Annotated in this window: 79 protein-coding genes and 1 pseudogene; 47 read left to right on the forward strand and 33 right to left on the reverse strand. The window is 66.8% G+C overall.

The window, feature by feature from the left end:
- Positions 1 to 214: 214 nt before the first annotated feature.
- Positions 215 to 862 (forward strand): GntR family transcriptional regulator, encoded by a 648-nt coding sequence (locus MXB90_RS09370; RefSeq protein WP_250043931.1) that lies wholly within the window; start codon positions 215 to 217, stop codon positions 860 to 862.
- 4 nt (positions 863 to 866) lie between these two features.
- Here the strand turns inward: MXB90_RS09370 and MXB90_RS09375 are convergent, their stop codons facing one another.
- A complete protein-coding gene (locus MXB90_RS09375) occupies positions 867 to 1,463 on the reverse strand; it encodes an aminotransferase class IV family protein (RefSeq protein ID WP_250044086.1) in 597 nt (198 codons plus the stop codon).
- Positions 1,464 to 1,481: 18 nt separating this feature from the next.
- Positions 1,482 to 2,585: pseudogene (locus MXB90_RS09380) on the reverse strand (aminodeoxychorismate synthase component I); the annotation flags it as partial.
- A 251-nt stretch (positions 2,586 to 2,836) separates the two neighbouring features.
- Here MXB90_RS09380 and MXB90_RS09385 point away from each other — a divergent pair.
- Genes MXB90_RS09385 through phoU form a run of 4 tightly spaced genes read left to right on the forward strand, consistent with a single transcriptional unit; the run spans position 2,837 to position 7,510 of the window.
- Positions 2,837 to 3,877, forward strand: coding sequence for a substrate-binding domain-containing protein (locus MXB90_RS09385; protein WP_250043933.1), 1,041 nt, complete (start codon positions 2,837 to 2,839; stop codon positions 3,875 to 3,877).
- A 59-nt stretch (positions 3,878 to 3,936) separates the two neighbouring features.
- A complete protein-coding gene (gene pstC / locus MXB90_RS09390) occupies positions 3,937 to 5,382 on the forward strand; it encodes a phosphate ABC transporter permease subunit PstC (RefSeq protein WP_250043936.1) in 1,446 nt (481 codons plus the stop codon).
- On the forward strand, positions 5,379 to 6,734 hold the full coding sequence (pstA, locus tag MXB90_RS09395) for a phosphate ABC transporter permease PstA (RefSeq protein WP_250043938.1): 1,356 nt from the start codon (positions 5,379 to 5,381) through the stop codon (positions 6,732 to 6,734). Before pstC ends, pstA begins: the two co-directional genes overlap by 4 nt.
- 59 nt (positions 6,735 to 6,793) lie before the next feature.
- Positions 6,794 to 7,510 carry a phosphate signaling complex protein PhoU gene (gene phoU, locus MXB90_RS09400; protein ID WP_250043939.1) on the forward strand — a complete coding sequence of 239 codons (717 nt, stop codon included), beginning with the start codon at positions 6,794 to 6,796 and terminating at the stop codon, positions 7,508 to 7,510.
- 49 nt (positions 7,511 to 7,559) lie between these two features.
- Here phoU and MXB90_RS09405 read toward each other — a convergent pair whose 3' ends face one another.
- The gene (locus MXB90_RS09405) at positions 7,560 to 8,162 is read right to left on the reverse strand and encodes a glutathione S-transferase family protein (RefSeq protein ID WP_250043941.1); all 603 of its coding nucleotides are present in this window, start codon (positions 8,160 to 8,162) and stop codon (positions 7,560 to 7,562) included.
- A gap of 172 nt (positions 8,163 to 8,334) precedes the next feature.
- On the opposite strand from MXB90_RS09405, the gene MXB90_RS09410 reads away from it, so the two are divergent.
- The 8 genes from MXB90_RS09410 (at position 8,335) to MXB90_RS09445 (ending at position 16,188) form a co-directional block, all read left to right on the forward strand.
- A complete protein-coding gene (locus MXB90_RS09410; RefSeq protein WP_250043943.1) occupies positions 8,335 to 8,892 on the forward strand; it encodes a carboxymuconolactone decarboxylase family protein in 558 nt (185 codons plus the stop codon).
- A 166-nt stretch (positions 8,893 to 9,058) separates the two neighbouring features.
- The gene (locus tag MXB90_RS09415) at positions 9,059 to 9,544 is read left to right on the forward strand and encodes a TRAP transporter small permease (protein ID WP_250043945.1); all 486 of its coding nucleotides are present in this window, start codon (positions 9,059 to 9,061) and stop codon (positions 9,542 to 9,544) included.
- On the forward strand, positions 9,537 to 10,841 hold the full coding sequence (locus MXB90_RS09420) for a TRAP transporter large permease (RefSeq protein ID WP_250043948.1): 1,305 nt from the start codon (positions 9,537 to 9,539) through the stop codon (positions 10,839 to 10,841). The genes MXB90_RS09415 and MXB90_RS09420 overlap by 8 nt, the downstream gene beginning before the upstream one ends.
- A gap of 28 nt (positions 10,842 to 10,869) precedes the next feature.
- The gene (locus tag MXB90_RS09425) at positions 10,870 to 11,883 is read left to right on the forward strand and encodes a TRAP transporter substrate-binding protein (RefSeq protein WP_250043950.1); all 1,014 of its coding nucleotides are present in this window, start codon (positions 10,870 to 10,872) and stop codon (positions 11,881 to 11,883) included.
- A 104-nt stretch (positions 11,884 to 11,987) separates the two neighbouring features.
- Positions 11,988 to 12,974, forward strand: a complete 987-nt coding sequence (locus MXB90_RS09430; RefSeq protein WP_250043952.1) for a VOC family protein — start codon at positions 11,988 to 11,990, stop codon at positions 12,972 to 12,974.
- Positions 12,971 to 14,494, forward strand: a complete 1,524-nt coding sequence (gene mhpA, locus MXB90_RS09435; RefSeq protein ID WP_250043955.1) for a bifunctional 3-(3-hydroxy-phenyl)propionate/3-hydroxycinnamic acid hydroxylase MhpA — start codon at positions 12,971 to 12,973, stop codon at positions 14,492 to 14,494. Before MXB90_RS09430 ends, mhpA begins: the two co-directional genes overlap by 4 nt.
- Positions 14,495 to 14,497: 3 nt before the next feature.
- Positions 14,498 to 15,340, forward strand: coding sequence for a fumarylacetoacetate hydrolase family protein (locus MXB90_RS09440; protein ID WP_250043957.1), 843 nt, complete (start codon positions 14,498 to 14,500; stop codon positions 15,338 to 15,340).
- A 38-nt stretch (positions 15,341 to 15,378) separates the two neighbouring features.
- Positions 15,379 to 16,188: a DNA-binding transcriptional regulator gene (locus MXB90_RS09445; RefSeq protein WP_250043959.1), complete on the forward strand. Its 810-nt coding sequence runs from the start codon at positions 15,379 to 15,381 to the stop codon at positions 16,186 to 16,188.
- A gap of 8 nt (positions 16,189 to 16,196) precedes the next feature.
- Here the strand turns inward: MXB90_RS09445 and MXB90_RS09450 are convergent, their stop codons facing one another.
- Complete coding sequence (locus MXB90_RS09450; RefSeq protein ID WP_250043961.1) at positions 16,197 to 17,396, reverse strand: MFS transporter; 1,200 nt, start codon at positions 17,394 to 17,396, stop codon at positions 16,197 to 16,199.
- A 70-nt stretch (positions 17,397 to 17,466) separates the two neighbouring features.
- Positions 17,467 to 18,225 carry an IclR family transcriptional regulator domain-containing protein gene (locus tag MXB90_RS09455; RefSeq protein ID WP_250043964.1) on the reverse strand — a complete coding sequence of 253 codons (759 nt, stop codon included), beginning with the start codon at positions 18,223 to 18,225 and terminating at the stop codon, positions 17,467 to 17,469.
- A 123-nt stretch (positions 18,226 to 18,348) separates the two neighbouring features.
- Between MXB90_RS09455 and MXB90_RS09460 the strand changes: the two genes are divergently transcribed.
- Genes MXB90_RS09460 through pcaF form a run of 3 tightly spaced genes read left to right on the forward strand, consistent with a single transcriptional unit; the run spans position 18,349 to position 20,952 of the window.
- Positions 18,349 to 19,083: a 3-oxoacid CoA-transferase subunit A gene (locus MXB90_RS09460; protein ID WP_250043966.1), complete on the forward strand. Its 735-nt coding sequence runs from the start codon at positions 18,349 to 18,351 to the stop codon at positions 19,081 to 19,083.
- Entirely contained in the window at positions 19,080 to 19,751 is a 672-nt protein-coding gene (locus MXB90_RS09465) for a 3-oxoacid CoA-transferase subunit B (RefSeq protein WP_250043968.1), read from the forward strand. The genes MXB90_RS09460 and MXB90_RS09465 overlap by 4 nt, the downstream gene beginning before the upstream one ends.
- A 1-nt stretch (position 19,752) precedes the next feature.
- Positions 19,753 to 20,952, forward strand: coding sequence for a 3-oxoadipyl-CoA thiolase (gene pcaF / locus MXB90_RS09470; RefSeq protein WP_250043970.1), 1,200 nt, complete (start codon positions 19,753 to 19,755; stop codon positions 20,950 to 20,952).
- A gap of 173 nt (positions 20,953 to 21,125) precedes the next feature.
- Here pcaF and katG read toward each other — a convergent pair whose 3' ends face one another.
- Positions 21,126 to 23,300, reverse strand: a complete 2,175-nt coding sequence (gene katG, locus MXB90_RS09475) for a catalase/peroxidase HPI (protein ID WP_250043971.1) — start codon at positions 23,298 to 23,300, stop codon at positions 21,126 to 21,128.
- A 151-nt stretch (positions 23,301 to 23,451) separates the two neighbouring features.
- Here katG and MXB90_RS09480 point away from each other — a divergent pair, with 151 nt between their 5' ends.
- On the forward strand, positions 23,452 to 24,339 hold the full coding sequence (locus tag MXB90_RS09480) for a hydrogen peroxide-inducible genes activator (protein WP_250043972.1): 888 nt from the start codon (positions 23,452 to 23,454) through the stop codon (positions 24,337 to 24,339).
- Here MXB90_RS09480 and MXB90_RS09485 read toward each other — a convergent pair.
- From MXB90_RS09485 to MXB90_RS09505, 5 genes are all read right to left on the reverse strand, one after another.
- Complete coding sequence (locus tag MXB90_RS09485) at positions 24,336 to 25,382, reverse strand: sn-glycerol-3-phosphate import ATP-binding protein UgpC (RefSeq protein WP_250043973.1); 1,047 nt, start codon at positions 25,380 to 25,382, stop codon at positions 24,336 to 24,338. The genes MXB90_RS09480 and MXB90_RS09485 overlap by 4 nt on opposite strands.
- A gap of 1 nt (position 25,383) precedes the next feature.
- Positions 25,384 to 26,232 carry a sn-glycerol-3-phosphate ABC transporter permease UgpE gene (ugpE, locus tag MXB90_RS09490; RefSeq protein ID WP_250043974.1) on the reverse strand — a complete coding sequence of 283 codons (849 nt, stop codon included), beginning with the start codon at positions 26,230 to 26,232 and terminating at the stop codon, positions 25,384 to 25,386.
- A gap of 1 nt (position 26,233) precedes the next feature.
- The gene (gene ugpA, locus MXB90_RS09495) at positions 26,234 to 27,112 is read right to left on the reverse strand and encodes a sn-glycerol-3-phosphate ABC transporter permease UgpA (RefSeq protein WP_250043975.1); all 879 of its coding nucleotides are present in this window, start codon (positions 27,110 to 27,112) and stop codon (positions 26,234 to 26,236) included.
- A gap of 69 nt (positions 27,113 to 27,181) precedes the next feature.
- Entirely contained in the window at positions 27,182 to 28,495 is a 1,314-nt protein-coding gene (ugpB, locus tag MXB90_RS09500) for a sn-glycerol-3-phosphate ABC transporter substrate-binding protein UgpB (protein WP_250043976.1), read from the reverse strand.
- Positions 28,496 to 28,565: 70 nt separating this feature from the next.
- Positions 28,566 to 29,384 carry an AraC family transcriptional regulator gene (locus MXB90_RS09505; RefSeq protein ID WP_250043978.1) on the reverse strand — a complete coding sequence of 273 codons (819 nt, stop codon included), beginning with the start codon at positions 29,382 to 29,384 and terminating at the stop codon, positions 28,566 to 28,568.
- Between the two features lie 126 nt (positions 29,385 to 29,510).
- Here MXB90_RS09505 and MXB90_RS09510 point away from each other — a divergent pair, with 126 nt between their 5' ends.
- Positions 29,511 to 30,884, forward strand: coding sequence for an SLC13 family permease (locus MXB90_RS09510; RefSeq protein WP_250043980.1), 1,374 nt, complete (start codon positions 29,511 to 29,513; stop codon positions 30,882 to 30,884).
- Between the two features lies 1 nt (position 30,885).
- On the opposite strand, the gene MXB90_RS09515 is transcribed toward MXB90_RS09510, so the two are convergent.
- Both MXB90_RS09515 and MXB90_RS09520 read right to left on the reverse strand, forming a co-directional pair.
- Positions 30,886 to 34,326 (reverse strand): YhaN family protein, encoded by a 3,441-nt coding sequence (locus tag MXB90_RS09515; protein WP_250043982.1) that lies wholly within the window; start codon positions 34,324 to 34,326, stop codon positions 30,886 to 30,888.
- A complete protein-coding gene (locus MXB90_RS09520; RefSeq protein WP_250043984.1) occupies positions 34,323 to 35,561 on the reverse strand; it encodes a metallophosphoesterase family protein in 1,239 nt (412 codons plus the stop codon). The genes MXB90_RS09515 and MXB90_RS09520 overlap by 4 nt, the downstream gene beginning before the upstream one ends.
- Before the next feature lie 194 nt (positions 35,562 to 35,755).
- Between MXB90_RS09520 and pcaC the strand changes: the two genes are divergently transcribed.
- Positions 35,756 to 36,136: a 4-carboxymuconolactone decarboxylase gene (pcaC, locus tag MXB90_RS09525; protein WP_250043986.1), complete on the forward strand. Its 381-nt coding sequence runs from the start codon at positions 35,756 to 35,758 to the stop codon at positions 36,134 to 36,136.
- A 12-nt stretch (positions 36,137 to 36,148) separates the two neighbouring features.
- Complete coding sequence (locus tag MXB90_RS09530) at positions 36,149 to 37,492, forward strand: lyase family protein (RefSeq protein ID WP_250043988.1); 1,344 nt, start codon at positions 36,149 to 36,151, stop codon at positions 37,490 to 37,492.
- Here MXB90_RS09530 and MXB90_RS09535 read toward each other — a convergent pair.
- On the reverse strand, positions 37,470 to 38,228 hold the full coding sequence (locus MXB90_RS09535) for a sulfite exporter TauE/SafE family protein (RefSeq protein ID WP_250043990.1): 759 nt from the start codon (positions 38,226 to 38,228) through the stop codon (positions 37,470 to 37,472). The genes MXB90_RS09530 and MXB90_RS09535 overlap by 23 nt on opposite strands.
- 59 nt (positions 38,229 to 38,287) lie before the next feature.
- Here MXB90_RS09535 and MXB90_RS09540 point away from each other — a divergent pair, with 59 nt between their 5' ends.
- Positions 38,288 to 39,229 carry a LysR family transcriptional regulator gene (locus MXB90_RS09540; protein ID WP_250043991.1) on the forward strand — a complete coding sequence of 314 codons (942 nt, stop codon included), beginning with the start codon at positions 38,288 to 38,290 and terminating at the stop codon, positions 39,227 to 39,229.
- On the opposite strand, the gene MXB90_RS09545 is transcribed toward MXB90_RS09540, so the two are convergent.
- The 5 genes from MXB90_RS09545 to MXB90_RS09565 form a co-directional block, all read right to left on the reverse strand.
- Complete coding sequence (locus tag MXB90_RS09545; RefSeq protein WP_250043992.1) at positions 39,189 to 40,184, reverse strand: D-2-hydroxyacid dehydrogenase family protein; 996 nt, start codon at positions 40,182 to 40,184, stop codon at positions 39,189 to 39,191. The two genes, MXB90_RS09540 and MXB90_RS09545, sit on opposite strands and share 41 nt — an antisense overlap.
- On the reverse strand, positions 40,181 to 41,866 hold the full coding sequence (locus tag MXB90_RS09550) for a thiamine pyrophosphate-binding protein (RefSeq protein ID WP_250043993.1): 1,686 nt from the start codon (positions 41,864 to 41,866) through the stop codon (positions 40,181 to 40,183). Before MXB90_RS09550 ends, MXB90_RS09545 begins: the two co-directional genes overlap by 4 nt.
- Before the next feature lie 58 nt (positions 41,867 to 41,924).
- Positions 41,925 to 43,025, reverse strand: a complete 1,101-nt coding sequence (locus MXB90_RS09555; RefSeq protein WP_250043994.1) for a 4-oxalomesaconate tautomerase — start codon at positions 43,023 to 43,025, stop codon at positions 41,925 to 41,927.
- A 9-nt stretch (positions 43,026 to 43,034) separates the two neighbouring features.
- The gene (locus MXB90_RS09560) at positions 43,035 to 44,999 is read right to left on the reverse strand and encodes a tripartite tricarboxylate transporter permease (protein WP_250043995.1); all 1,965 of its coding nucleotides are present in this window, start codon (positions 44,997 to 44,999) and stop codon (positions 43,035 to 43,037) included.
- Positions 45,000 to 45,123: 124 nt separating this feature from the next.
- On the reverse strand, positions 45,124 to 46,203 hold the full coding sequence (locus MXB90_RS09565) for a type 2 periplasmic-binding domain-containing protein (protein ID WP_250043996.1): 1,080 nt from the start codon (positions 46,201 to 46,203) through the stop codon (positions 45,124 to 45,126).
- 313 nt (positions 46,204 to 46,516) lie between these two features.
- Here MXB90_RS09565 and MXB90_RS09570 point away from each other — a divergent pair, with 313 nt between their 5' ends.
- The 9 genes from MXB90_RS09570 to MXB90_RS09610 all read left to right on the forward strand — a co-directional run bounded on the left by MXB90_RS09570 (position 46,517) and on the right by MXB90_RS09610 (position 55,444).
- Positions 46,517 to 47,251, forward strand: a complete 735-nt coding sequence (locus MXB90_RS09570) for a PIG-L deacetylase family protein (protein ID WP_250043998.1) — start codon at positions 46,517 to 46,519, stop codon at positions 47,249 to 47,251.
- 1 nt (position 47,252) lies between these two features.
- The gene (locus MXB90_RS09575) at positions 47,253 to 47,924 is read left to right on the forward strand and encodes a 4-carboxy-4-hydroxy-2-oxoadipate aldolase/oxaloacetate decarboxylase (RefSeq protein WP_462982274.1); all 672 of its coding nucleotides are present in this window, start codon (positions 47,253 to 47,255) and stop codon (positions 47,922 to 47,924) included.
- Positions 47,917 to 49,017 carry a 4-oxalomesaconate tautomerase gene (locus tag MXB90_RS09580; protein WP_250044002.1) on the forward strand — a complete coding sequence of 367 codons (1,101 nt, stop codon included), beginning with the start codon at positions 47,917 to 47,919 and terminating at the stop codon, positions 49,015 to 49,017. Before MXB90_RS09575 ends, MXB90_RS09580 begins: the two co-directional genes overlap by 8 nt.
- A gap of 99 nt (positions 49,018 to 49,116) precedes the next feature.
- Positions 49,117 to 50,142 (forward strand): AbrB family transcriptional regulator, encoded by a 1,026-nt coding sequence (locus MXB90_RS09585; protein WP_250044004.1) that lies wholly within the window; start codon positions 49,117 to 49,119, stop codon positions 50,140 to 50,142.
- Positions 50,143 to 50,298: 156 nt separating this feature from the next.
- Entirely contained in the window at positions 50,299 to 52,674 is a 2,376-nt protein-coding gene (locus MXB90_RS09590; protein ID WP_250044006.1) for a TonB-dependent receptor, read from the forward strand.
- A gap of 46 nt (positions 52,675 to 52,720) precedes the next feature.
- On the forward strand, positions 52,721 to 53,404 hold the full coding sequence (locus tag MXB90_RS09595; protein WP_250044008.1) for a Fe2+-dependent dioxygenase: 684 nt from the start codon (positions 52,721 to 52,723) through the stop codon (positions 53,402 to 53,404).
- A 1-nt stretch (position 53,405) separates the two neighbouring features.
- Positions 53,406 to 54,185, forward strand: a complete 780-nt coding sequence (gene exbB / locus MXB90_RS09600; protein WP_250044011.1) for a tonB-system energizer ExbB — start codon at positions 53,406 to 53,408, stop codon at positions 54,183 to 54,185.
- 3 nt (positions 54,186 to 54,188) lie between these two features.
- Positions 54,189 to 54,635: a TonB system transport protein ExbD gene (gene exbD / locus MXB90_RS09605; protein ID WP_250044013.1), complete on the forward strand. Its 447-nt coding sequence runs from the start codon at positions 54,189 to 54,191 to the stop codon at positions 54,633 to 54,635.
- The gene (locus tag MXB90_RS09610) at positions 54,632 to 55,444 is read left to right on the forward strand and encodes an energy transducer TonB family protein (RefSeq protein ID WP_250044015.1); all 813 of its coding nucleotides are present in this window, start codon (positions 54,632 to 54,634) and stop codon (positions 55,442 to 55,444) included. Before exbD ends, MXB90_RS09610 begins: the two co-directional genes overlap by 4 nt.
- On the opposite strand, the gene MXB90_RS09615 is transcribed toward MXB90_RS09610, so the two are convergent.
- The 3 genes from MXB90_RS09615 to MXB90_RS09625 all read right to left on the reverse strand — a co-directional run bounded on the left by MXB90_RS09615 (position 55,437) and on the right by MXB90_RS09625 (position 59,012).
- Positions 55,437 to 56,492, reverse strand: coding sequence for an alpha-hydroxy acid oxidase (locus MXB90_RS09615; RefSeq protein ID WP_250044025.1), 1,056 nt, complete (start codon positions 56,490 to 56,492; stop codon positions 55,437 to 55,439). The genes MXB90_RS09610 and MXB90_RS09615 overlap by 8 nt on opposite strands.
- A gap of 150 nt (positions 56,493 to 56,642) precedes the next feature.
- Positions 56,643 to 58,223, reverse strand: coding sequence for an oleate hydratase (locus tag MXB90_RS09620; RefSeq protein ID WP_250044027.1), 1,581 nt, complete (start codon positions 58,221 to 58,223; stop codon positions 56,643 to 56,645).
- A gap of 90 nt (positions 58,224 to 58,313) precedes the next feature.
- The gene (locus MXB90_RS09625) at positions 58,314 to 59,012 is read right to left on the reverse strand and encodes a GntR family transcriptional regulator (protein ID WP_250044029.1); all 699 of its coding nucleotides are present in this window, start codon (positions 59,010 to 59,012) and stop codon (positions 58,314 to 58,316) included.
- Positions 59,013 to 59,155: 143 nt separating this feature from the next.
- On the opposite strand from MXB90_RS09625, the gene MXB90_RS09630 reads away from it, so the two are divergent.
- The 6 genes from MXB90_RS09630 (at position 59,156) to MXB90_RS09655 (ending at position 65,776) form a co-directional block, all read left to right on the forward strand.
- A complete protein-coding gene (locus MXB90_RS09630; protein WP_250044030.1) occupies positions 59,156 to 60,343 on the forward strand; it encodes a M24 family metallopeptidase in 1,188 nt (395 codons plus the stop codon).
- A 144-nt stretch (positions 60,344 to 60,487) separates the two neighbouring features.
- Positions 60,488 to 62,092, forward strand: a complete 1,605-nt coding sequence (locus MXB90_RS09635; RefSeq protein WP_250044032.1) for an ABC transporter substrate-binding protein — start codon at positions 60,488 to 60,490, stop codon at positions 62,090 to 62,092.
- 91 nt (positions 62,093 to 62,183) lie between these two features.
- Entirely contained in the window at positions 62,184 to 63,191 is a 1,008-nt protein-coding gene (locus MXB90_RS09640) for an ABC transporter permease subunit (protein ID WP_250044034.1), read from the forward strand.
- Positions 63,188 to 64,090: an ABC transporter permease subunit gene (locus tag MXB90_RS09645; protein WP_250044036.1), complete on the forward strand. Its 903-nt coding sequence runs from the start codon at positions 63,188 to 63,190 to the stop codon at positions 64,088 to 64,090. The genes MXB90_RS09640 and MXB90_RS09645 overlap by 4 nt, the downstream gene beginning before the upstream one ends.
- A gap of 1 nt (position 64,091) precedes the next feature.
- Positions 64,092 to 64,931, forward strand: a complete 840-nt coding sequence (locus MXB90_RS09650; protein WP_250044038.1) for an ABC transporter ATP-binding protein — start codon at positions 64,092 to 64,094, stop codon at positions 64,929 to 64,931.
- Complete coding sequence (locus MXB90_RS09655) at positions 64,928 to 65,776, forward strand: dipeptide ABC transporter ATP-binding protein (protein WP_250044040.1); 849 nt, start codon at positions 64,928 to 64,930, stop codon at positions 65,774 to 65,776. Before MXB90_RS09650 ends, MXB90_RS09655 begins: the two co-directional genes overlap by 4 nt.
- A 137-nt stretch (positions 65,777 to 65,913) precedes the next feature.
- Here MXB90_RS09655 and MXB90_RS09660 read toward each other — a convergent pair whose 3' ends face one another.
- The 8 genes from MXB90_RS09660 to MXB90_RS09695 all read right to left on the reverse strand — a co-directional run bounded on the left by MXB90_RS09660 (position 65,914) and on the right by MXB90_RS09695 (position 72,835).
- Entirely contained in the window at positions 65,914 to 67,152 is a 1,239-nt protein-coding gene (locus MXB90_RS09660) for a M24 family metallopeptidase (RefSeq protein ID WP_250044042.1), read from the reverse strand.
- 9 nt (positions 67,153 to 67,161) lie between these two features.
- Positions 67,162 to 68,451, reverse strand: a complete 1,290-nt coding sequence (locus tag MXB90_RS09665; RefSeq protein ID WP_250044044.1) for a TRAP transporter large permease — start codon at positions 68,449 to 68,451, stop codon at positions 67,162 to 67,164.
- Positions 68,448 to 68,954, reverse strand: coding sequence for a TRAP transporter small permease (locus MXB90_RS09670; RefSeq protein ID WP_250044047.1), 507 nt, complete (start codon positions 68,952 to 68,954; stop codon positions 68,448 to 68,450). The genes MXB90_RS09665 and MXB90_RS09670 overlap by 4 nt, the downstream gene beginning before the upstream one ends.
- A complete protein-coding gene (gene dctP / locus MXB90_RS09675; RefSeq protein WP_250044049.1) occupies positions 68,951 to 69,955 on the reverse strand; it encodes a TRAP transporter substrate-binding protein DctP in 1,005 nt (334 codons plus the stop codon). Before dctP ends, MXB90_RS09670 begins: the two co-directional genes overlap by 4 nt.
- A 204-nt stretch (positions 69,956 to 70,159) precedes the next feature.
- A complete protein-coding gene (locus MXB90_RS09680) occupies positions 70,160 to 70,417 on the reverse strand; it encodes a hypothetical protein (protein ID WP_462982272.1) in 258 nt (85 codons plus the stop codon).
- A 10-nt stretch (positions 70,418 to 70,427) separates the two neighbouring features.
- Positions 70,428 to 71,291, reverse strand: a complete 864-nt coding sequence (locus tag MXB90_RS09685; RefSeq protein WP_250044052.1) for a VOC family protein — start codon at positions 71,289 to 71,291, stop codon at positions 70,428 to 70,430.
- Positions 71,292 to 71,368: 77 nt separating this feature from the next.
- Positions 71,369 to 71,806 (reverse strand): DoxX family protein, encoded by a 438-nt coding sequence (locus MXB90_RS09690; protein ID WP_250044054.1) that lies wholly within the window; start codon positions 71,804 to 71,806, stop codon positions 71,369 to 71,371.
- 120 nt (positions 71,807 to 71,926) lie between these two features.
- Positions 71,927 to 72,835, reverse strand: a complete 909-nt coding sequence (locus MXB90_RS09695; protein ID WP_250044056.1) for a LysR family transcriptional regulator — start codon at positions 72,833 to 72,835, stop codon at positions 71,927 to 71,929.
- Between the two features lie 278 nt (positions 72,836 to 73,113).
- Here MXB90_RS09695 and MXB90_RS09700 point away from each other — a divergent pair, with 278 nt between their 5' ends.
- The gene (locus MXB90_RS09700; RefSeq protein ID WP_250044062.1) at positions 73,114 to 73,419 is read left to right on the forward strand and encodes a PepSY domain-containing protein; all 306 of its coding nucleotides are present in this window, start codon (positions 73,114 to 73,116) and stop codon (positions 73,417 to 73,419) included.
- Between the two features lie 283 nt (positions 73,420 to 73,702).
- Here MXB90_RS09700 and MXB90_RS09705 read toward each other — a convergent pair whose 3' ends face one another.
- Entirely contained in the window at positions 73,703 to 74,836 is a 1,134-nt protein-coding gene (locus MXB90_RS09705) for a CapA family protein (RefSeq protein WP_250044063.1), read from the reverse strand.
- Positions 74,833 to 75,489 (reverse strand): dienelactone hydrolase family protein, encoded by a 657-nt coding sequence (locus tag MXB90_RS09710; protein ID WP_250044064.1) that lies wholly within the window; start codon positions 75,487 to 75,489, stop codon positions 74,833 to 74,835. Before MXB90_RS09710 ends, MXB90_RS09705 begins: the two co-directional genes overlap by 4 nt.
- Positions 75,490 to 75,911: 422 nt before the next feature.
- Between MXB90_RS09710 and MXB90_RS09715 the strand changes: the two genes are divergently transcribed.
- From MXB90_RS09715 to MXB90_RS09735, 5 genes are all read left to right on the forward strand, one after another.
- A complete protein-coding gene (locus tag MXB90_RS09715) occupies positions 75,912 to 76,952 on the forward strand; it encodes an APC family permease (RefSeq protein WP_250044065.1) in 1,041 nt (346 codons plus the stop codon).
- A gap of 167 nt (positions 76,953 to 77,119) precedes the next feature.
- The gene (locus MXB90_RS09720; protein ID WP_250044067.1) at positions 77,120 to 77,665 is read left to right on the forward strand and encodes an HlyD family secretion protein; all 546 of its coding nucleotides are present in this window, start codon (positions 77,120 to 77,122) and stop codon (positions 77,663 to 77,665) included.
- Between the two features lie 6 nt (positions 77,666 to 77,671).
- Positions 77,672 to 78,031, forward strand: a complete 360-nt coding sequence (locus MXB90_RS09725) for an HlyD family efflux transporter periplasmic adaptor subunit (RefSeq protein WP_250044069.1) — start codon at positions 77,672 to 77,674, stop codon at positions 78,029 to 78,031.
- A 29-nt stretch (positions 78,032 to 78,060) separates the two neighbouring features.
- Entirely contained in the window at positions 78,061 to 80,760 is a 2,700-nt protein-coding gene (gene rbbA / locus MXB90_RS09730; protein ID WP_250044071.1) for a ribosome-associated ATPase/putative transporter RbbA, read from the forward strand.
- Between the two features lie 3 nt (positions 80,761 to 80,763).
- Complete coding sequence (locus MXB90_RS09735) at positions 80,764 to 81,786, forward strand: ABC transporter permease (RefSeq protein WP_250044073.1); 1,023 nt, start codon at positions 80,764 to 80,766, stop codon at positions 81,784 to 81,786.
- A gap of 250 nt (positions 81,787 to 82,036) precedes the next feature.
- Here the strand turns inward: MXB90_RS09735 and MXB90_RS09740 are convergent, their stop codons facing one another.
- Complete coding sequence (locus MXB90_RS09740) at positions 82,037 to 82,228, reverse strand: hypothetical protein (RefSeq protein ID WP_250044075.1); 192 nt, start codon at positions 82,226 to 82,228, stop codon at positions 82,037 to 82,039.
- Between the two features lie 372 nt (positions 82,229 to 82,600).
- Between MXB90_RS09740 and MXB90_RS09745 the strand changes: the two genes are divergently transcribed.
- From MXB90_RS09745 to MXB90_RS09765, 5 genes are all read left to right on the forward strand, one after another.
- A complete protein-coding gene (locus MXB90_RS09745) occupies positions 82,601 to 83,044 on the forward strand; it encodes an invasion associated locus B family protein (RefSeq protein ID WP_284040791.1) in 444 nt (147 codons plus the stop codon).
- The gene (locus tag MXB90_RS09750; RefSeq protein ID WP_250044078.1) at positions 83,041 to 84,555 is read left to right on the forward strand and encodes a ShlB/FhaC/HecB family hemolysin secretion/activation protein; all 1,515 of its coding nucleotides are present in this window, start codon (positions 83,041 to 83,043) and stop codon (positions 84,553 to 84,555) included. Before MXB90_RS09745 ends, MXB90_RS09750 begins: the two co-directional genes overlap by 4 nt.
- A gap of 20 nt (positions 84,556 to 84,575) precedes the next feature.
- Positions 84,576 to 85,148 carry an invasion associated locus B family protein gene (locus MXB90_RS09755; RefSeq protein ID WP_250044080.1) on the forward strand — a complete coding sequence of 191 codons (573 nt, stop codon included), beginning with the start codon at positions 84,576 to 84,578 and terminating at the stop codon, positions 85,146 to 85,148.
- A gap of 76 nt (positions 85,149 to 85,224) precedes the next feature.
- A complete protein-coding gene (locus MXB90_RS09760; protein ID WP_250044082.1) occupies positions 85,225 to 103,515 on the forward strand; it encodes a leukotoxin LktA family filamentous adhesin in 18,291 nt (6,096 codons plus the stop codon).
- A gap of 96 nt (positions 103,516 to 103,611) precedes the next feature.
- Positions 103,612 to 103,869 carry a hypothetical protein gene (locus MXB90_RS09765; protein WP_250044084.1) on the forward strand — a complete coding sequence of 86 codons (258 nt, stop codon included), beginning with the start codon at positions 103,612 to 103,614 and terminating at the stop codon, positions 103,867 to 103,869.
- Positions 103,870 to 104,102: the final 233 nt, after the last annotated feature.

Raw genomic sequence — 104,102 nt, forward strand, 5'->3', positions numbered from 1 at the left:
CCGCGACAAGTTGGCGAAGCTTTTCGGTATTCCGCATGGGTCTTTCCACTGGATGCGCCGGGCCCAGGGCCGGCCGGTTGGTCAGAGGATGGACGGGTGGCTGTCCTCTGTCAACAGTTTGCGATCAGCGCGGTCAATTGATAACAGTTGGCGATTGTTGCGCCGCCGCCTGCCATGCGCTATCGCTAGGGTAATGAATTGAGGTATTTTGCGCATGGTAGAGCCGATCAGATTGAATTCCCTGGCCTCCGAGGTGTTCGACCGCGTGGTCGATGCGATCACATCGGGTGAATTCGAACCGGGTGAAAAACTGTCGGAATCGAATCTGGCGCGGGAACTGGGCATCAGCCGCGGCCCGATCCGCGAGGCGTTGCAGCGCCTGGAAGGCAAGCTGGTGCAGCGCGTCCCGCGCGTCGGCGTGCGGGTGATCGAATTCGGCGCCGATGAACTGCGCCAGCTGTTCTATCTGCGCGAGGCGATGGAAGGCATGGCCGCGCGTCTGGCCGCCGAAAATGTCTCGGACGACTGGCTGGCCGAGGTGGAAGGCATGCTGGGCCGCCACGGTCAAAGCATCCGTGACAGCCATTCCTATCGCCAGAAATCCACCGATGAGGATTTCCATTTCGCTATCGCCCGCGCCTCGGGCTGTGCCAATATCGAACGGTTGCTGCTGAGCGAGGTCTATTATCAGCTGCGCATCCACCGGCTGAAATCGTCCACCCGGCCCGGCCGCGCCGAAGAGGCGCTGGCCGAACATCGCGCGATCTTTGACCGGCTGCGCGCCCGCGACCCCGACGGCGCCGAGGCGGCGATGCGCGCCCACATCCGATCCGCCCGCGAAAGCACCCTGTCGCTGCTGTAACCGATCAGGCCATCACCGCCGGGATCAGCCCGCGCAGCGAATTGCCGACAAACAGCGCCTCGGCCCGGGTCAGGTCGGCGGGGGTCAGGATGCGTTCCACCGCCTCGCCCCGCTCGATCAGATCGCGGCGCAGCACGCCGGGCAACAGGCCGCAGGCCAGCGGCGGGGTGCAAAGCTGCCCGTCCAGCCGCGCGAAGACATTGGTGATCGTGCCTTCGCAAACCTGACCGCGTTCGTTCAGGAACAGCAGTTCATCCACCCCTTCGGGCAGGGCGGCGCGGGCGCGGTCGTAAATCGCGCGATGCGTGGTCTTTACCCCCAGCCAGGGATCGGCGCTGTCCAGCCGTTCCGCCGCGATCCGCAGCCGCCAGGGCGCGGCGACGGGCGGGCAGGGGGCATGGGTCAGCGCGACCCGCCCGCCCGCATCCACCGCGATTCGCACCCGGCGCGGGCCATCGTGGGGCACATCGGCCAGCGCCGCGCGCACCGCGCCCATGTCCAGCGGCAGGCCCAGCCGCGCACAGGTCGCCCGCAGCCGGTCCAGATGCAGATCCAGCCGGACAAAGCCGCCCTGCCCATCGCTGCCCAGTGTCTCGATCACCTGAAAATCTGGCGCGGGCAGGCGGGCAAACCCGGCCTTCAGCAGCGCCTCGGCATATTCGGCGCTGGCGGTGCTGTCATGCACCACGCCGCCACCGACGTTCAGCACCGCCACGCCATCGTCATGCAGGGTCAGCGTGCGGATCGCCACGTTGAACGACATCCGCCCATCGGGCGCCACCCAGCCGATCGCGCCGCAATAGGCATCGCGCGGCGCGGGTTCCAGCTCGCGGATGATTTCCATCGCGCGGATCTTGGGCGCGCCGGTGACCGACCCGCAGGGAAACAGCGCGCGCAGGATCGCGGGCAGGTCAATGCCGGGCAACAGCTGCGCCCGCACGGTCGAGGTCATCTGATGCACGGTGGCATAGCTTTCCACCTCAAACAGCCGCGGAACCCGGACCGAGCCGACCCGGCTGATCCGCGACAGATCGTTGCGCAAAAGATCCACGATCATCAGGTTTTCTGCGCGGTTCTTTTCCGATGCGCCCAGCCAGTCGCGCGCGGCGCTGTCCGCCTCGGGCGTTGGTCCGCGCGCCACGGTGCCCTTCATCGGGCGGGTTTCGATCATGCCGTCGGCATCGACGGCAAAGAACAATTCCGGCGAGCGGGACAGAATCACCGGCCCGCCCAGATCGACCAGCGCGCCGTGGCGCACGGGTTGCGCGCGCCGCAGCGCGGCATAAAGCGCGTCGGGCGTGCCCGTGGCGCGCAGGGTCTGCGGAAAGGTCAGGTTGATCTGATAGCAATCGCCCGCGGCGATATAGTCGCGCACCCGGTCAAACGCTTCGCCATAGCGCGCGGCGTCCCAGGCCGGGCAGGGCGGTGACAGAAAGGCGGGCGCCGGCGCATCCGCCGCCGGGGCGCGGCAGCCGTCAAACACCCCCATCAGGATCAGCGGCACCCGCCGCCCCGCGGGCAGCAGCGGCGCCAGCCGGTCGGTCAGACAGTAGCCCAGTTCATAGCTGAAATAGCCCGCCAGCCAGTGACCCGCGGCCTGGGCGCGCGAAATCTGGTCCAGGGCCGCGGGCACCTGGTCGGGCCCATCGGCCCGGATCAGCCGCAGCGGCGCGTCAAACAGCGTGCCACCGCCCAGCGGGCCTTCGTCGAACAGGATCTTCATGCGGCGCATCCAGGGGTTTCGCAGGTCCAATCGGTCAGGTCGGTATGACAGGCTTGGCCGGGACCAGCCAGCCCCCACCGCCCCCGATACGCGCCGCGCCCCGCGCCGGTTTTGCCGCCCCCCGGATCATTTCCACCCGGCGTGCAAATTGTCACATGCCTGTCACATGGATGAAGCAGAAGTGTCACGCAACAGACGTAACAGGTCGCTTGAGGTCGATCGTGACCCATCCCGATTGTCAGGAGTGATCCATGAACCCGATGAAGCTTTCCGTTTCCGCGCTGGCGATGCTGGCCGTGTCCGCCGGGGCCGCCGCTGCGCGCGACAACGTGCAGACCGCCGGTTCGTCAACCGTGCTGCCCTATGCCACCATCGTCGCCGAGGCCTTTGGCGAAAACTTCGACTTCCCGACCCCGGTGGTCGAATCGGGCGGTTCGGGTGCGGGCCGCAAGAAACTGTGCGAAGGCGTGGGCGAAAACACCATCGACATCGCCAATTCGTCCTCGCGCATCAAGCAGTCGGACATCGATCTGTGCGCCCAGAACGGCGTGACCGAGATCATGGAGGTCCGCTTCGGCTATGACGGGATCGTCTTTGCCAGCGACATCAACGGCGCGGAATTCGCCTTCACCCCGGCCGACTGGTTCAACGCCCTGGCCGCCGAGGTCGTCAAGGACGGCGCCATCGTCGCCAACCCGAACAAGACCTGGGCCGATGTGAACGCCGCCATGCCCGCGCAGGACATCCTGGCCTTCATCCCGGGCACCAAGCACGGCACCCGCGAAGTGTTCGACGAAAAGGTCATCATCGCGGGCTGCGAAGCGAGCGGCGCGCTGGAGGCATTCGCCGCCGCCGCCGGTGGCGATGAAAAAGCCGCCGAAAAGAAATGCATGGCGCTGCGCACCGATGGCGTGTCGATCGACATCGACGGTGACTATACCGAAACGCTGGCCCGCGTGGATGCCAACAAGAACGGCATCGGCGTGTTCGGTCTGTCGTTCTATCAGAACAACACCGACAAGCTGCGCGTCGCCACGATGGACGGTGTCATCCCCACCGTTGAATCGATCGCGGCGGGTGACTACCCGGTGTCGCGTCCGCTGTATTTCTACGTCAAGAAGGCGCATCTGGGCGTGATCCCGGGCCTGAAGGAATACATCGAATTCTTCGTGTCCGATGACATGGCCGGCCCCGATGGTCCGCTGGCCGCCTATGGCCTGGTGTCCGACCCGGAACTGGCCGTGACCCAGCAGGCGGTGGCCGACGAAGTGGTCATGGGCCCGCTGAACTGAAAAATCCCCCGGGCGGTGCCTTCGGGCGCCGCCCAGTCCCGTTTTTGGTGGAATGACCCATGGGCAACGGCCTTCTGACCCTTATCGTGATCGTCCTTGCCGCGGTGGGCTTTGTCGCAGGCCGCGCCCGCGCCATGCAAAGCGCCGGTGGCGACCGCCGCCGCCTGCATTCCCTGCCCATCCATTACGGGCAGACCGTGTTTCTGTTCACCGCTGTCCCGGCGCTTCTGGTGATGGCGGTCTGGCTGCTGGTGCAGCCGATCTTCATTGAAAACAACGTCAAATCCCTGCTTCCGGCCGAGGATGTGGCCCAAGCGGCCTCGGCGGACCTGGTGATGGCCGATGTGCGCCGCCTGGCGGGCGGGCTTGATCTGCTGGCGGCGCGCGGTGCCGCGCCCGGGCCCGATGCCGACCCTGCCGACCTGCGCGCGCGCATGGCCGGGGTGGGCGTGGCCCTGGCATCGGACATCCGCCCCGGTGTGCTGGCGGCCGCCGAACGCTACCGCGCGATGACCGCCACCGCGCGCCTTGCGATGACCATCGCGGTGATCGTGGTGGCACTGGCGGGGCTGGTACTGTCGCTGCGCCGGGTCACGGCGCGGTTTCGCGCGCGCAACGTATCGGAAACCTTTGTCCTGTCGCTGCTGATCGGGTCGTCGCTGGTGGCGGTTCTGACCACGGTAGGGATCGTGCTGTCGCTGGTGTTTGAAACCTGGAACTTCTTTCAGCTTTATCCCGCGCGCGATTTCTTTTTCAGCCTGACCTGGAACCCGCAGTTCCGCGGCGGCTCGGACCTTGGGATCTGGCCGCTTCTGTGGGGCACACTTTATGTGTCCTTCATCGCGCTGCTGGTGGCGGTTCCCGTCGGGCTTATGGCGGCGATCTATCTGTCGGAATATGCCGGGCGGCGGATGCGCGCCGTGGCCAAGCCGCTGATCGAGATGCTGGCCGGTATCCCCACCATCGTTTACGGCGTGTTCGCGCTGGTCACGGTGGGGCCGATGCTGCGCGACTATTTCGCCCAGCCGCTGGGGCTTGGCAGCGGGTCATCCTCGGTGATGACGGCGGGTATCGTGATGGGGATCATGGTCATCCCCTTCGTATCCTCGCTGTCCGATGACATCATCAATGCCGTGCCGCAAAGCCTGCGCGACGGCTCGCTTGGCATGGGCGCCACGCCGTCGGAAACGATCCGGCTGGTGGTGCTGCCCGCCGCGCTGCCCGGGGTGGTGGGGGCGATCCTGCTGGCCGCCAGCCGCGCCATCGGGGAAACGATGATCGTGGTGATGGGCGCGGGGGCGGCGGCGAAACTGTCGCTGAACCCCTTTGAGGCGATGACGACCGTGACCGTCAAGATCGTCAGCCAGCTGACCGGCGATACCGAATTCGCCAGCCCCGAAACGCTGGTGGCCTTTGCCCTTGGCCTGACGCTGTTCGTGATCACGCTGGGGCTGAATGTTCTGGCGCTTTATATCGTGCGCAAATACCGGGAACAGTACGAATGACCGACGCAAGCCTGAACGGGGCCGATGCGCCCGCCCGCCGGCACGGATCGCTGCTGCAGCCCGATGCCCGCACCCGCCGCCGCAATGCCGCCGAGGCGCGCTTTCGCGCCTATGGCCTGACGGCGATCGGCGTGGCGATGGCGGCGCTGATCTGGCTGCTGACCTCGGTGCTGGGCACGGGCGCCGGCGCCTTTCGCCAGACGGTGATCGAATTCCCGGTGGAACTGGTCGAGGCCAAGCTGGACAAATCCGGCAACCGCGACATCGAGGTGATGAAGAAGGTCACCACCATCGGCTATGCCGGCGTGCTGGGCGCGGGGCTGACACAGGCGCTGGCCGATGCGGGCATCGACACCGCAGGCCTTGCGGCCAAGGATGTCACCGGCCTTCTGTCGCAAGAGGCGGCGGCGCAGCTGCGCAATCAGGTGCTGGCCGATCCCGACCTGGTGGGCCAGACCATCACCGTGCGCGCCTTGGCGACGGGGCGGGTGGATGGCTATTACAAGGGCCGCGTCACGATGGAGTCCGCGCAGCTGGATTCCAACGTCAAGCCCGAACAGCTGGCGCTTGCCGACCGGATGCGCGACGCGGGCCTGATGCGGCTGGCCTTCAACCCAGGCTTCCTGACCATGCCCGACGCCTCCGACCAGCGCCCCGAGGCCGCGGGCCTGGGCGTGGCGATCCTGGGGTCGTTCTACATGATGCTGGTGGTTCTGGTGCTGTCGCTGCCGATCGGCGTGGCCGCGTCGATCTACCTTGAGGAATTCGCCCCCCGCAACCGCCTGACCGACCTGATCGAGGTGAACATTTCCAACCTTGCCGCCGTGCCGTCCATCGTCTTCGGCATCCTGGGGCTGGCGATCTTCATCAACTTTGCCGGGCTGCCGCAATCGGCGCCGATCGTGGGCGGGCTGGTGCTGACGCTGATGACGATCCCGACGATCATCATTTCCACCCGCGCCGCGCTGAAGGCGGTGCCGCCGTCCATCCGCGATGCGGCGCTGGGGGTGGGCGCGTCCAAGATGCAATCGGTGTTTCACCATGTGCTGCCGCTGGCCATGCCCGGCATCCTGACCGGCACGATCATCGGGCTGGCGCAGGCGCTTGGCGAAACCGCGCCGCTGCTGCTGATCGGGATGGTGGCCTTTGTGCGCGACTTCCCCGGCGCGCCGCCCGAGGGGTTGTTCGATCCCGCCTCGGCCTTGCCCGTGCAGGTCTATAACTGGACCCAGCGCGGCGACCCGGGCTTTGTCGAGCGCGCATCGGGGGCGATCATCGTGCTTCTGATCTTCCTGATCGCGATGAATGCGCTGGCGATCTTTCTGCGGCGCAAGTTCGAACGCCGCTGGTAACGCCGACACCTGCCATCGGGGCCGTGCGCCCCCCGCCAGATTGCCCGAAGGGAAATTTCATGCACGAAGATCATATCATGTCCGCCTTTGACCGCGATCTGGCGGCGGTGCTGGCCCATGTGCAGCGGCTGGGCGCGCTGGCGGAAACCGCCATTCACGATTCGCTGCGCGCGCTGGATGCCCGCGATGCGGCGCTGGCCGAACAGGTCCGCCAGGGCGATGCCGCGCTGGATGGTCTGGAAGAGCTGATCAACGATGAGGCCGCCCGCATCATCGCGCTGCGCGCGCCGACCGCCGGTGACATGCGCCTTGTGCTGGGCGCGATCAAGATCGCCGCCAGCCTGGAACGCATCGGCGATTATGCCAAGAACATCGCCAAACGCGCGCAGGCGCTGGTCGATGTGGACCCGGTGGGCACCACCACCGGCACGCTGCGCCGGATGGGCGCGGTGGTTGAGGCGATGTTGACCGAAACGCTGGCCGCCTATCAGGCCCGCGATGCCGCCGCCGCCCGCCGCCTGCGCGACCGCGATCAGGAAGTGGACCAGATCTATAACTCGCTGTTCCGCACCTTGCTGACCCATATGATGGAAGACCCGCGGTCGATCAGCGCGGCGATGCATCTGCATTTCGTGGCCAAGAACATCGAACGGATGGGCGACCATGTGACCACGATCGCCGAACAGGTGATCTATCTGGTCGAAGGCCGCCAGCCCGATGAAGACCGCGCCAAGCGCGACACCACCGCGTCAACCGTGCTTCCCAACCCGGGCTGACCGCTTGCCAATTGGCAATCCCCGGGGTGCAGCCCCCGGGGGTGTTCGCCTAGGCCAGCGCGCGTTGCACCGCCGGGCGCGCGGCCATGCGCGCCACATAATCGGCCAGCGCCGGGGGCAGCGTCAGGCCCGCGCGCTCATGCCAGCCCAGCAGATAGAAGGCCGCGGCATCGGCGATGGAATAGGCGCCCAGCATATAGCCGCCGCCCTGCACGCGGTCGGCCAGCGCCTCATACCCCGCCTGCAGCACCGCCCGGCCATGGGCGCGGATGTCTTCCTGCGCGGCGGGATTGTCGGTGAATTTCTGCGGCAACATCGCCAGCGTCGCACCGCGCATGTGCAGGCTGGCGACGATATAGTCGATGAATTCCAGCGCGCGGACCTCGGGTTCAAGGCCCTCGGGCAGTAGGGCCGCTTCGGGCGCGCTGCGCGCCAGCCACAGCGCGATGGCGGGAAATTCCGTCAGCAGGCTGCCATCGGGGCGGATCAGCGCGGGCACCTTGCCCTTGGGGTTTTGCGCCAGATAGTCGGGTTGGCGATGCGCCCCGGTTTTCAGGTCAATGACCCGGGTTTCATATGGGCGCCCGATTTCCTCCAGAATGATCCGGATGCCCAGCGAACACGACCCGGGCGAGTGGAACAAAATCATCATGCGGCCTTTCTGTGGCGGTTCCTGCCGGATACTTGACCGCCTGCGCCCGGCAGGTGCAAGGGGCCTTGGCAGGGGGTGACGTCTGTGTCCACAAGGCGGACGCTTTGCCCGACGCCCTTGCCCGCGCCAAGCCGCGCGATCTGTTGCGCCGATGTTTTTTCAAAGGACCGAAATGACCCAGACCCCGATGTCCCCCTGCCCGCCGCTGACCGATGCCGACTGGCCCGCCGAGATTGCCGATCTGCGCACGGGCTTTGCCGGGGCGCTGAATGTCTATCGCACGATGGCGCATCATCCCGCGCTGCTGCGGGCCTGGGCGCCGCTGCGCCAGCATGTCGTGAAGGATAGCGCCCTTGGCCCCGACAGATCCGAGGTGGTGATCCTGCGCGCGGCGCATCGGATGGGCTCGGCCTATGAATGGGCCCATCACGTCAGCCGGGCGCGGGCGCTTGGCTTTTCGGATGCGCGCATCGCGGCGCTGCGTGGCATGCCTTCGGGCGAAGACGGGCTGATCGCGCGCGCGGTCGATGCGCTGTTCGACCAACGCCACATGCCCCCCGCGCTTGAGGCGGATCTGGCCGCTGCCATCGGCCGGACGGCGGTGATCGACCTGATCGTGACGGTCGGGTTCTATTCGGTGTTGGGCTATCTGCTGATGACCTATGACACGCCGATCGACGCCGCCGTGGCCCAGGAAATGGCCCGCGCGCCGCTGCAGGCGGACGGGTGATCTGTCCGCCTGGCGGACGCCGCGCCATTCGCGCATGCAATCGCCGCCCCGATCCGCCAAGGATGCGGGTGGGAGACAGAGCCGCAGATTGGGGAGAAATCATGCGCTCAGACATCACGATCAGACCGGCCCGCCGGGGCCGGACCGCCATTGCGGGGACGCGGGCATGACCGGCAAGGCACGCTCGGCCGTCATTTCGGCGCTGCTTTACGCCTCGGCGGGGTGCTTCATCCTGGGCGCGGGCGTGACGGTGGTGGATGTCACCCTGCGGGGCCTGGCCGGGCGCAACGTGCCCGCTGCGATCGAACTGACATCGTTCGCGATCGGGCTGGGCGCGCTGCTGGCGATGCCGGTCTGCTATGGCCTGCGCAGCAATGTGACCGCGCGGCTGTTGTCCGAGCTGATGCCCAACCGCTTTGGCAGGCCGCTGTCGCGGCTGGGCGCGGCCAGTGCGGTGGTGTTTGCCGCCGTGCTGTTCTGGGTCATGGCGGGCAATGCGCTGTCCAAGATCGGGTCGCCCGAAACCTCGCGCGATCTGGGGTTGCCGATGCCGGTGCTGCTGGGCCTTGTGGCGGTGTGCCTTGGCCTGTCGCTGCTGGCGGCCCTTGCCGGCCTGTGGTCGGAATGGAGAAAGGCGCGCCCCCATGATTGACGGTCTGATGATGGGTGGCCTCGGCTTTGTCGTGGCCATCGTTCTGATCTTGCTGGAAATTCCGGTTGCCGTGGCGCTGGGTCTGGTGGGCCTTGGCGGGGCTGCGATGATCCTTGGGGTCAGTGCCGCGGCAACCATCGGCGCCACGACGATCTGGGACAGCCTGACGAATTACACGCTGACGATGCTGCCGCTGTTCGTGCTGATGGGCAATCTGGCGGCGCAATCGGGGCTGTCGACGCGGCTGTATCGGTCGATGAGCGCGCTGATCGGGCATCGCCGGGGCGGGCTGTCGCTGGCGACCATCGGCGCGTCTGCGGGGTTCGGGATGATTTCCGGGTCCTCGTTGGCGACGACGGCGACGATGGGCCGGATCGCGCTGCCCGAAATGCGCGCGGCGGGCTATTCGAACGCGCTGGCGGCGGGCACGGTCGCGGCGGGGGGCACGCTGGGCATCCTGATCCCGCCGTCCACGGTGCTGGTGATCTATGCCTTCATCGCGGAACAGTCGATCCGGGCGATGCTGCTGGCGACCGCCGGGCCGATCCTGATTGCCGTGACGCTTTATGCGCTGGCGGTCTGGCTGCCGATCCGGTTTGGCTGGCAGGCCGCGCCGGAACGCGTCCGCGCCGACCGGGCCGAGCGGCGCGCCGCGATCCGCGAACTGGTGCCGCCGGTGGGGGTGTTCGGGCTGATCATGGGCGGGCTTTACACCGGCCTGTTCACCGCCAACGAAACCGCCGCGATCGGCGCGGCCGTGGTGCTGGCCTATGGTGTGCTGTCGCGCCGCCTGTCCTGGGCAGGGTTCCTGGAGGCGGCGATGGATACCGCGCTGACCTGCGGGGCGCTGTATCTGGTGCTGATCGCGGCCAATCTGTTCAACTTCTTCCTGGCGCTGTCGGGTCTGCCGTTCTCGCTGACGTCCATGTTCGCGGGGGTGCTGGACAGCCCGTTGACAGTGATCCTGATGATGCTGGTGATCTATCTGGTGCTGGGCACCTTGATGGACAGTCTTGCGATGCTGCTGCTGACGGTGCCGCTGTTCGTGCCGGTGGCGCAGGCGGCGGGGATCGACCTGATCTGGTTCGGCATTTTCGCGGTGATGGTCGTGGAAATGGGCCTGATCACGCCGCCGGTGGGGATGAACCTGTTCGTTCTGAAGACCACCAACCCCGAAATCCGGATGGTTGAGCTGTGGAAGGGTGTCACGCCCTTTGTCCTGGCCGATCTGATCCGCGTGCTGATCATCATTGCCCTGCCCGCCATCGTGCTGTGGCTGCCGCAAAACGCCTTCTGACAATCGCAATCCTAGGGAGGGATGCCAAATGACCATGTTGAAACGCCTTGTTGCCGGCACTGCGCTTGGCCTGATCGTCGCTTCGGGCGCGCAGGCGCGGGAAATGCGCGTCTCCTCGTTCGAGCCGCCGCAGGGTTTTTATTCGGCGCAGATCCTGCAGGCCTGGATTGACCAGGTGAACCCCAAGCTGTCGGCGGGCAATGCCTTCAAGCTGTATCCCGGTTCGATGCTGGGCGCGCCGCCCGCGCAGGCCGAACTGGTTAAGGCCGGGGTGGCAGATATCGCGCTGGTCGTGCCGACCTATACCCCGGGGCTGTTCCCGATGTCGGGCGTGGTCGAGGTGCCGGGCATCGCCCAGACCTCGACGCAAGGGACGGCGGTGCTGAACGCGCTGGCCGATGAAGGCGCGCTGGCGGCGGAATATGCCGATTACAAGATCATCGCGTTGTTCACCACGCCGGGCTATCGGCTGCTGATGACGGGCGATGGTGCGGATGAACCGGGCGATCTGAAGGGGCTGAAGCTGCGCACGCCGTCGCCCTTTGGCACCAAGCTGCTGGAGATGATGGGCGCGTCGGGCGTGTCGATCCCCGCGCCGCAGGTCTATGAAAACCTGGAACGCGGTGTCGTGTCGGGCGCGGTCTGGGTGTTTGACGCCTACAAGACCTTCCGCCTGGATGAGGTGGCCCCCACCGTCACCACCACGCGCATCACCGCCTCGCCGATGGCGATCCTGATGAACAAGGCCACCTATGACGCCCTGCCCGAGGCTGACCGCGCCGTGATCGACGCAATGGCGGGCCGCACGGCGGCCGAATGGGTCGCGGGTGTGGTCGATGCCGCCGATGCCGCGCTGGAACAGGGGTTCCGTGATGCGGGCAAGGTGACCTTCATCGACCAGGAAGGCGAGGCCGCCGCGGCCTGGATGGCCGCGTTGTCCACCGCGCCCGAGGCCTGGGTCGCCGGTCAGGCCGATCCGGCGGCGGCGCGCGCCGTTCTGGACCGCGCCGTTGCGGTTGCGGCTGACGCGGCGGCGAACTGACACGATCCCCTGTCCGTCTGATGGACGGGCAGGGGCCTGCCCCTTGGGTCCGGCGCGGGGCTGCGCCAAAGCGGGGCAAACATCACGAAACAAGGATGCGAACCATGGCGATTTCGGCACTGGGCTATCTTGGCGTGCGCTCTGACAAGTTGGAGGACTGGTCGGATTTCGCGGGCAAACTGTTGGGAATGCAGAAGATCGACCGCGGCGGCAAGGCGCTGGCCTTCCGCATGGACGACCGGATGCAGCGGCTTCTGGTGTCGGATGAACCCGGCGAGACACTGGCCTTCATGGGCTGGGAGGTTGAGCATAAATCCGACCTGCAGACCTATGCCGCGCGGCTGGATGCGGCGGGGGTGGTCGTGCACCTGGGGTCGCGCGAACTGGCCGACCGGCGTTTTGTGGCCGATCTGATCTGGTTCGAAGACCCGATGGGCAACCGGGTGGAACTGTTCTACGGGCCGATGATCGCATCGGACCCCTTCGTGCCGGGGCGGCCGATTGACGGGTTCAACACCGGGCCGCTGGGCATGGGCCATGCGGTGCTGCATGTGAAGGACATCACCGTGATGCTGCCCTTCTACCGCGACCTGCTGGATTTCCATGTCTCGGATTACGGGCTGGTGCCCTATGGGCTGTATTTCTTCCATGTGAACAACCGCCACCACAGCTTTGCGATGGTTGGTTCGGGTCAGGCGGGGTTCCATCATTTCATGGTCGAATTCCAGAACCTGGACGATCTGGGGCAGGGCTATGACCTGGCGCAGCTGGAAGAGGGACGCGTGGCCTATACGCTGGGCCGGCACACCAATGACTACATGACGTCCTATTACGCGCATTCGCCGTCGGGCTTCTTTGTCGAAAACGGCTGGGGCGGGCGGCAGATCGACCCCGCGACATGGGAACCGCATGAAACCCACGACGGGCCCAGCTTCTGGGGGCATGAACGGCTGTATCTGACCGAGGAGGGCGGGCGCAAACGGCTGCGCGACATGCGGCTGGATGCGGCCGCGCGCGGGCGTCGGGCGCCGCCGATGGCGGATTGCCCGTGGCTGTTCGGGGAACTGGCGAAACAGGGGGGCCGGGGATGACGCGGCAGGACATGATGCAGACCGAGGAAGATTTTGACGTTGCAATCGTCGGCTATGGCCCCGCCGGGGCCACGCTGGCGCATCTGCTGGGGGAATGCGGGCTGAAGGTGGCGGTGCTGGAACGCGAAAGCGCCGCCTATCACCTGCCGCGCGCGGTGCATTTCGACGCCGAGGTGATGCGGGTTTTCCAATGGATCGGCGTGGCGGAAAAGATCGAACCCCTGACCGCCTATCACCCCGGCATGCGCTTCATTGACCCGGATGGCAAGCTGCTGCTGGATTGGCCGCGCCCGCAGGGCACCGGCCCGCAGGGCTGGCGCGCGAATTACCGGTTCCATCAGCCGGATCTGGAAAAGATCCTGCGCGATGATCTGACCGAACGGCCCGGCGTCAGCATCCGCACCCGTTGCGATGTGTTCCTGGTGGAAGACCGGGGCGATCACGTCCATCTGCGCTATGAGGATATGTCTTGCGGGCGGGTGCGGCACCTGCGGGCGAAATATGTGGTGGGCTGCGATGGCGCGCGGTCGCTGATCCGGCGGTTCATCGACACCGGGATGGAGGATTACGGCTTCCACGAACGCTGGTTGGTGGTCGATGTGATCCTGAACCAGGACAAGCCGGAACTGGGCGACCATTCGATCCAGTATTGCAACCCGGCGCGGCCCGCGACCTATGTGCGCGGCCCCTTCCTGCGCCGGCGCTGGGAAATCACCGTGCTGGAGGGCGAAGACCCCAATGCCATCACCCAGCCCGAGGCGGTGTGGAACCTGCTGTCGCCCTGGCTGCGCCCGGATGAGGCGCGGCTGGAACGCACGGCGGTCTATGTGTTCCATTCGCTGGTCGCCGATGACTGGCGGCGCGGGCGGCTGATCCTGGCGGGCGATGCCTGCCACCAGACCCCGCCCTTCATGGGGCAGGGCATGTGCGCGGGTGTGCGCGATGTGGCCAACCTGTATTGGAAACTGGCGCTGCTGTGTCAGGGCAAGGTCACGGGTGACGCGGCGCAGGCGCTGCTGGACAGCTATCAATCCGAACGCAAGCCCAATGCCCGCGAATATATCCAGACCGCGGTGCGGCTGGGCGGGCTGATCAACACCTGCGGCACCGAGGCGGCGCTGCGCGCGGCCCTGCCGGTGGGCGATGGCACCGCGCGGATGACCTCGATCGCGCCGCCGATCGGGCCCGGGCTGGGCCACGGGCCGCTGGCCGGGCGGCTGTTTGGCCAGCCGCGTCTGGCCGATGGCCGGCTGATGGACCGCGCCTTCGCGCATCGTTTCGTGGTGGTGGCCCATGCCGATCTGGCCCAGGGCCTGACCCTGCCCGAAGGCGTGGCGCTGGTCACCACCGACACCGCGCCCGACGCTGCGGCGCATCTTGAACGTCTGGGCGCGCGCGCGACCGTGCTGCGCCCCGATCGCCACACGCTGGGCGGCGCCGATACACGGGCCGAGCTGCAGGACCTGCTGGCCCGCGTCCTGCCCGCCCCGATCCCTACCCCTGAACCGGAGATGGTCTGACCCATGAAACTTTGTTCCTTTTCCAAAGACGGCCGCGCCAGCTATGGCCTTGTGACCGAGGCCGGCATCGTCGATCTGGGCAAGCGCCTGCCCGAGGCCACCTTGCGCGATTTTCTGGCCGCGGGCGATATGGGCCGCGCTGCCGCGCTGGCCGGTGAACCCGCCGATTACGCCTTTGACGCGGTGGACCATGCGCCCGTGATCCCGAACCCCGACAAGATCATCTGCGTGGGGCTGAACTATCACGCCCATGTGCAGGAAACCGGCCGGACCGAGACCACGAACCCGGTCCTGTTCGCCCGCTACGCCGGTAGCCAGATTGGCCACGGCGCAGCATTGATCAAGCCGCTGGAATCGGATGAATTCGATTACGAAGGTGAACTGGCCGTGATCATCGGCAAGGAAGGCCGCCGCATTTCCGAGGCCGATGCGCTGGATCACGTCGCGGGCTATGCCTGCTATAACGACGCATCCGTCCGCGATTGGCAAAAACACACGCATCAGTTCATGCCCGGCAAGACCTTTGCCGCGACGGGGGGCTTTGGTCCCTGGATGGTGACGGCCGATGAAATCCCCGATCCGACGAAGCTGCATCTGCAGACCCGTCTGAACGGGCAGGTGGTGCAGGACACCGGGGTCGATCTGCTGATCACCTCGATCCCGCGGCTGATCGCCTATTGCTCGACCATCCTGCCGCTGCTGCCGGGCGATGTGATCGTGTCGGGCACGCCGGGCGGTGTGGGCGCGCGGCGCAACCCGCCGCTGTGGATGCGCGATGGCGATGTCTGCGAGGTCGAGATTTCCGGCATCGGCACGCTGTCGAACCCGATCAAGGCCGAGGGCTAAGCCTTTCGCCCCCCGGCGGGCCGTGGCATGGTGGCGCAATGACCGACGCCCCCGATCCGCCCCGGCCCGATGCACCCAGGAAAGAGACCGTGCGCGCCCTTGCGCGCGGTCTTGCCATTTTGCGCCATGTGAATGCGATGGGGGAATCGCGCCCGTCCGAAATCGCCCAGGCGCTTGGCCTGGCGCGGCCCACCGTCTATCGCCTGCTGGAAACCCTGGAGGAGGAAGGCTATGTCGCTTTTTCCGCCAGTTCCAACCGCGTCCGGGTGACGCGGATGGCGGCGGCGCTGGGGGACGGGTCGGCGATCACCTCGCAGATCTGTCAGGTGGCCGGGCCGATCTTTGCGCGCCATTCGCTGAAGCTGTTGTGGCCGCTGGACCTGACGGTGCATGAAAACGCCGCGATGGTCATTCAAGAAACCACCCATGCCCGGTCGCCCCTGTCGATTGACCGCGGCATGACCGGATACCGGCTGCCGATGCTGCGGTCCTCGGCGGGGCGGGCCTATCTGGCGCATTGCAGCCCCGGCGAACGCGACATCATCCTGGAACATGTGCGCAGGCTGGGCGAACCGGCGGATCTGCCGTTTCTGGACCCCGACCGCCTGAACCATTTGTTGCAGGACGTGGTGCAAAAGGGCTTTGCCATCCGCGACGGGGCGGAATTCCGCCCCCATACGGCATCCATCGCGGTGCCGATCCTGCGCGACGGGGCGGTGCTGGGTTGTATTTCCATCATCTGGATCGCCAGCGCCATGAGCACATCGAAGGCGATTGAAACCAGCCTGACGCCGCTGCGCCGGATGGCGGCGGAAATCCTGAAGGAACTGCGCGCGACCCCCGGCTGATCCGGGGGTCAGAAGGCGCCCATCATCTCGCGCCGGCGGGGCAACAGGATGGTCAGCAGGCCAAGCGCGGGCATCCAGGCGCAAAGCGCATAGACAAAGTCGATCCCGCGCAGGTCGGCCAGAACCCCCAGCACCGCGGCGGCAATCCCGCCCATGCCAAAGGCAAAGCCAAAGAAGATCCCCGCGATCAGCCCCACCCGCCCGGGCACCAGTTCCTGCGCAAAGACCACGATCGCCGGGAAGGCCGAGGACAGGATCACCCCGATCACCACCGACAGAACCCCGGTCCAGAACAGATCTGCATGCGGCAGCAGCAGGGTAAAGGGCAGAACGCCCAGGATGGAAAACCAGATCACCCCCAGCGTGCCGAACCGGTCGCCCAGCGGGCCGCCCAGCATCACGCCCGCCGCCATCGCGCCCAGGAACAGGAACAGCATCATCTGGGACTGCTGGGTGGTCAGGTCGAACCGTTCGATCAGGAAGAAGGTGTAATAGCTGGAAATGCTGGCGGTATAGGTGTTCTTGGAAAAGACCAGCAGCGCCAGAACCGCGATCGCGCCAATCACCCGACGGCGCGGCAGCGGCAGGCTGCGCGAGGCCGCCGCCCGTCCGGCATTGGCCCGCGTCCAGCGGCCATACCAGGCCCCCACCTGCGACAGCACCAGAATGCCCACCAGCGCCATGATCGAAAACCACGCGATGCTGGGCCGGCCCAGCGGCACCACGATAAAGGCCGCCAGCAGCGGGCCGATGGCGGTGCCGAAATTGCCGCCCACCTGAAACAGCGATTGCGCCGTGCCGAACCGCCCGCCCGAGGCCATGCGCGCCACGCGCGACGCCTCGGGGTGGAAGACGGCGGACCCAAGTCCGATCATCATCGCCCCGGCCAGCAACAGCGCATAGCTGTCGGCCGTCGCCAGCAGCACCAGCCCCCCCAGCGACATCGCCATGCCCACCGGCAGCGACATCGGCTGCGGATGGCGGTCGGTGACCAGCCCCACCACCGGTTGCAACAGCGATGCGGTGACCTGAAAGGCAAAGGTCATCAGGCCGATCTGCCAGAAATCCAGCGCGAATTCCGCGCGCAGCAGCGGATAGATGGCCGCCAGCAGCGACTGCATCACATCGTTCAGCATGTGGCACAGGCTGATCCCCATCAGAACCAGCCACGTCGTCTTGCCCGCCGCCTGCGCCTGAACCGTTGCCATTGCGATCCCCGAAATCCCTTTGGCCCGTTGTCCCGGCTTGCGGCGCGCAACGCAAGCCCGATCTGGGGCGCTAGCGCAACATCCCGGCCAGCCGGGCCTGCACGTCGCGCATCTGGGCCAGGAAGGCCGCCTGCAGATCGGCGGCGGGCATGGTAAAGGCCGATACGCCGACGTTCAGCGCCGCCACCACCTGACCGCGCGCGTTCACGATGGGCAGGGCGATGGAACACAGGCCCGTCTCGACCTCTTGGTCGATCACGGCAAAGCCCTGTTCGCGGACGCGGGCGATTTCGGCCAGGATCTGATCCGGGTCGGTGCGGGTGCGCGGGGTGCGCGCCGTGGGCGGATGGGCCGCCAGCAGATCGCGCACCGCCGCGTCGGGCAGGGCGGCCAGCAGCACCCGGCCCATTGACGTGCAATGCGCCGGCAGCCGCGATCCGGGCATCAGGTTGATCGACATCACCCGCCGCTGCGCCGCCCGCGCGACATAGACGATTTCCGCCCCGTCCAGGATCGAGACGGATGAACTTTGCCCGATCCGGTCGGACAGATCATCCAGCAGCGGCTGCACGATCTGCGGCAGCGGCATCGTGGCCAGGCACGCCGTGCCCAGCCGCAGCACCCGCGGGGTCAGGGTAAAGAACTTGCCGTCGTAATCGGCATAGCCGTGATGGGCCAGCGTCAGCAGGCAGCGCCGCGCGGTGGCGCGGTCCAGGCCCGATGCGGCGGCAACCTCGGCAATCGATTGGCGGGGGCGCTCGGCGGTGAAGGTTTCAATCACCGCCAGCCCCTTCGCCAGCCCCCCCATGATGTCGCGTTCAGTGATCATGGCCCCTCGGATTTGTGCGATATGTGAACAAAGATTGCATATCGCACATTTTGGCTGGACGCAACGGCACCGCGAACCTATCCCCAAGCTGCGGCCGGATCGCGGCCGACAGGAGGATTGCAGATGGACAAGACTGTGCCTGATCTTGCCGCGGCGGTGGCGGGGATCCAGGATGGCATGACCGTGATGATCGGCGGCTTCGGCGGATCGGGCGCCCCGATCGAGCTGATCCATGCGCTGATCGACCGCTTTCTGGCCACCGGCCACCCGCGCGATCTGACGGTGGTGAACAACAATGCGGGCAACGGCCATGTCGGCCTTGCCGCGCTGATCGAGGCGGGGATGGTGCGCAAGCTGATCTGTTCCTTCCCGCGCTCTGCCGATCCGGTGGTGTTCACCGAGCTGTATCAGGCGGGCAAGATCGAACTGGAACTGGTGCCGCAGGGCACGCTGGCCGAACGCATCCGCGCGGGCGGGGCGGGGATACCGGCGTTTTACACCCCCACCAGCTATGGCACCGATCTGGCGGCGGGCAAGCCGGTGGCGGAATTCGACGGCCGGCCCTATGTGCAAGAACGCTGGCTGAAGGCCGATGTGGCGCTGGTCAAGGCGCATCTTGGCGACCGGCTGGGCAACCTGACCTATCGCATGGCGGCGCGCAACTTTGGCCCGCTGATGTGCATGGCGGCGGCGCATACGGTGGTGCAGGTGTCGCGCATCGTCGAGCCCGGCGCGATCGACCCCGAGGCCGTGGTGACCCCCGGCATCTTCGTGCAAGCCGTGGTCGAGGTGCCCAACCCCGCCCAGGAAGAAGACCTGAACCGCGCGCGCGCGGTCTATCCGCAGGTGGCGCAATGACCGTGAAACTGACCCCCACACAAATGGCCTGGCGCGCGGCGCAAGACATTGCCGATGGCGCCTATGTCAACCTTGGCATCGGCTTTCCCGAAATGGTGGCGCGCTTTCAGCCGCCGGGCCGCGAGGCGATCTTTCACACCGAAAACGGCATCCTGGGCTTTGGCGAGGCGCCGGCCCCCGGCACCGAGGATTGGGATCTGATCAATGCCGGGAAAAAGGCGGTGACGATCAAGCCCGGCACCGCGTTTTTCCACCATGCCGACAGCTTTGCCATGGTGCGCGGCGGGCATCTGGATGTGGCGATCCTGGGCGCCTATGAGGTGGCCGAGAATGGCGATCTGGCGAACTGGTCCACCGGCCCGCGCGGCGTTCCGGCGGTGGGCGGTGCGATGGATCTGGTGCATGGCGCCAAGCGCGTGGCGGTGATGACCGACCATGTCACCAAGGACGGCAAGCCCAAACTGCTGAAGCGCTGCACCCTGCCGCTGACCGGGGTGGGCTGCGTCACGCGGGTCTATTCCAGCCTTGCGGTGATCGACATCGAAGGCGGGCGGTTCGTGCTGCGTGAAAAGCTGCCCGGCCTGCCGTTTGACGAACTGCAGTCCCTGACCGGGGCCGAGCTGCATACGCCCGACCCGGTCGCCGACCTTATCGTTCCGGAGCTGTGACATGACCGACGTTTTCATCTGCGATTACATCCGCACCCCCATTGGCCGCTATGGCGGCAGCCTGTCGGCGGTGCGCCCCGATGATCTGGGCGCGGTGCCGCTGCGCGCGCTGATGGCGCGCAATGCGGGCGTCGATTGGGACGCCGTGGACGATGTGATCTATGGCTGCGCCAACCAGGCGGGCGAGGATAACCGCAACGTCGCGCGCATGTCGGTGCTGCTGGCGGGCCTGCCGGTGGGGGTGACGGGGACCACCGTCAACCGGCTGTGCGGGTCGGGCATGGATGCGGTGCTGATGGCCGCGCGCGCCATTGCCGCCGGCCAAGCCGATCTGATGATCGCGGGCGGCGTCGAAAGCATGAGCCGCGCACCCTTTGTCATGCCCAAGGCCACCAGCGCCTTTTCGCGCGACAATGCGGTTTATGACACCACCATCGGCTGGCGTTTCGTGAACCCGGCGATGCATGCCGCCTATGGCACCGATTCCATGCCCCAGACCGGGCAGAACGTGGCCGATGATTACGGCATCGACCGCGCCGCGCAGGATGCGATGGCGCTGGCCAGCCAGGCAAAGGCCGCTGCGGCGCAGGCCAACGGGCGGCTGGCGGCGGAGATCACCCCGGTCACCATTCCCCAGCGCAAGGGCGAGGCGCTGGTGGTGGATCGCGACGAACACCCCCGCGCCACCACGCCCGAGGCGCTGGCGAAACTGAAGCCGCTGTTCGCCAATGGCTCGGTGACGGCGGGCAATGCCAGCGGCGTGAACGATGGCGCGGCGGCGCTGATCCTGGCCTCGGCCGCGGCGGCCAAGGCGCATGGCCTGACCCCGATCGCGCGCGTTCTGGGCGGGGCCACGGCGGGTGTGCCGCCGCGGATCATGGGCATCGGCCCGGCGCCGGCCAGCCAGAAGCTGATGGCGCGGCTGGGTCTGGCGCAGTCCGATTTCGACGTGATCGAGCTGAATGAGGCCTTTGCCGCCCAGGGCATCGCCACGCTGCGTCAGCTGGGCATCGCCGATGATGACCCGCGCGTGAACCCCAATGGCGGCGCCATCGCGCTTGGTCACCCCCTGGGCATGTCGGGGGCGCGGATCACCGGCACCGCGGCGCTGGAACTGCAGCGCCAGGGCGGGCGGCGGTCGCTGTCGACGATGTGCATCGGCGTGGGCCAGGGCATCGCGATCGCGCTGGAACGCGTCTGATCTGGCGTTGACGTTGACCTGATCCGGACCCGGCGGCTTGCCCGCCGGGTTTTTTGTTGGCCCGCCGCAACGAAAAACCCCGGCCGATACGGGCCGGGGTTGCGCCCCGGGGCGCGCGCGCGCCGGGGATCGGTTTGCCCCCCGCACGCCGTGGCGCGGGGGGCAATATTGGATCACGCCTGCAGATCGAAGCGGTCGGCGTTCATCACCTTGGTCCAGGCCGCCACAAAGTCCTGCACGAACTTTTCGGCGTTGTCGTCCTGGGCATAGACCTCGGCATAGGCGCGCAGGATCGAGTTCGAGCCGAACACCAGATCGACGCGCGTCGCGGTGAACTTGGCCGCGCCCGAGGTGCGGTCAACGATCTCATACAGATTGTTGGCCTTGGGCACCCATTTGAAGCCCATGTCGGTCAGCGTCACGAAGAAGTCGTTGGTCAGCGCGCCGACGCGGTCGGTGAACACGCCATGCGCCGTGCCGCCGAAGTTGGTGCCGATCACCCGCATGCCGCCCATCAGAACGGTCATTTCGTTCGCGGTCAGGCCCATCAGCTGCGCCCGATCCAGCATCAGCTCTTCGGGGCTGACGACATAGTCCTTCTTCAGCCAGTTGCGGAAGCCGTCGGCGACGGGCTCCAGCCACTTGAAGCTGTCGGCATCGGTCATCGCATCGGTCGCGTCACCGCGGCCCGCGGCAAAGGGCACCTCGATGTCAAAACCTGCGGCCTTGGCCGCCTGTTCGACACCGTAGTTCCCGGCCAGCACGATCACGTCGGCCACGCTGGCGCCGGTTTCGGCCGCGATCGGTTCCAGCACCGACAGGACACGCGCCAGGCGGGCCGGCTCGTTGCCTTCCCAGTCCTTTTGCGGGGCCAGACGGATGCGGGCACCGTTCGCCCCGCCGCGATAGTCCGACCCGCGGAAGGTGCGCGCCGAATCCCAGGCGGTGGCGACCATGTCGGCAACCGACAGGCCCGACGCCGCGATCTTGGCCTTGACCGCCGCCACGTCATAGGACGTGTTGCCAGCCGGAACGGGGTCTTGCCAGATCAGCACTTCCTTGGGCGCTTCCGGGCCGATGTAGCGGGTGTTCGGCCCCATGTCGCGGTGGGTCAGCTTGAACCAGGCGCGGGCAAAGACTTCGCTGAAATAGTCCGGGTCCTTGTAGAACCGTTCCGAGATTTCGCGATAGATCGGGTCCTTGATCATGGCCATGTCGGCATCGGTCATGATCGGGTTGTAGCGGATCGACGGGTCTTCGACGTCCACCGGCTTGTCTTCTTCCTTGATGTTCACCGGTTCCCACTGCCAGGCGCCGGCGGGCGACTTCTTCAGTTCCCAGTCATAGGTGAACAGCAGGTAGAAATAGCCGTTGTCCCATTTCGTCGGATGGGTGGTCCAGGCGCCTTCGATGCCGCTGGTCACGGTGTCGCGCCCAATGCCGCGGCTGTTGTGGTTGTTCCAGCCCAGGCCCTGTTCGGTCACATCCGCGGCTTCCGGGGCAGCGCCCAGGTTTTCGGCGCGGCCGTTGCCGTGGCATTTGCCGACGGTGTGGCCACCGGCGGTCAGCGCGACGGTTTCTTCGTCGTTCATCGCCATGCGGGCGAAGGTTTCACGCACCTGCAGCGCGGTTTTCAGCGGATCGGGGTTGCCGTTCACGCCTTCGGGGTTGACGTAGATCAGGCCCATCTGCACGGCGGCAAGCGGGTTTTCCATCGTCGAGGGATCTTCAAGGTTGCCATAGCGTTCGTCGGACGGCGCCAGCCATTCCTTTTCCGAACCCCAGTAGACGTCCTTTTCGGGATGCCAGATGTCGTCACGGCCAAAGGCGAAGCCAAAGGTTTTCAGGCCCATCGATTCATAGGCCACGTTGCCGGCCAGGATGATCAGGTCGGCCCAGGACAGCTTGTTGCCGTATTTCTTCTTGATCGGCCACAGCAGGCGGCGGGCCTTGTCAAGGTTGGCGTTGTCCGGCCAGCTGTTCAGCGGCGCGAAACGCTGGTTGCCGGTGCCGCCACCGCCACGGCCATCGGCCACGCGATAGGACCCCGCCGCGTGCCAGGCCATGCGGATCATCAGGCCGCCGTAATGGCCCCAGTCCGCCGGCCACCAATCCTGGCTGTCGGTCATCAGCGCGGTCAGGTCGGCTTTCACCGCCGCCACGTCCAGGCCCTTGACCGCTTCGCGATAGTTGAAGCCTTTCAGCGGGTTGGTCTTGGTGTCGTGCTGGTGCAGGATGTCCAGGTTCAGCGCATTGGGCCACCAATCCATCACCGAGGTGCCCGACGCGGTGTTCGCGCCGTGCATGACGGGGCATTTGCCCGTTGATTTCATATCATTTCCGTCCATCTTTTCCTCCGGCTAAGGCCATCAAACGTCACAACTTCAAACCGTTCGGGGGATCGCAAATCCACGCGCCCCTGTCGATTGGAATCACGGATAGCACAGGTGTTCGATAAATAGAATTTTCATTTTCTAATCGCTGCGATATGAAAGTTTTATGAATCAAATCTCGATCCGCCACCTGCGCTACTTTGAGGCGCTTGCCCAGCACGGCCATTTCGGCCGCGCCGCCGAGGCCTGCGCAATCTCGCAACCCGCGTTGTCGTTGCAGATGAAGGAACTGGAACAGATCCTGGGCACGCCGCTGATCGAACGGGGCGCGCGCCAGATCCGCCTGACCGCCACGGGCGAGGCCTTTGCCACCCGGGCCCGCGCGATCCTGCGCGCGATTGATGAGCTGGCCGATCTGGCACGCGCCTCGGCCGGGCCGCTGACGGGGCGGCTGCGGATCGGGGTGATCCCGACGGTCGCGCCCTATCTGCTGCCCCGGGTGATCCAGATGCTGGGCGTGCGCTTTCCCGACCTTGACCTGCGCCCACGTGAGGCGGTGACCGGCAAGCTGGTCGAGGATCTGAACGAAGGCCGGCTGGATGTGGCCATCGTGGCGCTGCCGGTGTCCGAACCCTCGCTGGCCGAACATCCGCTGTTCACCGAGGAATTCGTGCTGGTCCGCCCCGCCACCGATGCCGCGCGCCCGGTGCCCAACCCCGAGGCGCTGCGCACCATGCGCCTGCTGCTGCTGGAAGAGGGGCATTGCTTCCGCGATCAGGCCCTGTCGTTTTGCAAGATGTCCGCCGCCGCCCCCAGCGATTTGATGGAGGGCAGTTCCCTGTCCACCCTGGTGCAGATGGTGGGGGCGGGGATCGGCGTCACGCTGATCCCGCAGATGGCGGTGGCGATCGAAACCAGCACCGCGCCGGTCTCGGTCGCGCGCCTGCCCGCGCCGGTGCCCGAACGCACCATCGGCCTGGTCTGGCGCAAGACCAACCCGCTGGGCCAGCAGTTCACCGCGCTGATCGACATCGTGAAGGCCGCCGCGCGTTAGGCGCCGGTCAGCCGCGCGCCGGTTTGCGCATCGAACAGGTGGCACTGGCCGGGGTCGATGGACAGGCGGATCTCGGGGTCGGGCGGGGCGGTGTCGGTGACGGTGCAGACCGCCGCGCTGTCCCCGATCTGGCCGTGCAGCAGGCGCGCGTGGCCCAGTTCCTCGACATGGCGCAGTCGCATGCGGATCGGCCCGGCGGGATCGCGGCGCAGATCCTCGGGGCGGATGCCCAGCGTCACGGGGCCACCCGCGCGCGTCATGGGCGCAACCGCCGCCCCGGCCAGATGCAGCTGGCCATCGGCAATCTGCGCGGGCAGCAGGTTCATCGCGGGCGCCCCGATGAAGCCCGCGACAAAGGTGGTGGCGGGGTGGCGATATACCTGCAGGGGCGTGCCGATCTGTTCGATCCGGCCCGCGTTCAGCACCACCAGCCGGTCGGCCAGCGTCATCGCCTCGACCTGGTCATGGGTGACATAGACCGATGTGGTGCCCAACCGGCGCTGCAGCTGGCGGATCTCGCTGCGCATGGTGACGCGCAGCTTGGCATCCAGGTTCGACAGCGGTTCATCGAACAAAAAGGCGGCCGGTTCGCGCACGATGGCCCGGCCCATGGCCACGCGCTGGCGCTGCCCACCCGAAAGCTGGCGCGGCTTGCGGTCCAGATAGGGGCCGATTTCCAGGATCTGGGCGGCCTCGGCCACGCGCCGGTCAATTTCATCGCGCGGGGTGCCGCGGTTCTTCAGCCCATAGGCCAGGTTCTGGCGCACCGTCATATGGGGATAAAGCGCATAGTTCTGAAACACCATCGCGATGTTGCGATCTGCCGGTTCCACGGTGTTCACCACCCGCTCGCCAATGCGGATGGTGCCCTCGGTCACGGTTTCCAGCCCCGCGATCATCCGCAGCAGGGTCGATTTGCCACAGCCCGAGGGCCCGACCAGCACCACGAATTCGCCCGGCGCGATGTCGATCGACATGCCCGACAGGGCCCGTGTGCCCCCGGCATAGGTCTTGCCGACGTTGTCCAGCGTGATTGCGGCCATGTCACTTCTCCGTCTCGATCAGGCCTTTCACGAAAAGCCGTTGCATCGCGATCACCACCAGAACCGGCGGCAGCATTGCCAGCACCGCCGAGGCCATGATCAGGTTCCAATAGGGTTCGGCATCCGCGGTTTCCGCCATCCGCTTGATCGCCGCGACGATGGTATAGAACCGTTCATCCGTCGTGATCAGCAGCGGCCACAGATACTGGTTCCAGCCATAGATGAACAGGATCACGAACAGCGCCGCGATATTGGTGCGCGACAGCGGCAGCAGGATATCGCGGAAAAACCGCAAGGGCCCCGCCCCGTCGATCCGCGCGGCTTCCAGCAATTCATCCGGGATCGTCAGAAAGACCTGCCGGAACAGGAACGTCGCCGTGGCCGAGGCGATCAGCGGAATGGTCAGCCCCGCATAGCTGTTCAGCATCCCCAGATCGGCCACCACCTTGAAGGTCGGCACGATCCGCACCTCAACCGGCAGCATCAGCGTGATGAAGATCGCCCAGAACGCCAGATTGCGCAGCGGAAAGCGGAAATAGACGATGGCAAAGGCCGAGGTGATGGAAATCGCGATCTTGCCAAGCGCGATCGCCAGCGCCATCACCAGCGAATTGCCCAAAAGCCCCCACAGCGGCGGCGCGCCTGCGGTGGAAATGCCCTGGCCCAGCATGGTGGCATAATTCGCCGCCATTTCGCGCCCCGGCAACAGCGGGATCACGCCGGATGAAAAGGCCGATACCGGGTGGGTTGAGGCGATCAGCGCCAGATAGACCGGAAAGGCCACCACGATCACCCCAAGGATCAGCGCGCCATGGGCCAGAAAGGTCAGCAGGGGACGGTTTTCAACCATATCAATACTCCACCCGCCGTTCGATGAAGCGGAACTGAACCACCGTCAGCACGATCACGATCCCCATCAGCACCACCGACTGGGCCCCCGATGCCCCAAGGTTCAGGCCCAGGAACCCGTCGTCAAAGACCTTGTAGACCAGGATCGTGGTCGACTGCATCGGCCCGCCCTGCGTGGTGGCATGGATCACCGCGAAGGTGTCGAACATCGTGTAGACGACATTGACCACCAGCAGAAAGAAGGTGGTGGGCGACAGCAGCGGAAAGGTGATGGTGGCGAACCGCCGCGCCGGCCCCGCCCCGTCGATTGCCGCCGCCTCGCGCAGCGATCCGGGGATCGCCTGCAGGCCCGCGACGAAGAACAGGAAATTGTAGGAAATCTGCTTCCAGCTGGCCGCGATCACCACCAGCGTCATCGCATCGCGCGGCTGCAGCCCGTGGTTCCAGTCATAGCCGACCGCGCGCAACGCATAGGGCAGGATGCCGATGGTGGGGTTGAACAGGAACCACCACATCACGCCCGCCACCGCCGGCGCCACCGCATAGGGCCAGACCAGCAGCGTGGTATAGGCCCTCGCCCCGCGCAGCCCGCGATCGACCGCCAGCGCCAGCATCAGCGCCACCCCCATCGACAGCGCCGCGACCGCGATGGAAAACACCACCGTCACCTGCACCGCGTTCAGATATTTCGCATCGCCCAAAAGCGCCGCGTAATTTGTCAGCCCGACAAAGCTGGTCTTCAACCCGAAGGCATCCTGGCGCAGGAAACTTTGCCAGACCGCCTGCCCGGCGGGCCACAGAAAGAAGACCGCGGTGATCGCAAGCTGCGGGGCCAGCAACAGCCAGGGCAGCAGCTGATTGCCGAATATTGTTCGTTTCATCGCGCCATCCGTTCAAGGCGGCGGGGCCCGCGACCATCGGCGCAGGCCCCGCCTTTCATCGCAAGGGGGTTACTTGTTGGCCGCTTCGAAGCCGCGGATCAGCGCGTTGCCGCGGGTGACCAGATCGTCCAGCGCGGTCTGCGCATCCTTCTGGCCGGCCAGCAGCGCCTGGAATTCCTCGTCGATGATGGCGCGGATCTGGACATAATTGCCAAAGCGCAGCCCCTTGGAATTCTGCGTCGGCGCATTCAGCGTCATCTGCCGGATCGACACATCCGCGCCCGGGTTCGCGTCATAGAAGCCCTGGTCCTTCGACAGATCCCAGGCCGCCTGGGTGATCGGCAGATAGCCCGAGAACTGATGCCAGTCGGCCTGCACCGCCGCCGAGGACAGATAGTTGAAGAAATCCGCCGCGGCCTTGTATTCGGCCTCGGGGCGGCCCTGCAGCACCCATAGCGTGGCCCCGCCGATGATCGAATTCTGCGGCGCGGTATCGGCGTAATGCGGCAGCATGCCATAGCCGACCTCAAAATCCTTGGCATTGGCGATCACGCCCGCCCGGCTGGCCGAGGAATTCATGTAGATCGCGCAGTCCTGGGCATAGAACTTGGGCGGTGCGTCATTGCCGCCGCCCGGGCCGCCATAGGAAAAGATGCCCGCATCCTGCCAATCCTTCAGATTGGCCCAGTGGCGCGCCTGCAGCGGGCCGTTCACGCTCAGCTCGGTTTCCAGCCCGCCAAAGCCGTTTTCAAGCGTGCCGATCGGCTGGTTGTGCCAGGCCGAGAAGTTTTCCAGCTGCACCCAGGAAATCCAGCCGGTGGTAAAGCCGCATTTGGCCGCGCCCGCATCAATGATCTGGCGCGAAAACGCCTCGACCTCTTCCCAGGTCTTGGGCGGGGTGTCGCGGTCAAGGCCAGCTTTCTCGAACACGTCCTTGTTGTAATACAGGATCGGCGTCGAGGAATTGAACGGCATCGACAGCATATTGCCCTGCGTGTCGGTGTAATAGCCCACCACCGCGGGCAGGAAGGCCGCCGGATCAAAGGGCGCGCCCATGTCGGCCATCAGCTGATGCACCGGATAGACCGCGCCTTCGGCGGCCATCATCGTGCCGGTGCCGACCTCAAACACCTGCACGATGGCGGGCTGTTCGCCCGCGCGGAAGGCGGCGATGGCGGCGGTCATGGTTTCGGCATAGCTGCCCTTGTAGGACGGCGTCACCTTGTAGTCGGACTGGCTGGCGTTATAGCCCGCCACGATTTCTTCCAGCTTGGCGCCCAGCTCGCCACCCATGGCGTGCCACCATTGGATTTCGGTCTGCGCTTGCGCAACGGAAACCGCGGCCAGCAGGGCCAGCGGCGAAATCGACAGGGAACGGAACATCGCAAACTCCTTGCATCAGGTCGCGGGCACTATTGCCCTGCCTTTGCAACGGTTTGGTTGCGCCCCTGTGTCAGTGCGGTGACATGTCACGAAACCAGGCCTGCGGCGTGCGGCCGAATTCGCGGCGAAAGGCTGCCACGAAGGCGCTGGCGCTTTTGTAGCCCAGCGAAAAGGCGATGCGGGTGGAACTTTCGCCCCGTTCCAGCCGCGCCACCGCCTGCATCAGCCGCGCCCGGCTGCGCCATTGGCGAAAGCCAAGCCCGGTTTCGGCGCGAAACAGCCGCTCGATCGTGCGCGGGCTGGCCGCCGCCTCGGCCGCCAGTTCGGGCAGGGTGCGGTCGTCATGGGGAAAGCGGCCCAGATGCCGCGTGATCCGGCGCAGGCGCGGGTCATTGCCCGCCGGCAGGTCCAGCGGCGCGGCCCCGGCGCGGGCGATTTCATCGCGCGCCACCGCGCCCAGATGGCGAAAGGGGTCATCGCCCGGGTCTTCCAGCATCCGTTCGATCACCAGCCGCAGCAGGGGCGTGACGAACAGCACCTCGCAGGTGGTGGCGGGGCGCACCGTGACGCTGGGGTCGAAATACAGGTTCGACATCCGCGCATCGGTTTCAATCCAGACCTCATGCGCGACATCGCCCGGGATCCAGACCGCAAAGCCCGGCGGCACCAGCCAGACCACATCTTCGGTGGCAATCCGCAACAGCCCCCGAACCGCGCGCAGCAGCTGCGCGCGCGGATGGGCGTGGCGCGGCACCACCGACCCCGCGGCCAGATCGCGGGCATGGGCCAGCACGGGCCGGGCCGGATCGCGCAGATAGGCAAGGTCCACCGGGTCCAGCCGTGGCGCGCCATCGCCATCGCCCGCGGGTTTGTGGGCGGTGCGGGGCATGGTTGGCGGGTTCGCGACATGTTTTGGCAAAATACTTCCTTTTCACGCCTTCCGCGCTGATTTAGGTGGGACCGACCGCCCCGGCAAGCCCGGGGCCTGTTCGTTGCACCACGGAAAGGGGAACCGATGCTGATCGGGGGCATTTCGCGTTATCTGTTTCTGGCCGCCTGCGGCCTTGCGCTGTGGCTGTTGCTGGGTCCGGTGGCCCAACCCCTTGGCGCCAGCGCCGCGGTGATCGTCGTCACCCTGGCCTTGTGGAGCACGGGTCTGGTGCCGCCCTTCGTGACCGCGCTGATCTTTTTCGGCGCGGTGCTGATTTCCGGGCTGGCACCGCCGGATCTGATCTTTGCGGGCTTTGGGTCCGCCGCGGTCTGGCTGATCATCTCGGGCTTTGTGATCGGCGCGGCGATCCGGGAAACCGGGCTGGGTGCGCGGCTGGCGGGGGTGCTGGCGCCCTATGTCGGGCACAGCTACCTGCGGCTGGTGGCGGTGATGACCGTGGTGGCGATGGTGCTTGGCTTTGTGATGCCGTCTTCGGTGGGGCGCGCGGTGGTGCTGGTGCCGGTGGGCATGGCCTTGGCCGAGCAGCTGGGGCTGAAGGCGGGGTCGCGCGGGCGCATCGGGTTGGCGGTCGCGCTGGCGCTGGCGTGCAACATGCCCAGCTTTGCGATCCTGCCGTCGAACATCCCCAACATGATCCTGGCCGGCGCGGCCGAGACGATCTATGGCGTCGAATTTTCCTATACCTCGTATCTGGCGCTGCATTATCCGGTGCTGGGGGTGGTGAAATCGGCCATTGCGATCGCGCTGGTGGTGATGCTGTTCCCCGATCGCATCGCAGCATCCGCGCAAGAGGCAAAGGCCCCCGCAGGCCCGCTGACCGCGCCGCAATGGCGCCTGGCGCTGGCGCTGGGGGTGACGTTGCTGCTGTGGATGACCGATACGATCCACGGCGTCGGCCCCGCCTGGATCGGGATTGCCACGGCGGTGGTGCTGTTGCTGCCCCGGGTGGGCGTGATCGCGCCCAAGAACTTCAACGCCTCGGTCGATTTCGGGATGGTGCTGTTCGTGGCGGCGGCGCTGGGGCTGGGCGCGCTGGTCAATGCCTCGGGGCTGGGGGCGGTGGTGGGCCGCGTGCTGCAAGATCTGTTGCCGCTGCAGGACGGGCGCAGCTTTGTCAATTTTGCCTCGCTGTCGGTGCTGTCGGCGCTGACCGGGCTGGTGACCACCAACCCCGGCGTGCCCACGGTGCTGACGCCGATGGCGCAGGATCTGGCCAATGCCACGGGCATGACGCTGGATGCGGTGCTGATGACGCAGGTCCTGGGCTTTTCCAGCGCGGTCTTTCCCTATCAGCTGGCGCCGCTGATCCTGGCGATGCAGCTGTCGGGCGAAAAGATGCGCCATATCGTGCGGGTGACGGTGCCCTTGGCGGTGATCACGCTGGTGGTGCTGGTGCCGCTGGACTGGATCTGGTGGCGGGTGCTGGGCTGGCTGTGATCTAGCCCAGCTCGTGCACCCTGACCCCGTCGCCACAGACCGCGCGGGCGATATCGACGACATGGCGGTGATGGGTCAGGTAGATCGCCTGACCCGTCCGCCCGATCCGCGCCATCAGGCCACAGGCGGCGCGGGTGCGATCCTCGTCAAAGGTTTCAAAGATGTCGTCGCAGAAAAACGGCAGGCAGACGCCCTGCGCGGCCAGCTGTTCATAGGCCGCCGCCCGCAGCGCCAGATACAGCTGAAACCGTGTGCCCTTGGACATGTCCTGCGCCTGTTTCGCGCTGCCTGCGGCATCCACCGCCAGCAGGGTTTCGCCATTTCCCTGCGGCTGTGACATCAGCCGCGTGTAGGCGCCATTGGTCAGCGCGGCAAAGGCCTGTTCGGTGGCCTGCATCATGGTGCTGCGGTGGGCATCGCGATAGCGCCGGATCGCCTCATCCGCCAGCCGGTGGCCCAGATCCAGTTCCAGATAGCGCAGCGCCACATCCTCGATCTGCGCCTCCAGCGTGGCCTTGCGTTCGGTCAGCGCGGCCACGTCATTGTCGGCGGTGATCTGGCCCAGGTCATGCGCGGCGGTGCTGCGCGCCTCGATCGCCTGCGCCAGTTGGGTGTCGATCGCGTCAAGATCGGTGTCCAGCGTGGCGATGGTCGCGGCAAGGTCGGGGGCGGTGCAATCGGCGGTGGCCTGACGGGCGGCGGCCAGATCGGGCAGGCCAAGGCCCGCGCAGACCTGCCCCACCAGCGCGGCGCGGCGGCGGCGTTTTTCGATCACCTCTTGCGCGGTGGCCACGGCGCGGCGCAGGTCGGGCAGGGTGTCGGTGGGCACATGGGCGGGAAAGATCGCGCCCAGCCGCGCGACATCCTGCGCGATCAGGTCCAGCGCGCGCGCGGCATCGTCACGCGCCGCTGTCGCCTCGGCGATCGCCGTGCCCAGATCGGCATGCAGGGTTTCGGCCTGCTGCGCGGCCTCGGCCAGATCGTGCAGGGCGGCAAAGGCATCAGGCGCGGGGCCGGGGTCGATGTCATGGGCCCGGGCCAGCGCCGCGATGCGATCGGCAAAGTCCGCCTGATCGGCCTGCATCGCCCGGACCTGCCGGTCCGCGCCGATCCGCTGCAGATCCACCTCGCGCAGCGCCTGCAGCCCGTCAAAGCCCTGATCCAGCGCATCCGCATCCAGCGTCGTGCCGAAGAACCGGGTGACCAGCGCGGCCCAGTGGCCCGCCGCCGTATCCTGATCGCGGGCCAGATCGTCGCGCCGGGCGATCCGTCGGGCCAGTTCCGCGTCCAGATCGGCACAGGTGCGGTCGGCGGTGGCGCGCTGGGTTTCATGGGCCTGTTCCGCGCTGGCGATGGCCCGGGCCGCGGCGACCACCGCGTCGAAATCGGGGGTTTCCAGCGGCACATGCGGGGCCAGCGCATCCTGCAGGCGGGCGGCCTGATCCAGCACCGGGGCATGATCGGCAACGGCATGGTCCAGCAGGCGCTGTGCGCGCGCGGCCTCATCGCGTTTGCGCAGCCAGCCGGCCAGCGCGGGGGCGGTGATCGTTTCGGGCAGGCCCGCGGCACGGCCGGCATCGGCCACGGCGGCGTCCAGATCGCGCAGCGCGCCGTCCAGCGCGGCGGTCTGGTCCTGCGCCTGGCGCAGCTGTTCGGCCAATTCGGCCTGACGCAGCTGCATGTGGCGCAGCTGGCCCAGATCGGCCGCGCGCGCCAGACGGGCGGCGGCGGTGGCATCGACCTGCGCCATCTGCGCGGCAAAGGCATCGGCGGTGTCCGCCGTCAGCGCCGCGCGGTGGCGGGCCCACAGGTCATCGCGCTGCGCGATCTGCCGGGCGGCCGCGGCATCATCGGCAAGGCCCTGCCCGGTGGTGGCGCGTTCGATCTGCGCGCTCAGCGCGGCCAGTTCGTGTTGGCGCGCGGTCAATGCCTCACGCGCCAGCGCCAGGCGTTCGGTCAGGGCGCGGTGGCGGGTGCCCATATCCTCGGCCGTGTCGGTGGCCAGGGGGGCGGGGGGCAGGTGGTCAAAGGCCCGGTCGTGCAGGGCCAGCGCATCCAGCGCGTCACGCAGCCGCAGCCGGGCATCGGCGATGGCCCGGCAGGCGGCGGCGTGTTTTGGTGCCAGCGTATCGACGGAAAACCGCGCCAGAATGGCGCCAAGCCCGGTGGCCACCGGCGCGCCCGCATCCAGCGCGGCCAGCCGGGCGCGGGCCTGGTCCAGCCGCGTGGTGCAATCGGCGACCTCATCATTCGCGACGGTCGCCGCGCGCGCCGCCACATGCCGGGCATCGCGTGCGGCGGCCAGTTCGCCCAGCTGCGCCTGCGGCAGGACCAGCGCGACCGGGTCGGTGCCGTCATCCGCGCCCAGATCACGCGCGATCCGGGCCATCTGGTCCAGATGGTCCTGCACCGTCTTGCGCCGTCGGGGCAGGTCCTTGTCGGCGGTGGTGTGGCGGGCGCGCAGATCCGCCAGATCGGCCAGCTGGCGCCGCAGATCCAGCCGGTCGGGGTGGCGCGTGATCGCGGCGCGGCGCTGCGTCAGGTCTGCGATTTCGGCGCCCAGCCGGTCCAGATTGGCACGGGCGCGGGTCTGGCGGGTCAGCAGGTCAACCAGATCCTCGGGGTTGATGTCCAGATGGTCGGGGTAATCGGCATGGGGCGCCAGATCGGCCCCCAGCGCGCCGATTTCGGCCAGCAGCGGCAGCGCCGCGGCGCGGGCCGTTTCCTGCGCATGGCGGCGGCGCAGATCATCGCGGGCGGCGCGGATCGCGGCCTCGGCCTGGCGGGCGGTGTCGTGCGCATGGCGCAGCTTGCGCAGGGTGGCGGCGGGGATGTCGGCGGCCTTGATGCGCGCCTCAACCTCGGCCAGGTCCTTGCGCAGCTGGGCCAGTTCGGTGGTGCTGGCGCGCTTGCGATAAAGCGCATCGGCCTGCGCGCGGATCTGGTCCAGCACCCCGGTCAGGTCGCTGACGCCGGCGGCGGCGGAAAACAGCAGCCGCCCGATATCGCCCTTGCTGTTGGCAATATCCTGGCCGCCGCGTTCGATGGTGTCATCGTCAAGGCACAGAAGCTGGCGGTAATCCTCCTCGGCAAGACCACCCAGATGCGCCTGCAGGACCGCCTCGGGCAGGGGGGTGCCGGTGTCATCCAGCAACGACCCCGCCCGCGTCGGCAGCCGCGTGATCGCGCGGGGCTGGCCGTCGATATCCAGCACGCCCGACACCCGCAGGTTCTTGCGTTGATGCAGGAAGCCATAGGCATCCTGATGCGGAAACCCGTAAAGCAGCCGCAGAAAGGCCTCCATCGTGGTGGTCTTGCCGGCCTCATTCGGGCCATAGATCACGTGGAAGTCCGGCGCGCCGGGGTCGGGGCGGCCGAAATCATAGGTCTTGCCGGAAAAATGCCCGAACAGGTCCAGCGACAGGCGGCGCAGGCGCATCATTCCGCCGCCCCCTTCATCGCCGCCACGATCCGCGCGGCCCCCCGTTCGGCCAGGCGCTGGCCAAGGGTGGTGGCGCTGGCCTCATCCGGGATCAGCGCGGCGCGGCGGCTTGGGGGCAGTTCGGCCATCATCGCCTCGATCGTCGCGGTCAGCTCGGCCTGAAAGCCGGGTTCGTGGCGGATGGCATCCATCAACCGGCCCAGTTCATCCACCGCCGACAGCGCGGCGCCCCCGGCCTGGGGCGCGCGCAGGTCGAAGGCCATCTTCTCGACCCACAGGGTTCCGGTATCGCGCGCCGCGGCCCGCGCCAGTTCATTCCAGCTGTCCTGATCGCGCAGGATGTGCCACATCCGCGCGCTGGCCCCCGTCAGCGTCAGCCGCACCAGCCCCGCATCCGACCGCAGATCCCCCGCCAGCCCGCGCAAGCGCTCGCGCAGCTGCTGGCGGATCGCATCGTCGCGTTCAAGGCCGGTGACATCGACCACCAGATCCAGAAATTCCGCGGCCGAGGTCGGCACCTCATCCACCGCGATTTCCGACCCCTCAATGCGCAGCAGGCTGGCCGATTTCGGCCCCGCCTCGCCGATGTCGCGCCCCTGCGGGCAGCCGGGCATCACGATCCAGGGGCGGGTGGCGTGGATCTGGCGTTTATGCACATGCCCCAGCGCCCAATAGTCGAACCCCATCGCGGCAAGATCGGCCACCGAACAGGGCGCATAGATGTCATGCCCCGCCGCCCCCGCCAGTGAACTGTGCAGCATGGCGATGTTCACCGCGCCCGGCACCGGGGCGGGAAACTTGCCCAGCAGGCTTTCGGGGGCGTGGCGGCCGCTAAAGCTGACGCCGTGGATCCAGATCCCGGTATCGCCCAGCTGCACCTTGCCGCCGCGGCCATCGAAGACATGCACATTGTCGGGCAGGCTGGTTTCCCCGGTGATCGGGTTTTCGGCATCGTGATTGCCCTTGATGTAGAACACCGCGATCCCGGCGGCGCGCAGCCGGTCCAGCTGGCCGGTCAGCCAGGCGGCGGTCTTGGCGCTGCGTTCGGCCCCGTCGAACAGATCGCCCGCGATCAGCACCGCCGCCACGCCTTCGGCAAGGGCCGCATCGACGATCCGGCGCAGCGCGGTGCGGGTGGCGGTCTGCACCACCTCACGCAGATCCGCATCCCGCAGCGCCAGCGATTTCAGCGGCGAATCCAGATGAATGTCGGCGGTATGCAATATCTTGATCACGGCGGCCCCTGAAATTTCGCCGATGCTAGCAAGCCGGGGCGGAATACGGAACCGTTTGTGATGGCGGGGGCCGCGGGGCAATCGGGGTGCCCTGTGGCAAGGGCGGTTTCCCCCGCCGGTCCGCCGTGGCAGACTGGGCGCGCGGGGATGCATGGCCCGCGCGCCCGGACCGCTGTTCACGAAAGGCACGCCCGATGACCGACCGCTACACCACCGGCATGGCCACCCGCCGCCGCGTTCTGGGCGATGCCCATGTCGACCGGGCCGAGGCCGCGCGCACCGATCTTGACGCGCCGTTTCAAACCCTGATCACCGAGGCCGCCTGGGGCCATGTCTGGTCGCGTGACACGATTTCGCCCCGCGAACGATCCATGCTGACGATTGCCCTTCTGGCGGCGCTGGGTCAGGATGAGGAAATGGCCATGCATATCCGCGCCACCGCCAATACCGGCGCCACCGCGCAGGATGTGATGGAATCGCTGCTGCATGTGGCGATCTATGCCGGCGTGCCGCGCGCCAATCACGCGATCCGCATTGCCAAGCAGGTTTTCGCGGAAATTCAGCCCGCCCCTTGAAGGTGATCCCAGATGCCCGCAGCCCCCGCCGACAGCGCCCTTTATCGCGGTCTTTTCAGCGATGATGCCACCGCCGCCCTGTTCACCGACAGCGCCGAGATCCGCGCCATGCTGCTGGTTGAAGGGGCGCTGGCCCGGGTGCAGGGCGCGCTTGGCCTGATCCCGGCCCCGGCGGCGGCCTTCATCGACCGCGCGTCGCGCGAGGTGCAGATCGACCCCGCCGCGCTGGCCGCGGAAACGGCGGTGAACGGTGTGCCCGTGCCCGCGCTGGTGGCGGCGTTTCGCAAGGCGATGCAGGCGCCCGATCATGCGCAATACCTGCATTGGGGCGCCACAAGCCAGGACATCATGGATACCGCGCTGGCGCTGCGGCTGCGCCGGGTGCTGGCGCTGTGGGATGCGCGGCTGGGGGCGCTGGCGGCGGCGCTGGGGCAGCTGGCGCAGGACCATGCCGATCTGGCGATGGCCGCGCGCAGCTATGGCCAGATCGCCACGCCCACCAGCTTTGGCGCGGTGGTGGCGGGCTGGGGCCGGCCGATCCTGCGCCACCGGGCGCGGCTGGCGGAACTGGCGCCTTCGCTGGCGGTGGTGTCGCTGGGCGGGGCGGCGGGCACATTGGCGGCGATGGGGCCGCAGGGCGGCGCGGTGCGCGCGGGCCTGGCGCAGGCGCTTGGCCTGGCCGATCCGGGCCACAGCTGGCATGCCGAACGCGACCGGATCGGGGCGCTGGCGGGCTGGATGGCGGGGCTGACCGCCAGCCTTGGCAAGATGGCCGAGGATCTGATCCTGCTGTCGCAATCGGGCATTGCCGAGGTGCGGATTGCCGGGGCGGGCGGGTCATCGACCATGCCGCAAAAGGAAAACCCGGTGGGGCCATCCGCGCTGGTCGCGCTGGCGCGTCAGGTGGCGGCGCTGGCGGGCGCGTTGCAGGGCGCGGGCCTGCACCGCCAGCAACGCGACGGGGCGGCGTGGTTCGTGGAATGGCTGACCCTGTCGCAGGCCTGCATATCCACCGGGCGGGCGCTGGCGCTGGCGGTCGATCTGGCGGGCCGGTTGCGCCCCGATCCGGACGCCATGGCGCGCGGGCTGGCGGCGGGGGGCGGCGCGATCCATGCCGAAGCCTACAGCTTTGCGCTGGCGCGCCAGATGCCCCGGCCCCAGGCGCAGGCCCACATCACTGCGCTGTGCCAACAGGCGCTGGCGACGGGCCAGCCGCTGGCCGCGCTTGTCGCGCGCGACTTTCCCGATCTTGTCCTGCCGCCCGAAGGCACGCTGGGCACCGCCCCGGCCGAGGCCCGCGCCTTTGCCGTCGATGTGGCACAGGCCGCGCGCGCTAACCCGCCATCAGATCGCTGACCCCGGCGTGGATCAGCCGGATCGACAGCACCACCAGCACCACATCCAGCGCCAGCCGAAAGCGCCGGTCGTCGATCCGGTTCAGCAACAGCTTGCCCGCCATCGTGCCCGCCAGCCCCGCCAGGATCATCACCGCGATGAAGGGCAGCCAATGCACGAAGGCAAAGCCCAAAAGCCCGAATACCACCGTCTTCAGCCCGTGTTGCACCGTCATCAGCGCGGCATGGGTGGCCACATGGGAATGGCGCGGCAGGTTCTGCGCCTTGGTGAAGGTGGCCACGAACAGCCCCGTCGCGCCAAAGAACATCGTCAGAAAGGTTGACACCGCCCCCACCAGAATGGGCCAGTCGCGCACCCCGCGCGGCGGGCGACCCAGCACCGACCAGATCACAAAGCCGCCGATGCCGATCTGCACCCAGGCAGGCGGCAGGTTCACCACCACCATCCCCCCGCTGACCGCGCCCAGCACCGACCCCAGCGTGAAGGCGGGCAGCGCGGGCCAGAAGATATGGCCAAAGGTCAGCGCCGCCCGGCCCAGATTGGACCCGATCTGGATCACCCCATGCGTGGGGATCAGCGCGGCGGGCGGGACCAGCGTGGCCATCACCGCCAGCATCACCCCGCCGCCGCCAATGCCGAACGCCACCGTGATGAATGAGGCGACGAAACTGGTCGCCGCCAGGATCAGGAACACCAGATCGCCCATGCCTTCGGGCAGGAAGATCGACGGAATCATGCCCTTGCCCCCGGCGCCCGCGCCGCTAGGCTGGCGCCACCCCGGACGGAGCCCGCCCCATGCGCGTCGATTACCTTGGTCTTGAGGCCTTCGTGGCCATTGCCGATTACGGATCGTTCCAGCGCGCCGCCGAGGCGCTTCATCTTAGCCAGGCGGCGCTGTCGCATCGGCTGCGCAAGATCGAGGAAGATCTGGGCGCGGCCCTGCTGATCCGGTCCAGCCGCGAGGTGTCCTTGACCGCCGTGGGCCAGGGCCTGCTGCCCGAGGCCCGGGCGCTGCTGAAATCGCTGCAGGATGCCTATGAATCGGTGCGCACGGGCGCGCAGCGCAAGGCCAAGCGGCTGGCCTTTGCCTGCCTGCCCTCGATCGCCAATTCGGTGCTGCCCACGATCATGCAGCGCATGTCCGAACGCCGCCCCGCCATTGCCTTTGAACTGCTGGATATCCCCGTCGCCCGCATCGCCGAGGCGGTGCGCAGCGGCAATGCCGAATTCGGCCTGACGATCGTGTCGGTGGAACTGTCCGACCTGCGCCTGCGCCCGCTTGTCGAAGAGGATTACCGCCTGTTCGTGCATCACGATCACCCGCTGGCCGCGCGCAGCCATGTCACGCTGGAGGATCTGGTGGGTGTGAAACTGGCGCGGATTTCGTCGCAATCCAAGAACCGCCAGTTGCTGGATGTGGCCTTCGGTGAATTGCGCGATCAGATCCGCTGGCACTTTGAGGTGCAAAACGCCACCATGGCGATGCGCCTGGCCGCCCAGCAGGCGGCGATGACCATCCTGCCCGAAAGCGCGATCGCGATGGCGCCGGCGGCGCTGGTGTCGGTGCCGTTCCGGGGCGTGCGGCTGCAACGCACGCTGGGCATCGTGTCGCGCCGCGGTGTGCCGCTGTCGGACAATGCCGCCGAACTTCTGGGGCTGATCGAGTCCGAGATGATCCGGAATTTCCGCGCCCATGTCACGACAAGCCAGGACCGCCAGACCAGGCCGCGGGGTTGATCATGTCGGTGGGCGCGCCCGCGGCCCAGGCATTCACGATGGCAAAGATTTCGGTGAACTGGCGGTCCAGCTCTTCTTGCGTGACAAAACCCACATGCGGGGTGGGGATCACATGGGGATGGCCCAGCAGCGGATCGGCGGCATCCAGCACCGGCTCGCCGGGGAAGACATCCAGCGCGGCGCGCCCGATCCGCCCGGCATTCAGCGCGGCCAGGATTGCGCCCGGTTCAACCAGCCCCGCGCGGGATGTGTTCACCAGCACCGATCCGTGGCGCATCCCCATCAGATCGGCGGCGGTGATTTCGCCCCTGGTCGCGGGCATCAGGCGCTTGTGGATCGTCACCACGTCGGATGTGGCAAAGAATTCCGCGCGGCTTTCGGGCACGGTGACGCCATCGGCGCGGGCACGTTCGCGGCCCGTGTCCGACGCCCACACCTGCACCGGCATCCCGAAGGCGCGGGCGTAACCCGCCACCGCCCGCGCGATCCCGCCATAGCCATAAAGCCCCAGCACCTTGCCCGCGATGTTGCGCCCCAGCGGCGCGGCGCCCTGCCATTGGCCGGCGCGGGCCGAGGCGATCTGTTCGGGCAGATAGCGCAGCGCCGCGATGATCAGGCCAAAGGTCAGTTCCGCGGTCGATGTGGACGGCCCGTCCTTTGTCACCCGCGAACAGAACAGGATGCCCGCCCGGGTCAGCGCCTCGGCATCGACATGGCTGTGCTGGCCGCGCATCGCGATCAGGCGGGGGCCCTTCAGCCGCGCGGCAAGGCCCGCGGTGATCGGGCTGCGGTCGCGAAACAGCACCACCGCATCGGCGGGGGCAAGGCGGCGGGCCAACGCGTCCTCATCCGTCACGCGGTCGGTCCAGACGGTGACCTCATGCCCGGCAAGGGCGGCAAAGCATGGCAGGCCGCGCACCACGTCATACCAATCGTCAAGAATGTGAACCTTCACAGCAAACCCTCTGTATCGACGGGGTGTTCGGTGCCGGCATGCCCCCCCGGATGGGCGCGCCGGATGACGGGTGACACGATACGGTCGGACACCGCGAAATCCCAGATCGCGGCGCCGCCCGTGCGGGCGAAATCTGCCACCCGGGCGGGCAGGCTGTCCAGATCCGTGATCCGGTCCCCGGCGATGCCAAAGCCGCGCGCGATCGCGGCCAGATCGCTGCGGCCAAAGACGGCGCCGTCATCGGGCAGGCCTTCATCGCGCAGCTTGTGGATCTCGGACCCGTAGGCGCCATCGTTCAGCACGCAGATCAGGATGTTCAGCCCGTGGCGGCGGATGGTTTCCAGTTCCTGCAGATGCATCAGGATCGACCCGTCCCCGTCGCACAGCACCACCGTATCGCCGGGCCGCGCGGCGGCGACGCCCATGGCATAGGAAATCCCGTTCCCGATCGCGCCGAATTCGCGGATCGTCAGGAACTGTGACAGCGGCCGGTTCATATGGGCGAAGAAGAACGAACAATGGCCGGATGAATTGACCATCTGCCAATCCTGCGGCAGGGCCGCATCCAGCGCCGCGACCACATCGCGCGGGTCCAGCAGGCCCGGCTCGGGCGGAAAGCTGGCGGTGTCGGGGGCTGCGGTGGCGATGGCATGGGCCAGCCGGTCATTGCGCCAGCCGGGGCGCGGATGGGGCAGGGCGGTGGCCAGCGCCTCGGCCACCAGGCGGGCATCGCCGCGCAGATGATCGCTGGCCGCGACCATCCCCTGGCTGATGGCGCGCGGATCGGTGTCGATCTGGATGATCCGGGCGGCGGGGAACAGCTTGCCCCGGTCAAGGTTGTGCTGCGTCAGCTGGCAGCCGAAGGCCAGCACCAGATCGGCCTTGGCAAACAGCGCGCGCGCCAGCGGCGTGGAAAAGCCCCCCGCGATGCCCAGCGAAAAGGCATCGCCGTGAAACAGCCCCCGCGCGGGCAGGGTGGTGGCCAGCAGCGCGCCCAGCCGTTCGCCCAGGGCCCGGCAGGCCGCGCCCGCACCCGCAGCGGCGGCGCCAAGGCCGCCCATGATGACCACGCGTTCGGCCCGCGCGATCTCGGCGGCCAGACGCGCCAGATCGTCGGGATTGGGCGGCATCGGCGCCGGTTTCGGCAGGATGCTGGCCGAGGGCGCGGGCATCGGCGGCGCGGCCTCCAGCACCCGCGCCTGAAGGTCGAAGGGCACACCGATCACCACCGGGCAACGATCCTGCTGCGCCTCGACAAAGGCGTCGCGGATGTCCTGGGCCATGCGGGGGATGTGGTGCAGCGGGCGATAGCGCGCGCCGGTCGCGGTGACAAAGGGCGCCTGGTCGATGGCCTGGTTATACCAGGCGCTGGCCAGGGGCGCCTCGCCGGCGAAGATCACCATCGGAATGCGCGCGCGCACCGCAGCTGGCAGCGCGGTCAGCACCTGCGTTAGCCCCGGCCCGCAGGTGACCGTGGCGATGCCCACCTTGCCCGATTTGCGCGCATAGGCGGTGGCGGCGGCCACCGCGCAATGTTCGTGGCGCACATGGATCATGCGCACCCCGCGCATGGCCAGCGCCGTGGCCCAGTTCATATTGGCATCGCCCAGCAGGGCAAAGCAGGTATCGACCCCCTCGGCGGTGAAACAATCGGCAAGGGTTTCATAGACATGCAGCGCCATGACGGTTCCTTTGGCTGTTCCGGGGTGGCAGGGTTGGGGCGGCAGGGTTGCGGGGGCGTCAGGCGGGCGGGGCCCACAGGGTTGCGGGCACCATCACCTGGCCGCGCGCCAGCAGGCGGGCGGTGCGCACCACCCCGGCGGATCGCAGGTCGATCCCGCCATCGCGGCGGTCGAAATCGACCAGCACGTCAAAGGTGCCGGCGGGATGTTCGATGCCCACGGTAACGGGGCTTGCGCAATCGGCCAGCCCCTGCGCCAGCCCGTCGGCCACCGTGCCGGGCAGCATCGCACAGGCGGCGATGCATTGCGCGCCGGTGACCGCCATCGACGGGTGGCAGGCCCAGGGCATGAAATAGCGCGCGGTGATCGCCCCGCCGTGGCGCGGGGGCGCCAGCAGCGTGATCTTGGGCGTGACCGATTTCGACACATCGCCCAGCCCCATCCGTTCCCCGGCTTGCAGGCGGATCGCCTCAACCCGCGCGAAGAATGCGCGGTTGTCATCCAGCTCGGTCTGCGTTTCATAGCCGGTTAGCCCGAAATCGGCGGCGCGGGCCAGCATGACGGGCATCGCCACATCCATGCAGGTGACCTCGACCCCGTCGATCACGTCGCGCAGATTGCCAGTTGGCAACATCGCCCCGGTGACCGAGCCCACGGTTTCCATGAACCCAAGCGCGATCGGGGCGGCGGTGCCGGGCACGCCCGCAATCGCGAAATCACCCGCATAGCTGACCCGGCCGCCGGGGGTCTGCAAGCGCGCCTCGACCACGGCGCCGGTGTTGAGGGCATGGATGCGCACGCGGGTTTCGCCGTCCTGCGCGGGCACAAGGCCCATTTCGATCGCCGCGGGCCCCACCCCCACCAGGATGTTGCCGCAGGTGGGGCGGTAATCGACCTCGGGCTTGTCCACCGCGACCTGGGCAAAGAAATAATCCACATCGCAATCGGCGCGGGTCGATGGCGATAGCATCGCCACCTTGGTCGTCACCGCATTGCCGCCGCCGATACCGTCGATGTTCAGCGGATGGCCCGCGCCGATCGCGGCGATCAGCACCTGTGACAGGGCTTCCTGATCGGCGGGCAGATCGTCGCGCCGGAAATAGGGCCCGCGTGACGTGCCGCCGCGCAGGAACAGGTAGGGAATTGCCGTTTGCGTCATGGATATGCCCTATGTCAGTGGCCAGGGAAGCTCGATCAGGGTTTGCAGATAGCCGGGCGGCAGATCGCGCCCCAGCACCGCGGCCAGCCCCGAGATGAAGCCCAGCCCAAGGCCCGAGGCCAGGATCGTCCGGCCCCAGCCAAAGCGGCCGCGCAGGCGGAAGAAGGCCAGCAGGAAGATCGTCAGCGCCAGGAACAGGCCAAGCGCGAAGGTCATCACCACCAGCGCCACGAACCAGCCCAGCGTCGACCACAGGCCGTGGGGGGCCTGCCCCTCGGGGCCGCATTCCAGGTCGATGAACACATCGTCACCGGCAGGTTTGCGCAGCATCCGCGCCACCAGGATCAGCCCGCCCGCCAGCGTGACCAGCCCGATGGTCAGCGGGAAGATCTTGTCCTGCACCCGGCCCACGCCCCAGGCATCAAGGCAGGACACCGCCAGATAGGCCACGACGACGCCCAGGAAAATCGCCGGGGCGGTCTTGGTGCCGGTGGGGGCGTCGATGTTTTCGCGGATATGCTTGGCCGCGCGGATGCCCACGACGACCGACACCACGGTCAGCACCAAAAGCCCCACGGTGATCGGCGACAGCAGGTAATCCCAGCCCGCTTCAAAGGACCGGCGGAACCGGGCGCCGGCGATCTGATAGGCCTGATTGACGAAAATCTCGGTCTGGGTGGACAGCACAAAGCCGATCAGGAAGGCCGGGCGCGAGAAATCGAACCGGCGCAGCAAGACGCCCAGAATGCCGATGCCCACCAGCGCGGCCAGATCCAGCGCGGACTGGCGCGACTGAAAGGCGGCGAAGGCGATGATCATGAACAGATAGGGCGCGATGACGGTGAACCGGATCGTGGTCATCCGCGCGATGTATTTTGACAAGATGATGCACAGCCCCGCGCCAAAGACATTGGCCAGCGCCAGCGACCACACGATCGTATAGGTCACGTCCAGATTGTTGCGCACCATCTGCGGGCCGGGCGTCATGTTCAACAGCGCCAGACCGCCAAGGAAGATCGCCATCGACCCCGATCCGGGGATGCCGAAGATCAGCGTGGGCACCAGCCCGCCGCCCTCTTTGGCGTTGTTGGAACTTTCGGGCGCGATCACGCCGCGGATGTCGCCCTGGCCGAACTGTGACCGGTCCTTGGCGGTCTGCACCGCAGAGCCATAGGCCAGCCAGTCCACCACCGATCCGCCAAGGCCCGGGATCACGCCCACAAGCACCCCGATCGTGGCGCAGCGCATCGACAGCCATTTATGCGTCCACCAGTCGCGCACCCCCTGGACCCAGCCATCGCCCAGATTGCCGCCTTCGGAAATTGCCCGGTCCTGGCGCAGAAGTGACACGATTTCGGGGATCGCATAGATGCCAAGGCCCACGATCACCAGCTGAAAGCCATCGACCAGATAGGGCATGTCATAGGTGGACATGCGCAGGCTGCCGCCCGCGGGCGCGGCGCCGATGGTGCCCACCATCACGCCAAGGCCCGCCGCGACCACCCCTTTCAGGGGCACCCGCCCGGCCAGGATCGCCACCATCGACAGGCCCAGGATCGTGATCATCAACATCTCGGGCAGGCCGAAGGCCAGGATCAGCGGGCGCGCGATCAGGATGAAGAAGGTCAGCACGACCGCCCCGAACAGCCCCCCCGCCAGCGATGAGGCAAAGGCCGCCGACAGCGCGCGCGCGGCATGGCCCTGTTTCGACAGCGGAAAGCCGTCCAGCACCGTGGCCTGGCTGGCCGATGATCCGGGAATGCCCATCAGCACAGAGGAAAACGTGTCCGATGTGGGGATCACCGCGATCAGCCCGATCATCAGCGCCAGCCCCGAAACGGGTTCCATGCCGTAAAGGAACGGCAGCAGCAGCGCCAACCCCGCGATCCCACCCAGCCCCGGCAGAACGCCGATCGACAGGCCAAGCAGCACGCCGCCGATCAGATACAAAAGCTGCATCGGCTGGAATATCATGACAAACGCCTGGCCGAGGCTCGGCAAGGCTTGGGCAAGGGTGTCCACGGGCGGTCTCCGCTGGCTAGGATGGAACCGGACCCCCGCCCGGGAACCCGGGCAGGGGCGTCGCGTCAGGGACGGGTCAGTCCATCGTGATGCCGTAGTCCTCTTTCAGCCAGTCCAGCACATATTGCTTGGCCTCGGGGGTGATCGCGGTGGCCTGACGGGTCGCCTCGACGGCGGCGGCGCCGATCAGCTGGGGATAGACGCCCAGCACCTCGCCCGCCTCATCCATGAAACCGTCTGCCGTGGTGATCGCGCGCAGCGCCTCGGTGTAGGTATCGACCATCTCTTGCGAGGCCGAGGCCGGCAGGAAGATCGTCTTCTGGTTGGCGAAACCGGCGACGAAGAAGGCCTTGTAGGCATCCCAGGCGGTGCCTTCGGTTTCACAGACGGCGGTCGCCTCGCAGACTTCCTTGAAGCTGGGCAGGTCGGGGAAGGTCGGGTCGCGGACGATATTGCCCGCCTCATCCAGCGCCCCCCAGGTAAAGATCGGCACCGCCTGCCCGCCATCGACCAGCGGCTGAACGTTGGCGATATAGGCCGATGAGGTCTGATAATCGATATTCGCCTCGCCGCGTTCGAACATCAGACGCCCGCCGCCGCGCCCATCGACGCCAAAGACCGGATCGACCTGCAGGCCCAGCATCTTGAACGCCAGAAGCGGCACAAGGTCCAGCGTGGTGGCACCCTGGCTGCCATACAGATAGACCTCATCCTTCAGGTCATCCATGTCGCCATCGAACCGCGCGCCCAGATCCGGGGGCAGATAGACCACCCCGCCGGTGGCCGAGGCCAGGATCGGCTTCCAGTCGGCATATTCATAGCGCACGCGCGGATCGCCCAGCAGATAGGGGAATTTGGTCGACCCGGAATCGCCAAAGATCGTCAGGCCATCGCCCTTGTCCTGCTGGGTCTGGAACCAGTTGGCGCCCTCGGTCGACCCGGCTCCGGGGCGATAGCGCACCACGACGGTGGGATTGCCCGGCAGGGCCTGCGACAGGCGCGGGGCGTAGAAATTGGCCCATTGCCCCGATCCGCCCGATTCCGAGAACGGAATGGTGTATTCGACGGTCTGGCCGCCAAGGGATTGGGCCTGCACCGTTCCGGCAGCCGCGATCACGCCTGCGACGATGGTCGCGGCGATGGTTTTGTGGGTCATGCTTGATCCTCCCTATCAAGTCCCGTGTTGCCTGGGCTTCGGCCCCGGGGCCGGCTTGTGTTTCAGGCTGTTCCAAGACTTGTCAGCGGGTAGGGCACAAATCAAACGCATTTATAGAAACGTTAGTTGCAAAATATTCATGGATCACCCCGCGCCCCGCCGACAGGCCCGGAACCGGGGAAAATGCGGCATCTGCACCGCCCCGGCCTGCTGGCAATAGCCTGCGCTTATCCGCGCTGACGCGGTTCGGATTTGATCTGGCCCCGCCGGGGTGGCTTTGCTGGGGGTGATGAACATTGAAAGGACCCCCGCCATGAGCGATGCGAAAACCGCGCTTGTCATTTCCGCCCATGCCGCCGATTTCGTCTGGCGCTGCGGCGGCGCGATCGCGCTGCATGCGCAGATGGGCTACAAGGTCACCGTGGTCTGCCTGTCTTTCGGCGAACGGGGCGAAAGCGCCAAGCTGTGGAAACAGCCGGGCATGACCCTGCAGCGCGTCAAGGATGCCCGCCGCGCCGAGGCCGAACGCGCCGCCGAAGCGCTTGGCGTGCATGACCTGATCACCTTCGATCTGGGCGATTACCCGCTAGAGATGACGCGCGCCGACAAGGACCGGCTGGTCGGCGTGATGCGCGATGTGCAACCCGCCTTCATGCTAAGCCATTCGCAATACGACCCCTATAATTCCGATCACATGTATACCACGCAGGTGGTGCTGGAATGCCGATCCACCGCGCAGGCCTGGGGCCATAATCCGGGGCAAAAGGTGCTGGGCGCGCCGCAGCTTTATCTGTTCGAACCGCATCAGACCGAACAGATGGGCTGGAAGCCCGACACCTTCCTGGACATCACCCCTGTCTGGGACAAGAAGCGCGCCGCGATCGAATGCATGGAAGGCCAGGAACATCTGTGGGATTTCTACACCCGCGTGGCGCAGAACCGCGCCAACCATTTCACCCGCAATTCGGGCGGGCAGTCGGGCGGGCGGGGCTGCAAATATGCCGAAGGGTTCCAGTCGATCTTTCCGCGCACCGTGGATGAGCTTTGACATGGGTGTCGTGGTTCAGAACATTGCGCGCGCCCCGGCGGTGGTGATCGACGGGCTGGCGCGCGCGGGCGTCGCCACCGTGCATGAGGCGCAGGGCCGCAGCGGCTGTCTGCACAGCTACATGCGGCCGATCTATGCCGGGGCGCAGATCGCGGGGTCCGCGGTCACGATCAGCGCGCCGCCGGGCGACAACTGGATGGTGCATGTCGCCATCGAACAGCTGCAGCCCGGCGACATTCTGGTGCTGGCCCCGACAAGCCCCTGTGACAACGGCTATTTCGGCGATCTGCTGGCGACCAGCGCGATGGCGCGGGGTTGCCGGGGGCTGGTGATTGATGCGGGCGTGCGCGATGTGCGCGACCTGACGGCGATGGGCTTTCCGGTCTGGGCACGGGCGATCAGCGCGCAGGGCACGGTCAAGGAGACGCTGGGATCGGTCAACGTGCCCATCGTCTGCGCCGGTCAGGCGATTGTGGCGGGCGATGTGATCGTGGCCGATGATGATGGCGTGGTCGTGGTGCCCCGCGCCGATGCGGCGTCGGTTCTGGCCGCCGCCGAAGCGCGCCTTGCCGCCGAAGAGGCGAAACGCCAGCGGCTGGCGGCGGGGGAACTGGGCCTGGACATCTATGACATGCGCGCGCGGCTGGCGGCGAAGGGGCTGAAATATGTCTGACGCGGCCTGCCCGGATGGCGATGGCATCCCCTGCCTGTGGATGCGCGGGGGCACATCGAAGGCTGCGGTGTTTCTGGCCCGCGACCTGCCCGCCGATCCGGACGCGCGCGATGCGCTGTTGCTGCGTGTCATGGGCAGCCCAGATCCGCGCCAGATCGACGGGATCGGGGGGGGTGATCCGCTGACCTCGAAGGTGGCGATCCTGTCGCCGCCCAGCCGCGATGATGCCGATGTGGATTACCTGTTCCTGCAGGTCTTTGTCGATCAGGCGCGGGTGTCGGCGGCGCAGCCCTGCGGCAATATTCTGGCCGCTGTCGGCCCTGCGGCGATCGAACGCGGGCTGGTGGCGGCGGTGCCGGGCGAAACCGCGGTGCGCATCCATCAGCTGAATTCCGGCGAACTGGCGCTGGCGCGGGTGCAGACCCCGGGCGGGCGCGTGTGTTATGCCGGCGCGGCGCGGATTGACGGGGTGCCGGGGCGTCATGCCGCCGTGCCGCTGATGTTTCGCAACATCGCGGGCGCGATGTGCGGGGCGCTGCTGCCCACGGGGCGGGCCTGCGATGACATTGACGGCGTGCCCTGCACCCTGATCGACAATGGCATGCCCGTGGTGGTGATGCCCGCCGCCGCCTTCGGCCTGACCGGGGCCGAGGATCGCGACACGATCGAGGCGATGGCCCCGGTCAAGGCCCGGATCGAGGCGATCCGCCTGAAGGCCGGGCCGATGATGGGGCTGGGCGATGTTGCCGCCCAATCGGTCCCCAAGATGACGCTGGTATCGCCGCCCCGCCAGGGCGGTGCGATTGCCACGCGCAGCCTGATCCCGCATCGGGTTCATGCCTCGATCGGGGTGCTGGCGGCGGTCAGCGTGGCCAGCGCCTGCCTGATGCCCGAAAGCCCCGCCGCGCAGGTGGCGCAGCTGCCCGGCGACGGGCGGTTCCGGGTGGAACATCCCACCGGCGCGGCCGAGGTGTTGCTGGACATCGCCGCCGATGGCACGGTCGCGGGGGCGGGCACCTTGCGCACCGCGCGCAAGCTGTTTGACGGGCGCGTTTTTCCGGCGCCGGAAACCCAAGATGCGCCACAGGGCTAGGGCGCGGCCTGCGCGGCCAGGGGGTGGTGGACGGCGGCGGCAAACTGGGCCAGATTGCCGCGAACCCGGCGCCCCGCCCCGATCCCGAAGGACATGATCTTGCCCGACCCGCTTCGCATAGCGCTGGCCCTTGCCATCGGAACGGCGGGGGGTGCGGCGTTTTTCGCGCTGTCGCTGCCCTTGCCCTGGATGCTGGGCGCGCTGTTTGCCACGATGGCGGCGGCGGTGCTGCGCGCGCCGGTCAAGGGGCCCGACGGCATCCGGCCCTGGGTGGTGGCGGTGATCGGCGTGCTGCTGGGGTCGCGCTTCACGCCCGATGTTCTGGCGCAGGGGCAGGTCTGGCTGGGCACGGTGGCGGTGTTGATGGGCTATGTGGTGGCGGTGGCGCTGACCATCGTGCCGTTCTACCGCTATGCCGGGCGGCTGGACTGGACCACATCCTATTTCGCCGGCATGCCCGGCGGCCTGACCGAGATGATCGAGATTGGCGAGGCCGCCGGCGCCAAGGTGCCCCCGGTGATCCTGGCCCACAGCCTGCGCATCGTGGCCACCATCGCGCTGATCGCGGTGTGGTTTCGCGTGGTGCAGGGGCAGGCGGCGGTGGGCGCGCCGATGGGGGCGACCAGCGCGATCACCGCGGTCGATGCGCTGGTGCTGTTGGGCAGCGCGGTGCTGGGCATCTGGCTGGGCAAGCGGCTGCGGTTTCCGGCACCCACCTTCCTGGGGCCGCTGGCGCTGTCGGCGGCGGTGCATCTGGCGGGGGTGACGGAAAGCGCGCCGCCGACGTTGCTGGTCAATGCGGCCCAGGTGATGCTGGGCACGGTGCTGGGCTGCCGGTTTCGCGGCATCGGCACCGCCACGCTGGCCCGCGCCGGGGTGCTAAGCGTGATTGCCACGGCGCTGACGCTGGTTCTGGCCTATGGCACGGGGCTGGTGATGGGCCGCTTTGCGGGGGTGGGCATGGAACAGGCGGTTCTGGCCCTGGCCCCCGGCGGGTTGACCGAAATGGGGCTGATCGCGATGGCGATCGGGGCGGATGTGGCCTTTGTGGCGCTGCATCACGTCGCGCGCATCCTGTTCGTGATCATGGTCGCGCCGCTGGCCTTCCGGTTGCTGCGGCGCTGAGCGGGCGCATTTCCCCTGCGACAATTTGGCCCGACAATGGTTGACTTAAATACTCGGCATTAGTATCGCCTGCCGAACGGCAGCCATTCTCATCCCTGAGATCAGCCACCGCGCTGAACAGTCAAAAATCCACAAGACTTTCTAAAGGGACGAGAAATGTCGATGAAAATGACTGCCTCGCTGAGGCAGCCGGGCCTGCATGGCGCAGGCCTGCCCGCACGCAACAGCCTTGCATTGGCCACCGTCGCGGTGATGGGAACCGCCGCGCCGGTCGCCGCGCAAGATGTCATCACCCTGCCCACGCTGGAGGTGGAAACCGCCGCCCCCGAACAACCCGTCGTGGTGCGCAAGCGCCGCGTGACGGCGGCGCCCGCCGCGCCCAGCCCCGCGCCAGAACCGGCGCCGGTGGTCGAGGCGCCCCAGGGCCCGGTCGCCGGGGCAGGGGGGCTTTCGCCCTATGCCGACCCCAATGCCGGGTATCGCGCCGTGACCTCGGGCAATTCCCTGCTGGGTCAGCCGCTGTCACAGACCGCGCGCACGGTGACTGCGATCACCGCCGAGGTGCTGGCCGACAAGAACGCCACCTCGGTCCGGGAACTGGCGCGCACCACGCCGGGGCTGACGCTGGGCACGGGCGAGGGCGGCAATGCCTTTGGCGACGTGCTGTATATCCGCGGTTTCAAGGCCACCAATGACGTCTATATCGATGGTGTGCGCGACGCGGGTGCGGCGCTGCGCGAGACGTTCAACACCGAACAGGTGGAAATCACCAAGGGGCCGTCGGGGTCGATCGCCGGGCGCGGCACCACGGGCGGCGCGGTCAACGTGGTCACCAGGAAACCGCAGGCCGAGGATTTCGTGAAGACCGAAACCACGTTGGGCCTGAACGCGCTGGCACGCCAGACGGTCGACTGGAACAAGGTCTGGAATGATCGCTTCCGCACCCGCATTGGCGCGATGGCGCAGACGGGCAAGGTCGCGGGCCGCAACGGGATTGAGGATGACCGGCTGGGCCTGTCGCTGGCAGCGGAATATGACGCCAGCGATCGGCTGAAGCTGACGCTGGATGCCTATCACCTGGAGATGACCGGCACGCCGGACTGGGGCATCCCGTGGATCAACGGCGGTCCCGCGACGGAAACGATCGGGCTGGACCGCGACACGACCTACACGGTCGAGGGCCGCGATTTTCAGGACGGGTTCCAGGACATCGCCACCCTTGGCCTGCGCTATGACATCAGCCCCGATGTGGCGCTGACCAACCGCACGCGCGTTGGGCGGACGGGCATCGACTATGTCGTCTCGGTGCCGTCGGGGGCGACGCTGGTGGGGGACGACTGGATCCTGTCGAACCTGTCGGCGAAATCCACGCGTCAGATCAATCGCACGCTGTCGAACACCACCGAGCTGTCCTTTGGCTTTGACACCGGGGCGGTGAAGCACAGCTTGGTCGCAGGCTTTGCCGTCTCGCGTGAGGAAATCACGCAGCTGGGCTATGCCGGCGCCCTGTCCGAGGATTTCGGCGGCGTCAGCGGCAGTTCCTGCCGGGATCTGGTGTCTGTGGTGAACCCGGACACCTCGGTTTGCTGGCCCGCGGGGTCAACGCTGACGCTGTCCTATACCCCCCGCGTCACCAAGGTGGATACCGTGTCGCTTTACCTGACCGACACGATGGCGCTGTCCGAAAAGCTAAGCCTGAATCTGGGCCTGCGGCTGGATGATTACGACATTACCCGCACGGGCGGCGCGGGTGAGGCCGCATACCGCTATGCCCGCCAGGACACGCTGTTCACCTGGAACGCGGGGCTGACCTACAAGCTGAACGATCAGGGCATGGTCTATCTGGCCTATGCGACCTCGGCCAACCCGATGGGGCAGGAACTGGATGCGGGGGGCGGTGCCTATTCGGGCCTGGATGAGGCCAGCCAGCTGTTGGACCCGGAAGAAAACCGCTCGATCGAATTGGGCACGAAATGGGATCTGGGGCATCTTGGCCTGACGGCGGCGGCGTTCCAGACCACGAAATCCAATGCGCGCGAAACCCTTGGGCGGGGCGATGCGGCGGTGACCCTTGCCACCGGAAAATACCGGGTGCGGGGGATCGAACTGGGCATCGCGGGCAAGGTGATGGATCGTCTGTCGCTGTATGGCGCTGCGACCTGGATGGACAGCAAGGTGCTGGCGAGCGCTGTGGCTGGCGATATCGGCAAGGAACTGGCCAATACCGCGCACAAGCAGTTCAACCTGCTGGCGCAGTATCAGCTGACCGAGGCCTGGACCATCGGCGGGCAGGCCACCTGGAACGGCGGCCAGAACCTTGGGTCGATGGCGGCCAATGGCAACACGCTGCCGGCCTATTGGCGGCTGGATGCGATGGCCGAATACGACCTGGGCAATGACCGGGTGCTGTCGATGCGCGTCGATAACCTGCTGGACGAAACCTATTACGACACGGCCTATCGGTCGGGATCGCCCTTCGTCTATGTCGCGCCGGGGCGGACGGCCTCGGTCACCCTCAGCATGAAGTTCTGAAACACCGCCCGGGCGGCATTGCCCGGGCCATTCAAGGAGCAGCCAGATGCTGATCACCATTCCCGACATCCTGACCCGCGACCAGGTCGCAGCCATCCGCGCCACGCTGGACGCCGCCGACTGGCAGGACGGCCGCCACACCGCCGGGCCGCAATCGGCGGAAATCAAGCGCAATGCGCAGATCCCGCTGAACAGCCCCGTTCTGCCCGATCTTCAGGCCCGCCTGATCGGCGCGCTGACGGCGCATCCGGTTTGGGTTTCGGCGGCGCTGCCCGCGCAGATCCTGCCGCCGATGTTCAACCGCTATGAGGGCGGGCAGACCTTTGGCACGCATGTGGACAATGCGATCCGCGTGATCCCCGGCGCGGGGCGGCAGATCCGCACCGATGTGTCCTGCACGCTGTTCCTGTCGGACCCCGAAGATTACGACGGGGGCGGGCTGATCGTCGAAGGCCATTATGGCGCGCAGACGGTCAAGCTGTCGGCCGGGGCGGCGGTGGTCTATCCCGCGACCTCGTTGCATCAGGTGACGCCGGTGACGCGCGGGGCCCGGGTGGCCAGCTTCTTCTGGGTCCAGTCGATGGTGCGCGATGCCCAGCGGCGCGAGATGCTGTTCGATCTGGACCAATCCATTCAATCGCTGGGCGCGGAACTGGGCGCCAATGCGCCCGACGTGCTGCGTCTGACCGGGATTTACCACAACCTGATCCGCCAATGGGCCGAGGTGTGACATGGCCGCTGCGAACGATGTTCTGATTTCCACGTTGCGCGACTGGGGCCTGCCTGCGCTGGCCGACCGGCTGGCCGCCGCCGATGCATCCGATGCGCTGACGCCGCTGGCGATGTTCATGGATGCCGATTGGGTGGTGAAATCGGTGATGCTGGGGCTGGGCGTGGCCTCGGTTCTGGTCTGGGCGATCTGGGCGGGCAAGCTGGTGCAGATCGCGCGCGCCTCGTCCCGGATCGGGCGCGATTACCGGCGGCTGACGGGGCATGGCCGCCTGGGCGCGGCGCCGGCACCCAGGGGCGAGCTGGGCCGGATGCAGGCCGCGACCCTGGCCGAGATTGCGGCATCCACCGGCCTGCCCGCCGCGGGCGTCAAGGACCGCGTCGCGATGGAATTGACGCGGATCGAGGGCGGGGCCGCGCGGGCGATGCAATCTGGGGTGACGGTGATCGGATCCGTCGGGTCCACCGCGCCCTTCATCGGGCTGTTCGGCACGGTCTGGGGCATCATGAATGCCTTTGTCGGCATCGCGGCCAGCGGCACCACGAACCTTGCCGTTGTCGCCCCCGGCATTGCCGAGGCGTTGCTGGCCACCGCCATCGGCCTTGTCGCGGCGATCCCGGCGGTGCTGCTGTTCAACCACCTGACCCGCGCCATTGGCGGCTATCGGGCGCGGCTGGGCGATGCGGCGGCACTGGTGGAACGGACCCTGTCGCGCGATCTGGACCGTGCGGCGCAGGCCGCGCCGGATGGCGCCGATGTCATCCCCCTGGCGGCGGAGTAAGCCATGGCTGCACGGCTGTCTTCGGGCGCAGATGACGATCTGGCCGCCAATACCGATATCAACATCACCCCGTTCATCGATGTGATGCTGGTGCTGCTGATCATCTTCATGGTCGCGGCGCCGCTGTCCACGGTGGATGTGCCGGTGGAATTGCCGGTGGCGACCGCCACCCCCGCGCCGCGCCCGGATGCGCCGGTGATCGTGACGGTGCAATCCGATCTGTCGCTGCTGGTGGGGGATCTGCCGATCGCGCTTGATGCCCTGCCGATGGAGCTGGACATTGCCACGGGTCTGAAACGCGACACGCGGATCTATATTTCCGCCGACCGCGCCGTGCCCTATGGCGAGGTGATGGCGGTGATGAACCGGATGCGTGGGACCGGCTATCTGAAGATCGGCCTTGTCGGTCTGGAGGAAGACCCCGCCACCACCGAAGGGGCCGCGCCATGAGCTTGGCCTTTCCCGCCCGGGCCGCGCCCGTCTGGACCATCGGCCTTGCCGTCAGCGCCGCGGCCCATGCGGCGGTGCTGGCCGCCTTTCTGGCCCAGCCCGTCGCCCCGCCCCCGGCTGAGGCGGGTCTGAAAGGGCGCGAATTCATTGACCTGGCCGATGTCGACATGATCCTGGCCGCGCCCGAAACCGACCTGGCCCAGGGCGAGGCCGCCACCGATAGCGCCGCCCAGATGGACAGCCCCGAAAAGACCGAACCCGCAAGGGCGGCGAATGACCCTATCTTGGCGCAGATCCCCGATCCGGTGGCCGACCCGGAGTTGCAGTTCCGCATCTCGACCCCGGATGACCCGGTTGAGGCCAAGAAGGACGCGACCGAGGTTGCGACCGAGGTGCAGGACAAAACCCATACCGAATTCGCCCCGCCCTCGACCGCCGCCAGCCCCGCGCCATCGGCGGGCGATCAGCCGCAAAGCGGCTCGACCGAGGCCGAGCTTGGCCTGTCGGATGAAGACAGGGCGCGGATCGAGGATTGGCAAAAGGCCATCGTTCTGGCGCTGGCCGCGGCCAAGACCTATCCCAAGGCGGCGCGCAATGCCCGGACCGAGGGCAAGGTGATCCTGGGCTTCAGCCTGGACAGCTATGGCCGGGTGGTGGCGCGGTCAGTGCTGGAAAGGTCCGGCCATCCGGTGCTGGATCAGGCGGCGCTGGCGCTGATCGACGGGCTGGCGGGTCTGCCCGCGCCCCCCGCCGCGATGGGGCCGGGGCCGTTTCCGATGCGGGTGCCGATCGTCTATTCGGTCAAGTGAACAGGCAATCGGGCCCGATCTCGGCCAGGGTGCGGCGCCCCATCAGCCCCATCGCCACGGCGAATTCGTCGCGCAGCCGCCGCAGGCAGGCGGCCGCCCCCGCCGCCCCGTCAAGCGCCAGCGCGTAAAAGGCGGGCCGGCCCAGCAGCACCGCATCCGCCCCAAGGGCCAGCGCCACCAGCATATCCTCGCCTGCGCGGATGCCGCCATCGACCAGCACCGGCACACCGGGCAGGGCGGCGCGGATCGCGGGCAGAACGCGGGCGGTCGGGGGCAGGCCATCCAGCACCCGGCCCCCGTGGTTCGACACGATCACCCCGGCGCATCCGGCCTGCATCGCGCGGGTGGCATCGTGGGGCGTCATCACGCCCTTGGCCAGCACCGGCACCGGGCTTTCGGCGCAAAGTTCTGTCAGATCGTCCCACACCGGCGCGCGCGCCAGCAGCCCTTCAATCCCGGCAGGCGGGGGCATGGGCAGCGCATCGAGCATCACCGGGCGGATGCCTTCGGGCAGCTGAAAACCCGCGGCAATTTCACGGTTGCGCACGCCGTTCAGCGGCGCATCCACCGTCACCACCAGCGCGCTTGCCCCCGCCGTCAGCGCCCGCGCCGCCAAGGCCCGCGTCGCGGCCGGATCGGGTTGCAGATAGAGCTGAAACCAGAACGGGGCCACGGCCACATCCTCGGGCGGGACCGAGGTCTGGCACGACAGCACCATCCCCGCGCCCTGCGCCGCCGCCGCACGGGCCATCGCGGCCTCGCCTTCCGCGCAGGCCAGGCGCTGAAAGGCCATCGGCGCGACCAGGCAGGGAAAGTCCAGCCGCAGCCCGGCGATGGTGGTCGCGGTCGAAAACCCCGCCATATCGGTCATCAGGCGCGGGCGCAGGGCATGGTCGCCCCAGGCCTGTTCATTGGCGCGCAAGGTCCGTTCCCGCCCCGCACCCCCCGCGACATAGGCAAAGGCCGGGGCAGGCATGGTCTGCGCGGCGGCGGATTCAAGGTCATGCAGCGGGCGGTTCACGGGGGTCTCTCCGGGATGGCAGGCCATTGATTTTCACTGAAAAGCGGCCCGGCGCTGATTATGGGTTTCAGGTCAAGCGGGGGTCAAGGCACGGTTTCATAATTACTTTTTCCGGGCTGCGCCGGGGCGGAAGGTGATGCGGGCTGGGGTCAGGCGCCCGCTTTTCGCGTGCATGGGTCAGCCCGACAAAAGCACCCCGGCAGCCCGTAGCAACGCGCGCGGGTCGCGGTCGCTGCGCACCACGGGGGGCGGGGGCGCGATCGCCCCGGTCAGGCGGTGGACCGCCGTCCAGGCGGAACGGATGGAATATTCCACCGTGAACACGCATTCGCGCGGGAGGTCGCAGAACTGTCCGATCACGGCAAAGTTTTCGGCCCCGCGCGGAATGACCGGGGGCCTGTCGCCGGGCTGGCGGGGCATGAACTGGCTGGTGATCAGGGGCATCCGGCAGGGGATGACCCGCGCGCCGCCGAAGAATTCGGCGCGCTGGTTTGCGGTCAGCCGCAGCTGATGGGCAAGTTCGTCCAGCATCTCATGGCCGGTGGCTTGCGCCATGGGTTTGGCGATCGCGTCACCCGGCCGGTCACCGCGCAGGCCATAGCCCCAGAACACGGGCTGGTTGGCGGGCTGGCCGCGGAAATGCGGCTGGTGGAACATGACGATGGACATCAGCCAGCCGGATTCCGCGAAGGTGACCAGACCGCCGGTTCCGGTCCGGTTGCGGGTGAAATCCTCCATGAACGTCACGAAGGCCGGCGAGGGCAGCGTGACAGTGAACGAGGTCCAAGATGTCCGGTCCGGGCGGCCTGCAAAGACCTCGGGGCGGCCCAGCCCTTCATGGCGGGCTGCCAGACGGCGCCACAGGTCAAACCCCGGGGCAGGGGCGTCCGATGCGGGTGGCGGGGTGTCGCTGTCGCCGGTCACGGTGGCGTCGGTCATGGACCCCAGGGTCAGATAAACCCGGTCTTCGGGGGCAATGTCGATGGTCGTGCCTGTGGACAGATGCAGCTGTGTCACCCGCCGGGCATCCGCTGTGCCCGTGATCGTCACGTCGGCCACGCTGGCGCCCGTGCGCAAGTCCACCCCTTGCGCGGACAGCCAGTGCAGGATCGGCGCGACGATCGAGTCATATTGGTTGTAGCGGGTCCGCAGGATGCCTTCGATCCGCGCAAGGCCGGGGAACAGGTGCAGGAAACGCCGCATGTAGCGCCGCATCTCGGCCACCGAATGCCACGGCTGGAACGAGAACATGGTGGACCACATCACCCAGAAATTCGTGCCAAAGAAGGCGGGCGCGAACCAGTCATTGATGGTGCGCGCGCCAAGCCGCCCCTCGGGGATCAGCAACAGGCGGTTGAGCGCGACGATTTCTTCTGCGCCCAGGCCAAGTTGGTACCGATCCTCGGCCCTGTGGCCGTTGCGCACAAGGCGGCATTCGGCCCGGCCCGGCACCATGCGGTTGAAGGCGATGATATCGTCCCTGACCGAGATCGCGGGATCATCGGGCGCGGGGATCGCGGACAGCAGGTCCAGGGTGCAGACGAAGTTCGGCTCAAACATTCGGCCACCACGGGTAAGATAGCCCGCTTCGGCCTGGCGCGACCCATCAAGGCTGCCACCGGCTGTGTCGCGATGTTCAAGGATCGTGATCTGATCGCCCGGCACACCGCCATCCCGGATCAGCAGGACAGCCGCCGACAGCGCCGCAATGCCGCCCCCGACCATATAGTGCCGGCCCGTCGCCCGATGCTGTGCCATGTGTGGCCCCTTGTTCCGAAAGCCCAGAGAACCGCATTTGGCGTGACGCGTCCAGAAAAACCGGGCGCAGTTCCATCCCGGGGCGGGGCTCTATTCGCTGCGGTTGTCCCATGAGGCGCGGAAATCCGACTGGATCTGCGCCAGATGTTCCGAAAGTGAGGCATGGGCGGCGCGGATATGCGCCACGATCAGATCCGCCGCGCCATCGGCATCGCCCTGTGCGCAGGCCTGGACAATCGCGCGGTGTTCGGCATCGGCGCGGGCATGGCCATCGGTCAGCAGAAGCTGCGCGCGCAGGTAGCGATCAAGCCGGTCCATCGCATTGTCCAGCGTCGCCTGGTGGAACGGCAGCCCCGATGCGGAATACAGCGTGGCATGAAAGGCCCGGTTCAGATCGCCCCAGCGCATCGTATCGGTGATGGTGCTGAATTCGTCGCAAATGCGATAGGCCTGCGCGATCAGATCGGGGGTCATCCGCGCGACAGAGACCCGCATCACATGCGCCTCGACCAGGCAGCGGAAATCAAAGATTTCGCTTGCCGCCTCTAGCGACAGGCCGACCACGACCGCGCCCTTGTAACGCTGGGTCTTCACCAGGCCCTGCTGTTCCAGCATGGTGATCGCCTCGCGCACGGGGATGCGGCTGGTGTTGAACATGCGCGCGATTTCGTCCTGCCGCAGCGGGTCGCCATCCTTCAGGTCGCCTGTGATGATTGCGCTGCGCAGCGCGTCAAACACCAGCGCGGCGGCAGATCGGGTCTGCGACACATCCATGGGCTTTAGCGCCATGCGATCCCCTTTCCGGCGGACAATTATAGGATATTGTATATTGGATCCGATCTCGCTAACAAGACGCGACAGTGACCGGGGGCGCGGCTTTCGGTCGATTCTGGCCCGCCTGCGTGAAGATGCGCCCATCGGATGGATCGCCCATGACCGACCTTTCCCTTGCCCTTTCCGCCTTTCGCCCGGTGACGGCGCCCGCCATTACCGATGCCGAACTGCGGACCCGTCTGGGCGGCCTTCAGGCCCGGATGCAGCGCGCGGGGGTCAAGGCGGTGTGGCTGGATGCCTCATCCTCGCTGACCTATTACACGGGGCTGAACCTTGGCCTGTCCGAACGCATCCATGGCGCACTGGTGCCCGCATCGGGGCCGCTGACCTACGTCACACCTACGTTTGAGGAGCCGAAGCTTCAGACCCTGATCCGCATCCCCGGCCAGATTGCGATGTGGGAGGAGGACGAAGATCCCTTTGCCCTGATCGCGGCGCAACTGGCCGCCAGTGACGCCCCCGGCGCGGGGCTTGCGATCGACCCGGCCACGCCCTTCGTCTTTGCCGATGCGCTGATGCGTGCGACCGGGGGCGGGGTAAGTTCGGCGCAGGCGATGATCGTGGCGCAGCGGCAGGTGAAATCGGCGGCCGAAATCGCCATCATCCAGACCGCGATGGATGCCAGCCTGTCGGTGCAGCGCGCCGTTCACGCGGGCTTGCGTGAAGGCATCAGCACCACCGAGGTGGCCGAATTCGTCAACGCCGCCCATATCGCGCTGGGGCTGAAGCCGCTGTTCGTGGCGGTGCAGTTCGGCGAGGCCACTGCCTATCCGCATGGGGTGCCCTATCCGCAGACGCTGGCCCGGGGCGATATGGTGCTGGTCGACATGGGTGGCATCCTGCAGGGCTATCGGTCCGATATCACGCGCAGCTATGTCTTTGGCCCGCCGACCCAGCGCCAGCGCGATCTTTGGACGCTGGAGCAGCGCGCGCAAGCCGCCGCGTTTGCAGCGGCGCGTCTGGGCGCGCCCTGTTCCGATATCGATGCCGCCGCGCGCGCCGTGCTGACCGATGCAGGTTTCGGCCCCGGCTACCGCGTGCCGGGCCTGCCGCACCGCACCGGGCACGGGCTGGGCCTCGACATTCACGAAGAGCCCTATATCGTCGCGGGAAATGCCACGCCGCTGGAACCGGGCATGTGTTTCTCGATCGAACCGATGCTGTGCGTTTACGGCGAATGCGGGGTGCGCCTGGAGGATATCGTCTACATGACCGAAACCGGCCCGCGCTGGTTTACCGCCCCTGCCCATAGCCTGGAGGATCCGTTCGGACCCGCCGCCCGTTGACGTCGCGTCGCCCATTGAATCCCACCGACTTGTGATGTGTCTGCAATAGTATATGGGCGGCCTGTCCGCCCGAATAACCACAAGAATACCGGCCCGAACCAACCGGCCGGCCCCCTACGCAACAGCGAGTGAAAGGACCTCGACATGAAACTTGTGACCCGCAGCCTGGTTGCCGCCTCGGCCCTGGCGATGATGACGGCCATGCCGGCCATGGCCAAGACCTTCGTCTACTGCTCGGAAGCCTCGCCCGAAGGCTTTGACCCGGCGCCCTACACCTCTGGCACCACCTTCGATGCCTCGGCCCACCCGGTCTATAACCGCCTGGTCGAGTTCAAGAAGGGCACCACCGAGATCGAGCCCGGCCTGGCCGAGGCCTGGGAAGTTTCGGCCGATGGCCTGGAATACACCTTCAAGCTGCGTCAGGGCGTGAAGTGGCATTCGAACGAGATCTTCACCCCCACCCGCGATTTCAACGCCGATGACGTGATCTTCAGCTACGAACGTCAGGGCAAGGCCGACCACCCGTGGAACCAGTATATCGCCGGCGTGAGCTACGAGTATTTCAACTCGATGGAGATGGCCTCGCTTATCAAGGAAATCGTCAAGGTCGATGACTACACGGTCAAGTTCGTGCTGACCCGCCCCGAGGCGCCCTTCATGGCGAACATCGCGATGCCCTTCGCCTCGATCATCTCGGCGGAATATGCCGAGGCGCTGGACAAGGCCGGCAAGCGCGAAGACCTGAACAACCTGCCGGTCGGCACCGGCCCGTTCAAGTTCGTGGCCTATCAGAAGGACGCGGTGATCCGCTACGCCAAGAACGCCGACTACTGGGGCGATGCGCCCATGATCGACGATCTGGTCTTTGCGATCACCCCGGATGCCGCCGTGCGCCTGCAAAAGCTGAAGGCCGGCGAATGCCACCTGATGCCGTTCCCGTCGCCGGCCGATCTTGAAACCATCAAGGCCGATCCGAACCTGAAGCTGGACGAACAGGCCGGGCTGAACGTGGCCTACCTTGGCTACAACACCACCATGGCGCCGTTCGACAATGCCAAGGTCCGCAAGGCCCTGAACATGGCGATCAACAAGCAGGCGATCATCGACGCGGTCTATCAGGGCGCGGGCCAGGTCGCCAAGAACCCGATCCCGCCGACCATGTGGTCCTATAACGACGCGATCGTGGACGATCCCTATGATCCGGAAGCCGCCAAGAAGATCCTGGAGGAAGAAGGCGTCAAGGATCTGTCGATGAAGATCTGGGCGATGCCGGTGCAGCGTCCCTACATGCCCAACGCGCGCCGCGCGGCGGAACTGATGCAGGAAGACTTCGCCAAGGTCGGCGTCAAGGTCGAGATCGTGACCTATGAATGGGGTGAATACCTGAAGAAGTCGACCGAGGTGAACCGCGACGGCGCGGTGATCCTGGGCTGGACCGGCGACAACGGCGACCCGGACAACTTCATGGGCGTCCTGCTGTCCTGCGCGGCGGCCGGTGAGGGCGGCGCGAACCGCGCCCAGTGGTGCAACGAGGACTTCTCGGCGCTGATCAGCCAGGCCAAGCAGACCGCCGACGTGGCCGAGCGCACCCGGCTTTACGAAGAAGCCCAGGTGATCTTCAAGGATCAGGCGCCCTGGGCCACGCTGGGCCATTCGACCCAGTATGTGCCGATGTCCAACAAGGTGTCGGGCTTTGTGATGAGCCCGCTTGGCGACTTCACCTTTGAAGCCGTCGACATCGCCGAATAAGGCGGAAAACCGGGCGCGCGGGGGCACACCCCGCGCGCCTTTCAAGGCCCGCGTGCCCTTCGGGGCCGCTCGCCTTTCAAGGAAAGACTGAATGATCCGGTTCATCCTCGGTAAACTGCTGTATCTGGTCCCCACCTTTCTGGGCATCACGCTTATTGCCTTCAGCTTCGTGCGGGTTCTGCCGGGGGATCCGGTGCTGCTTATGGCGGGCGAACGTGGCATCACGCCCGAACGCCATGCCGAACTGTCGGCGCAGCTGGGCTTTGACCGGCCGATCTGGCAGCAATATTTCGATTTTCTGGGCCGGCTTTTGCAGGGCGACCTTGGCAATTCGCTGGTTACCAAGAAACCCGTGCTGACCGAATTCCTGGCCCTGTTCCCGGCGACGGTCGAACTTGGCCTGGTCGCGATCGTGATCGCCACGCTGGTCGGCGTGCCCGTGGGCGTGATCGCGGCGATCCGGCGGGGGTCGTGGTTCGACCAGATTTCCATGACCGGGGCGCTGGTGGGCTTTTCCATGCCGATCTTCTGGTGGGGCCTTTTGCTGATCATCCTGTTTTCCGGCATCCTGCAATGGACGCCGGTGTCGGGGCGCATCAGCCTGATGTATTTCTTTCCGCAGGTCACCGGGTTCATGCTGATCGACAGCCTGCTTTCAGGGCAGAAGGGGGCGTTCGCCTCGGCCGCGTCGCACCTGATCCTGCCGGCGGTGGTGCTGGCCACGATCCCGCTGGCGGTGATCGCGCGCCAGACCCGGTCGGCCATGCTTGAGGTGATGGGCGAGGATTACGTGCGCACCGCCCGCGCCAAGGGCCTGCCGCAATCGCGGGTGGTGGGCGTGCATGCGCTGCGCAACGCGATGATCCCGGTGATCACCACGATCGGCCTGCAGGTCGGCGTGCTGATGGCGGGCGCGATCCTGACCGAGACGATCTTTTCCTGGCCCGGCATCGGTAAATGGATGATCGATTCCATTTCGCGGCGCGACTATCCGGTGGTGCAATCGGGCCTTCTGCTGATTGCGGGGCTGGTGATGCTGGTGAACCTGCTCGTCGACCTGACCTATGGCCTGATCAACCCGAGGATCCGCCACAAATGAGCGATACTGCAGTCAAATTGTCGGACGCGGCGATCCGCCGCCGGATGCTGGCCGATTTCTGGTTCTACTTCCGCCAGAACCGCGGCGCCGTTGCGGGGATGTGGGTGTTTCTGGCGCTGGTGCTGGTGGCGATCTTCGCGCCGCTGATCGCGCCGCATGACCCGACCCAGCAATACCGCGACGCGCTTCTGGTGCCGCCGGTGTGGCAAGAGGGCGGGCGCGCGGGCTTCCTTCTGGGCACCGATGCGGTCGGGCGCGATATGCTTTCGCGCCTGATCTATGGCGCGCAGTTTTCGCTGTTCATCGGCATCGTCGTCGTGTCGATCGCGCTGGTGGGCGGGATCATCGTGGGGCTGCTGGCGGGCTTCTTCGGCGGCTGGGTCGATACCGTCATCATGCGGGTGATGGATGTGATCCTGGCCTTCCCGTCGCTGCTCTTGGCGCTGGTGCTGGTGGCGATCCTGGGCCCCGGCCTGACCAATGCGATGATCGCGATCGCCATCGTCTATCAGCCGCATTTCGCCCGCCTGACCCGCGCCGCGGTGATGGGCGAAAAGGCCCGCGAATATGTCACCGCCGCCCGTGTGGCGGGCGCGGGCAACCTGCGGCTGATGTTCAAGACGATCCTGCCGAACTGCCTTGCGCCGCTGATTGTGCAGGCCACGCTGTCGTTTTCGTCCGCCGTGCTGGACAGCGCCGCGCTTGGCTTTCTGGGCATGGGCGCCCAGCCGCCGGCGTCGGAATGGGGCACCATGCTGGCCGAGGCGCGCGAATTCATCCTGCGCGCCTGGTGGGTGGTGACCTTGCCGGGCCTTGCGATCCTGACCTCGGTGCTGGCGATCAACCTGATGGGCGACGGGCTGCGCGATGCCCTTGACCCGAAACTGAAGCGGAGCTGACATGAGCCTCCTGTCCATCAAGAACCTGACGGTGCGCTTTGCCACCGCCACCGGCGCCTTTACCGCCGTGGACGGTATCGACGTGTCGGTCGACAAGGGCGAAGTGCTGGCGATCGTGGGCGAATCCGGTTCGGGCAAATCGGTGTCGATGCTGGCGGTGATGGGGCTTTTGCCCGACACCGCCACTATCACCGCCGATGAAATGACCTTTGACGGGCGCGACCTGCTGAAGATGACCCCGGCAGAACGTCGCCGCCTGATCGGGCGCGAGATCACGATGATCTTCCAGGAACCGATCGCCTCGCTGAACCCGTCCTTCACCGTCGGCTTCCAGATCGAGGAGGTGCTGCGCCTGAACCTGGGCCTGGACCGCCGCGCCGCCCGCGCCCGCGCGCTGGACCTGTTCCGCGCCGTCGGCATCCCGGAACCCGAGGTCAAGATCAACGCCTATCCGCACCAGATGTCGGGCGGCCAGTGCCAGCGGGTGATGATCGCCATGGCAATCGCCACCAACCCGCGCCTGCTGATCGCGGATGAACCGACCACCGCGCTGGACGTGACGATCCAGAAGCAGATCCTCGACCTGCTGATGGATCTGCAGGAACGCTACGACATGGCGCTGATCCTGATCACCCATGACATGGGCGTGGTGGCCGAAACCGCCGACCGCGTCGTCGTGCAATACAAGGGCCGCAAGATGGAGGAAGCCGACGTGCTGACCCTGTTCGAGGCGCCCAAGAACCCCTATACCCGCGCGCTTCTGTCGGCCCTGCCGGAAAACGCCACCGGCGACCGGCTGCCCACGGTTGCGGACTTCATGGCATCGGAGGCTGTGCAATGACCATCGTCGTTGAAGGCCGCGCCCTGACGCAGGATTACCACGTCCGCAGCGGCCTGTTCAGCAAGGCCAGCACCGTGCGCGCGGTCAAGGGCGTCGATTTCGCCGTGGAACGCGGCAAGACGCTGGCGATCGTGGGCGAAAGCGGATCGGGCAAATCCACGCTGGCGCGGATCATCGCGCTGATCGACCCGCAATCGGGCGGCAGCCTGAAGATCGAGGGCGAAGAGGTCAACATCGCCCGCCGCCGCCTGACGCCGCAGATGCGGTCCAAGGTGCAGATGGTGTTCCAGAACCCCTACGGCAGCCTTAACCCGCGCCAGAAGGTCGGCGATGTGCTGATGGAGCCGCTGGCCCTGAACACCTCCATGCCCGCCGACGAACGCCGCGACCGGGCCGAGGCGATGTTGGCCAAGGTCGGCCTGATGCCGGAACATTTCAACCGCTATCCGCACATGTTCTCGGGCGGGCAGCGACAGCGGATCGCGATTGCGCGCGCGCTGATGCTGAACCCGGCGCTGCTGGTGCTGGATGAACCCGTTTCGGCGCTGGACCTGTCGGTGCAGGCGCAGGTGCTGAACCTGTTGGCCGACCTGCAAGAGGAATTCAACCTCACCTACGTCTTCATCAGCCACGACCTGTCGGTGGTGCGCTACATCGCCGATGACGTGCTGGTGCTGTCGAAAGGCGAGGCCGTGGAACAGGGCAGCCGCGAGGCGCTTTTCGCCGATCCGCAACACCCCTATACGCGCCAGCTGTTTGCCGCGACCCCGGTGACCGACGTGGCCGCAATCCGCGCCCGCGTGGAACGGCGCAAGGCCGCCCGCCTGGCCCGCCAGCACACCTGACAGGCCGCCGCATCAACGCCTTGGCCTGCCCGCGTCCCGGTAGCGGTGCGGTGTCAGGCCAATCCGGGCGCCGCCAGATCGGTCTTGCGCAGCTGGGGCATCCGACCCTTGCCGTGGGGCCCACCGCCTGAACGGACCTAGCCGCAAGCGATCAGGTCATGGGGCAGGCGGTTCATCGGTTCGGCCCCCGTGGCGGTGATCAGCACCTGATCCTCGATGATGAAACCGCCAAGACCCGTGACGTAGAAGGGGCATTCGAAGGCCAGCACCATGCCGGGTTCTGCGATCACGTCGCTGTCGGCGGCGATGAAGGGCCATTCTTCGCTGCCAAGGCTTGCCCCAAGGCCGTGGCCGTAATGGCCGCGGCTGAACCCCGGCAGGCCCGCGGCGCGGATCGCGTCTTGCGTCACGCGATGCACCTGCGACAGGGGGATGCCGGGGCCAAGCACCGCCATCCCGGCCCGGAACCCCGCCATCAGCGCGTCATGCACCCGCTGCGCCGCAGCCGAAGGCGCGCCGACCACGAAGGTGCGCCCCGTGTCCGAGGTATAGCCCGCCATCAGGCAGCCCACGTCGACCTTGACCAGATCGCCCGGCCGGGCCACCGCATTGCCGCCCCAGGGATCGGGCCCGACGGACAGATAATCCCAGGCCCCGGTCAGCGGCGCATCGCCTTTGTTTGCGGCAATCGCGGCGGACCAGATCGCGGACAGCTCATTGCGGCTGATGCCGGGGGCAATGGCGTCGCGGATCGCGGCGATGCCCAGTTCCGCCAGTTCAACGGCCTGCCGCAGCAGGGCGATTTCGGCCGAGGTTTTCACCATCTTCAGCCGGGCGGAAAGCGCGCTGCCATCGACCAGTTGCGCGGGCGCCAGGGCGCTTGCCAGCGCCGGAAGATCGGCGGCAGAGATCGCTGCCATTTCCACCCCGATGCGGGCCTGCGACAGGCCGCGATCCGCCAGGGCCTGCGCCAGATGCCGCCAGCAGGTCGCTGGATCGAAGGTGGTGGGGCGCAGGAAATCGGGCCCGCGCCCCTCGGCCGTCCAGGCCTGGGTCAGGGCCTTATCTAGGGGCAGGGCATCAAGGCCCGGCGGCAAGGCCGCGATTTCCACCCAAAGCGGGCTTGGCCGGATATCGGTGATGTGCGAGGCGGCGCGGAAGGCGGGCACGAACAGGTCCGACACCACGGCCATCTCGGGCAGGCTTGGGTCGGCGGGGACCAGCACCGCCACCGCGCCCGCCCGGCGCCACATCGTGCCCACCCCCGGCTGCGCGCCGGTGGCGTGGCGAAAGCTTTCGGGGGACAGCAGGATCAGCGCCTCGAACCCCTCGGCTGCCATCAGGGCGCTGGCGCGCGCACGGTCCAGATCTGCCATTGTTCCCCCCTACAGCGCGACCAGCCCGGGCAGCCATAACACCAGCCCCGGAAACGCGGTGATCAGCGCGATCAGCCCCAGTAACACCAGCCAGTAGGGCAGCACCGCCAGCGCGCCTTCACCCAGCCGGACCTCGCCATTGGTCATGCCGATCACGACAAAAATGTTCATGCCAACCGGCGGGGTCAGCATCCCGATCTCGATCAGCAGGGTGATGACCACGCCCAGCCAGACCGGATCATAGCCCACCCCCACCAGAAGCGGAAAGACGATCGGCAGGGTCATGATCATCATCGACAGACCATCGAAGACCATGCCCAAAAGGACATAGATCAGCACCACCACTGCCAGCAGCTCCAGCGGGCCGATCTGCAATTCGGTCAGCATGCGCAACAGCTGCTGGGGCAGGCCCAGCACCGAGATCGACTGCGCCAGGATCACCGCGCCCATGAAAACCATGCCGATCACGCTGAAGGTGGTGACCGTGGTCATCAGCGCCTGGCCGATGCCGGCCAGCGTCAGATCGCCCTTGGTGAAGCCGATGACGATGGCGGCCAGAACGCCCACGCCCGCGCTTTCGGTCGGTGTGGCCAGCCCCGCGAACAGGCTGCCCAGCACGGCCAGGATCAGCGTCAGCAGCGGCCAGGTTTCGGCGAGGGCGCGCAGCGCGGGACCGATCGGCACGCGCGGCTCGTCCGGGGCGATCGTGCGGTTGCGCCGTGCCTGGATCACGATCCAGGCCATGAAGGCCAGCGCCGCCACGATCCCCGGCAGGACACCCGCCAGAAACAGCTTGCCGATCGAGGTTTCGGTAAAGGCGCCATAGATCAGAAGGCTAAGGCTCGGCGGGATCAGAAGGCCCAGCGTGCCGCCGCCCGCCAGCGTGCCCACCACCGCGCGCCGGTCATAGCCGCGCCGGGTAAGCTCCGGATAGGCGACCGAGCCCACCGCCGCCGCCACCGCCATTGACGAGCCCGACACCGCGCCAAACAGGCCGCAGACCGCGATGTTGGTGTGCAGCAATCCGCCCGGCAGGCGCGAGAACAGCGGGCTGAGCGCGCGGTAGATGTTGCGCGCAAGGCCCGAGGCGACAAGGATTTCCCCCAGCAGGATGAACAGCGGGATCGCCGTCAGGGTAAAGCTGTTGAAGGTGTTCCAGACCGCCTGCACGCCCAGGCTTGTGGCGCCGCCCGACCAGAAATGCAGGATGGCAAAGCCCGTCAGCCCCAGCGCCGCGCCCAGCACCGCGCCGGTCAGCACCGTGCCCAGCAGCGTGCCGCCCATCACCGCCCAGATCATGGATGTGGTCCTTCGGGTTTCTGGGGCGGTGGGCGCAGCGCCTGCCAGGCGCCGATCGCGCCGACAAGGCCCACGGCACCGACCATGACCCAGACGAAGGGCGCAAGGCGGATGCGCGCCACCTCGGTCTTGAGGTTCAGCTTTTGGGTGAATTGCGCATCGGCCAGCGCGTCACGGAAAAAGACCGCGGCAAAGGCGATCAGCACGATCTGCCCCAGCACCCAGACCAGCCGCCGAAGCGGCCCCCGCGCCCGATCCGAGGCGAGCGTGACGCGGATGTTGGCGTGGCTGGCCAGCACATAAGGCATGCCCAGAAAGACCGAACAGGCCAGCATCAGCCCGCCCAGCTCCTCGGTAAAGCGAAAGGGCGCGCCCAGGCCATAGCGCATGAAGACCGCCGCCACCGTCAGCGCGGCCATCACCGCCACGGCCCCCGCGCCCAGGGCTGCAAGGGCCCGGGCGACCCATAGGATCGCCCGGTCGATGCGTTCAGGAAGGCTCACTTGGCCAGCGCCTCTAGGATCTGGCTGCGGTAGGCAAGCGCCTTGTCGCCGCCCTCGGCGGACAGGGTTTCCCAGGTCTTGGCGGCGGCGGCGCGGATTTCCTCGACCTCGGCCGGGGTCAGCGGGTCATACCAGGTCACGCCCGCGTCAGTCAGGGCCTTGCGCGCGGCGGCTTCGGCCTCGGCATCCTTCGAGAAATCGGAGGAGTTCGTTTCCAGGGCCGCCGTCGCCTCGGCCAAGGCGGCACGCTCGGCCTCGGTCAGCTTGTCGAGGCTGCCTTGATGGGCGACGATCGCATAGGGCACCGGCGGGAAGGGGAAGCCCGAATAGGTCGCGTGTTTGGCCACCTCTTGCAGGGAAATCGACTGGGCGAAGCGCGCGGCATAAAGGGCGCAATCCACCACGCCGGTCTGCAGCGCGGAATACAGTTCATTCTGCGGGATGATCTGCGCGGCCACCCCCAGCGCGGTGAAGGTTTCGACCTGTTCACGCGAGCCGACGCGCAGCTTTTTCGTGCGCAGTTCGTCCAGCGTCTTGACCGGCTCGCGGCAGAACAGGCTTGCGTCGATGATCGGCAGCGCCATGAAGCCCACCACCGGGATGCCGCGTTCGGCAAAGCCCTCGGTCAGGGCAGTCTTTACCGCCGGCAGGGCCTTGAGGTGTTCCTCGGCGGTCGAGACCGAGCCATAGACGTAAAGGCTGGCCAGATCGGGCGCGTCGCGGCCGATGAAGGTCGGCCAGATGAAGGCGATTTCCGGCGTGCCGGTCTGCATCCAGCGCAGCGCGTCGGCATCCTTGAGGTTCATGCCGCCACCCTCGATCACCTCAATCTTCAGGCTGCCATCGGTCAGGCGGCCGACATCTTCGGCGAAGGTGCGGATATGCCCGGATTCCGGCCGGGTGGGCGCGTAGTTGTTGTTGAACCGCCAGACCGTTTCGGCCCCGGCAGCGGTGGCAAGCACCGCAAGGGCGGCGGTGGTGGACAGGATGCGCGTGATCATCGGAACCTCCGGCGTGTGACGTGTTTCGTTAAAGTTATCCGCCTGTCGCGCGTTTCGCGCAAGGGCGCTGTCGGGGCACGGGGCCGGGGGGCCACGGACGGCTTCCCGCGGCGCGCGACCGGATCGCGACACGGGCCCACCGCGCCGTGGCCCGCCGGATTTCGGTTCGTCCGAACTGCGGGGCGTTGGATTTTTCTTCCTATTTCAGGGGTGTAGGACCCGCGATTTGCTGGCGGCGCAGGCCAGGGTGCCCAAGCGCCAGCCCTGGTCGGACAGTTCGGGTGCAACGTAAAGATGGTAGCGCCCTGGCGCGGCCTTGAAGCCACCTTCGCCGGTGGGGCCAGCGCTGCCGTCGCGAGTGACCCAGTTGCGAAAGCTTGAGGTCTGCCGGACAAAGCCGCCCTTCGCATCCCTGGCCTGGACCGGCTGCCAGTCGGCCACCCATTTCCCGTTTCCAAGCATGGTGTTCTTCTTAGCTTTTCAGCGTGATGGCGGTGCCCCAGGGATCGTGCAGGGTCAGGCCGTCGGCGTGGGTGGCGCTTTCGAAACCGGCGCTTTCGGCGCGCGCGGCGATGGATGCGAGATCTGATGCCTCACGAACAATGATCTCGACGGTGTCGAGACCCGCCATCCGCGTGGGACGTTTTCCGGCACGGCGGCTGTTCCAGATGTTGCCGGCAAGCTGGTGGTGATAGCCGCCGCTGCCATAGAAGCTCGCGCCCGGGTAGCGCGCGGCGATGTCAAAGCCCAGCACGTCGCGATAGAAGTGGTCGGCGTCAGATGTGTCACCGACCTGCAAGTGGACATGCCCGATGCAGCCGCCCTCGGGAAAGCCCGACCACCGGGTGCCCTTGGCGTCTTGCAGCAGGTCCTGCAGGTCAAGCGGATCGGTGCTCATCTTGATCTTGCCGTTCTTGTCGTGCCAGCGTGCGACCGGGCGGTCGGCATAGACCTCAATGCCGTTGCCCTCAGGGTCGGCGAGGTAGAACGCCTCGCTGACGATGTGATCGGACGCGCCTTGAAGCGGCACCCGCGCCGCGGCGACGTGGGTGACCCAATGCGCAAGGTCCGACCGCGTCGGCATCAGGAAGGCGGTGTGGAAAAGCCCGGCTTGCCGCGGGTCAAGTGGTGTCAGGTCAGGATCGCCCGAAAGCTCAAGAAGCGGAACGCCAGCGGTGCCAAGGACCGCGCGGGTGTTGCCGGTCTCAAGCGGGACCAGGCCAAGAACCTGCTGGTAAAAGCCCGAGACGGTTTCAAGATCGCGCACCTGCAGCCGGACGGTGCCGATCCGCATTGGCGCCGAAGGCATGTCGAAGAAATCATTGGCGGTGGTCATGATGGTCTTCCTTGAAAGGGGTGTGTCCTGGAAAGGGGTGTGGCTGCGGGCCTGACGTCCGCGGCCCGTGGATCGGATCAGGCGCGCTTCAACGCCCAGGCGCCGTCGCCCAGCAGGGCCTGGACCACCAGCGTCACCGCCCAGAACGCCGGGAATTCCCAGCCGCCACCTTCGTTCGAGAAGAAGAAGCCGGCTGCGCCATGCGGCACATAGATTGAGCCAAGCAGGATCGGCACCAGCGCCAGCGACACCCAGCGGGAATAGGCGCCAAGGATCAGGGCGAGGCCGCCGAACAGCTCGGCCGCGATGACGAGATAAGCGAGTGGCCCGGGCAGGCCGAGGCTGGCGAAGTAGCCCACCGTGCCGGCCGGCGTGAAAATGAACAGCTTCAGCCCGGCATGGGCAAGAAACAGCGCCCCCATCGCGACGCGCAGGATCGTCGCGGCAAGATCGGCATTGGTCACACCTTCGATCAACGACGGGCGGATGGATGTGGTGGCGGTGGCATAGGTCATTTTGGTTCTCCTCAGAAGGGGCGCGTGGGTGCGATGTCGATGAGGGGAAGATGACACTCTGCGAAACGAATGATAATCCGGTCGACGGGAAGATGATTGCTTCCAGATTGGCAGCACTGCCTACCACCCCGCCTCCCACGCCGGAGCGCCGCGATAGTGCGCGGCCAGGAAGTCGACGAGCACCCGAACCTTCGCGGCCAGGTGTCGGCTATGCGGGTAAAGCGCATGCACCCCGTAGGGCGCCGCCTCGTATCCCGCCAGCAGCCGGACGACGCGCCCCGACCGGAGCGCATTCCCCGCGACGAAGGCCGGCACGCAGGCAAGGCCAAGCCCCGCTTCTGCGGCGGCAAGACAGGCCTCGGCGTTCGAATAGCGGATCCGTCCGCGCACGGGGACCATCTGTTCATGCCCCGCCGGACCGAACGGCCAGCGGCCCGGGTCGCGAAAGTTGGTGTCGATGATGCAGGCATGATGCACCAGGTCGTCCGGCGTCATGGGCGCGCCCTTGCGGTCAAGATAGGCCGGCGCGCCAACCACGACCAGGCGGACGTCACAGAGCTTGCGCGCGATCAGGCTGGAATCGTCCGGGCGGCCCACCCGGATGGCCATGTCGAACCCCTCATCGACGAGGTTTATCACCCGGTCGGAAAAGCTGACATCAAGCTCGATCTCGGCATATTGCTGGGCAAAGGCATTCAGGGTCGGCGCAAGCGCCATCGCGCCGAAGGTCAGCGGCGCCGTCAGGCGCAAGCGGCCGCGCGGTTCATGCGACGCATCCCGGACCGAGGCCTCAAGATTGTCGAACTCATCAAGCAGGGGGCGGAGGCGGTCGAAATACGCCTGGCCAATCTCTGTCGCAGCGACGGCGCGTGTCGTCCGGTTCAAAAGCCGCACGCCAAGTTCGGATTCGAGCCGCGAAACCAGCTTCGACGCCTGGCCAGAACTTGTTCCAAGCCGTTCGGCCGCGGCCGTGAAGCTGCCGGTTTCCATGACGGCGACGAACATCCGGTCAGACTCAAGACGGTCCATTTCTTCCTCCGTGATGGCAATAAGTATGCCTTTGGCGACATTATTGCCAGATTGGAGTTGATACGCCGTGTCGGAACAGCTGCCGGCACCGGCGGTATGCGGGCGCGCCGCGACATCGCGTGATTTCCATCTGGGGACAATCAGGGCGTTCGAACCTGGCCAGGGTTTTTCGTCCCTGACGGAAAGCTGAAGAAGATTCCCGCGCAGGTTCAGCAGCCCGTCAGCCTTGGGGCGCAGATTCGCATCATCCGATAACCGAAATACAGGAGTAATCAGCCATGAAACGGATTCTTGCGACCCTTGCCGTGTTGGCCGCACTGCCTGCTGGCGCCGCCCTTGCGGATACGCATTGCCGGGTTTCGCCCGAACAGATGCAGTCGTGGGAAGGGGTGGTGCAACTTGCCAACGACTACGCCTGGACCATCACCTCGATGGAGCTGGATGACGGCTGCTATGAGGTCGATGTGACGGACATCGGCGGCAATACGATCGAGGCCGTGATCGACCCCGCAACCCTTGAGGTCATCAAGGCGAAGCTGGAGAAGGTCGCCCCCACCGCGCCGACGCCCGCGCCAGCGAATTGAGCCCGCCGCCCCTGCGCCCCCTGCCATGTGGGGGGTGCGGGGGTGTCACGCGAAGGCGGGTTGTGACGCAGGTTTCCGCAGTATGCCCGCCAGCGATCGAGCCTATTCGGGCGCAACAGGCGCGTGCGTGTTGAATTCCTGGCCGATTGCGCGGTGGTTCGTGATCAGCCGCGGGCTTCCACTTGACCCCCGAAGGGGCAAAACTTGCCTTCTCTGGCCCAGGGGCGGGGCAGATCGCGTTGAACGGGATCACATTGGCAAGCCGTTACTGCCCTTGCATGCGTCACGTTTCCTTGGCCGCCGCCCCATCCCATTCAAGCCGAAGGGTCGCTTGCGGCGTCTCGACCACCCGTCCGCCAAATAGTCTCGCCTCGCGGTTCATCTGGCGGGCCAGCCAGCCGCGTGCCGCACTATCCGCCCGTTCGAGCCGGAAACGGCAGAGCCGGTAGGGCAACATCTCCAGCGCCACAAGCGCGCCGCTGTCGCGCCGAAGATCGGCGACATAGCCCAGCACGAGATCGGGGCGGAACCCTTCCTTGCCGCCGATCCCCTCGTAGTCGTTGATCAGATCGCCCGCCCCGAAAAGCACGAGCCTGCCCGCCATCACCGCCGCCGCGCGCGGGTGGTGCGAGGAATGGCCGAACACCAGATCGACGCCCTGCGCCACGAACGCCTCGGCCAGCGCGCGATGGGTCTGGGCGACCGGGTAGCCCCAATTCTCGCCCCAGTGGATCGAAAGAACGACAAGGTCGCCGGGGCGCCGAACCCCGGCAAGCTGCGTGGCGACACGGGCGGCGATCTCATCCGGCTCGGCCTGGGCCACGCCCGGCTGGCCCGGACGGGCGGCCCATGATGCGGGCACCCCGCTGTCGCCAAGCGCAAAGCTGAACATCAGCACCCGGCCACCCCCGGCAAGCGGTAGGGGGCGGGGCGCGAAGGCCTCGGCGTCATCCCAGCCGGCCCCGGCGCGGGCGATCCCCGCGTCGTCCAGCGCGGCGAGGGTTTCGACAAGCCCGGCCTTGCCCCAGTCCAACGTGTGGTTGTTGGCCAGCATGACCGCGTCGATCCTTGCGGCGGCAAGCAGCGCAACGTTGGCGGGATGCATCCGGTAGTGAATTCCCTTGCGCGGGTCGTGGGCGCCGCCCGACGTGATCGCGGTTTCCAGGTTTATCAGCCGCAGATCCACCTGCCGCGCCTCAAGGTCCTGCAGCAGGTCGCCCCAGACATAGTCCGCCCCGACATGGCGCGGGATCTTGCCACTGACCCGTTCGGCCAGCGCGACATAGTCCTGCGCGGAGCCGACATAGCCTTCGTAAAGTTTCGGGTCGCAGGCGTGCCGCTGAATCTGATCAATCCCCCGGCCGAGCATCACATCGCCGCCAAGAAACAGCCGCAGACAGTCCGGCGGACGGCTCATGGGCTGCGCGCCAGATGGGCGGTGAACCAATCGGCGGCAAGCACCATGACGGTCTCTAGCGTGCCGGGCTCCTCAAACAGATGCGTGGCCCCGGGGACGATGGCGAGCCGCTTTTCACACCGAAGTCGCGCATAGGCCGCGCGGTTCAGGTCGATGACCAGGTCATCCGCCCCACCGACGACAAGAAGCGTCGGCGCCGCCACCCGCGCAAGCGCATTGTCCGCAAGATCCGGCCGGCCGCCGCGCGAAACCACCGCGCCGACGTCTTCCCGCCGGTCTGCCGCCGCCACCAGCGCGGCCGCCGCCCCGGTCGAGGCCCCGAAAAGGCCGATGCCAAGGCCCGCAAGCCGCGGCTCGGCGCGGGCCCAGTCCACCGCATCCGCCACCCGGGCCGCAAGCAGGGGGATGTCAAAGACATTGGCCCTGTCGCCCCCTTCCCGTTCCGTAAGCAGGTCGAACAGCAGGGTTGCAAGCCCGGCTTGCGCCAGCGCGGCGGCCACGGCCCTGTTGCGTGGGCTTTTCCGGCTAGACCCGGACCCGTGGGCAAAGATCACAAGGCCTGTGTCCGCCCCGGAAAAGGCAAGATCGCCGGGAAGGGCCAGGTCAACGCCACTGATCGGGATTCGGACGGGAACCGTGCGCTGCATATCCATGACGTGAAATCCCACCATTCTTCAGGCGCCACGTTAAGGGTGCCACTTTGTCCGCGATCAATCCATCGCTTTCAGGCGTGATCCGGCCGCCGCCGGTGCGCCGTCTTTGTCACCTGCCGGCTTTGACAACCATCGCTGGAGACGCCCAAGGTCAGAGTTGCGTTGTGACGGAGATGAGGTGTCGCCGATGGCGCGATACGCTGGTTGCCCAATACAAACCAAGGGTTGTCCGCAGGCCATCGGTGTTTTCGTTCGCGACGGCACCGCAGCTCGCCCTGCCGCTGGGCCTTCTTGCAGGCCTGCGACCCGTGGACGGCGCGTTCGGGGCGGGCTCGATCAACGCCAAAATCGGGCTGCGCCTGCTGAATTGCGCCGAAATACGGGTTGGGCCGGTCGAAACCGCCGCAGAAAGCGGATTGCCGATGGCTGAGCTGACCCTAAGGCGGCGGATCGGGTTGGCGCAGGTCGTTCTCTACGGGCTGGGTGTGACCATCGGCGCCGGGATCTACGCCCTGGTCGGCAGCACGATTTCGCTGGCGTGCGTCCATGCGCCGGTGGCCTTCGTGCTGGCCGGGCTGATCATGGTCTTTTCTGCTGCCTGCTTTGCCGAATTGTCCGGTCGCTATCCCTATGCCGCGGCCGAAGCGCGTTTCGTGCGCGAAGGCTTTGCCTCACGGGCGCGGTTCGTTGTGGTTGGCCTGGGGGTGGCCATGATCGGCATCGTGTCGGCTGCCGCCATCGTGCATGGCGCCTTCGGATACCTGTCCAGCGCGGTTCCCCTGTCGCCGCCGGTCCTTCTGGCGCTTGTCATCGGTGGCTGCGCGATTGTGGCCTCGATGGGGATTCAATCGTCGGTCGGCATTGCCGGCGTCCTGACCCTTGTCGAGATCGGCTGCCTGCTGCTGATCATTGGCGGCGGGCTCTGGGCCGGCCGCGATATCGCCGGTCAGGCGGCCTTGGCGGTCCCGGCCACCCTGTCGCTGCCGGTCTGGGCCGGCGTCATGGCCGCCAGCCTGCTGGCCTTCTTTGCCTTCATCGGCTTCGGGGATGTCGTTTCCATCGCCGAGGAGACGACGAACCCGCAAAACACCCTGGCCCTGGGGATTTTCCTGACGCTGGGGATCACCACCTTGCTGTATCTGGGGGTGGTCCTGACCGTCCTTGCCACCAACGACTTGGCCGAAATCGCGTCGCACCCCTCGCCACTGACCTTGGCCTTCACCCGCAACACCGGCCTGCCCGAGATCGTGCTGGTCGCGATCGCCTCTGCCGCCACGCTGAACGGCGTGATCGTGCAAATCCTGATGGCCGGAAGGGTGATCTTTGGCATGGCGCGGGACCGCGAATTGCCGGGTCGGCTGGCGCGTCTGTCGCCGCGGACGGCCACGCCCGTGTTCGCGACGATGGTCTGCGCCGTCGCTTGTATTGGCCTGCTTGTTGCCGGTGTGCTGGCAGAAGCCTAGGCGTTCATTGGCCGGGACTGGCGCAAGGCACATGCCGTAGGCATCCGATGTGCCGGTTGCTAACACGTCAATTGCATCATTTCGCGCATTATCATCCTGATTTCATTCAATCGGGATAGCCTTGATGACGATATTCCCGACGCCATTGCATATGAGAAGATCCCGCCATGTCGAAATCCAGTTCCCTTTTGATCGCGGCCCTTGTCATCGTGCTGGGGTTCGTGGGCTTTCTGTTCTGGCGCGGCAACGGCGGCGATGCGGTCCCAGCGGGCTTTGCGCGGGGTAACGGGCGGATCGAGGCGGTTGAGATCGTCGTGGCCTCGAAATACCCCGGGCGGATCGACAGATTACTGGTGCGCGAGGGCGAACTGGTCGAGGTCGGCCAACCCTTGGTGCAACTGGACATTCGCCAGATCAAGGCGGCGCGCCATCAGGCCGAGGCCGAATTGCAGCGTGCCGAGATCTCGGTGGAAATCGCGCGCCTTTTGATCGAACAGCGCCGGTCCGAGGTGCGTGCCGCCGAGGCCGTCCTGGCACAGCGCAACGCCGCTGATGAGGTCGCGCAGCGCCAGCTGACCCGCTCTACATCGCTGGCCGAAAGCTCTGTTGCGTCGGAACGCACGCTGGAAATCGACCGCTCGAACGCGCTTGGGGCGATCGATGTGCAGATCGAAGACAGCACCCTGAAAGCCCCGCGCAAGGGCCGCGTTTAGTATATCGTGACGCGTGAGGGCGAAGTGGTCGCCGCCGGCGGCCGGGTCGTGAACATGGTCGACCTGAACGAGGTCTACATGACCTTCTTTCTGCAAACCGCCGCTGCGGGCCGCGCGGGCCTTGGCACCGAGGTGCGGCTGCTGCTGGATGCTGCGCCCGACATCGCGATCCCGGCCAGCATCTCGTTCGTTTCGGACGTGGCGCAGTTCACGCCGAAGACGGTCGAAACCGAGGTGGAACGCGAAAAGCTGATGTTCCGCGTGCGCGCCCGGATCGCGCCGGAACTGCTGGCGAAATACCTTGACCACATCAAGACCGGGCTGCCCGGCGTCGCCTGGGTGCGGCTTGACCCCGCCGCCCCCTAGCTCCAGGCCGCCGGGGGCCGGGTGCTGGAATGACCGCCCCGCCGGTGGTGCGGACGCAGGGGCTGGGGCTGCGCTACGGCAAGGTCGCAGCGCTGGACGACGTGACCCTTGATCTGCCCGCGGGCTGCGTTGTCGGGCTGATCGGGCCGGACGGGGTGGGAAAATCCAGCCTGCTGGCGTTGATCGCGGGCGCGCGCAAGATGCAGGTAGGCGCGTTGGAGGTGCTGGGCGGCGACATGGCCCGCGCCAGCCACCGCCCGCGGATCTGCCCGCGCATCGCCTATATGCCGCAGGGTCTGGGGCGGAACCTGTATCCGACGCTGTCGGTGCGCGAGAATGTCGAATTCTTTGGTCGGCTGTTTGGCGAAGCGAGGGCCGAACGTGACCGCCGCATCGCCGATCTGCTGGCCGCGACCGACCTTGACGCCTTTGCCGACCGCCCCGCCGCCAAGCTGTCGGGCGGGATGAAGCAAAAGCTGGGCCTGTGCTGCGCGCTGATCCATGACTCGGACCTGTTGATCCTGGACGAGCCGACCACTGGCGTCGATCCGCTGTCGCGGCGCGAATTCTGGGCGCTGATCGACCGCATCCGCGCCACCCGTCCGGGGATGAGCCTGCTGGTTTCCAGCGCCTATATGGAGGAGGCGGCGGGTTTCGATCATCTGGTGGCGATGGATGCGGGCCGCGTGCTGGCGACCGGCAGCCCCGCCGATCTGATGGCGCGCACCGGCACCGCCGATCTGGATGCGGCCTTCATCGCGCTGTTGCCCGAGGATCAGCGCGCCCGGCACCGCGCGCTGATCATCCCGCCGCGCGGCGCCGACAGCGGCAATGGCCCGGTGATCGAGGCGGAAAACCTCTCGGTCCGCTTTGGCGATTTCACCGCCGTCGACAACGTCAGCTTCCGCATCCAGCCGGGCGAGATCTTTGGCTTTCTGGGTTCCAACGGCTGCGGCAAGACCACGACGATGAAGGTGCTGACGGGCCTGCTGGAACCGTCCGGTGGCAGCACCCGCATCTATGGCCACAAGGTCGACGCCCGCGACATGGCCACGCGCAAGCGCATCGGCTACATGACGCAGTCATTCTCGCTTTATGGCGAACTGACGGTGCGGCAGAACCTGGCGCTGCACGCGCGCCTGTTCGACATGGCCCCCGAAGGGATCGCCCCGCGCATCAATGAACTTGCCGCCCGCTTCGACCTGACCGACGTGCTGGACAGCCTGCCGCTTGGCATCCGCCAGCGTCTGTCGCTGGCGGTGGCGCTGATCCACCGACCCGAGATCCTGATCCTGGATGAGCCGACCTCGGGCGTCGATCCGGTGGCGCGGGATGTGTTCTGGCAGGCGCTGGTCGATCTGTCGCGCAAGGACGGTGTCACGATCTTCCTGTCCACCCACTACATGTCCGAGGCGACGCGCTGCGACCGCATTTCCCTGATGCACGCAGGCCGGGTTCTGGTGTCCGGCACGCCCGAGTCGATCCGGGCCGAGGCGGGCGCCGAAACGCTGGACGACGCCTTTGTTCACCACCTGCGGCAGGCCGCGAATTCGGGCGCCCCGCCAACGGCGGCACCGGTCCGCCTTGACACCGCGGGCACGCCCGGGCGGCGCGGGCGCTTCAGCCTTGCCCGCCTTCTCAGCTTTTCGTGGCGCGAGGCGCTTGAACTGCGGCGCGATCCGATCCGGCTGACCTTGGCCAGCCTGGGCAGTGTGATCCTGATGATCGTGCTGGGCTATGGCATCTCGATGGATGTGCAGAACCTGAAGTTCGCCGTTCTCGACCTGGATCAGACCATCGCCAGCCAGTCCTATGTCAACGACCTTTCGGGGTCGCGCTATTTCGACGAACAGGCACCGCTGATCAGCCACGCGGATCTGGATGCGCGGATGCGCGCGGGTGAGATCAGCCTGGCGCTGGAAATCCCGCCCGGCTTTGCCGCGGATGTTGAGCGCGGCCGCCCGGTGGAAATTGGCGCCTGGTTCGACGGCGCCATGCCGATGCGGGCCGATACCGTGCGCGGCTATGTGCAGGGGATGCATGTGCACTGGTTGGCCGAACAGATGCGCCAGATCTACGGCGACAGGGCCGTGACCGGCAGTTACGACCTTGAGGTCCGCTATCGCTATAACCCCGATGTCGAAAGCCTTGCGGCCATGGTGCCGGCGGTGATCCCGCTGCTGTTGATGCTGATCCCGGCGATGCTGGCGGTGCTGTCGGTCGCGCGGGAAAAGGAAACGGGGTCGATCGTCAACCTTTACGTCACCCCCGCGCGGCGGTTGGAGTTTTTGTTGGGCAAGCAGGTGCCCTATGTCCTTCTGGGGTTCCTCAACTTTGGGCTGCTGCTGGCCTTGGCGGTCTTTGTCTTTGGCGTGCCGGTGCGGGGCAGCCTTTTGGCGCTGACAGCGGGGGCGGCGATCTATGTCGTGCTGTCCACAGGGATGGGCCTGCTGATTTCCGCCTTCACCCGCAGCCAGGTCACCGCGCTGGCGACGCTGATCCCAGCGGTGCAATATGGCGGCATCATCGACCCGGTTTCTTCGCTTGACGGCATGGGCCGCGTGATTGGTGAGGTTTTCCCCACCAGCCATTTCGTCACCATCTCGCGCGGGGCCTTTGCCAAGGCGCTGGATTTTGGCGACCTTGGCGCCTCGTTCCTGCCGCTTCTGGCGCTGGTGCCGGTGCTGGTGGCGTTTGGCGCGGTCTTTGACCGCAAGCAGGAGAAATAGGCGATGCGGGCAAGGCATGTGGCGCATCTGGCGGTGAAAGAGTTGCGCGGGCTGTTGCGCGAGCCGCTTTTGCTGGTGCTGGTGGTCTATTCCTTCACGCTGGACATCTACACCCACGCCACCGCCATGCCCGAAACGCTGAACCGTGCGACCATCGCCATCGTGGACGAGGATGCCTCGCCCCTGTCACGCCGGGTGGCGGATGCGTTCCTGGCGCCCTATTTCGTCGCCCCCGCCCAGATCGACCTGGCCCAGATGGATGCGCGGATAGATGCCGGGATCGATACCTTTTCCCTGGTCATACCGCCCGAGTTTCAGCGCGATCTGCTGGCCGGCACGCGGCCCGCGCTGCAGCTGAATGTCGATGCCACGCGGATCAGCCAGGCCTTTACCGGCGCGGGCTACATCCAGGGCATCGTCGATCAGGAAATCACCACCTGGGCCGGAGACGCGCGCGCGGTGCCGGTCGATCTGGCGCTACGCGCGCGGTTCAACCCCAGCCTCGATCCGGGCTGGTTTGGCGCGATTACGGCGGTGATCAGCGCGGTCACCATGCTGTCGATCATCCTGTCGGGCGCGGCGCTGATCCGCGAGCGCGAACACGGCACGGTCGAACACCTGCTGGTGATGCCGGTGACCGCAGCCGAGATCATGACCAGCAAGGTTCTCAGCATGGGGGCGGTGGTGCTGGTGGCGACGGGGCTGTCGCTGACCGTCATGGTGCAGGGGGTGCTGGGCGTGCCGATCGCGGGCTCGGTCGTGCTGTTTCTGGCAGGGGCGACGCTGATGCTGTTCGCCACCACCTCGCTGGGGATTTTGCTGGCGACGATCTCGGGGGCGATGCCGCAGTTCGCGATGCTTCTGTTGCTGGTGCTTCTGCCGCTGGAAATCCTGTCGGGCGGGATGACCCCGCGTGAATCGATGCCCGAAGCGGTGCAATATGTGATGCTGGCCGCGCCCAACACGCATTTCATCGCGCTGGCCCAGGCGGTGCTGTTCCGCGGCGCGGGCGCTGATTGGCGCTGATTGGCGCGGTGATGTTCGCGATCGCCCTGCGCCGCTTCCGCGACTTCCTGCGCTGATCCAAGGCCAACGCGGGCAGATCCCATGATCACGCCTGACGGTCAGAAAACCCTGCCAGAACCGCAAAGGTTTTGCCGAAAACATTGGTCCTCGCCAGGTGATTGTTCGCAAGGGGGGCGCCTGGCCCAAATCGGCCGCTTTTGCCGGGCCGCTTCTGGCAAGGGGTGACTTGCCCCACAGCAGCCTTTCGTGATCAGCGCTTGAAGATAAGCGTGATGGCGAAGCTATAGCTGTTGCTGGTCACTACACCGTAGAACTTTATAAGAAGGTCCGCCTGGCATGCGCCGAGTGAACTTCCCCATCCCCTCCAATTGCGCAAACCTGAAAACCTCTCTTCGGCAAGCCGATAGCCAGCATGCTGATCGGTGTCGTCATCGATATGCACTCCCTTCGGTTCCGATCCATTATGGCATATGAGATGCGGTTGGGCCGGCGGCGATGTCGCGCGTTCCCCCGAACTGGTATGCCCATAGACAACCGGGCCGGGCCACCTGGCAAAGACCGTCATCCTGCCGGCGCCACCTTTTCCCCTGAACTTGATGCCCGGACAGACGTACAACAAAAAGATATATCCAAAAGATTCAAATAGCGGCAAAAAGTCGCATAAAAGAGTTGACCGAAGGATAAAGATTATCCAAAAGTTAACAGGATTTTCGTTTCAGTTCTTTGTGGTGAGTGTTTGCAGGTTCATGTTCAGGTAGCCTTTTCAGGGTTTGTTCCCAAGGCCCGTTTGACCGGGTCTGTGTGCGCGCTCGCCATGGGTCTTGCCGTCGCTGACCCCGCCTTTTCCGCCCAGAAGTTCGGGGATTGGGGTCTGGCGTGTGAAGATCGGGCCGCTTGTGTCATCGCTCAAAGCCTGATGGCTGAGGATCGCAGCTGGCTTGCAACCGTGATGATGCAGCCCGACGCCGAGACGTCGGGGGCGCTTGTGCAGGTGATCGTGCCTGCGGGGGTGCATCTGGCCTCAGGGCTTTATCTTCAGCTGGGTGGATCGGATGCGCTGGCCGCGCGCTGGCTGGTCTGCAGCCCCGAAAATTGTCGCGCCGAACTGCGCCTTGCCGCTGCCGATCTGGCCGCGTGGAAGACCGGGCGCGCGGCGCAGATCCGCTATCGCGCGCGGTTGGATGGGCCGGTGGTGGCGTTCGATCTGTCGTTGATGGGGGTCACGGCGGCACTGGATGCAGCAGGGGGAAGCCGATGACGCGCTGGCGGGGTCTGATTCTGGGTGCGGTTCTGGGGCTTGCGGTGCAGGCCGCGCAGGCCGAAACCTTCACCCTGCGGGGCGTGACCTTTTCCGATTCAATCTACCTGACCGAGAGCCAGTTGCAGGACGCGGTCGCCCCCTATCTGGACCGCCCGATCACCTTTGAGGATGTTCAGAAGATGCTGGCCGATGTCGACCGGCTTTACGTCCTGTCGGGGATCGTGACCGCGCGCGCTGTGCTTTTGCCACAAGAGGTGCCTGACGGCATCGTCAAGCTGGATCTGATCGAGGCCGAGATCGGCGCGGTGCAGGTTGAGCCGCTGGGCGGCACCCGCGCCGATTTCATCCGCCGCAACCTGTCGGTCGCGGAAGGCGAAAAGCCCGATTATGAGGCGCTGGAACGCGACCTGCGGATCTTTGAGCTGGCCCATGATTTCGTGCCGCAGCTGACCTTTGGTCCGGGCGAGACGACCGGCACAGTGAATGCAGTGATCGGCGGCAACGTGCCCGAACGGTTTACCTGGACGGGCTCGCTTGACAATTTCGGCACCGAGGAAACCGGTGAAACCCGCGCGACGATCGCGGGCCGCTGGGCCAATGTGTCGGGCCTTCGCGACACGCTGTCGTTTCAGCTGCAGGGGTCCGAGGGCAGCTATTCCGGCGCGTTTGGCTATTCGCGGCCTGTGGGCGGCTGGCAGGGCGGGCGGATGACGGCGACGCTCAGCTACACCAATTCCAACGTGATCCGCGCCGATTTCGCCGCGCTTGATATCGTGTCCGATACGGTCCAGGCCTCGGTCGGCTATCGCGTGCCGTTCCGCGTGCAGCCGGATCGCCATTTCATGTTCGATATCTCGCTGGTGGCCGAGGAAACGACATCGACGCTGGGCGATGTGCCGTTCCAGACCACCACCCTGGTCGAGATCGTGCCGCAGCTGTCCTGGTCGCGCAAATGGGACCGGCAAAGCCTGTCGCTTTCCGCGGGGCTGAAGATCGGCACCTCGGATACGTTGGAAACCTCGGAAACCGAGGGCAGCTATACCCTGCTGTTCGGCAGCGCCAATTACGCGCGCCGGGTGGGCGAGACAATGGGCTTTGAGGCATCCGCCATCGTGCAGCTGGCCCCCGACCAGAACCTGCCGGTGCCGCGCCTGATCAGCGCGGGTGGCATTTCAACCATGCGCGGCTATCCCAACAACATCCGCAGCGGCGACAGCGGCGTGATCCTGCATACCCAGATTTCGCGGCTGGTGCCCTGGGATCTGGGCGAACGGGTTCGCGTCACGCCCTTCGCCTTTGCCGATGGCGCGCTGGTCGTGCCCTACCGGACCGATGGCAGCATCGACACGGATCAGGACCTTTTGTTGTCGGTCGGCGCGGGCGCGCGCTTTGACATGGGCGATGATCTGAGCGGGCTGCTGATGGTGGGTGTGCCCCTGCGAGAGACGCTTGGCTTTGACGATCAAGGCAGCGGCCGGATTTATGCCGGCCTTGATTACAGATTTTGACTGAACGACGGAGAGATCACGTGAAAAGACTTCTGGGCACGATCCTCGCTGCCTCCCTGCTGACGGCCCCCGCGCTTGCCGAGGACACAAAGCCCCCCGCAAAGCCGGGTTCCGAAGCCGCCGCCGTGGCCCCGGCCACCGGCGGCAGCGAGATCGCGAACAACACCGCCTTCGGCGATTGGGTCGTGCAATGCGAGGCGGTCACCACCTCGCGCAACGTCTGCCGCATCGTGCAGGAACTCAGCCGTGCGGATACGAACGAACTGGTGGTGCGCTTCATCGCGCTGCCCGCGGCCGAGGACACGGCGATCTTGTTGGCGCAGGTGCCGATCGGCGTCTACCTGCCCGGTGGCGCGGTCTTCCGGCTGGAAGGCAAGGATGACGAAGAACAGCGCGAGATGATCTGGCAGCGTTGCATGGGCAACCTGTGCGAGGCGGCGCTGTCGATCGATGCCGACGAAATGGCCAAATTCGCCGAAGCCGGCGGCATCCTGTTCGGCTATCGCCCCGACATCCAGGCCGAGCCGGTGATCGTGCGCGCCGAAGTCGCGCGGTTCGGCGAGGCGATTGCGGCCATCGGCACCGCGAATTGATGTGGGCGGGCGCCGGGTGACCGGCGCCCCCTGTTTCGCCCGGGTCCGGGCAGTGTGATGGGTTGGAGTATTTGACATGGCACAACGGGTTCATGCCAAGGTGGGCAGGCTGCGCGGGGTTCTGGCGCGCTCGGTTGCCTATGTCTCCAGCTTTGCGGTGGCGGTGGGGCCAACCCTGCCGGCCTATGCCGATGTCATCGCCAGCGGCGCGACAGCGACGGTGGTGACGCCTGACACGGCGGGCTCGGTCTTCGATGTCACCACCACCACCGTCAGCGGCGCGGGCATCGCCTACAATGCCTTCAGCAAATTCAACGTGGTCAAGGATACTACGGTAAACCTCTATCAGCCGACCGGAGCCAAAGCACTGGTCAACGTGGTGCAAAACACCAACGGTGACAAGAGCGTGATCAACGGCACGCTGAACACCCTTGTGGGCGTGCCGGGCAGCGCCACGGGCGGCAGCAATGTCTTCATCGTGGACCCGAACGGCTTTGTCGTCGGCGCAAGCGGCGTGATCAACGCCAACCGCCTAACGATGTCGACCGCGACCCAGGCCTTTGGCCAGGCGCTGTTGGACGAGGCGGCCTCGGGCGCTTCCAGCTATGCGGAACGGCTGTTTGCCGGCGATGAAGACCTGTCCGCAGCCAGTATCGAAACCTATGGCGTGATCAACGCCAGCCGCCTTGATCTGCGCGCAGGCGCACGGATGTTGTTGGGCGGGCAGATCAACGTGGTCGATACCGCACCCGACGCGGCCGGCGTGGTGTCGGTCGTCAATACCGAGGCGATCGAGCAGGCCAGCGGTGTGTCGACAAAAGGCGGCGTTCTGCGCTTCACCTCGGGCTCGGGCGGAACCGAGATTTCGGGCAATATTACCGCGCGCCGCAACGGCGCGGGCGGGGTCGTCACCGGCAAGTCCGAGGGTGATATCACGCTGAAAACCGACCCGCTCAAGGGCACCGGCTTGATCAATGTCACCGGCGCGGCCAGCGCCGATGCGGCGGGTTCGGTCCTGCTGTTCGCCGAAGGCTCGGCCCGGATGGAAGCCGGCTTTGCGATCAACGCCCAGTCGGTCGCGGGCAACGGCGGGTTCGTCTTTATCGAGGCCAAGGCCGAGGATTCCAGCTTTGACCCCTCCGGCGCGGTCACGTTGGCCACGCCCTCGATCGTGGCGCAAGGCGCGCTGCTGACGTATGGCCGCGGGGCCAACGGCTATTCCTGGCTGTCGGGCGAGACCGTCGAGGTGACGGGCACCCTGCAGACCCAGGGCGGCGATCTGCTGATCACGGCTGATGAGGGCGTGGTGATGCGCGCCAATGCTGCCATCGACAGCCGCCGCGCGGGCGGGTTGGACACCGCCGGGAACGTCGTCGTCTCGGCCCCGGCGATCGTGATGCAGAACGGATCCAGTATCCAGGCCACCGGGACTGGCGCCACGGGTGGCGGTCTGGTCGCGCTGATCGCGCGCGACGTGACCGACGATCCGCGCTGGAACATCAATGTCGAAAACAACAAAGCGCTGATCCGGCTGGAAAATGCCTCGATCACAGCGGGCGCCGTGGTGCTGAACGCGACCGCGAAAACCGCCAATATCCTGGGCGCGGATGATGCGGCGCTGGAAGAACAGCAGCTTGAGGACTACGAGGGCCAGCAGGCCAGCGTCGAGGACCAGCTGATCGATTTTCTGGGCACGGTCGAAGATACCGTGATCAGCGTGATGGAGCAGGGGCTTCAATCGCTGCAGGCCGCGATTCCCGTGCAGGTGCAGGTGATGGCCGCCGATGCGCGGATCGTGATCACCGACAGCGACATCACCGCTGCGGGGAACTGGAAGGGCAAGGCCCTGACGGTCACCAGCGATTTCACCGGCGACACCGAAGCGCGCGGGATCTTCGCCGCGGATGGGCTGCTGGAAGGCGGGCTGTCGTTGTTCGGAACCACCGGCCCTGCGTTCAACGTGACGCTGCCCACCGCCTTCGACCCCTCGCAAGAGGCGATCTTCGTCCATGCCCATGCCCAGACCGACGTGGCGATCGCGCCCAAGGCCTATGCCCTTGGCGTTGGCGTGTCGGTCACCAACACCGATGCCCGTGTGCAGATTCGAAATTCCGACCTGCGTTCGACCGGGGGCACGACCGGGACGGCGCGCAACATCGCGGTGCGCAGCACGGCCAGCGAAAACCTGAATGTCGCGATCGCGCCCTCGAAGGTTGCGGGGATTTCCGTTGGCGTGATCGTGGCAGTCCATGCGCTGCGCAATCAGCTGGTGGTGGACGGCGGCAGCATCACTTCGGCGGGCAAGCTGGATGTGGCGGCGCTGAGCACGCGCAACCATGCGACCTCGGTGGTGGCGAATGCGGGCAAGGATGGCAAGGGCGCCGTCGCGCTGAACGTCGAGATCGGCAACGCCCTGACCGAGGCCGCGCTTGGCGGCACGATCCGCACCCAGGGCGATCTGAACCTGGATGCGGAAACCCTGTATTTCGGCAAGGCACATACCACGTCATCGACGCTGGGGCTGGCCGATCCGACCAAGACCGCGATCAACAAGACCGCCCCGGTCGCGGCGTTGAAAGGCAAGGTCACCGAGGTGACCAATTCGATCAAGGAACGGCTGTCGGGCAAAAAGAAGGAAGAGGAAGACCCGAACGAGGAAAAGAAGCCGGGTTTTGCCTTTGGTCTGTCGTTTGACCTGCAGATCGACCGTGATGACACCTATGCCACGCTGGGCGGCAAGTGGCGTGATCTGGCCAACGACCGCGCGCTGGTCGCGCTGGGGACGACCTCGGTGCAGACCGGGGCGCTGGGGGCGGTCAATGTCACGTCCGGGCTGCGCTTTGCCAGCACGGCCGAGGGCGGGACGGAACTGACGCGGGCCATCGATTCCTCGATGGGCTTTCTTGACCGCGTGGCCGAGGCCGAGCTTGCGCGGATCAACGCCGCGCTGACTGAAGCGGGCCAGCCGACCGTCACCAAGGAAGAACTGGTCGGCCAATACGGCAATGCGGTCTTCCTGAACGGGTCCGTTATGCTGATGAGCGGCGAGACCGTGGCCGAGATCGGCAGCAATGCCACGATTACGCAGGCCACCGCCGTCAACGTGAACGCGAAGACGATCTACCCCGAATTCGATCGCTTTACCGATGTGCGCGACGCCTTCGTCGATTTCGCGACCGCCGTATCGGAATTCAGCCTGCTCGACTCGGGCCCGGACGAGGATGCCGTGCCTGCGCCCGCACCCGCGCTGCCCGATGTCGTGGCCCTGGCCGACCTTGGCAATTATCTGACCACCTATACCGGCGCCTATGCCGAACAGAACCAGATCGACGATGCGTCCGAGGGCAGTGAGACCAAGTCGCAGAACCTTGCCGTGGCCGTTTCGGTCAACGTGTTCAACACCAGCAACACCACACGCGCCGCGATCCGCGAAGGGGCCAAGATCGACCTGTCCGCCGAAGGCCCAGAAGGCGAACCGACGCTGGCGGGCGCTGTTGCGGTCAATGCGGTGCAGCGTGGGCTTTACACCCACATGCAGAACTTCCCGACCGATCTGCGCACCGTTACCAACCCGTTGGGATCGAACGACAACGTCGCCAACACCGTGGGCGGGGCCGCGACCGTGGCGCGCACCGCCTCCCGCGTCGAGGCGCTGGTCGAGGGCAACGCCGAAGTGACGGCGGAGACGCTGGATATCGACGCGCACAACCGCGCCATCGTCTTCAACCTCGTCTATGCGGGCGGCTCGGCTGCCAATGTGGCGATCAACGCGGCCATCGCGGCGCAGGCGGTGGAAAATGTCACCGTGGCGCGGCTGTCCGATCAGGCGATCGTCAAGACCGGCGATCTGACCATCGGCGCGCGTGATGACAGCGTGATCATCGGCCTGGCCGGGGCCTTTGCCGGCTCGGACGGCGCGGTCAGCGTTGGCGCCTCGGGCGTGGTGAACTTTGCCAAGCGGCAGCTTTACGCGGGCATCGGCCCGGCCGAGCGCGGCGCGGCTCTGGCAGGCACCGCTGGCGAAACCCGCATTACCGCCGACACGCTGACGATCACCGCCGACAACAAGGCGATCACGGTCGCCACCTCGGTCGCGGGGTCCCGCGTCAGCGGCAAGCCGGTCGATGACAGCCCGACGCCGCCGGCCGATGAAAGCAACGACGAGGACATGATCATCCCGTCCTGGTTGTTCGCCGAGGACGAGACCGAGGCGCTGAGCGCCCAGAACGATGTGACGCCTCCGTCCGAAAGCGGCACCCAGACCAAGACCGGCTGGGCCGTGGCGGGCGCTGCGACCATCAACCTGATGCTGCAAAACGAAACCGTGGCCGAGATTGCCAGCAACGCCCGGATCGAGCTGACCGGCGCGCTGGACATGGCGGCGCGGAACACCTCTTACGGGATCACCGGGGCGGGCGCGGTGTCCGCGGGCCTTGGCACGACGCAGAAGAACAACGCGCTGGCCGGTGCCTTTGCGGTCACGGTGGATGAACGCGACGTCAAGGCGCTGGTGCGCGGGGCGACGATTTCGGCCGACAGCATTGAGGTGCGCGCCGATGACAATTCGGTCGTGGTGGGCGTGGCCGTGGGCGGCGCGGGCTCGTCGAATGGCCAGGTGACGGTCGCGGGCTCGGTCGCGGTCAATGTGCTGACCGGCGAGACGCGGACCGAGGTGACGGATGCCTCGCTGACCAGCGTGGGCGACATTGGCCTTGAGGCTGAGGACCGCTCGCTGACCGTGGGTGTGGGCGGTGCGGTTTCGATCAATCTGAGCACCTCTGAAGGGGCGGGCGTGGGCGTCGGCATCGCGGTCAACGTGGTGGATCGTGGTGCCAGCACCCGCGTCTCGGGCGCGACGCTGATGGATGGGGATGCGCTGCGGATCGCGGCGCTGAGCCGCGCGCAGGTCTTTGGCTTTGGCGTGTCTGTCGGGGCGGGCAAGACGGGCGTTGCGGGCTCGATCGCGGTGAACACGATCACCGGCGGCGCGCAGACGCTGGTCGGCAACGACTCCGGCGCGCGCGTCGGCATCAAGGCGGGCAGCCTGTCGATCACCGCCGAGGAAAACAACCAGATCTGGTCGCTGGCCGGTGCGCTGACGATCGGGCAGAAGACCGCCGTGGGCGGGGCCCTGACGGCCAATGTCATCGTCATTTCGTCGGGCGCGGAACTTGTGAACACCGATGTCGCCGCGCGCGATCTGGCCGCCGATGCGCCCGAAGGCACCGAGGCGCCGGTTCTGGGCGCCGTCAGCGTCAGCGCGGACAGCAGCAGTCTGATCGGCACGCTTGCCGTTGCCGGTGCGGCCTCGGCCGAGGGCGCGGCGGTGGGCGTGGGCCTGTCAGGCAACAACATTACCGCGGGGCTGACCACTTCGGTTGCGGGCAGCACGATTGCCCAGGCGGAATCTGTCCAGGCCTTGGCCGACAACACCCGCATCATCCGCAGCCTTGGCGGCGGTGTGGCCGGGTCGGGCGCTGGCGCGGGCGGCTTTGCCTCGACGCTGAACCTGCTGATCGCGAATGACACCATCGTCACGCTGGACGGTTCCGAAATCACGTCGCGCGGCGACATCCTTGCCGCGGCGAAGGCCAGTGGCACTATCCAGACCGCGGCGGTCGCCGTTTCGGCCTCAGGCGCCAACTCGATCGGCGGCGCGGCGACGGTCAACGTCTCGACCGGGCAGATCCGGACCTCGGCCAATGGCGCCGTGCTGGAGGCGGACGGGGCGCTGACCCTGAAGGCGACCGATGCGCAGACGATCCAAAGCCTTGCGGGCGGGGTTGCGCTGTCGTCGGGGGGCGGGGGCGTGGGTGCGGCGCTGGCCGCCAACGTTATCGTGCATGACACCGTGGTCGAGGCCAACGGCGCGGCCCTGACCGCGCGCGGGGGCGATCTGTCGCTTCTGTCGTCGAATGCCGCGCTGATTGAATCGCTCTCGGTCGGTCTGGCTGTCGCGGGCGGAAGTGCGGCCGTGGCCGGGTCGATCTCGGTCGGCTACATCGGCAACAAGACCCGCGTGACGGCGGACGGCACCAGCTTTGTCGCTGGCACCGAGGCGGTCGCGGAAACGCCGGAAAGCCCCGCGGTTGCGGCCGATCCGCGCGCGATCACCCTTGCGGCGGACAAGACAAGCACGATCCGCATCCTGTCCGGCTCGGCCGCCGGGGGCAGCAGCGCGGCGGTGGGCGCCGCAGTGACCGTGGCGGTGATCCAGGACACGGTGACCACCGATCTGGTCGCGAATGCGCGGATCTTTGGCGGTGCGCTGAATGTTTCAGCCTCGAATAAGGCCAGCATTGACGCGATTGCCATTGCGGGCGCGGTCTCGAGCAGCACGGCGGTGGCAGGCTCCTTCGTCTATACCCAGATCGGCAAGCCGCCGTCGGATGCGGCCAGCGTTCCGGTCGCCTCGACCCCCGCTGCCGGTGCGCCGGCCGAGGGCGAGACCACCGATCCCGCCGCCGATGGCACCGCAGAGGCCGAGGGGCAGCGTGATGACGCGCTGGCGGCGATCCGCGATCGCGGCGGCTATCAGGGCTCGATCGACCTCAATGCCGCCAATGATGTGACGCGGGCGCGGCTGGCGCTGTCGGCCCCCGATATAGAGGTGGCGGGGATCGACATCAACGCGACCGAACTGTCGAAGACTCAGTCCTTCGCGGGCACGCTGGCGGCCAGCAGCAACGTGGGCGTGGGTGTGGGCATTGGCGTCAATCTGCTCTTTGGCCGGACCGAGGCGGAGCTGGTCATCCCCGAGGGCGCGACCGCGCGTACCAACGGCGTCGACGTGCGCGTCGCGGCAAGCCAGACCGGCACGATCGACACGCTGGGCGTGGCGCTTGGCGGGGCGGGCACCGTCGGCGGGGCGGGGTCAATCCTGGTCAATGTGTTCGACCGGGCGGTCTTGTCGCGCGTGATCGGCGCGGATACCGATGGCGATGGTCAGGTGGACGACGCAATCCTGCTGACCGAGGGCGGCGATGTCACGGTCAGCGCCAATCAGTCGGGCACAATCAACGCGCTGGCCGGCGTTGTCGCGGTGGGCGGCGTGGCCGGTGTGGGCGGGGCTTTTGGCGTCTCGGTCCTGGCCGATCGCAACGAGGCCGCGATCGAGGCGGTGCGCGTGAATACCGCGCTGGTTGAACCTGCGATCCCCGCGCGCCCGCTGTGGGATGCGGGCCGGGTCGATGTGCTGGCCAGCAATGAGGTTGAGCTGCTGTCGATTGTGGCGGCGGCCGCAGGTGGTGGCAAGGGTGCCTTTGGCGGCAGCGTTGCGGTGAATGTGGCGCAAGGGTCCGTCACCGCGGCGCTGCGGCGCGCGACGGTGCAGGCCAGTGCGGTGCAGGTCGCGGCGGATGTGAAGAACACACTTGGCGCCAATGCGGGCGCGCTGTCGGTTGGCGGCTTCTTCGCCGGCGGTATGGGCGTGACCACCAATGTGTCGCGCATGAACGTGCTGGCCGATATCGACGCCAGCACGCTGCGGGCGGATGGTGATCTGCGATTGACGGCCAATGCCAATACCGCGATGTCGGGCATTGCGGTCGGCGGGGCCGCCACGATCGGCGTGGCGGTGGTGGGCACCGGCGTCGGCAACAGCGCGAAGAACACCGTTTCGGCGCTGATCCGCAACACCGGCGCGGCAACCGATTTCGGCGGCTCGGATATCGTGACGCGCGGCAGTGCGCTGGTGCGCGCGACGGGCACCAACACGATCACGCTTGCGGCGACCGAAGATGAACTGGAGCAGGGTGAGTCGAACGGCGCCGGCGTGAACCTGAACTTCTCGGTCGGGGCGGCGGGGATCGGCGTTGCAGTTTCGGTCAATGAAACGGCGAATGCGATCACGGCGGGGATCGCGGACGGATCACGCCTGATCGCGCTGGGGGAAACCGCGATCAGCGATGGCCGTCTGGGCACGTTCCGCGGCGCGGGCTTTGATGCCCTGGCCAACACCACAATCGATGTGGTGACGGTGAATGCGGCCGGCGGCGCGCTTGCTGCCGTGTCGGGGCTTTTGACCTTCAACGTGGTGTCGGATGTGGCGCGCGTGCAGATCGGCGGCGGCACCGGCGCCCGGGCCGCGATCGTGAACGGCCTGCTGGCCGGTGAGACCGATCCGGCCAATGATCCCGCGCGCGAAGTCGGCGCGTTCTTTGACGCCGCGGGCGAGCCGCTGGCCAATCTGGCGCAGGACACCATCCTGCGCGCCGATGTGATCAATGACATTGAGGCCTATACCCTGGGCGTTGCGGTTGGTGCTGGCTATTCCGTGGGCGCCGCTTCGGGCAACAACCTGATCGCCAGCACCGCCGAGATCGAGCTGAACTTTGGCAACGTCGGCGCCGCGCGCAATGTGACGGCCAATGCCAAGGTCGATACAGCGCTGGATGCCTGGGTTCTGGGCGTCGGTGGCGGCTTTGTCGGGACGGCGGGCAGTGTCGATGTGAATGTCGTCACCTCGAAGGCGCGGATTGCGGTTCTGGGATCGCAGGTGGACGCGGGTCTGCGCAATTCGGCGGGGGCGCTGCGCTTTGGCACCCTGGCCAAAACCGACCTGTTCACCGTTGCGGGTGGGGCGGCTGGCGGGGCCGGCGCGGTGGCCGGTGGCTTTACCATCAACCTGCTTGATACCACCTCTGAGATCGTGGTTCAGGATCGTTCCGACACGACCGATGGCGAGACGCTGACCGCGCGCAGCATGCTGTCGGCAGCGCAGGATCTGATGCTGGACGCGCGCACCGAAAATGCAACCGAAGGCTATGCCGCAAGCGCGGCGGGCGGCGCGATAGGCGTGGCGCTGGCGGCCAATGTCAATCTGGTGCAGTCCGACACGCGCGTTGATATCGGTGCGGGGACGACCTTGCGCGCAGATCGCAACCTTGGGTTGCGCGCGACCGAGATCAGCCGCATTGCGGGCCAGTCGGGCAGCCTTGGTGTGGGTGCCGTCGGTGCCGGGGCCTCGCTGGATTATGTGAATTTTGCGGCCAATACCGCCGTGCGGATCGGGGCGGGGGCGCAGGTGCGCGCAGAGGGCAGCCTGACGGCGACGGCGCTGGCGCAGCGTGACGTGGCTTCAACCGTGGGCGTGGGCGGCATCGGCCTTGGCGGCCTGTCGGCAGCGATTTCCGTGATCGAATTGGGCGGGCTTGGGCAAGACGGCAAATCCGACCGCGATGCGGCGCTGGCCGATATCCAGCGCAGCCTGAACGAGGATCAGGATACCGGCAGCGCGGGCGACAAAGGCCGCGCGTCGGATCTGGCGGCCTATGCGGGCGGCGCGGATACGCGCGCCCGGATGGTGGCGGCGCGGCAGGCGGTCAATGTCACCAGCGCCCCGGCGGTGGATGGCATCGGCGTGTCGCTGGGCGAGGCTGCCGTGCTGGAGGCTGCGGGCCCTGTCACGCTGACCTCGCTGGGCGAGCTGAAAGTGGTGCAGCGCGTGGGCAGCCTGTCGGGCGGGGCGGTCGGCATCTCGGCCGCGGTCGGGGTTGTCACGGTCAAGACCGACAGCAATGTGCAGATCGGGCGCAATGCGCAGATCCGGTCCGATGGGGCGATCACGCTTGCCTCGCGCATTGTGGGGCTGAACGGTGGGCTTGCGGTGGACAGTCGCGTGGCCTCTGTCGCGGCCTCGGGCACGGCGGGGGCGGCGGCCGGGATCTCGGCGGTGTCGGCCAGCGCCGATGCGCGGATCGTGGGCGCATCCGGCGCGGTGCTGGGCGGTCTGAACGCGCAGCGCGCCGGCTCGCTGACGATCACGGCCGAACGCACCGACAGCGTCAGGGCCGAGGTTTACAACCTTTCGGTCTCTGGCGTGGGGGGCGTTGGCGCTGCGGTGGCCACGGCGCGCAACCAGGGCCAGACGGTGATCAGCCTGGGCGCGGCCGATGGCGCCGCTAGCCGGATCGAGGCCACGACCGTCAGCCTGCGGGCGCGTGACGCCAGTGTCGTGCGCGCCACGGCGGAAGGCGCGACCGGCGGGGTGTTCCTGGCGGGCAATGGCGCCGCTGCCACGGCCGAAAGCCAGGGCGAACAGCGCGTGGCGCTGACCAATACCACGGTGCGGGCACAAAACCTGACCCTGTCGAACCGCAGCCAGGCACGGGCCGAGGCCGAGGCCAAGGGGATGTCGGTTGCGGGTGGCCTTGCGATCGGGGCCTCGTTCGCGCGGGCGCAGATGGCGTCCAGCGTGGCGACGACGCTGGCGGGCGGTTCGATCAGCGCGACCACGGTGAACCTTTCGACCGGGATCGACGCGCTGAACGGCACCAATTCCTGGGCGCGGTCGTCCTCTTCCTCGGGCGGGATCCTGTCGGGCAATGGCGCGGATGCGCGGGCCTGGCTGGATTATGACGTGGCCACGACGATCAGCGGCGTGATCAACGCAGCAGGCACCGTCACGGTCCTGAGCGATGCCGCCGCCGCCCGCAGCCGCGCGATTGCCAATGGCAAATCCTTTGGCGTTGCGGCGATCGGGCTGGTGCTGGCACAGACCGGGCAATCGGCGGGGCGGACCGCCTCGGTGGTGACCACGCTCGAGCAGGGCGAGATCGCCGCGCGCGGCGCGGTCAGCATCACCTCATCCAATGCGCCCGACATGGCGGTGGACCTGACCTCGGGGTCGGGCGGGGTTCTGCAGGGCTCGGGCGCCGAGGCGCTGGTCAACGCGCGCACCCGCACGCGCACCGACATAGGCACGACGGGTGTTGCGACGGTGGCCTCGGACACGGCCTCGGTGGTGATCGCCGCGGGGCATGCAGCGCGCGTCGACAGCGTGCTGGACAACCGCGCGGGGGCGCTGATGGGCGCCTCGGGGGCGAAGACGCGGACCGAGATTGCCAGCCAGGTCGGCACCACGATCGGTGGACAGGCCAGGATCTTTGCCCGCGATCTGGATATTTCCGCCGCCAATGCGGTGACGCGGCCCTATCGCGACTACAACATCAAATCTGCCTCGGGCGGGGCGATCGATGTGCCGGCGATGATTTCACGGGTGACGGTGGATGCGACGACCGATCTGGATGTGAACTCGGGCGCGCAGATCGTGCAGACGGGCGATGCCTTCAACCCGGGCACGTTCAACCTGGGTATCACCACCAACATGGCGCTGTCGGACCGGTTGTTCCTGGATGCGGGCGGCGCAGTTGCTGTGCCGGTGGGCGATTCCAATGTGCAGGTGCGCACCAACAACGCCACCGTGACGATTGGTGCTGCCACGCTGTTGGGTCTGGGCGAGATGTCGATCTACAATGGCGGCAATGCCGATCTGCGCGCCGAGGTGGATACCAAGTCCTATGGTGTGGCGGGGGCGGCGACGTCGATCACGCGGGCGACTTATAATGCGGCCAACACGATCCGGCTGACCAATGGCGCCGATCTGGAATCGCTGGGCGATGTCCGGCTGATGGCGGGCCATGTGAAGAACGCGGTGCAGACGGTGAAGCTGCGGGCCGAGGCGCGCGCCTTCAACAAGACCGCCTTCCCGATCAACATCGATCCGGTGGCCGATGCGATCGCCAACACCACCTCGCTGATCGACATCGGCGAGGGCGCCAGGGTCACATCCGTGCGTGATGTCTACCTGCTGTCCGAGGCAGGAAGCCGCGATGTGGTGGGTTATGGGCGGGGCAAAGACCTGTATCGCCAAGCGTTCGCCGCGGTGGGGAGCTTCCTTTCCAATCTGGTGGGTGGCGGCGATGTGAGCCTGGACATCGAGACCGGGCGCAGCATCGACAACAACACCGACGGTATCCAGGTCAACGGCCATGTCCGCGCGGGCTCGCGCAACAAGCAGGTCCTGATCTTGGGTCTGGATGCGGCGGGCAACTACACGCTGCTGAACGACCAGACCCGGCAAGAGGGCAATCCGGATGCGGTCTATGACAATGCCTGGGCTGACGATATCGGCTGGACGGTGACGCGCAACGTGGCCCCCGCGGTCGATCTGCAGAACCGTATCAACGAGATCAACGGCTATCTGGCCAACCCCTACCTGACCAGCAGCGCGGGCGATGTGCGCGATGGTTCGGGCAATCTGGTGTCCAGCACCGATCCGATCCGGCAAGCCTGGATTGCCGAACTGTCGACGCTGCGGGCGCGGCAGGCCGGTGTTGCCGGGCTGCGGGTGGACTGGGTCGAACTGGGCCCGATCCTGGCGGTTGAGGGCAATATCATCATGCGCGCCGACTATGTGCAGGGCACGCAGACGGGCGAGCTGAACGCGCCGGGTGATGCGCTGATCAAGGTTTGGATCGAAAGCGGCGCGTGGCTGGAAACCGACAGCATGACCATTCCCACGGATGCGGGCGGGCGCATCACGCTGAATGACGTGCTGGTGTCCAATACCGACGAGGTGCGGGTGCAGTCTGGCTATCGCCCGGGCCCCTATGCCTTCAACATGATCTCGGGCGAGGATGACGCCGATCCCAAGATCGAGGTGGTGACCTTTACCCCCGACACCGGGGCGCGCGGCGATGGCACGATCATCGTGGGCGGCGATCTGCTGAACCTGCGCGGCGAGGCCTTCGTGAATTCGAACGCGGGGTCTGTCGACATCCGCGCCGACATTTCGGCCCGGACGATCCGGGTGAATGCCAATGCCGACGTGATCGTGGGCTATCAGCCGGGCGTGCGCAACATCGGTGCCTCGCCCGAGGGGCAATATGCTGAATACTTCGCCGCCCGGCAGGATCTGCGGCGCTTCAACCCGTTCTACGTGATGCCAGTCGGCAGCCTTGGTGCGCCTTTCACCGGGCGGGTCGACGTCCCCAGCGGTTTCGTGCTCTTGCCAACCGAAGGCGGGCTGCGCGCGGGCCGCAACGTCTACATCACCGCCGATGTGCTGAACATCAACGGTCTGATCCAGGCGGGCACGGGCACCTTCGACGTGACGATCCTGGCCGGCATCGAGGCCGAGCTGAACGCGCTGCGGCTGGAAAACGGCCGGTCGGGCCGGGTGCTGATCCACGACACCGCCTTCCCGGAAAACGAGCGGGTGGCGAAATCGGCCAACATCACCGCCAACACCAACGTCAAGGTCTATTACAACTACGACACCGACCAGCTTGAGCTGGACGACATGTATGTGCGCGGCGGCACGGTGATGATCACCGGCAACATCATCTCGACCGGCAATGGCCGCATCGAGGCGCTGGACGGCTTCGGCCGGGTCAATATCAACAGCGCGGCGACGACCGATCTGGTGGTGCGCCGCATCGACCTGGGCGGTGAACAGGATGGCACGCGCGGTCTGGCCGGGCTGGTCCGGATCACCGACACCTCGAAGACGGTCGCGGGCGGCAATTTCCTGATCACCGATTTCGTCCGCAACGGCGGCGCGCTTGAGGTCTATAACAACGCAGGCCCGATCGGCACGGTGGCCTATACCAACAAGGTCGGCGAAAATCCCGATGGCACCGACATCACGGTGACGCTTTACAAGCCCGGCGATCTGGTGTCGCGCACCACCGCCAATGGCGGGCGGTCGGCCAGCTATGATCCGACGCAGAACCGCGACCTGATCTATGTCACCGCCGAACGCACCACGCGCGAATGGGACATGAAGCGCGAAGAGCTGATCGTGATCGGCATCACCGGGTCCAAGCGCAAGAAGGTCGTCAACACCCGCGTCAAGACCATCGACGAAACCGAGTCCCTGGGATCGGCGCCCTATATCGGCGCCTCGCTGGTGGGCTATGGCGATTATCCCTATGCGATGCGCGGCAATTACTATGTCGAATCCTTCACCAAATCGCCCGAGGTGAAAACCCATGACTCGGTGCGCTGGTGGAAGCTGGGCTCGGGCTGGCGGCATTACGAATGGACCGAGACGCTGGTCACGGTGCAGCGCTATGAACACCGGCTGAAGGCGGATTACCCGATCTCGATCTACTTCAACGGGTCCGACGCGGCCGCGCTGAACATCAACACCACCGGCAACGTGGTCTTTGCCAGCGCGATCCTGAACGAACTGGGCACGACCAACGTGACCTCGATGCAGGGGTCAATCCTGTCCGGGTCCAAGGACGTGATCCTGAGCACCGCCGACACGGTCCTTAGCGCGGTGAACGGGTCGATCCGCGGTGTGGACGGCGAATTCCGCTTGAACCAGACCGCCACCGGCACGCTAAGCCTGGTCGCGGGCGATCTGATCGACGTGCGTGAACAGCGCGGCAACATGAACATCCTGCGCGCCGAAACGCTGCGTCGGCCCGCGGGCGCGGCCACTGCGCAGGTGGGCACGGTGCGGCTGACCGCGCAGGGCAGCATCATCCAGGTCGGCGATCAATCCGTGGTCAAGGGCTCGGATATCGTGCTGATCGCCGAGGACGGGGGGCTGGGAACCTCTGCCGCGCAGCCCTTCCGCATCGACACCGATGGCGGCACCCTGACCGCCCGGGCGCGCAACAACCTGTTCGTCGAGGAACTTTCGGGCGATCTGGGCCTGCGTGAGGTGGTGTCCGCGGCGGGTGATGTGACGTTGATCGCGCGTGACGGTTCGTTGCTGGACCGCAACAATGTCGAAACGCGCGATATCCGCACGCTAGATGAATTGCGCACCCTTTGGGCCGATGAGCTGGGTCTTTACGGCGAGGCTGCCATCGCGCGCCGCACCGCGGATCTGATCGCCAATATCGAGGATGACCGCACCCAGCTCTACCATGACTACTGGGCACGGCGCGGTGCTGGGACCAGCGCGATGTTCACCCTTGACCAGACACTGGAGGCCGGTCTGCGCCGCGATGTGACGCTGGAAAACGGCACCGTGATCCCGGGCTGGGATGACGCGCGCATCAACGCCTATGTGGCCGAGCGTCAGGCGCTGTTTGATGGCTGGAACGCCACCGAAACCACCTATGACCCGAACCGCCGCATCACGCTGGCGCCGGCCGATCTGGACGCGGTTTACACCGATACCATCGCCTGGTCGGAACAGTCGCTGCAGCGCTCGCTGCGCGCGGGCCTGGTGCGGGTGCGTGAAACCGGCGACACCCAGATCCGGGTCGAAGACCCGAACGTCCGCGCGGCCGGCAATATCACCCTGATCGCGCGGGATTCCATCGGCGAACTGCTTGACCCCTATGTGATCGCGCGGCGCAGCGGCGCATTGACCGATGCCGACCTTGAGGTGCTGTTCGGCGCCGAGCGGCAGGACATCGTGATCGATGAGGTGACCGGCGAGATCCGGATCCGCCAGAACGAGGATCTGAACTTTGCCTTCGACGCGGTCGATGGGGCGGGCAATGCCTTTGGTTCGCTGCGCGTAGTCGCCGGAACGCAGGAAATCTTCCTGTCGGCCCTGACCCCCGCAACGATTTCGCGGGTGGAAAGCACCGGCCGGGTGGATCTGCGGATCGATGGCAACATGGTCGACAATGCCGATGCGGGCAGCCAGGCCGTGCAGGGCGGGGTGATCATTCTGGAAGCGGGCAATGCGGGCGCGATCGGCGTGGCCGACAATCCGCTGACGGTCAACGTGCTGGACGGCGGGTCGCTGACGGCGCGGGCGGGCAAGGGGCTTTACGTCCACGCGCCGGTGTCCGGCATGCCGCTGCGCGAGATCTTCTCGGGCGGGGCGGTGTCGCTGATGGCTGCGGGCGCGATCACCGATCTGGTGGGCGCGGATGTGCCGCGCATCATCTCGGGCGGGGCGCTGCTGCTGGATGGCGCCTCGATCGGCACGGGCAGCGCGCTGCTGGGCATCCGCATGGATGACACCAGCGCTGCGACCGCAACGGTGATCACGCGGGTGGGCGATGTGCATCTGAAGGCCTATTCGGACCTGCCGCTGGAACGCGCGCGGATCGCGGGCGGTGGCCGGATCGTGCTGGCACCGGGCAGCCTGATGCGGCTTGTGTCGCTGGACACGGTGGTCTTTGGCGCCGATGCGACGCTGGTTCTGGACCTGCCCGAGGGCATTGACACCACCGCTTCGGAGGGGACCGATATCGCCGGCGGCAGGCTGCAGGTGATATCGAATGGCACCTTCGGCACGGCGACCAAGCCGATCGTCACCGATCTGGTGGTGCTGGATTATCGCGCGGCGGACCTGCCGGGCACGGTGCGCGACACCTCTCTGTGGATGCGCGACCTTGGCACGCTGCGGCTGGAAACCGCGCTGATGAACGCCAATGCCGGGTCCATCACCCATGTCGTCGCGGCACAGGATCTGTCGGTCGGGCTGGCGCAATCGGTGGCGCTGACGCAACTGCGGGCCGGGCGTGATCTGACCGAGGGCCGGATCATCGCCGAACGGGCCGAGCTGACCGCTGGCCGGCACATGGGCGGCACCAGCCGTCTGGACCTGACCGTGGCCGAGTTCCAGGCAGAGACGCTGCAGGATGGCGATGCCACGCTGCTTTTGCGCGACCGCGACGTGACGATCGACTTTGTCACGCTGAACGGCACCGGCGCGTTGGACCTGATCGTGCGGAACGGCGCGACCCTTCTGAACGCCGGCACGGGGATCACCACGCAGGCCGGCGATCTGTTGATGCGGACCGAGGATCTGACCGCCGATGCCGACATCCGTTCGGCCCTGGGCAATGTCGATCTGGGCGTCGATGGGACTTTCCTGACGACTGAGGATGTCTCGATCCGGTCGACGGCGGGCAACGTGCTGCTGACGGCATCGGGCCAGACCCGCCTTGGGGCGCGCAATCTGATCGGTTCGTCGGATGGCACCGTTGACGTTTCGGTCGGTGGCGATCTGCTGACGGGTGAGGACGTTGCGATCCGCAGCGAGCGGGGCACGGTTGGTGTGTCGGTCGATGGCAGCGCCACGATTGGCGATGACAACCTGATCCGCACGCTGAACGCCACCGATGGTGCCTTGCGGATGACCGTGGGTGGCCAACTGTTGGTGGGTGCGCAATCCGCGCCGCTGATCCAGGCCAATGTGGATGGTGCGCTGGCGGTGCTGCGGTTTGGCTCGGTGCTCAATACCGGGCCCACGGGCCTGCGGGTGCAGGTCGCGCGCATCGACAGCGTGGTCGAGACCGGCGACAGCCATCTGCGCGAGGAAGATGCGATCATCGTCGAACAGGTGGTGGCCAATGCCGGGAACGTCGATCTGTATACCGGCGGCGACACGATCCTGCGCCGCGCGGCGGCGGGCGGGGCAGGGGGCGGCACGGTCGTCATCGGGTCGGGCGGGGTGCTGCTGGGCGATACGCCGGATGTGACCGGATCGCTGATCAAGCTGTTCGCCTTTGGTGGCCGGCTGGGCGCCGAGACGGCAGGCACCGCGATGCGGGCCGACACCGCCCCGGGCGCCGAGGTGTGGTTGCTGGCGCGCGACACGCTGGATTATGCCGAACGCGCGGGCGATCTGCGGCTGGCGGCGGGCTTCTCGATAACCGGGGATGCCACGATCCGGGCCAAGGCGGGCGGGATCACCGCGGGCGTCCTGGGGGCTGCGGGCACGCTGACGCTGGATGCGGTCGGCCTGCTGGACGTGAACCTGATCGGGCGCAGCGCGATCGACATCGCCGATGAGGTCGGTCTGCGCCTGGTCGATGATCTGCCCACGCGCTATGGCATCTATGAGGTCGCCTCGCCCGAGCGGCTGGTGCTGCGCGCGCGCGGTGCGGGGTCGGCGCTGCGGCTGGGTCTGGGCAACGTCAAGGGCCTGGCCGAGCTTTATGCGGGCAATCTGGACGCCAACCTTTATGACGTGACGCCCGAGGATGGTCTGCGCCTGCGGCTGGCCGATGGCAGCACCGAAGGCTTTGCGCTGACCGATGTGCATGTGATCGGCGATGGCGCGCGCATCGAGCTGACCGATCCGTTCGCGGATGTGCGTCCGCTGCTGGACGGCCGCTTCCTGGCCAAGCTGCGCCCCGAGGATACGCGCCAAAGCACCGCCGAGGGTCCCTTGACCATCGAGTTCGCGCGGATCGCCGAGGGGCAGTTGACCCATGCCGGGCCGCGCATCCTGGGCCAGGATATCGTGATCAACGGCGATGTCTGGTTCCGTCAGCGCACCTTCGATCTGCTGGCGACGGTGGCCTACCGCCAGCTTGACGTGACCGCGGATGGTCAGGTTCTGGCCTGGCGGTTCGAACCGGGCACGACGCGTCCCGTTACCGGCAAGATCGGCTTTGATCTGGCGGATGAGATCACGCTGACCACCCAGCATGTCTTCCCGCTGAACCGGCGTCTGGGTGGGGTCAGCCTTAACGGCGGACAGGGCTTTGTCTTTGGCGTGGGATCGGAAACGCAGATCATGGTCAACCCGTTCCTGCGCAACATTGGCGACCCGGGCGTCGTCACGCCGCTGTTCTCGAAAGAGTTCGGATCGGGCGTGCCGGGCGGGGAAAACCCGGTGCTGAAATTCCCGCTCGTGCTTGCATCGCTGTGACAGACAAGGCTGGCCCGAGGGCCAGCCTTCGATTTTCCAAAGGGGGCACTGTATAGCAGGTCGCGTGGTGAGTTGCTTGTAAGAGAGCGGACGCAGTTGATCAGCGCGCTTCGCGGCCAACTTGCTGAAGGCGGCCTAATCGCGGGCAAGGGTACAAAGCATATCGGACAGTTCGGCGAACGGCCGGATAAGGACGATCTGCCCGAACTGGTCCGACAGATCGGCGAGCACTACCTCAATCAACTCGCGCAGATAGAAGCTGAGATCTCCCGGCTAGACGCCCGTATCGCCTTCACAAAGCGTATTGATGTCGACCGTACGTGTTGTGTTGTTGTGATTGCCGACCCCTATTAATCGCGCTGGACGCGTGTCAACGCCGGAGCAAAATTGGGCCACGGGGCGGCGCAAGATTAGGCCACTTTGGGTCTGTGCGGGGCGCGCACGGTGTGCGGCGGCCCGTCAGCCGCGCTCTTCATGTAGCTGGCTGGCCTGCTGCCGGTTTCGTGGACGCGAAGATAAGATCGTGACCAAGGCAACGGAGATCGGACATGGTGAGACGGAAGTTCTCGAAGGAGTTCAAGTTTGAA

It is taken from the genome of Phaeovulum molybdatiresistens (genome assembly GCF_023544865.1).
Lineage (GTDB): Bacteria > Pseudomonadota > Alphaproteobacteria > Rhodobacterales > Rhodobacteraceae > Pontitalea.

Coding starts and splice junctions, on each gene's coding strand:
- MXB90_RS09370 (WP_250043931.1), top strand. CDS start 215: ATGGTAGAGCCGATCAGATTGAATTCCCTGGCCTCCGAGGTGTTCGAC.
- MXB90_RS09385 (WP_250043933.1), top strand. CDS start 2,837: ATGAACCCGATGAAGCTTTCCGTTTCCGCGCTGGCGATGCTGGCCGTG.
- pstC (WP_250043936.1), top strand. CDS start 3,937: ATGGGCAACGGCCTTCTGACCCTTATCGTGATCGTCCTTGCCGCGGTG.
- pstA (WP_250043938.1), top strand. CDS start 5,379: ATGACCGACGCAAGCCTGAACGGGGCCGATGCGCCCGCCCGCCGGCAC.
- phoU (WP_250043939.1), top strand. CDS start 6,794: ATGCACGAAGATCATATCATGTCCGCCTTTGACCGCGATCTGGCGGCG.
- MXB90_RS09405 (WP_250043941.1), bottom strand. CDS start 8,162: ATGATGATTTTGTTCCACTCGCCCGGGTCGTGTTCGCTGGGCATCCGG.
- MXB90_RS09410 (WP_250043943.1), top strand. CDS start 8,335: ATGACCCAGACCCCGATGTCCCCCTGCCCGCCGCTGACCGATGCCGAC.
- MXB90_RS09415 (WP_250043945.1), top strand. CDS start 9,059: ATGACCGGCAAGGCACGCTCGGCCGTCATTTCGGCGCTGCTTTACGCC.
- MXB90_RS09420 (WP_250043948.1), top strand. CDS start 9,537: ATGATTGACGGTCTGATGATGGGTGGCCTCGGCTTTGTCGTGGCCATC.
- MXB90_RS09425 (WP_250043950.1), top strand. CDS start 10,870: ATGACCATGTTGAAACGCCTTGTTGCCGGCACTGCGCTTGGCCTGATC.
- MXB90_RS09430 (WP_250043952.1), top strand. CDS start 11,988: ATGGCGATTTCGGCACTGGGCTATCTTGGCGTGCGCTCTGACAAGTTG.
- mhpA (WP_250043955.1), top strand. CDS start 12,971: ATGACGCGGCAGGACATGATGCAGACCGAGGAAGATTTTGACGTTGCA.
- MXB90_RS09440 (WP_250043957.1), top strand. CDS start 14,498: ATGAAACTTTGTTCCTTTTCCAAAGACGGCCGCGCCAGCTATGGCCTT.
- MXB90_RS09445 (WP_250043959.1), top strand. CDS start 15,379: ATGACCGACGCCCCCGATCCGCCCCGGCCCGATGCACCCAGGAAAGAG.
- MXB90_RS09450 (WP_250043961.1), bottom strand. CDS start 17,396: ATGGCAACGGTTCAGGCGCAGGCGGCGGGCAAGACGACGTGGCTGGTT.
- MXB90_RS09455 (WP_250043964.1), bottom strand. CDS start 18,225: ATGATCACTGAACGCGACATCATGGGGGGGCTGGCGAAGGGGCTGGCG.
- MXB90_RS09460 (WP_250043966.1), top strand. CDS start 18,349: ATGGACAAGACTGTGCCTGATCTTGCCGCGGCGGTGGCGGGGATCCAG.
- MXB90_RS09465 (WP_250043968.1), top strand. CDS start 19,080: ATGACCGTGAAACTGACCCCCACACAAATGGCCTGGCGCGCGGCGCAA.
- pcaF (WP_250043970.1), top strand. CDS start 19,753: ATGACCGACGTTTTCATCTGCGATTACATCCGCACCCCCATTGGCCGC.
- katG (WP_250043971.1), bottom strand. CDS start 23,300: ATGGACGGAAATGATATGAAATCAACGGGCAAATGCCCCGTCATGCAC.
- MXB90_RS09480 (WP_250043972.1), top strand. CDS start 23,452: ATGAATCAAATCTCGATCCGCCACCTGCGCTACTTTGAGGCGCTTGCC.
- MXB90_RS09485 (WP_250043973.1), bottom strand. CDS start 25,382: ATGGCCGCAATCACGCTGGACAACGTCGGCAAGACCTATGCCGGGGGC.
- ugpE (WP_250043974.1), bottom strand. CDS start 26,232: ATGGTTGAAAACCGTCCCCTGCTGACCTTTCTGGCCCATGGCGCGCTG.
- ugpA (WP_250043975.1), bottom strand. CDS start 27,112: ATGAAACGAACAATATTCGGCAATCAGCTGCTGCCCTGGCTGTTGCTG.
- ugpB (WP_250043976.1), bottom strand. CDS start 28,495: ATGTTCCGTTCCCTGTCGATTTCGCCGCTGGCCCTGCTGGCCGCGGTT.
- MXB90_RS09505 (WP_250043978.1), bottom strand. CDS start 29,384: ATGCCCCGCACCGCCCACAAACCCGCGGGCGATGGCGATGGCGCGCCA.
- MXB90_RS09510 (WP_250043980.1), top strand. CDS start 29,511: ATGCTGATCGGGGGCATTTCGCGTTATCTGTTTCTGGCCGCCTGCGGC.
- MXB90_RS09515 (WP_250043982.1), bottom strand. CDS start 34,326: ATGATGCGCCTGCGCCGCCTGTCGCTGGACCTGTTCGGGCATTTTTCC.
- pcaC (WP_250043986.1), top strand. CDS start 35,756: ATGACCGACCGCTACACCACCGGCATGGCCACCCGCCGCCGCGTTCTG.
- MXB90_RS09530 (WP_250043988.1), top strand. CDS start 36,149: ATGCCCGCAGCCCCCGCCGACAGCGCCCTTTATCGCGGTCTTTTCAGC.
- MXB90_RS09535 (WP_250043990.1), bottom strand. CDS start 38,228: ATGATTCCGTCGATCTTCCTGCCCGAAGGCATGGGCGATCTGGTGTTC.
- MXB90_RS09540 (WP_250043991.1), top strand. CDS start 38,288: ATGCGCGTCGATTACCTTGGTCTTGAGGCCTTCGTGGCCATTGCCGAT.
- MXB90_RS09550 (WP_250043993.1), bottom strand. CDS start 41,866: ATGGCGCTGCATGTCTATGAAACCCTTGCCGATTGTTTCACCGCCGAG.
- MXB90_RS09555 (WP_250043994.1), bottom strand. CDS start 43,025: ATGACGCAAACGGCAATTCCCTACCTGTTCCTGCGCGGCGGCACGTCA.
- MXB90_RS09560 (WP_250043995.1), bottom strand. CDS start 44,999: ATGATATTCCAGCCGATGCAGCTTTTGTATCTGATCGGCGGCGTGCTG.
- MXB90_RS09565 (WP_250043996.1), bottom strand. CDS start 46,203: ATGACCCACAAAACCATCGCCGCGACCATCGTCGCAGGCGTGATCGCG.
- MXB90_RS09570 (WP_250043998.1), top strand. CDS start 46,517: ATGAGCGATGCGAAAACCGCGCTTGTCATTTCCGCCCATGCCGCCGAT.
- MXB90_RS09575 (WP_462982274.1), top strand. CDS start 47,253: ATGGGTGTCGTGGTTCAGAACATTGCGCGCGCCCCGGCGGTGGTGATC.
- MXB90_RS09580 (WP_250044002.1), top strand. CDS start 47,917: ATGTCTGACGCGGCCTGCCCGGATGGCGATGGCATCCCCTGCCTGTGG.
- MXB90_RS09590 (WP_250044006.1), top strand. CDS start 50,299: ATGTCGATGAAAATGACTGCCTCGCTGAGGCAGCCGGGCCTGCATGGC.
- MXB90_RS09595 (WP_250044008.1), top strand. CDS start 52,721: ATGCTGATCACCATTCCCGACATCCTGACCCGCGACCAGGTCGCAGCC.
- exbB (WP_250044011.1), top strand. CDS start 53,406: ATGGCCGCTGCGAACGATGTTCTGATTTCCACGTTGCGCGACTGGGGC.
- exbD (WP_250044013.1), top strand. CDS start 54,189: ATGGCTGCACGGCTGTCTTCGGGCGCAGATGACGATCTGGCCGCCAAT.
- MXB90_RS09610 (WP_250044015.1), top strand. CDS start 54,632: ATGAGCTTGGCCTTTCCCGCCCGGGCCGCGCCCGTCTGGACCATCGGC.
- MXB90_RS09615 (WP_250044025.1), bottom strand. CDS start 56,492: ATGGCCTGCCATCCCGGAGAGACCCCCGTGAACCGCCCGCTGCATGAC.
- MXB90_RS09620 (WP_250044027.1), bottom strand. CDS start 58,223: ATGGCACAGCATCGGGCGACGGGCCGGCACTATATGGTCGGGGGCGGC.
- MXB90_RS09625 (WP_250044029.1), bottom strand. CDS start 59,012: ATGGCGCTAAAGCCCATGGATGTGTCGCAGACCCGATCTGCCGCCGCG.
- MXB90_RS09630 (WP_250044030.1), top strand. CDS start 59,156: ATGACCGACCTTTCCCTTGCCCTTTCCGCCTTTCGCCCGGTGACGGCG.
- MXB90_RS09635 (WP_250044032.1), top strand. CDS start 60,488: ATGAAACTTGTGACCCGCAGCCTGGTTGCCGCCTCGGCCCTGGCGATG.
- MXB90_RS09640 (WP_250044034.1), top strand. CDS start 62,184: ATGATCCGGTTCATCCTCGGTAAACTGCTGTATCTGGTCCCCACCTTT.
- MXB90_RS09645 (WP_250044036.1), top strand. CDS start 63,188: ATGAGCGATACTGCAGTCAAATTGTCGGACGCGGCGATCCGCCGCCGG.
- MXB90_RS09650 (WP_250044038.1), top strand. CDS start 64,092: ATGAGCCTCCTGTCCATCAAGAACCTGACGGTGCGCTTTGCCACCGCC.
- MXB90_RS09655 (WP_250044040.1), top strand. CDS start 64,928: ATGACCATCGTCGTTGAAGGCCGCGCCCTGACGCAGGATTACCACGTC.
- MXB90_RS09660 (WP_250044042.1), bottom strand. CDS start 67,152: ATGGCAGATCTGGACCGTGCGCGCGCCAGCGCCCTGATGGCAGCCGAG.
- MXB90_RS09665 (WP_250044044.1), bottom strand. CDS start 68,451: ATGATCTGGGCGGTGATGGGCGGCACGCTGCTGGGCACGGTGCTGACC.
- dctP (WP_250044049.1), bottom strand. CDS start 69,955: ATGATCACGCGCATCCTGTCCACCACCGCCGCCCTTGCGGTGCTTGCC.
- MXB90_RS09680 (WP_462982272.1), bottom strand. CDS start 70,417: ATGCTTGGAAACGGGAAATGGGTGGCCGACTGGCAGCCGGTCCAGGCC.
- MXB90_RS09685 (WP_250044052.1), bottom strand. CDS start 71,291: ATGACCACCGCCAATGATTTCTTCGACATGCCTTCGGCGCCAATGCGG.
- MXB90_RS09690 (WP_250044054.1), bottom strand. CDS start 71,806: ATGACCTATGCCACCGCCACCACATCCATCCGCCCGTCGTTGATCGAA.
- MXB90_RS09695 (WP_250044056.1), bottom strand. CDS start 72,835: ATGGACCGTCTTGAGTCTGACCGGATGTTCGTCGCCGTCATGGAAACC.
- MXB90_RS09700 (WP_250044062.1), top strand. CDS start 73,114: ATGAAACGGATTCTTGCGACCCTTGCCGTGTTGGCCGCACTGCCTGCT.
- MXB90_RS09705 (WP_250044063.1), bottom strand. CDS start 74,836: ATGAGCCGTCCGCCGGACTGTCTGCGGCTGTTTCTTGGCGGCGATGTG.
- MXB90_RS09710 (WP_250044064.1), bottom strand. CDS start 75,489: ATGGATATGCAGCGCACGGTTCCCGTCCGAATCCCGATCAGTGGCGTT.
- MXB90_RS09715 (WP_250044065.1), top strand. CDS start 75,912: ATGGCTGAGCTGACCCTAAGGCGGCGGATCGGGTTGGCGCAGGTCGTT.
- MXB90_RS09720 (WP_250044067.1), top strand. CDS start 77,120: ATGTCGAAATCCAGTTCCCTTTTGATCGCGGCCCTTGTCATCGTGCTG.
- rbbA (WP_250044071.1), top strand. CDS start 78,061: ATGACCGCCCCGCCGGTGGTGCGGACGCAGGGGCTGGGGCTGCGCTAC.
- MXB90_RS09735 (WP_250044073.1), top strand. CDS start 80,764: ATGCGGGCAAGGCATGTGGCGCATCTGGCGGTGAAAGAGTTGCGCGGG.
- MXB90_RS09745 (WP_284040791.1), top strand. CDS start 82,601: ATGGGTCTTGCCGTCGCTGACCCCGCCTTTTCCGCCCAGAAGTTCGGG.
- MXB90_RS09750 (WP_250044078.1), top strand. CDS start 83,041: ATGACGCGCTGGCGGGGTCTGATTCTGGGTGCGGTTCTGGGGCTTGCG.
- MXB90_RS09760 (WP_250044082.1), top strand. CDS start 85,225: ATGGCACAACGGGTTCATGCCAAGGTGGGCAGGCTGCGCGGGGTTCTG.